Raw genomic sequence first — 115,343 nt, 5'->3', positions numbered from 1 at the left:
GACAACAGGCTGTGTCCCGCGACGGTCGATGTGCTCATGCTGCATCCTCTTTCGGGTCCGTGGTCATGCGTGCGAGTACCTGGTTCACGGCGACCTGGTCGCCTCTCGCCACCGTCACCTCGACGATGCCGTCCGCGGGAGCAGTGAGGGCGTGCTCCATCTTCATGGCCTCCACGACCACGAGAACGGTTCCGGCCGTGACGGTGTCACCGTTCGCCACCTCGACGGCGATCACGGTGCCCGGCATGGGGCTGCGCACCGTGTCCTCGAGCTCCGCCTCGCCCCCGGCGGCGAGGTCGATCTCCGCGGCGGGGCGCAGATGCCACATACCACCGGAAGCCGCGAGCCAGAGCCCGTCCGCGTCCCGCGCAGCCGTGTACGTCGTCCGGCGACCGTCGATCGCGACCACGAGAGTCGCACCGTCGAGAGTCGCCGTCAGCGACCGAGCATCTCCGCCGTCGACGTTCACCGCCGCGTCGCCCGGCGACCCGGTCACCGCGACGGTGCGCCGCCGCCCGGCGTCCTCGACGAGGACTGTCGTCGGTACGCTCCGACCACCGAGACGCCACCCGTTCGGAACAGTCCACGCGCCGGCGTCCTGCGCGGGCCAGGCTGCGCACCAATCGAACACGGCTGCGGCGGCGATGACCTCGTCCGTCGCGACGGGCGCCGCGTAGTCGGGTGCGACCCGGTCCAGCAGGCCCGTGTCCAGACGGCCGGCGGCGACGTCGGGATCGGCCAGCAGGTACGAGAGAAAGTCGATGTTGGTGCCCACGCCGAGCACCGCCGTCTCGCCGAGCGCCCGCCGCAGGATGCGCAGTGCCTCGGCGCGGTCCCGACCGTGCGCGATGACCTTGGCCAGCATCGGGTCGTAATCGCTGCCCACCACCGTGTCCGGTGCGAGCGACGAGTCCACGCGGACACCGGTGCCCGCCGGTTCATGCAGTCCGATCACTCGGCCGCCGGTGGGCAGGAAGCCATGGCCCGGATCCTCCGCGTAGACACGCGCCTCGATCGCGTGACCGGTCAACGTCACATCCTCCTGCTGCAGCGGCAGCGTGTCGCCCGCTGCCATCCGTATCTGCAGCTCCACGAGATCGATGCCGGTGACTTCCTCGGTCACCGGATGCTCCACCTGCAGACGGGTGTTCATCTCCATGAAGAAGAAGTCGTCGGGCGCGTCGGCGGAGACGATGAACTCGACGGTGCCGGCGCCGACGTAGTCGACACTCCGAGCGGTCGCACACGCGGCCTCGCCGATCCGCGCCCGCGTCACCTCGTCGAGCAACGGCGACGGCGCCTCCTCGATCACCTTCTGGTGACGGCGCTGCAGCGAGCACTCGCGCTCACCGAGATGGATCACGTGGCCGTGGGCGTCCGCCACCACCTGCACCTCGATGTGCCGGGGACGCAACACGAATCGTTCGAGGAAGAGGGTGTCGTCGCCGAACGACGACGCCGCCTCTCGCCTGGCCCGCACCAGGGCCGCCGTCAGGTCCTCGGCTCGTTCGACCAGATGCATGCCCTTGCCGCCGCCACCGGCCGACGGCTTGATCAGCACGGGGTAGCCGATGTCGGCCGCGGCCGCGATCAGTTCGTCGTCCGTGAGTCCGGGTTCCGCGATGCCGGGCACCACCGGCACGTCGAACGCGGAGACCGCCTTCTTCGCCGTGATCTTGTCGCCCATGGTCTCGATCGCACGTGTCGGCGGGCCGATGAACGTGATGCCGTTCTTCTCGCACGCCGCCGCGAATGCCGCATTCTCCGAGAGGAACCCGTATCCGGGGTGGATCGCGTCGGCGCCGCTGGCGAGAGCCGCGTCGATCACCTTGTCGATGTTCAGGTAGCTCTCGCGTGCGGGCGCCGGACCCAGTCGTACCGCGGTGTCCGCGGAGCGCACGTGCAGCGCGTCGGCGTCCGCGTCGCTGTACACCGCGACGGAGCGAATTCCCATGGTGCGCAGTGTCCGGAACACCCGGACGGCGATCTCACCGCGATTCGCGACGAGCACCGTGTCGATCGTGGTCATCACACTCACATCCTGAAGACGCCGTAGGACACCGGCTCGAGCGGCGCGTTGGCGCACACCGACAGAGCAAGTGAGAGAACAGTTCTGGTGTCGGCCGGATCGATGATGCCGTCGTCCCACAGCCGCGCCGTCGAGTGGTACGGGTTGCCCTGCTCCTCGTACTGACGGCGGATGGGTTCCTTGAACCGCTCCTGCTCGTCCTCGGTCCACGGCTCGCCGGACGCCGACCGCTGATCGCTGCGCACGGTCGCGAGCACCGACGCCGCCTGCTCCCCGCCCATGACGGAGATGCGCGCGTTCGGCCACATCCACAGGAAGCGCGGCGAGTACGCCCGGCCGCACATCGAGTAGTTGCCCGCGCCGTAGGACCCGCCGATGACGACCGTCAGCTTCGGTACCCGGGCACACGCCACCGCGGTGACCATCTTCGCGCCGTGCTTGGCGATGCCGCCCGCCTCGTACTCCCGCCCGACCATGAAGCCGGTGATGTTCTGCAGGAACAGCAACGGGACGCTGCGCTTGTCGCACAGCTCGATGAAGTGGGCGCCCTTCACGGCGGACTCACCGAACAGCACACCGTTGTTCGCGACGATGCCCACCGGGTGACCGTCGATGTGCGCGAAACCGGTGACCAGCGTCGTGCCGTACTCGGCCTTGAACTCCTGGAACTGCCCACCGTCCACCAGGCGGGTGATCACCTCGTGCACGTCGTACGGGGTGCGCGGATCTGTCGGCACCACGTCGTACAGCTCCGACTGATCGCTCGCAGGCAGCGGTGTGCGCACCTCCCACGGCGACGGCGTGCGGGGGCCGAGGGTGGCCACGATCGCGCGGACCCGGCGGAGCGCGTCACGATCGTCGGTCGCGAGGTGATCCGTCACGCCCGAGATCTTGGAGTGGACGTCGCCGCCACCGAGGTCCTCGGCCGTGACCACCTCGCCGGTGGCCGCCTTCACCAGCGGCGGTCCGCCCAGGAAGATGGTGCCCTGGTTGCGGACGATGATCGCCTCGTCGCTCATCGCGGGCACGTACGCGCCACCGGCGGTGCAGGACCCCATCACCGCCGCGATCTGGGCGATGCCCTTCGCACTCATCGTCGCCTGGTTGAAGAAGATCCGGCCGAAGTGTTCCCGGTCGGGGAACACGTCGTCCTGCATCGGCAGGAACGCGCCACCCGAGTCGACGAGGTACACGCAGGGCAGCCGGTTCTGCAGGGCGATCTCCTGCGCGCGCAGATGCTTCTTGACGGTCATCGGGTAGTACGTGCCGCCCTTGACCGTGGCGTCGTTGGCCACGACCATCACCTCGCGCCCGGACACCCGGCCGATTCCGGCGATCACACCGGCGCCCGGGCACGCATCGTCGTACATGCCGTTCGCGGCCAGCGGGGCGATCTCGAGGAACGGGCTGCCGTCGTCGAGCAGCGTGTCGACACGGTCGCGCGGAAGCAGCTTGCCGCGGGAGACGTGCCGCTCACGGGAGGCGTCACTGCCGCCGCGGGCAGCGGCCGCCATGGCTCGGTGCAGCTCGTCGACCAGCGCGAGGTGGTCGTCCCGCCTGCTCGTGCGCTCGGTTCGAGCACCGTCCAGCATCGTCATCGCTCAGCCCGTCCGTCAGTTAACACTCACTAACCAGGACAGTAAACGATGATTAACTGAAAGTCCACGGCGGATGCGTGGATCGCCAGGCGCGCGTGCGGAGCCACCCGATCGCTCGGGAATCTGCGGATCCGCGGATTCTCGCTCGACATCGGAGGACGAGACTCAGCGCTGCTCGACGACCAGCTTTCGGAAGCGGCTGCCCTGGAACACGATGGGCGCGACGTCGGAGTGCACCTCGAGACCGTGCACGCGCAGCAGGACGATGGCGTGATCACCCGCCGGCAGCTCCTGCTCGATCGTGGTGTCGAGCCACGAGGACGCGCCGTCGATGAAGATGGCCCCGTCGGGCGTCGTCTCCAGCGTCAGACCAGCGAACCGGTCACCCGTCTTCGCCGCGAGGCTGCGCGCGGCCACGTCGTGGGCCTCGCCGAGAACGCTGATGCCGATGTGCGTCGCGTCGCGGAACTTGGGCCACGTGGACGACGTGTTCTGGATGCACACCGCGACCAGCGGCGGGTCGAGGGAGACCGACACGAAACTGCTCGCGGCCAGACCGACCGGCACGTCGCCGATGCGAGCCGCGATGGCGACGACCCCACTCGGGAAGGTGCCGTACGCCTGACGGAGGGTCGCCTGGTCGAGCTCGGAGGCTGCGGTCTGACTCATGGAACCCCACGGTAGGGCCGCGCGCCATCCGCCGCCACCATCGCGGGCCCGGCACTGGGCAAGGTCACAGCCCCTGGATTCGGATCACGCCGAGCCCAACGGCGGGCCTCACTCGCAGCGGACGATCGGCACCGGGTCGTAGCGCACCGTGCGCGTGTTCCGCGAGATCTCCGCACCCGTCGCCGCGTCGCGGATGATCCGGGTGTCGCTGGTGGTGAAGCCGGGCGCTCCGCTCGACGCGACACATTGGTCTCCGCGCGGCAGCCGGACGGTGTCCGGCGTGGTGGGTCGGCTGCGGGAGCCGGTGATCGACTCCACCTCGACGGTCTTGGTGCCCCACAACCGCACGGTGACGGAGGATCCGTCGGCGAACGACTCGACGACCACACCCGTCGACGCCGGGTTCCGGAACTGCAGATCGATCGCGCCCTCGAAGACCGTCGCCTCGCGGGCCTCGGGGTAGCGGCTGATGTAGTAGCTGTGTTCGGTGTGATCGACGTCGTCCATGCCGCCGAAGTAGCCGGCGTTGTACAGGGTGGTGGCGAACTGGCTGATGCCTCCGCCGACGGCGCGATCGGGTCGGCCGTTGTCGATGATGCCCGACTCGACGAACCCCTGCGCCGTCCCGCGGGGGCCGGTGTAGCCGTTGAGTGAGAACGTCTCCCCCGGCTTCACCACAGCGCCGTTCACGATGTCCGCCGTGAGACCGATGTTGACACCCGACGCGTACTCGAACCCGCCGGTCGTGTACTCGCTGATCACTTCCCGGATTCCGAGAGCGTTCGCCGCGTCCGTGGTCAGTGCCGCCGGACGCGGTCCGTACTGCGCGACGGTGGTGCGCGCGTCACCGGACGCCGCCAGCAGGTCCGGCAGGGTGGCCAGTGTCTCCGGCCAGCGCACCTCGGTGCCGTCGACGGACGGAACCACCACGGGTCGGCCCCCGGAGAAGTCGAAGCTCGCGTCGACGGGCCGGGTCTCGGTGGCCGCCAGCCCGGGCGCGAGGATGCCGATCGCGGCATTCGTGTCGTACACCGGCCGCAGACCGCCGTCGTCGTCCGGTTCGAAGCTCAGGACCTCGCCGACGCGATCGGGTGCGAGCGTCGTCGTCGCACCGTCCTCGCCGGTCACGACCACCGGCGCCGACACCGCGGGCGTCGCCACGTCCTGGATCGCCGCGTCGATCGCGGCAGCGTCGACCTCGACGTCCTCGACGACGACGGGGAGCTCCACCGGACCGCCCTCGGCCCAGTCGGTGCGGAACGCGGAGGCCGCACCCGGTACGTCGAGCGTGCGTCCGGGAACGGGTCCGACGGCGCGGGGCACGCCGGCCTCGATGACCACGTCGCCCTCCACCGCGGGGCGGTCGACCTGCGGGGACAACGATCCGACGGCGGCGGTGAGTGCCGCGTCGTCGACAGTGGACACGACACCGATCTCGCGGGTGCCGAAGAACGACGCGAGCCTGGTGAACGGGGAGAGAGGCTGGTCGCCGGCACGATCGAGGGTTGCTGCCCAGTCGATTCCGAGACCGGCCGCGGCCGGGGTGAGGGTGGCGGCGACATCGTCCGCGCGCACGTCCACCGGGGCGTCGGTGCGCGGACCCAGGGCGTCGCGGAGCCGGTTGTCCGCCTCCGCCACACTGCGGCCGCCGACCTCGACGCCCGCGACGGTCACGCCGCGGGGGATGTCACCGGTGGAGGTGAACCAGTCGGCGGCGTACAGGAGCGCGGCCACGGCGACGACGCCGCCGGCCGCGGACAGCGCGATCGTGCGCCGGCGGGTGGAGCGCGTGCCCTCGGGGGCGGTCCGGTGCTCGTGCTGCGCCGGTACGTCCTCGGTCACCCGGCTCCCTTCCGTCGTGCTGAACAGGCGCGTTCGCCCTCTGCTCGAGCCTACCCACTGGGGTCGGAGCCCGACTCCTCACGAAGACGGCTCCGCACCGCTGCCGGGTCGGGGGTCAGGCAGCGATGCGGAGCCATGAGGAGTATCGCCGGACGACCGCACTCGTTACAACTCGAATCAGACCGAACGTCCCGGATCTGTCAGGAGTCCCAATCGACCCGTTCCGCCATGGCCAGAAGTCGTGACCGCCGCGAAGGACTGCTTTCGCCGATCCAGGCGATCTGCCCGTACACCGAGGCGCGGAAGTCCGGTACACCTGCACGATTCTGGGCAGCGGCACCGGTACGAACACTGTTGTGGAGCAGCGCGCGGAGTGCGTCGTAGCGGTCGCGGGGCGCCGCGGCACTCTCGTTCACCACCAGCCCGGCCAGCGTCTGCCGACGGTGAGCACGCGCGACGTGAGTCTTGTCACCGTTCACCACGAAGCCCTCGTCGCGCACGATGCGGTCGAGCGCCCAGAGGAGCGTGCCCACATCGGTGTCCGACGGGCCCGACAGCGCCAGGTCGTCGGCGTAGCGGGTGTAGACGAGCCCACGGGCGCGGGCGAGACCCGCGACGCGACGGTCGAGTCCGCGGGCCACCAGATTGGCGAGCGCGGGCGAGGTCGGTGCCCCCTGCGGGAGGTGCGGGACGCGCAGCAGTGCCGCCTGAGTCCGGGGCAGACCGGCGACCTCGTCGACCGGCATCGCGGTGGTGCAGATGCCGGCGAGGACCGACGCCACCCGGTACGGGTACCCGCAGGCCTCGAAGACGGCGCGCACGCGCGGCCTCGTCACCGTCGGGAAGAAGTCCGCGAGATCGACCCGGACGACGACGTCCCGGCCCTCGTGCGGGCGCGCGAAGGTCACGGCACTCCGACCGGCCCGGAAACCGTGAGCGGCAGGATGCGGCACCACGTGATCGAGGACGCGGTGGAGCACGCGTCGCTGCATCTCGCGCAGTCTCGGCTTGGGAATCTCCAGGATGCGCGTCCCGCCGCGACTCTTGGCCACCTGATGAGCCCGGTAGTGGCGCAGCGGCGGAGCCGCCCGACGCAACCAGCCGCCGACGTCGGCGAACCAGTCGAGTTCGGAGTCGGTGACGTCCAGGGACGCGGCGAGCTCGGCGGTCGTCGCGAACGCGGGAACCCCGAAGCGCACCGCCGGAGTGGGACGGACGGGCGGCGCGGGGAGGACGAACGGATCACCGGGATACCCGATGACCTCGAGGAGTTCGGCGGCGACCTCCGTCGAATCGGGTGCATGGTTACGCCGCTCGAGGAGCCTGGTGATGAGGGTCTCGACGTCCGCGACGTGCTCGAACCGGGCCAGCACCTCACCGAGCTCGGTGCTGTTCCACGCGATGTCGACCAGGCGCGGTGCGATCATGCGCGCCGTGCGGTGATGCCAGAACGACTCGGACATCAGCGAGCTGTGGTCCGGGGACGTGCGGCGGGGCGAGGCGACCTGAGACTCTCGTCGTCGTCGCGCTCCAGCACGCGGAGCGTGCCGAGGTGCGTCGGACGCAGTGCCCGATTCCGTGAATGTTCCCGAGGGTTGCCCTCGAGGAGGGTCGCGCAGGACCCACTCTCGCCTCGCCACCGCTGCACCCCGCCACTGTGCCAGACGCAGACCGCTCGGTCCGGGAAACGGCAGAGGACCCGGCCACCCCTCGCAGCCGGGTCCTCGTGTTCGGTACGGGAGGCTCAGGCCTCCACGATGGCCGTGATGCCCTGGCCACCGGCGGCACAGATGGAGATGAGTCCGCGGCCGGAACCCTTCTGCGCCAACATCTTCGCGAGCGTGGCCACGACGCGTCCGCCGGTCGCCGCGAACGGGTGACCCGCGGCCAGCGAGGAGCCGTTCACGTTCAGCTTGCTGCGATCGATCGATCCCAGCGCACCGTCGAGACCCAGACGCTCCTTGCAGTACTCGTCGCTCTCGAAGGCCTGCAGCGTCGCGAGCACCACGGAGGCGAAGGCCTCGTGGATCTCGTAGTAGTCGAAGTCCTGCAGTGTCAGGCCGTTGCGCTCGAGCAGACGCGGGATGGCGTACGTCGGCGCCATGAGCAGGCCGTCCTTGTACGAGCCGTTGCCGTGGATGTAGTCCACGGCCGCGAACTCCGAGTCGACGAGGTGCGCGAGCACCGGCAGGTTGTGCTGCGCGGCCCACTCGTCGGTGGACAGCAGCACGGAGGACGCGCCGTCGGTGAGCGGCGTCGAGTTGCCGGCCGTCATCGTGGCGTCGCCCAGCGAGGTGCCGAACACGGGCTTCAGCTTGGCCAGCTTCTCGGCCGTGGAGTCCGGACGCAGGTTGTCGTCGCGGGTCAGACCGAGGTACGGGGTGACCAGGTCGTCGAAGAAGCCACTGTCGTAGGCCTTGGCCATGTTCTGGTGGCTGGCCGCGGCGAGGGCGTCCTGGTCCTCGCGGCGCACGCCGAACTCCTTGGCCGTGACGGCGGCGTGCTCTCCCATCGACATGCCGGTGCGGGGCTCGCCGTTCTTCGGGATCTCGATCCCCAGCATCGACGGGCGGACGCCCGCGAGCAGCTTGAGGCGGTCGGCGGTGCTCTTCGCCCGGTTGAGCGTGAGCAGGAACTCGCGCAGCTCGTTGTTGACGCTGATGGGCGCGTCGGACGTGGTGTCGACACCGCTGCCGATTCCCACGTCGATCCGGCCCGACGCGATGGCATCGCCGACGGCGATGACCGTCTGCATGCTCGTGCCGCAGGCCTGCTGCAGGTCGAACGCCGGGGTGTACGGGCTCAGCGCGCTGCCCAGGACGACCTCGCGGGTGAGGTTGAAGTCGCGGCTGTGCTTGAGCACCGCACCACCGGCCACGAGGCCGAGCCGCTCACCCTGCAGGTTGAAGCGGGAGACGAGACCGTCGACGGCCGCCGTCAACATGTCCTGGTTCGAGGCGTTGGCGTACACCTTGTTCGAGCGCGCGAACGGTATTCTGTTTCCACCGAGGATCGCGACGGGGCGCTTCTCTTTGCTGGTCATCGAACGATTCTCCCTGTGCGCAGATGGCGCGGCCACAGTCGGGGCCGCTTCGTCGTGGACTCTATTCTTACTCACGAGTAAGTTACTTGTCGATACCGTTCGACATACCCGACACGAAGGTAGGAACATGGCAGCCACCAAGGGAGCCCCTGACCTCTACTCGCAGTTCCTCTCCTCTGCTCCCGGCGCGTTTCTCGCCAAGCAGGCGGGACTGCCGAAGCCGGAGACTCTGCGTCGCTACCAGCCGGGTGAGCCTCCGCTCGCCGGCCCGGTCCTGATCGGCGGCAGCGGTCGCCTCGTCGAGCCGCTGCGCGTGCTGCTCTCGGACTACCCCGCCGCGAGCCCGCACGACGACAAGCTGGGCGGCCTCGTGTTCGACGCCACCGGCATCGAGAACATCGAGCAGCTCGAGCAGCTGTACCAGTTCTTCCAGCCCGCGGTCCGCAACCTCGGACCGTCGAGCCGCGTCGTCGTCCTCGGCACCACGCCCGAGGAGACCGGCGACATCGAGGAGCACATCGCTCAGCGCGCCCTCGAGGGCTTCACCCGCAGCGTCGGCAAGGAACTGCGCCGCGGCGGCACCGCGCAGCTGGTCTACGTCTCCCCCGACGCCGCGCCGGACCTGTCCGGCGTCGAGTCCACCCTGCGCTTCCTGCTCTCGGCCAAGTCCGCGTTCGTGTCCGGTCAGGTCATCGCCGTCGGCAAGGACGGGTCCACGGCTCCCGCCTCGTGGGACCGGCCGCTCGAGGGCAAGGTCGCTCTGGTCACCGGCGCCGCCCGTGGCATCGGCGCCACCATCGCCGAGGTTCTCTCACGCGACGGCGCGCACGTCATCTGCGCCGACATCCCCGCGGCCGGCGAGGCCCTCTCGCAGACAGCCAACAAGGTCGGCGGCACGTCGCTGGCACTCGACGTCACGGCTCCCGACGCCGCCGAGGTGCTCGAGAAGCACGTGAAGGAGCGCCACAGCGGCGGCCTCGACATCGTCGTCCACAACGCCGGCATCACGCGCGACAAGCTCCTCGCCAACATGGACGACGGCCGGTGGAACTCCGTCATCGGCGTCAACCTCGCAGCGCCGCACCGCCTCACCACCGCTCTGGTGAAGTCCGGCACGCTGAACGACGGCGGCCGCGTGATCGACGTGTCCTCCATCGCGGGCATCGCCGGCAACCGCGGCCAGACGAACTACGGCACGTCCAAGGCCGGCGTCATCGGCCTGGTGCACGCCGAGGCACCCGAACTGGCGAAGAAGGACATCACCATCAACGCGGTGGCGCCCGGCTTCATCGAGACGGCCATGACCGCGGCCATTCCGTTCGCCACTCGCGAGGCCGGCCGCCGGATGAGCTCGCTGCTGCAGGGCGGCCAGACCGTCGACGTCGCGGAGACCATCGCGTACTTCGCGAGCCCGGCCTCCAACGCTGTCACCGGTCAGGTCGTCCGCGTGTGCGGCCAGTCCCTGATCGGAGCGTGAGCGACGTGGCCACGGTGATCCCGCTCGACGGCCCGCCGAGGATCCGCGACATCTACACCCGCGCGGCTCTCGACTCGCTACCGATCATCGGCGGCGGCAAGCGCACGCCGACGGCACCGGACGCGACGTACACCCTCGGCGGAATCCGGATCGATCGGGACAACCTCGCGACGTACGCCAAGGTGACCGGCCTCCGTCTCAGCGACACCCTGCCGCTGACGTACCCCTTCACCCTGGTGTTCCCCACCGTGATGTCCCTCATGGTGTCCAAGGACTTCCCGTTCGCGGCCATGGGATCAGTGCACGCGGAGAACGTGATCGAGAGCTTCCGCCCCGTCGGGACCTCGGAGCCGCTCGACATCGCGGTGCACTCGGAGAACGTCCGCGAGCACCGGAAGGGACTGCTCGTCGACGTCGTCAGCGACGTGTCGGTGGGCCGAGAGCTGGTGTGGCGTCAGACGTCCACCTTCCTCAGCCTCCAGAAGACGTCGCTGTCCGGTGGACCTCGCGAGGCACCGCCGGCCGACGAGGTCCCGCCGCCGCCCACCTCGACTCTGCGGGTGGACCAGAAGACCATCTCGCGCTACGCGGCGGTGAGTGGTGACCGCAACCCGATCCACGTCTCGTCGCTGGGCGCCAAGGCCTTCGGCTTCCCGCGCACCATTGCTCACGGGATGTGGAGTGCGGCGGCCGTACTCAGCGCCGTCGACGGCAAGATCCAGGACCGTGTCACGTACTCGGTGCGCTTCGGCAAGCCGATCGTGTTGCCCGCCAAGATCAACGTGTACGCCGAGCGGGTGGGCACGGGCGTCGGGCCGGGGCAGTGGGACGTGGCGCTGAAGCACCCGAAGAAGGGCTACCCGTTCCTGACGGGCACCCTGCGCTGATCGTCGTGGCGGGGGCTGCGTCTCGCGGTCCCCGCCCTCACGGCGTCAGGCCCGAAGCCCCCGCCACGCAAGGCTCTCGAGAAGGTCGACCGCCTGGTGCACGTCGATCTCGCCGCCGGCGACCCTGTCGGCCACGGCCTCGCCGGCACCGACCAGGGCGACGGCCATCAGTCCGAAGTTGTGTTCCGGCCGCGGGTCCTTGGTGCTCATCTCGAGCAGCGACGCGGTGAGGCTGATCAACCGATCGCGGCTGCTCTGCACCTGACCGGCGAAGGCCTGCTGGCCGATCGCCTGCCGGTAGAGCACCATCCACGACGAGCGGTGCTCGTCCACGAACGTGAGGAATCCGAGCAATGCCTTACGCAACTGCTCGCGGGGAGTGAGCGTCGGGTCCGCCGCGGGAGTCATCGCAGCGACGAACTCGAGGCCCTCCCGATGGATGCACGCGGCGAAGAGTTCGTCCTTGCTGCCGTAGTACAGATACAGCATGGGTTTCGAGATCTCGGCCCGTGCGGCGATGGAGTCCATCGACGTGCTGTGAAAGCCGTTCTCGGAGAACACCTCGATGGCGGCGTCGAGCATCTGCTGCTCGCGGACGGCGCGCGGCAACCGCTTGGTTCCGCCTGCCATGCGTCCTCCCCGGAGCTGTCCGCCGTACGACCTCCCGACTCTACGTCACCGTCCGCGGGACGAGTCAGGGGCAGCCGAGGGCTCCCTTGGCCGTGAGGACGGTCCGGGCCGCGTCGTCCACGCGCGCATCGCTCAACTCCCCGGACGCCACGGCCGCCTCGAGACGGTCGAGGACGCTCGGCACCGCGTCGGTGGTGATCCAGAGGGCGACGTCGGCCCCGGCGACGAGGGCGGCCAGCGCCGCGTCCTCGATGCCCAGTCGCGACGTGATCGCCGCCATGCCGGACAGGTCGTCGGTGAAGATCGGGCCGGTGAACGGCGCCGCCCCGTAGCCGGTGCCGTCACGCAGCAGTGCCATCGCGGCGGGACTGATACTGGCGGGCACGCCCTCCGTCGTCAGGCCCGGAACGTCGAGGTGTCCGACCATGGCACCCACTCCGGTGGACATGAGATCGCGGAACGGAACCAGGTCGCGGGCCTGCAGTTCGGACAGCGGCGGTGTCGTGACGGCGCCGGTGTGCGAGTCGCCCGATCCGGAGCCGTGCCCCGGGAAGTGCTTGATCACGGGCATCACCCCGGCGTCGCGGAGACCGCGCGCAGCAGCTCCGGCGTACGCGACGACGGTGGCGGGATCGTCCGAGTAGGACCGGTCACCGATCACCGAGTCGTCGGGCTGGCTGCTGACGTCCACGTCGGGAGCGAAGTCGACGGTGATGCCGAGATCCTTCAGTCCACGTCCGCGCTCGAGCCACATCTCGTACGTCTGCTCGGGGGTCATGGTGGCGGCGGTCTCGCGTGCCGAGGGCACCGAACCGAGGAGGTCGGCTGCCCGCGACACCCGGCCGCCCTCCTCGTCGATCGTCACCATGACGGGCACGGTGGCGGCCGACTGCATGCGATCGACACCGCCGCCGGTGAGCATCGTCTTGTCGGTCCAGCTACCCACGAACACACCACCCACCTGCTCGGCGCCCACCACCGCCACGGCGTCGTCGGTCCCGGTGACCCCGACTGTCAACAGCTGGGCGAGCCGCTGCCGCAGCGTCATGGCGTCGATGGCGGTGGCGCACGCATCGGGCGTGGCCGCAGGCATCTCGGACGTCGACACGACCGCCGAGGGAGCCGAGGGCGATGTCGTGGCCGCACCGGTGGTGGTGGGTGCGGGAGCCGCCGCGTCCCCCGTCCCGCACGCCGTCGTGGCGATCGCGCACGTCGCGACCAGGGTCAGAACTCGGCGCAGGTACATACCCGAAACGTTATCGCGTGAGCCTCCCCGCAACCCGACCGCGACGGTAAGATCGTCAGCCACCGCCACAAGCCTGGAGGCTCTCATGTCGTGTGACGTCATGTTGATCGCGTACGACGGTTCGGACAATGCGCGCAGGGCGGTGGACTACGCCGGCAGATTCCTCCAGGCGAAACGCGCCATCGTGCTCACCGCGTGGGAACCGATGGTGCGACAGGCGGCCCGCATGTCCGGCCTGTCCGGAGTGATGGCGCCGGAGTGGCTGCCGGACGAGCAGACCGAGGACATCGCACTCGCCGACGCGAAGGTCACCAACAGCGAGGGCCTCGAGCTGGCCGTCCGCGCCGGCATCAACGCCGACGGGCGCTGCGAGGAGTCGCACTCCGCCATCTGGACCACCATCGTCGAGACGGCGGACGAGGTGAACGCCGACATCATCGTCACCGGGACACGCGGCCGGACCGGTCTGCGGTCGCTGCTGCAGTCGTCCTGTGCCGATCTCGTGCTCAAGCACAGCCATCGCCCTGTACTGATCGTGCCGCCCGGCAGATGAGTGACGGGCAGGCCGGAGGCCGGTCGAGGTGAACGGGCAGGCCGGAGGCCGGTCGAGGTGAACGGGCAGGCCGGAGGCCGGTCGAAGTGATAGGTTCTGCTCGTGAAATCCGCAGCGATCAGTGCCGTCATCGGCGTCGTGCTGGGAGTGGCCGTGGTGTTCGGCGCCACTGCCGCCGCCTCGTCCAACACCCGCCCCGAGGTCGATCGTTCCGGTAACGCCGAGTCCTCCCTCCTCAACCAGGTCGAGTACGGCAGCCGCTGACGTCCGATGCTCCCGTCACCGCGTCCGTAGGGGCCCGGTGGCGTTTCTTCTCCGCGGTCGGTGCGCTGGTCCTGGCGTTCCTGCAGGCTCCCGGCCTGACCGTCGCCGACACCAAGTACGACCTGACGCAGAACCCGCTGGGGTTCCTCTCGCGTGCGTCCCACCTGTGGACGTCCGACGCCACCTTCGGCCAAGTACAGAACCAGGCGTACGGCTACTTCTTCCCGCACGGGTCGTTCTTCGCCCTCGGTGACGTGCTGGGGCTGCCCGGGTGGGTGACGCAGCGCCTGTGGTGGGCGGTGCTGATCTTTCTCGGGTTCTGGGGTGTCCTGCGGTTGTGCGAGGCCCTCGGGGTCGGGAGCCGCGGGTCGCGGGTGGTGGGTGCACTCGCGTTCGTCCTCGCTCCGCGGGTGATCACCACCCTGGGGTCGATCAGTTCCGAGTCACTGCCGATGATGCTGGCGCCATGGGTACTGATCCCCCTGGTCCGCGTCTTCTCCGGCCGCTCCGTGAGCATTCCGCGCGCCGCCGCGTGTTCGGCGCTGGCCGTCGCGGCGATGGGTGCCGTGAACGCCGTGGCGACGGCGGCAGCCACCCTCGTGGCGGTCGTGTGGTGGCTCGCGCACAGGCCGGACGCCCGGTGGCGCCGGTTCTCGCCGTGGTGGATCGGGTGTCTCGTCGCCGCGACGACGTGGTGGCTGGTTCCCCTCTTCATCCTGCGCGGCGTCAGTCCACCGTTCCTCGACTACATCGAGTCGGCCGGCACGACGACGCAGTGGGCCTCGATGGTGGAGGTCCTGCGCGGCACGAGCAGCTGGACACCGTTCGTCTCGCCGGAACGCATCGCCGGCGCTGTGGTGGTGACACAACCCGCCGCGGTGATCGCCTCTGCCGTCGTGGCCGCGGCGGGAATGGCCGGGCTCTGCATGCGGTCGATGCCGGCACGCGGTCGGCTGACCCTGGTGCTGCTGATCGGGCTCGTGGGCATGACCGCCGGGTACGTCGGCGGACTGGCCTCCCCCGTCTCCGAGCAGGTGCGACTGTTCCTCGACACGTCCGGTGCGCCGCTGCGCAACATCCACAAGCTGGAACCGGTGATCCGACTGCCGTTGGCGCTGGGCCTCGCACAGTTGCTGGTGCAGGTGCCGCTGCCGGGTTCGGTGCCGTCGCCTCGCTGGCGTCGCGCGGCGTCGCACCCGGAACGGGAGCCCCTCGTCGCTTTCGCCGCACTCGTCCTGGTGGCACTCACCGTCTCGACCTCGCTGGCCTGGACCGGGCGGCTCGCGCCGCGGGGCGCGTACGAGGCCGTTCCGGCCGAATGGTCCGACGCGGCGGGCTGGTTGGCCGACCACGCGGGCACCGGAGCCGAGGAGTCCCGCGCGCTCGTCGTTCCCGGTGCGCCCCTGGCCGCTCAGCTGTGGGGGCTGACGCGGGACGAACCGTTGCAGGCGTTGGCGGCCTCGCCGTGGGCCGTCCGTGACGCGGTCCCGTTGGTGCCGCCCGGCGCGATCCGCGCCCTCGACTCGGTGCAGCGGCTTCTCGCGGACGGCAGACCGTCCGACGGGCTCGCCGACACGCTGGCATCGATGAACGTCCGCTACCTCGTGATGCGCAACGATCTCGACCCCGAGACGTCGCGTTCGACCCGGACCTCGCTGGCGCACCAGAGCATAGAGACCTCGCCCGGGCTCGAGCGGGTCGCGACCTTCGGCGACGACATCGGGCCCGGACGGGTGGACGGCATCGTCGCCGACTCCGACCTGCGCCCCACCTATCCCGCGATCGAGATCTTCGAGGCGACACCCGGCACCCCCGCCGTCGCCGGCCCGTACACGGTGGTGGCCGACGACGTGCCCCGAGTGCAGGGCGGGCCCGAGGTCCTCGCTCGCCTGAACGAGCACCGCGAGCGCGGCGGCCTGGACCCGACTCCGGCGGGACCGGTACTTCTCGACGGCGACGCCCGGGCCGCCGGGCTCACGGTCGACGACGTCCTGGTGACGGACACCCCGATGAACCGCGAGGTGGACTTCGGCTCCGTCGACGATCACAGCAGCGCCCTGCGCACACCCGACGATCCCCGCCGCACACTCAATCTCGTGCCCGACTATCCGGTCGACGGTGCGCCGCTGGTCGAGGGCGCGTGGTCCGGTGCCCGGGTGTCCGTCTCCTCCTCGGCATCGGACGCCACCCAGTTCGGCGGCGCCTCGCCCGGCAACGGTCCGGCGGCGGCCGTCGACGGCGACGCCGCGACGAGTTGGGTGAGCAACGGCCTCGAGAGCTCGGTCGGTCAGTGGATCCAGCTCGACCTCGATAGCCCGGTGCAGTCCGGCCTGCTCGACTTCCGCACCAGCCCCGGCGCTCTGGGGTCACCGGTGAAATGGGTCGAGATCGAGACGGACAACGGGACCGCAGCCGCACGCATCACCGAACCGGGCGATCCGGTGACCGTCTCACTGCCCGCCGGCACGACGACGCGGATCCGGGTGACAGCCACCGAGACCGAGAACGGTTCGGTCGGAGCACAGTTCGGCGTCAGCGACCTTCGCCTCACCGATTACACGGATCCCGATGCACCGACACCGGTGGTCGTCCGGCACCTCACGGAGATGCCGGCTCCGGCCGACGGCGTCACGGTGACGGGATGGAATCTGGCACAGGAGCTTCCGGGCCGGACAGGCTGCGTCGACACGCCCGATCGAGTGCGCTGCGCGGGTGGCGTGGCCGTCGAACCCGAGGAACTCGACAGTTTCCAGCGCACGCTCTCGGTTCCCAGTGGCACGGCGGTGACCCCCGAACTCTGGCTGCGCTCGCGTCAGTCGTCCGCGCTGGAGGATCTCCTGCAGGACGCCACACGTCCGCGGGCTCGGGGTGCGGCCGAGGTCACCGACGTCCGGGGGTCGACCTTCGCCCTCACGGACGGCGACGACCGCACGTCCTGGACCGCGAGTCAGGACTCGATCGAGGGCCGGGCCGGAACGTATCCCACCGTCACTCTCGAACTGCCGCAACCCGTTTCGGTCGACGGGCTCGACATCGCCCAGAGCCTCGGCGCACTGCCGTCTCATCCGACCAGGATCGCCGTGAACCTCGGGACCGGCCCCCAGGTCCGCGACGTCGACGCGGACGGCGACACCAGAGTGTCCCTCGAACCAGCGGTGACCGACCAGATCATCGTCTCGCTGCTGGACTGGGACGACGTACTCGACCGCACGGCACTGGGATTCGACCAGGTACGGCCTCCCGGTCTGGCCGAGATCACGGTGCTCTCCGAATCCGGTACCGCGTCCGCGGGGGCGGCGTTCGATCCCGACCGCCCGATCGTGACGTCGTGCGCGACCGGCCCCACCCTGACCATCGCGGACCAGCTCGTCCGCACCGCCGTCTCGACGACAGCCGGGGCGTTGGCCACCGGCGCACCGATCCGTGCGTCTCTCTGCGAGGGCGATGTCCCCGTCGCGGCGAACGTCTCCAATCCTGTTCCGCTGCCGTCGGGTTCGCAGTCCGTGTCGGTGGACCCGGGCGACGCCTTCGTCGTCGACAGCGTCGTGCTGCGCACGGCACCACTCGCTGCGTTCCCGGGCGCCGGCCCCACGCCCGTGGCGGTCACCGCGGACGAGTGGACCGCCGACACCCGCCGCGTCGTCGTGACCGGGTCCTCGACTCAGCGCATTCTCGTGGTGCCCGAGAGCACCAACCCGGGATGGGTGGCAACGCGCCCGGACGGCGAGGTGCTCACCCCGGTGATCGTGAACGGGTGGCAGCAGGGGTGGATTCTCCCCGCCGGCCTCTCGGGCGAGGTGACCCTGACGTTCCCCGCCGACACCTGGTACCGCACGGCGATCGTCGCGGGCCTGGCGCTTCTCGCGGCTCTGGCCGTGATGACGATGCGGCGCCGCCCGTCGGACCCCGCGACGGCACCGACACCCACCTGGCAACCCGCCCTCGTCGGCCACGCGGGGCTGTTCGCCGCCGTGTGGGTCATCGGTGGGCTCGCCGCACTCGGCTGGCTTGCGGCTCTCACCGTCGCGGTCGCCGCCGTCGACCATCGCTGGGGTGCCCGTGTCCGCGGTCGTGTGCTCGTCGCGATCGCGGGGCTCGGACTCAGTGTCGCCGGGGCGATGCTGTCGACCGGCCCCTGGCGTGATCCCGACGGGTACGTCGGCCACTCGGCCGTCATTCAGCTCGCAGCGCTGGCATCCGTCGGCGCCGTGGCGCTCGCGGTGCTTCCCTCGTTCGGCCGGATCCGGTCGGCCCTGCGCGTTTCTCGCCGACGCAGTGCGACACGGACCGGCTCCTCCACCAGCGCGTAGCTCGCCGCGGCGACCGGCAGCGTCAACACGACCGTGGCACCGGCGACGAGGAGGAACTGCCCGCCGAACGGGGACACCCCCAGCACGGGGAACACCACGGCCAGCACCGCGAGGTGCCAGATGAAGATGCCGTAGGACCACCGGCCGATCATCAGCGCGAACGGACCCGACAGCCACCGGGTACGGACACCCGTTCCGACGGCCAGGGGCGCGATGAGACAGAACGCGACGACGGCGCCCAAGGCCACCTTGACCGCGAACTGCCATGCCGCCGGCGTCGTGAGGTCCTGTGCGCCCGCGATCGGTGTCGACGACGCCGCGAAGGCCGCCGCCGCGATGCCGGTGAGCAACCATCGTCGGCTCGCGATCCGGACGACCAGCGGGACAGCGGGCAGGTCGGAGACCGGTCGGGACTGAGCGGGCAGGTCGGCAGCAGCCTCGGCCACCACCATCCCGGCCGCGAACCACGCCAGGTAGCCGGGCAGCCAGTTCTCGATGTTCACGCCGTCCGCGGTGGAGATCGGGAGAAAGGTCCACCCGAGCGACAGGGCGGACACCCCGATCAGCACCGGCGTGCGCAGACGGGCTCGAGGTCCGCGGAGCGCGGCCATGGCAACCCCGATGAACGGGAGCAGCAGATAGAACGCCACCTCGACCGACAGCGACCACATCTGGGTCATGCCCTGCGTCAACGTCAACGGGACGAACACCTGCACGAGGGTCAGGTTGGCGATCCACACCCGGACGCCACCACCCGCACCCGGCAGCAGGGCCAGCACGACGACGACCACGAGCCAGTACGCGGGCAGGATGCGTGCCGCGCGGTGCACCAGATAGGTACGGACGGACGGCCTCGGCCGCGAGCCGCGCGCGGCGGCCGCGTGGGGTCGCCACAGTAGGAACCCCGAGAGCGCGAAGAACACGGCCACCGCGAGATCGAGACGGCCGAGCAGCGGGCCCACGAGGGGTGTGCCCGTCGATCCCGTCTGGAACGCGACGTGGGTCAGCAGCACGCCGACGGCCGCGAGACCGCGCATCCCCTCGAGCGCGGGCACGAATCCGCCGATGCGCGGATCGACGCGGGCCTTCTCTGCAGTGGTCATCGTCAGGAGAGTCTGCCGCATCGCACCCGAACTCGGAGCGGCTCAATACGTTAGTGTTCGACCCATCACGGCCGGTATGCACTGACAAGTGCACATGCACAAAGGGGACCTCCAGTATGGCGAACAGATCCACACCGACGCGTGTGATCCCGCCGATCCTCATCGGGCTCGGAGCTTTCTTCCTGATCATCGCGATCCTGATCCCGCTGTACACGGTCGGGCGCCTCGAGAAGACGCCGCTGGACCTCGAGATCACCAGCGTGTCCACCGGCACCGGGTCGGTGCTCGATTCGCGTTCGCTCACAGCGGGTTCCGCCGTCGTGGATCAGAACGTCCCCCTGATCTCCCAGCGCTTCGTCACCACGGAGGAGCCGTCGAACTCCGACGTCATCACCGTGCAGGCCGGCTCGTCGCTGCGACGCACCGATCGACAGGGTGACACCGGTCTGCTCACCGCGACCGTCGACCGCGTGAGCCTGGACCGCGTGTCCTCCATGCCGGTCGACCCGGTCGGATCCATCCAGAGCCAGGCCGACAAGCCGGCCGAGGAAGTGCCGCACACCGGACTGCAGTACAAGTTCCCGTTCGACTCGCAGAAGCAGACCTACCCCTTCTTCGACACCGTGGCCCGCGAGAGCTACGACATGACCTTCGTCGAGGAGACGCAGATCGAGGGCGTCACGGTCTACCACTACACGCAGACCATCCCCGCGGTGGACCTGTCCGCCGTCGTCCCCTCGCCGGCCAACAAGCTCGCTCTCCCCGCGAGCACGTGGGGCGTCGACGGCGGCGCCACGCCGATCACGATGACGCGGTACTACGAGAACACCCGGGACATCTACGTCGAGCCCGTCACCGGCGTCATCGTCAAGGGCCAGGAGGACGTGCACCAGTACTACGCACGCCGCGCCGGAACTCCCGAGGTGGACGTCGTCAAGGCCGTCATCGGCTTCGACGACAACACCGTCACCTACCAGCTCGGTCGCGCACAGGACGGCAAGGGCCAGATCGCCCTGATCGGCCGCACCGTGCCGATCGTCGCCGGCGTTCTGGGCGTCATCCTCCTGGCAGTCGGCATCGTGCTGCTCCTGCGCGGCGGCCGCACCACCCGCGGAACACGTCCGGTGGCCGACGGACCCACGACCGGACCTCGTACCTCCGGCGCCGGTTCACCCGCACCGGACCACGACTGGACGACGGACCGTACCGAGGAGATCCCCCGCACCAACCTCCGCAAGGACTGACGTCTCCGGCCTTCCCGTCATGAATCGGCCGGCCTCCGGCCTTCCCGTCAGGGAAGTAGCAGCGTCACTCCTGCAGACTCACCGAGGGCGTCCAGCGCGAGCTGGGCGTCCTCGAGTCGTCTGCGGCCTCCGATCATCGATTCCACGGCGGCGTGCGGGAGAATGCGCAACAGTTCGGGGTACTCGTGGGCGGCCAGCCCGTGGCTGCCGAGCACGTCGATCTCTCGCGCGATCACCACGTCCATCGACACGTGCCCGCCGCCCGGAAGCAACCCGATCTGCACGTGCCGACCGCGCCGTCGCAGACCCCGGATCGCCTCGTCCGCCAACCCGGCATGCCCGGAGCACTCCAGCGCGACGTGCATGTCGTCGACCGGCGTCTGCACCGTCCGAGCTGCTCCCAGTCGGCGCGCCAGGTCCAGCGCCGAGGTGGAGCGATCCACTGCCGTCACCTCCGCGCCGGCCCCGGACGCGATGATCACCGCGGACAGGCCGAGCCCACCGCACCCGTAGACGGCGACGCGCTCGCCTGCCACCACGCGGGCGCGGCGATGAACCGCCCGCCATGCGGTCGCGTACCGGCATCCCAGAGTGGCCGCCACGTCGAACGACACCTCGTCCGGCAACGCGATCAGGTTGGTCGAGGCATACCGGACGGCGACGAACTCGGCGTACGACCCGTCGTGTGTGAACCCGGGCTGTTCCTGACGGGGACACACGTGGTGGTCGCCGGCAGCGCACGTCGGACACGACCCACACGCACACACGAAGGGGGTGGTGACGCGACGACCGATCCAGTCGCGGTCGACGTCCGCACCCACGGCGACGACCGTTCCCGCGAACTCGTGGCCCGGAACGAACGGCAGTCGCACGTCCCCGTCGTGTCCCTGCCAGGCATGCCAGTCACTCCGGCACACCCCGGTGGCGGCCACCCGGATCACCGCACCGTCGGGAGCCGCGTCGGGACGGTCGATCTCCCGCACGGTTCCCGGTCGGCCGAACTCCTCGATCACCAGTGCACGCATGCACCGACACTACTGTCGAACGACCGGCCTCCGGCCTGCCCGCTACCCAGCTAGGCAGGCTCCGCCACCGTGTTGGTCACCGACCCGATGCGCTCGACCTCGAGGCGCACCACGTCGCCCGGCCGCACCCAGCGGTCGAGTTCCATCCCGCACCCCGACGGCAAGGTCCCGGAGGTCAGCAGCTCGCCGGGGCCGATGCTCTCGGACCTGCTGGCGTAGGCGAGTCCGTCCACCAACGACCACCGGCCGCCTCGTGTCGACGTCTCCGACCACACCTCGCCGTTGACGGTGACGGTGCCGCGCAGATCGGTCAGGTGCGGCAGGACCTCGTCCGCGGTGACCACCTCGGCACTCATGGAACTCCCGAACGTCTTGGTCTTCACGACGGGTCCGAAGGGGCCGTTGCGCTGCTCGTCCCACTGCACGTCGCGCGCGCTGAAGTCGTTGAACACCACGAAGCCGCCGATCGCCGCTTCCGCCTCTGCCGTCGAGGCGCTGACGACGGGCCGGACCACCAGGGCGCCGAACTCGAGTTCGAAGTCCAACAGCTCGGTGTACGCGGGCCACGACATGGGGTCGCCGTCGCCGACGACGGAGAGGTGATTGCCCGTGTAGTAGATCGGGTGCTCGACTGCCGCGGCGCCCGGCCGCAGAGGCGGGAACGGCTTCCGCGCGATCGCCTGGAACGCCTTCGCCAGTGGCACGACGGCGGGCAGGTTGCGCCGCACCATCTGCTCGGCCGCCTGGTGCCAGTGCTGGTCCCACCCCGCGAAGCATCGAAGCGATCGCGGCTCGAACGGCAGGGAGGCGAAGGACGTCGACGCAGTGGCGGTCCCGGCGGTGACGGCCCGGTCCACGAGATCGCGCGCCACGTCGCGAGCACGCTCACCGGCACCGAGGAACTCGACGATTCCGCTCGGAAGTTCCTCTCCACCAGCAGCTCTCAGATCGACCCACGTTCCCGTGGTCTCGTGCAGCACGTCGATCCCCGTCATGCCCCTACGCAGCCTCACGGACCCACCCCCCGGATTCGGTCATCCACCGATCCAAGCACACGGACACGCCCGAGCGCGCTGGTCGAGACCACAACAGATGCGACCGCAGCGCATGCCGCGGCCACGACGACGAGCTCGGTCGCGCTGTCGACGATCGTCAGCACGAGGACGGCCTCGACCAGCAGCACGGTCCACGCCGCCAGCGCCGAGCGCGTGTCGCCGCGGGCCACGGCCGCCAGGAGACCGCACTGCACCACGGCCAACAGCGCGCCCTGCGCGGCGAACAGCCACAGCAGGTACTGCACCGGCGCGTAGTCCGCGCCCATCACCAGCGGAACGATCGGCCCGACGATCGCGGCACCCACCACCACGACGGATCCGACGCCGAGCAGCACCAGCAGGGCGGTGCGGACCGCCGACGCCGACCGACGCGGATCCGCCATCCTCGGGTACAGCACCACGCCGACCGACTGCGGGAGCCAGAAGGCGGCCTTCGCGGCGACGGCGCCGAGCGCGTAGACACCCGCGGCCTCCGGGTCGAGGACGCGTCGGGCGAGCAGGAGGTCGACCGAGGACAACGCGACGATCACGAGTTGGGCCTGCGATGCGGCGAGCACGTCACGCCAGGTCCCGGCCGCGGCGGGCCGGTCGTGCTCGTCCGTCTGCAGGGCGCGGTCGACGACGATGCGCGCGGCCAGCGCCATGACCGCGGTCCCCACCGCACCGGCCACCAGGGCTGGTCCCACACCTCCGCCCAGCACCAGGGCGGTCACGGCGGGCACCACCTTCGCAAGGCCGCTCGCCGCGAGCACACCGCCGAGGGCACCGAAGCGCGAGTCTCCCTGCAACAGGCCCTGTTCCGTGGCCAGCAGCACGAGGAACGGCGCCGTCACGACGGCCGCCGCCGTGGTCACGACGTCGGTGTGGAGCAGAGCCGCCACGACGGGAGTCGCGACGACGGCGAGACCGGCGACGACCACGGCGTACAGGTGTCCGAGCCTGCGGGAGGCAGCCACCGAACGACCGCGCACCCGGTCACGCGCCACGACGGTCTGCAACGCCAGCGCCGGCACCGCGAGTACCAGCTGGGCGGCGAGCAGCGACGCGAAGACCCCGTAGCCCTGCGGCCCGAGCACACGCCCGGCCGGGAGGTGCAGCAGATACGAGGCGATGTTCGCCGCCATCGACCCCGCCGTCACGATGCTCACCCCGGCCACCACGGTGGAGGTGCGCGCAGGGATCATGCCCTCATGATCGCAGGGTCGAGCAGGACAGCCGGGGCGTGGTCCCTCGCCTGGTCCGTCGTGCTCACCGGTGTCGTCCTGGGCCCGCTCCTGCGTGTGTTGCTTCCGGGTGGCGGCCACCTACTGCTGCGTGACGCGGTGTCGACGCCCCGGTCGTATCTCACCGACTCGGCCCTGGGCCTGTCCGACTCGGCAGCTCGGGCGGTTCCCCAGGACGCCGTCGTCGCGGTCGCCACCACGGTCGTCGACGGCGGTGTACTGGTCGTCGGACTGCTCGCTCTCGCTCTGATCGCCGCCGGGTGGGGCGCCGCGCAGATGACGGCGCGGGTGCTCGGCGGCGCCTCGACCGGCCCACGTCTGGTGGCCGCCACGGTGGCCGTGTGGAACCCCTATGTGGCCGAACGTCTGCTGCAGGGACACTGGAGCCTGCTCGTCGGCTACGCGGCTCTCCCCTGGACGGTCGTCGCGACCATGACGCTCCGCGACCGCGGTGACCTGCGGTCCGCTGCGCCCCTCGTGCTGTGTCTCGGCATCGCCGGGCTGACCCCGACAGGCGTGCTGCTCTGCGCCGTTCTCGCCGTGGTGGTCCTGGCCGCACCGGGAGGGGCACGCCGCGTACGGCGGCTCGTCGTCGTGGCTGTCACCACGGTGATCGTGTCGCTGCCCTGGCTGGTGGCCACCGCCGTGTCCGGGGCCGGTACCGGCGCCGATCCGGCGGGTGTCGCGGCCTTCGCGGCGCGGGCCGAGCCCGGACTCGGGACGATCGGAGCGCTCGCCGGTCTGGGCGGCATCTGGAACGCCGACGCGGTTCCCGGCAGCCGAACCAGCCTGTTCGCCGTCGTCGGCACCGCCGTGCTGCTCGGCCTGGCCGCCGCCGGACTCCCTCGTCTGCGCCGGACCGCATCGCCCGTGGTCGCGGCGCTCCTGCTCACCGGCGCCGTGTCCGTGGTGCTCGTCGCCCTCGCCGCCACCCCGATCGGGCTCGACGTCGGCCGATGGGCCGCCGAGTCGGTACCCGGTGCCGGGCTGTTCCGGGACGGTCAGAAATGGGTCGCCCTGTGGATGCCGGCACTTGCCCTGAGTGCAGGCTCCGCGGTCGATCGACCCGGTCGCAGCGGGACACGTCCCCGGCTCGCAGCCGTGTCCGCCGTCGCCGCGCTGCTCGTCGTCCTGCCCGATCTGGCATGGGGGGTGCACGGCGCGCTGCGTCCGGTCGACTACCCCGCCGGGTGGTCCTCGGTGATCGACGGTGTCGGACCGTCCGACGCTCTCGTGGCCGTCCTGCCGACAGGTACCTTCCGCCGGTTCGACTGGTCGGGCGAGGCACCGGTCCTCGATCCCGCTCCGAGGCTGCTGGACGCCGACGTGCTCGGCACCGGAGATCTCCCGGTGGGCGGGACGGTCGTCCGGGGAGAGAACACCGTCGCGGGGCGAGTCGAAGGCCTGCTCCTGGCCGGTGCCCCGGCGAGCGACCTCGCCGCACTCGGAGTCGGGTGGATCCTGGTCGAGAGGTCGGCGGGCGAGAGCGGGAACTCCGCACGCACCCTCGCGGGCCTGGAACCCGTGTACGCGGACGCCGATCTCACGCTGTACTCACTCGCTGATCCGGCACCTCGTCCACGCTCGGATCGTCTGCCGGCGATCGTCGCTCATCTGCTGTGGGCGGCCGCCGTCCTCATCTCGGCGGGCGTCGCCGTCACGAGAGCGCGTCGCACCCGGACTCGCTGATTCCGGACCGACCGGCCTCCGGCCTACCCGCGACCACCTACCGACCGGCCTCCGGCCTACCCGCGACCACCTACCGACCGGCCTCCGGCCTACCCGCGACCAGCCCGGACACCGCTCGGCCGTGTACCCGCTCGCGCAGCACCGACTCCACCGCTCGCGCGCACCACGTCCACGAGAACTCTCGGGTCCGCAGCCGCGCCTTCTCCCCGAGCTGCCGACGGAGATCGCCGTCGTCCAACAGGGTCCGCACCGCGTCGGTCAGTTCGTCGACGTCGGAGTCGCGGCTGAGCCACTCGTCGCCCACCAGGACGCCGGTGACGCCGTCCACCACGGAATCGGTCAGCCCCCGAGAATGCCGGTAGCCGACGGTGGGGACACCGTGCTGAGCTGCCTCGACGACGGCGAGTCCCCACCCCTCCTTCCGGGACGGGAGCACGTGGATCCACGACTGCGACAGGATCTCGTGCTTGCGGGTCTCGGACACGTGACCGTGGAAGGTCACGGCGTCGGCCACGCCACGCGCGCGGGCGTGGTCGCGCAGGTTGTCGTCCCACCACCCACCGCCGATGACGTCGAGGCGCAGGGCGGGCGTCGCATCGCGCAGCGCAGCGACGACGTCGATCGCGTCCTCGATCTGCTTGTGCGGGACGAGCCGGGACAGGACGGCGAGCGTCGGGGCGTCCGCACGCGTGTCCGGATCGCCCACCGCGACGGAACCGGGAATGTCGTCGACACCGTTGCGGACGACGGCCACCCTCTCGCGGTCCACGCCGAGGGCGATCAGCTCGTCCGCCGAGGGAAGCGACACCGTCAGGTACTGCGAGCGTCGATGGACCCGCGGCGACAGCCTGGACTCGATCCACCATCCCAGCCGCGCCATGACCGCACCGGCCACCGGCCATTGTTCGCGGTGACAATGGTGGACCAGCACGGTGACGGGAGCCGCCGTCACGAGTCGTGCGAAGAACGGGATGCCGTTCTGCGTGTCGATCACCGCGTCGGGCTTCAGTCCCGCCAGGGGACCGCATCCGAGCCGCCCGGCGAGGAGCGCTCCGAGTGCTCGCGGATAGACGGTCAGGCGCCCGCCGCCGCGGCTGACGCGCATACCGTCGATCGTGTCCGACGCTGGTGCGCCGGGGTAACCGGCCGTGCGCAGCGTGACCTTGATGCCTCGCGACGCCAGCCCTGCACCCACGTGCTCGAGGTAGCGCTCGCTACCACCGCCCTGTGGATGGCCGCTGTCACGCCAACAGAGCAGCAGCACCTCACGTAACTCCGTCATCTGCTGTCACCCCCGTGGCAGTCTTTCATTCGTTCGAACGACACAGAATGGCTGTTTCGGCCCCGAAAAACCGGTAAGTTTCCTTTTAGGGTCGGGAAAACCCACTGCAGTGAGGCTCATGTCATGACGTCCGGGTTGATCGATGGCAACACTCTCGACGGCGTATCTTCCACCACTCTGTACACGCTCCACAATCGGGCCGCCTTCGCCGACGGCCCCGGCAAGGTCATCGACGACCCGATGGCGCTGCGCGTCCGCGACGCCATCGAGTACGACTGGTCCAAGTTCGGAACCCCCGTGGCCGCCGCGGCGTTGCGTGCCCGCACCTTCGATTCCGCGGTGAGTGCGTACCTCGCCTCGCGGCCCCACGCCTCCGTCGTCGCGCTGGGCGAGGGACTGCAGACGGCGTACTGGCGACTCGGGCGGCCGGACACCACGTGGTACTCCGTGGACCTCGAACCGGTCATGGAGCTTCGTGCCCGCGTCCTGCCGCGCGAGGACCGTATCGTTCCCGTCGCGGCCTCCGCGTTCGATCTGACCTGGGCCGACGGCATCGACCCCGAGCCGGGCGTCTTCGTCTCCGCAGAGGGACTGCTGATGTACTTCGACGAACCCACCGCGATGGATCTGATCACCCGGTGCGCCGAGCTCTTCCCCGGTGGCGGCATGATCTTCGACTCCATTCCCGAGTGGTTGTCTCGCAAGACCGTCGCAGGGGTCAAGCTGACCGAGCATTACACGATGCCGGCCATGCCCTTCAGTATGACGTCGAGCCGTGGGCGTTCGCTCGCCGACGAGATCCCGGGCGTCGCCTCGGCGACCGACGTCCTGTTCCCTGCACACAAGGGCGCGTGGAAGTTCAACTCCATGCCGCTGGTGGCCGACAGCCCGCTCTTCCGCAACCGACGCACCTCCGTCACGGTGCTGCGCTTCGCCGCCTGACCCGCGGGCCGTGAGCCCGGCGAGCCAGGTCGACCGGGCGCTACAGTCTCCACTCGTGCCCTCGTCTCCCGTCACCGCCGGACTCGCTCGACGGGCCACCCTTCGACGGTCACTCTCGCTCGTGTCGGACTTCCGGTTCGAGCAGTCCGATCCCGCGCGCTTCTACGGGGCGCTGGCTCGCGACACAGCGATGCTGATCGACGACCTGTGGACCGGGGCCACCGGAACGACTCTCGACGGACTGACGGTGCTCGACGTCGGCGGCGGACCCGGCTACTTCGCCGACGCCTTCGCGGACGCGGGTGCCCACTACGTCTCCGTGGAACCGGACGCCTCGGAGATGCACGCCGCGGGGCTCGACGCCCGCGGGTCCGTCCGAGGATCCGGTACCGCGCTGCCCGTCCGCTCGGACAGCGTCGACATCTGCCTCTCCTCCAACGTCGCGGAGCATGTCCGCCACCCGTGGATCATGGCCGAGGAGATGCTGCGCGTGACGCGGCCCGGCGGACTGGTGGTGTTGTCCTACACGATGTGGTGGGGCCCGTTCGGCGGGCACGAGACCGGACCGTGGCACGTGTTCGGCGGCGAGCGCGCCGCTCGCCGCTACGCGCGCGTGCACGGCGCCGAACCGAAGAACCGTTTCGGAGAGTCGCTGTTCCCGATCCGCGCCTCGCACGGATTGCGTTGGGCTGCGGAGACTTCGGGCGGCGAACTCCTCGCAGCCTTCCCGCGGTACCACCCCCGCTGGGCGTGGTGGTGTGTCCGCGTCCCCGGATTTCGCGAGCTGGCGGTGAGCAACCTCGTGGTCGTGCTCCGCGCGCACTCCGCCGCCGACCGCGGACTCGGGACCACGCTCGCCCGTTAGGGTGGCGTGAATGACGACGACCGAGAGAACATCGCTCGCACTCGACATCGGTGGCACCAAGTTCACCGCCGCGGTGGTGGGTGCCGACGGACGACCGCAGGACCCCGTCGTCGTTCCGACCCCCACCGAGAACGTCTGGGCGGCGTGCGAGGAGCTTCTCCTCTCGGTGGTGTCCGCGGCAGGGGTCGAGTTCCAGGACATCGGGGCCGTCGGTATCGCCTCGGCCGGGCCCGTGGACACCGTTGCCGGCACCGTGGCGCCGATCAACATCGCGGAGTGGTACGAGGGCTTCGGGCTCGTGGAGGCCGTCCGCGGCGTGGTTCCGAACGCCACCGTGACCCTGGCACTCGACGGTGCGTGCGCGGCCCTGGCCGAGCATCGTTTCGGGGCCGCCCGCCACGTGCAGAACGTGCTGGGCATGGTGGTGTCGACCGGCATCGGCGGCGGCCTGGTCCTGGGCGGCGAGATCGTTCGCGGCCACAGCGGCAACGCCGGGCACGTGGGACACATCGTCGTCCCCGGATCCATCGAACCCTGCACCTGCGGCGGGGTCGGCTGTGTCGAGACGGTCGCCAGCGGCCCGAACGCGGTCCGTTGGGCCCGCGAGAACGGCTGGGATGGTGCCACCGGCATCGACCTCGCCGAGTCGGCCCGCGCCGCCGACCCGGTGGCGGTCGCCGCCCTCCAACGGGCCGGCGTGGCGCTGGGACAGGCGATCGCGTCCGCCGCGGCGCTGCTCGACATCGAGACGGCCGTCCTCGGCGGTGGCTTCAGCGCGGCCGGCCCGGCGCTGTGGAACCCCATCCGCGAGACCGTCGCGTTGCACGCCCGGCTCGGCTTCCTCGAGTCGTTCACGGTGGTCCCCGCTGCCCTCGGGGCCGTCGGGACTCTCACAGGAGCGGCCGCACTGGTCACCCCGAGACAGCACTGACGCCCGCCCCCGTGATCGGGAGCGGGCGTCAGTGGTGGTGGATCAGGAGTTCAGGCGCTGCTTGAGAGCGTCGAACTCGTCCTGGATGCCGGTGGGGAGCTTCTCGCCGACGAAGTCGAACCATTCCTCGATGAGCGGGATCTCCTTCTTCCACTCGTCGACGTTCACCGCGAGCGCCTCGGCCACATCGGCCGTGGCGACGTCGAGTCCGTCGATGTCGAGCGCGTCGGCCGTGGGCACCACACCGATGGGCGTGTCGACACCGGCGGCCTTGTGCTCGATGCGCTCGACGATCCACTTCAGCACGCGGGAGTTCTCACCGAATCCGGGCCAAAGGAAGCGCTTGTCGTCGCCGCGGCGGAACCAGTTGACGTAGAACACCTTCGGGAGCTTGGACTCGTCGGCGTTCTTGCCGAGGTCGATCCAATGCTGGAAGTAGTCGCCGACGTTGTATCCGAGGAACGGCAGCATCGCCATCGGGTCGCGGCGGATGGTGCCGACGGTTCCCTCGGCCGCTGCTGTCTGCTCGGAACCGACGGTGGCGCCCATGAACACGCCGTGCTGCCAGTCGCGAGCCTCGGTGACCAGAGGAACGGTGGTCTTGCGACGGCCACCGAAGAGGATCGCCGAGATCGGCACACCCTGCGGGTCGTCCCACTCGGGCGCCATGGACGGGCACTGGGACATCGGCACGCAGTAGCGCGAGTTGGGGTGCGCCGCATTGCTGTCCGAGTCCGGCGTCCAGTCCTTGCCGGTCCAGTCGATCAGGTGCTGGGGGTCGCCCTCGAGGCCCTCCCACCAGACGTCGCCGTCGTCGGTCTGCGCGACGTTGGTGAAGACGGCGTTGCCCTGATCGATGGTGCGCATCGCGTTGGGGTTCGAGTCCCAGTTGGTACCGGGCGCGACACCGAAGAAGCCGAACTCCGGGTTGACCGCGTACAGCCGGCCGTCCTTGCCGAAGCGCATCCACGCGATGTCGTCACCGATGGTCTCGGCGCGCCAGCCCGGAATGGTCGGCTGGATCATCGCGAGGTTGGTCTTGCCACAGGCGGACGGGAACGCCGCGGCGATGTAGTACGCCTTGTCCTCCGGCGAGATGAGCTTGAGGATCAGCATGTGCTCGGCCAGCCAGCCCTCGTCGTGGGCCATGGCCGACGCGATACGCAGGGAGTAGCACTTCTTGCCCAGCAGCGCGTTGCCGCCGTAGCCGGAGCCGTAGCTCCAGATCTCGCGGTCCTCGGGGAAGTGCGAGATGTACTTGGTGTCGTTGCACGGCCACGGGACGTCCTGCTGACCCTCGTCGAGCGGGGCTCCGAGCGAGTGCAGAGCCTTGACGAAGAAGCCGTCGTCCCCGAGCTTCTCGAGCACCTTCGCACCCATGCGCGTCATGACGCGCATGGAGACGACGACGTACTCGGAGTCGGTGATCTCGACACCCAGCTTGGGGTCGTCGGCCTCGAGCGGGCCCATGCAGAACGGGATGACGTACATGGTGCGACCGCGCATGCATCCGCGGTAGAGATCGCGCATCGTGCCGCGCATCTCCTCCGGGTCCATCCAGTTGTTGGTGGGACCGGCGTCGATCTCCCGAGTGGAGCAGATGTAGGTCCGCGACTCGACGCGCGCCACGTCGGACGGGTCGGAGTTGCCCAGGAACGAGTTGGGCTTCTTCTCGGCGTTCAGCCGAGTGAACGTCCCCGCGTCGACCAACTGGTCGGTGAGGCGGTTCCACTCCTCGTCCGAACCGTCGGCGAAGACGATCCGGTCGGGCTGGGTCAGCTCGGCCACGTCACGTACCCAGGCCAGCAGGCCTGCATGCGTCGTGGGCGGCGTGCCGTCGGTTCCGTTGAGACCCGGAATGGTCGCGGTCATCTTGTCTCCTGGGGTGGTGCAGGAACGTGTGGCCGTCACCGCCTCGGTCCGTCGATCGGCGCCGAACCGAAGTGCGTGAGCGAACCATGGGTTCCCAGTGGGCGGGGTAGTCCCGTGACCTTCGATCGACAGATCGCAGGGCCCCGAGTGTCCTGGACCTAGAGGTTAACGCTGTGAAGAACGGCCAGGGCACTCGGGGCATGTCCGTTCCGTCACAAAACCGATTCAGTGAACTGGCCGTAAAGCGCACTATGTCAGGACATTTGGTGTCTATCGCGTCACAGCGACCCGCGCTCGGACGCACGCCAGACGGCGTCGGGACCGTCCGCGAGGTCGGTGGAGGACACCCACACGGTGTAGTCGCCGTCGGCCTCGAAGACCGTCGCACGGTCGACGTCGCCGTCACCGTCGAGATCGCTGAGAACCGTCATCTCCGTCGCACTCCGATGGAATGCCGACGCGTGGACGTCGGACAGACCTCCGTGCAACACCGCCGTGTCGGCGGTGCCGTCCCCGTCGAGATCGAGGGCGGGGTCGAACCCGTCGTCCGCGACACCCGGCCCGTCCGGGTCGAACGATCCCGACCACTCGGCCATCTCAGTCCCCCGTGTTCCTCGCTGTCGTTCCCACCTCGTGCTTGGACGCATCCAGCGAAGAGACGGTTCCCCGCCGCCCGAAAGTGAGGGCGACGCGGTCCAGCACGTCGAGATCCCGTTGATAGGCGGCCGCCCGCGAGGCAGCTCGGGACGTGATGTCTCGGATCTCGCCGTCGATCTCCGCGATCAGCGCGTTCCGCCGGGCGGAGGCGTCTCTGACCTGCGCCGACAGTCTCGCGGTCAGCCACGAGTCGGCGATCACGACACGGGACGCGGTGTCCCGTTCCCAGCCGGAGGCGGCATCGGCCACCACGTCCGCAGCCCATCGGCGCAGGCGCGCGCGGCGCGTCGAGAGGAGCCTCGTCCGCACCACCGCGGCGGCCATCATCGCGGCGCAGAGCACGGTCACGAACCCGGCCGACGCGCCGCCGAGGGAGGCCGCCCACACCGCCACCCGCCCCACCCCGGCACCCGCCGAGGCACCGACGACACCCGCCACCACCTCGTCGACTCCCCACCCGGCCGACGGGGGCGGTTGGTGGGTCGTCGACGCGCGTTCGACCGGGGGTGCGGAGTCCACGGCGCCGACCGCGGTCAGCGCGGTGGTCACCTCGTCCGCGAGCCGACCCGTCGCCGCATTGATCTCCGCGGCGACCACGGACGGAAGGCGTCGGAGGTCGGCGAAGCTCGCGTCCCCGACGGCGGCGGCGACCCGCGCGCCCGTCTCCCGCCGATGCACGCCGACCCGGTGGGCGAGATCGAGGCGCAGCTCGGCCGTCGACCGCCGGAGGAGCAGTCCGTCGTCCGTCGCGATCGACGCGGCCCGGCGCCGGCGTTCCCGCGCGTCGGCGAGGTCCGCGCTGCCCGTGTCGCGTCGGGCCGCCGCTGTCAGTGCCGTGCGGGCCTCGGCCAGCGCACGGTCCACCGCCGTCCGCCCCGCCTCTGCCGGGTCCACCCGGTCCGCTGCCCGAGCGAGCGCGTCCACGATTGCATCGTCGTCGGGACCGCACACCACCACCGCGTCGGCGCGCGGGACCGACGCCGCCCATCGGGCGAGGACGCGCCGCGCGTCGTCCGGTCCGGCGGCGATCCGGAGCACCACCGGAAGATCGGCCGGGATCGACCGCGCCGCCCGGACGAGGGCACCGCCCGGCGGCAGGGCGGGATCCACCAGGACGAGCACGGCCGAGGCCGCGCAGACGGGACGGACGGACCATCCCGCGGAGGTCACCACCGCACCGACCGCCTCCTGGTCGAGACCCGGTGCCGCGAGAACGGCGACGGTGCGCGCCGGTGCGGGTCCTCGCCCCAGCCGACTCAGGGAGTCGGGACTCCACGTCCGCACCACTCGGGCCGCGTCGGCGGGCAGGTCGAGACTCACGCGCGTGCACCGCTCCGGACGTGAGCCACCTCGGGGGCGCGCAGAAACGTCTCGATCGACGACCTTCCGAGCGCACTCCGAGCGGCCACCGTCTCGACCGCGGCGAGCAGGGCGATGTCGCGGCACCTCGCCGCGCGCGACACCGCCGTCGCCCAGGCACGGGTGAGCGTGTCGACGTCGTCCACGCCGATCACGGGCATCCCGGCCGGCAGCACCGCGGCGACGGCGTCCGCGTCGATCGGGAGGTCGGTGCGCCCGAGGACCACGAGGGTGTCACCGCCGGGCCGTGCCGCCACCACCTCGAGGTCCGCGGCGCTCACGGTCCGAGCGACGACGAGCGCGAGAACGTCGTGGTCCAGGACGGGAGGAGGAAGGTCGGGGGCGTCCACCCCGTGCACCTCGGCCGCCTCGGGAAGGACCAGCGCCGTGACGACGCGGGACTTGCCCGCACCGGGGCGTCCCGCGACGGCGAGACGCACCGGGGAACGCCATCGCTCGATCACCGCCCGCAGAGCGGCGTCGTCGACGCTGCGTTCCAGCTCGGTCACCGCGCGGTGCAGCGCGCTCGACTCGGTCCCCGGCATCCGTGATCCCCCGATTCTGCAGATGCGACGGGGCGATTCTCACACGCCGATCCCGGTGTCGGTAGGCCAGAGTCTCGACCTGAAGTCGAGACCCTGCTGTCACGAAATGCGTCCATGGGAGACAATGACAGGATGACCGACCCCCGTGCCGTGGACGCAGCGCCCGAGAACGGCCTGTCCGACGGTGCCGACGAGAGCCGGTCCGGCGGTTCCCGGCTGTATCCGCGGGTGACCAGTTTCCGGTCCCGACGCGGCGCGCTCACCGAACCGCAGCAGGCCTCGTGGGACCGGATGTGGCCCGGCATCGGCCGCGAGGTGGCCGACGAGCCGCTCGACGCCGCGTCGTGGTTCGGCAGGACCGCCCCGGTGGTTCTCGAGATCGGCTCCGGGACCGGCACCGCCGCGCTCGCGATGGCGGCCGCCGAACCGCACGTGAACCTCGTCGCCGTCGAGGTCTACCGACCGGGAATCGCGCAGACGGTCCAGGGGATCGAGCGAGAAGGTCTCTCCAACCTGCGCATTCTGCGGGGCGACGCTGCCGACGTGCTCGAGAACATGGTCGCTCCCGGCTCGCTCGCCGGCGTCCGAGTCTTCTTCCCCGACCCCTGGCCCAAGGCCCGGCACCACAAGCGCCGACTGCTGAAGGCCGCCACATTCGCCCTGGTGGCGGACCGTCTCGAGCCCGGCGGCATTCTCCACGTCGCCACCGACCACGCCGACTACGCGGAGTGGATCGAGGAGGTCGGTGACGCGGAGCCCGCTCTGACGCGGCTGCCGTTCGATGCCGAACGACGTACCGTCGAGGGGTCCTCCCTGTCCGTCGACCGTCCGGTGACGAAGTTCGAGGGCAAGGCCCAGCAGGTCGGCAGGCCGACGAGCGAGTTCGTCTGGGGCAGGCCATCCACCGGAGCGACCGACGTCGCTGCGGCGACGATCACGCGACGAGAGAGCGAGAACCCACTCCGATGAGCGTGGACGAACAGAACACGGACACGGCCGTGCTCGACGGCGCCGGTGATTCTCGCCATACCAAGAAGGTCCTGCTCGTCTGGGATGCGCCCAATCTGGACATGGGCCTCGGCGCAATCCTGGGCGGACGACCCACCGCCGCCTACCGCCCGCGCTTCGATGCGCTGGGCCGATGGCTGCTCGGCCGCACCGCCCAGCTCTCCGCGCACCAGACCGCGAGCCTCGAACCCGAGGCCACGGTCTTCACGAACATCGCCCAGGGCAGCGCCGACGTCGTTCGTCCCTGGGTCGAGGCCTTGCGTAACGTGGGCTTCGCGGTCTTCGCCAAGCCGAAGATCGACGAGGACAGCGACGTCGACTCCGACATGCTCGATCACATCGAGCTCCGCTCACGGGACCACGGTCTCGCGGGAGTGGTGGTCGCGTCCGCGGACGGCCAGGCCTTCCGGCTCCCACTCGAAGCCATCGCGGCAACGGGTGTGCCCGTTCAGATCCTCGGGTTCCGTGAACACGCCAGTTGGGCCGTCACGTCCGAGACTCTCGAGTTCCTGGATCTCGAGGACATCCCCGGTGTGTTCCGCGAACCACTGCCGCGGGTCAGCCTCGAGTCCCTTCCGGACGAGGGCGCCTGGCTGCAGCCGTTCCGTCCGCTGTCCGCCCTGCTCGTCGGGCGTCAAGGAGTGTCCTGAGTGTTTTCTCGCTGGGGAGATCTGGTTCACCGATCACGGTTCACCGTCATCGGTGTGATGGTCGCGTTCCTGCTGGGCCTCGCCGCGTACGGACTCAGCCTCAACGATCACCTGAGTCAGAGCGGCTGGGACGACCCGAACTCGGAGTCGGTGCACGCCGCCGTCACCGCGGACGGCACCTTCGGTCGCGACAGCACCGGCGACGTCGTCGCCCTCTACACCGCACCCGAGGGATCGACGGTCGACGACCCGGCGTTCCAGCAGACCGTCACCGCTGGTCAGGACGCCATGATGGCGGCGCACTCGGACAAGATCTCGAAGATCAACATCAACTACTTCCAGCAGCGGCTCCCCGCGCTGGCCTCGCCCGACAAGACGAAGGCGATCGCCACGTTCGCGATCGCCGGCGCGAACGACACGGAACTGACCAACAACTTCCGTGACGTGAAGGACGCGTTCGCCATCGACGGCGTCGACGTGCAGCTCGCCGGCCTCCAGCCCATCGCGAACGCGCTGAACGACACCATGGCCGGCGACATCAAGCGCATGGAGATCCTCGCCATCCCCGTGGTGGGCGTGCTCCTGTTCTTCGTGTTCGGTGGCGTCGTGGCTGCGGCATTGCCACTGATCATCGGTGGTCTCACCGTGGTCGCGGCCAACGGCATGGTCCGGCTGTTCACCAATTTCGTCGAGGTCAACAGCTTCGTCGCGCCCGTCGTCTCGCTCATCGGTCTCGGGTTGGCCATCGACTACGCGCTGTTCATCGTCAGCCGGTTCCGAGAGGAACTGGCCGACGGCCGCACGACACAGCAGGCCGTGCAACGCTCCGTCATGACCGCGGGCCGCACGGTCGTCTTCTCGGCGACGATGATCGTCGCGAGCCTCGGCGGTCTGCTGCTCTTCCCGCAGGGCTTCCTCAAGTCCGTCGCGTTCGGTGCGATCGCCACCGTCGCGCTGGCGGCCCTGACCGCCATCACCATTCTCCCGGCGATCCTGTCGATCCTCGGCCCGCGCATCGACGCTCTCGGACTGAAGAGCATGCGCAAGACCAAGACGACCGAGGAGATCGAGTCCGGGCCGTGGGGCAAGCTCACGCGCTGGGTCATGCGGAACCCGCTCAAGGTGTGCGTGCCCATCGTCCTGGGCCTGCTGATCCTCACGCTGCCGGTCGGTGCCATCAAATTCGGCGGCATCAACGAGACGTACCTGCCGCCGGACAACCCCACCCGTGTCGCACAGAACGTGTTCGACGAGAACTTCCCGTCCTACCGCACCGAGCCGCTCAAGATCGTGCTCGAGAACGCGGAGGGTCCGCAGTTGGGCACGGTCCTGCGCGAGGCGTCCAACGCTCCCGGGCTCGTCGAACGGTTCTCCATCGAGCGCAACGAGAACGGTGTCGCCGTGCTCAAAGCGGGCCTGGTCGACCGCAACGTGTCGTCGCCGGCCATCGACTACATCCGCTCCATCGACGTCCCCGACGGGGTGACCCTGTCGGTCGGCGGCACGCCCGCCATCGAGCAGGACTCGATCGCGGCGCTCGTGGACCGACTACCCCTCATGGCGACGCTCGTCGTGTTGGTCACGACGCTGCTGATGTTCCTCACGTTCGGGTCGCTGGTGCTCCCCCTCAAGGCCATCCTGATGACCACGCTGGGCCTCGGCGCGACACTCGGCATCCTCACGTTCATCTTCGTCGACGGCAACGGCGCGGGTCTGCTGAACTTCACTCCCGGGCCGATCATGGCCCCGGTCCTGGTGCTGATCATCGCGATCATCTTCGGGTTGTCGACGGACTACGAGGTGTTCCTGCTCTCCCGCATGGTGGAGGCACGAGCCCGTGGAGCCAGTACGACCGAGGCCATTCGCGTCGGTACCTCGCACACCGGTCGCATCATCACTGCGGCCGCACTGATCCTCATCGTCGTCACGGGCGCCTTCGCCTTCTCCGAGCTGGTGATGATGAAGTACATCGCCTACGGCATGATCGCCGCGCTCATCATCGACGCGACGTTGATCCGCATGTTCCTGGTCCCGGCGACGATGAAGCTGCTCGGCGACGACTGCTGGTGGGCGCCGCAGTGGATGAAGCGCATCCAGCAGAAGCTGGGGCTCGGCGAGCCGATCCTCGACGCCGAGATGATGCCCACCGACGTCCCCGAGCTCGTCGCGATCGGGTCCGCACCGCTCCCGGCGCGGACGCGGGAACCGCTCACCCAACCGATTCCGCGGGTCATGCAGAGCGGCCCGTCGGCCGCTCGCGCAATGCCCGAGCGCGTCGCACCCGATCGTCCCCGGCCCGTCGCCCCGCGTCCGGCTCCCGAGCGCGTGCAGAAGCCCGCTGTGCAGGAACCCCCGGTGCAGCAGCCCGCCGCGCCGGAGCCCGTCGCACCGCGCGCCGTCGAACCCACGACACCTCCCGTCGCACCCGCGCCCGCGGAGGAGATTCGGGTCGCACGCCCGGCGGAGACCCGACCCGCCCGGGCCTCCGACGATCAGCAGAGTCGTCCGACGGCCGGTCCCGAGCCGACGTCGGCCGAGCCGGCACCGCGGAACGGCGCACCCGCCCCGCGCCCCATCGAGAGCTGGCTCGCCGAACTCCGCGCGCCGTCGGTCGCTCAGCGTTCGAACGGCTCGAACGGCTCGAACGGGCACGAGACCACGTCGTTCCGGTACGGCTCGGTCTCGGGCGACGGCATCGATGTCGATCGGCCCCGCAACGGCGACAGCAACGGGAACGGCCACTCCAACGGCAACGGGAACGGGAACGGCACCGGGAACGGTCACAGCAACGGGAACGGAGGGCCCCACGGGAACGGCTCGCGCACCAGCGCCGAGGTCGATTCCTGGATCGCCGGTCTGCGCATGCCCGAGCGCGAGGATCGGCCGGCACCCGAGCCCGAGACCCACAATCCCTCCACGCCCGAGGTCCCCGAGCGCGACGAGACACCGCCGACGACCACATCGGGTCGCCGGCGGGCTCGGGACGGGGACGACGAGTCGGGCGGTCGTCACCACGGTCAGTCCGGTGCCATCAGTGTGAGCGAGTTGCTGGCCCGCCAGCGTCGGCAATGACGGCGCGGTCCGCGAACGACCTCGCGTAGCGGGTGCCGATACCGAGCAGCATCACTCCCACCACCAGGAACGCTGCGGCGCGGGGCAGTCCACCGAGTGCGCTGAGATCGAACAGGAACAGCTTGGCGATGGCCGAGGCCGCGACGGTCAGACCTGCGGCGAGGACCGCGCGGGCACCGGTGGCGTCGGACAGACCACGCATCAGCAGTACGACGGCGACGGTCATCCACACGATGGTCGCTGCGCCGTGGCCGACGAGGAACCCGGTGCGGCCGCCGATCTCGATGCCGGTGATCACGCACACCGCCGTCGCACCGAAGAGGCCGGCGACTCCCGCCAGGCCGGCGGCGAGGGTTCGGAGCGTCGCGTCCCCGATGGTGCGCAGTGCCGCGAGCACTCCCGCCACAGCCATCGCGATCATGGCGACCGACGCGGGCACCGAGGCCCAGCCGGAGTCGAGCGCGCGAACGGGGCTGCTCAGCGAGTCGACCGAGGTGATCTGCGAGTGTGCGCTGGTTCCGAGGAGGGCGAAGAACGCGCCGGCTGCGGCCGACACACCCGAGCGGGTCCGGGCGCCGACGAGAAGCGCCGTGGTGGCGACCAGCAGCAGGGCGAGAATGCGGACCTGATCGGCCGTGCCCGTCACCAGCGCCGACGCCACCGCCACCGAAGCCGTCGCTGTGAGCACCAGACGAACCGTGGTGACCAGCTCGCGTCGAGCGACCAGGATCGCCACCAGGGCGAGCGCGACCGCAGCGTCGACGCCGCCGGCGACGGGGCGAGAGAACAGCGTCGCGGTGACGAGGACCGCGGCGGCGGTGGCCGCGATCGAGGCGAGCGACGCCGGGTCCACGGCGCGGTGGGCGAGGGTGGTCCACCAGGCGACGACAGAAGTGCCGAGAGACAGTCCCGCGACGACGAGCAGCGGCAGCAGATCGGCGGTCGGGACCGTCTCCACGTGGGCGAGCAGCCCGGCGAGCAGCACCGCTCCGACGACCGGGACGGTGCGGACGACGCGCAACCAGACCCACTGTTCGCGGACGTCGACCGGCGAGGCGGCGATCTGCACGACCACCAGGAATGCGAGGAGTGCCGGCGTGAGGCCGCCCGCGACGACGGGTGCCAGTGTCGCGATGCCGGCCACGACCATCACCGCGAGTGACTGCGACGACCAGCGCAGTGCGACCGCGACTCCGAGCGCGGCGACACCGAGTCCCACCACGAGCCCGACGACGGGATGCACCCACCCGTACAGCGCGGTGACGGCGGCGAGGTCGAGATACAGCCCGGCGAATCCCGTCGCGGCGAGTGCGACGGCGCCGACGCGGCCACCGGGTCGGGCGACCACACGGTGCGCGGCGGCGACGAGCGCTCCGGACAGCAGCGCACCCGCGGCGACACGAGGACCGGGCCCGAACCAGCCCGACTGCGCCGCGAGCACCACCAGCATCACGACACCGATGACGGTCACCGCAGCGCCCGCGGCGGCGAGCACACGACTGACGACACCGTCGCGTTGCCACCATGGGGTGGTGTCACGGGGAGGCGTGGGCATCGGGCGCGGGATCGGCCGTACCGGGGGAGTCGACACCGGAGGACTCTGCACCTGTGGCCTCGAGACGGGGTGCTGCTGAGGGGGCGCCTGCAGCGGGGCCTGCATCGGCGGACCGTCGAGCTGCTGTCGGAGGAGACCCAGGTCGTGGCCGACGCGGGCGAGATGCTGCTGCAGGGAGGCGACCTCACCGGACAGCACGTGCACGAGTCGCGGATCTATCGAGGGAGTGGTCATACCTCGATCGTGCTGGCCGGGGCGGACCGGGGGAACACGGGAAACTACTCGAGTCCGACGCCGTTCTACTCAGCCGAGGGTGCAGTTCCTACCCGAACATGCGCTTGATGGACGTCCCGAACGGGTGCTTGGCCGTGACGGATCCGAAGCGGATGCGTCCGCGCACGACGACGTGCAGTCCCCCTTCGACAGGCCGGCTGCGCACCTTGTTGGTCGCACTGCCGCCCATGGTGTCGACGCCGTCGAGATCCACCGACGCACCCTCGGGCACCACGACGGTGATGGTGCTGCAGTAGTCGTCCACGTCGATCCGCACCTCGCGCGAGGTCAGAACCGCGGAACTGAAGTCGAGGGTCACCGTGGCCATCTTCGACGCGACCCGGATGGCCGACGGCGCGGTCCAGGTACCGGAACGGGTGACCGTCGACATCGTGGCTCGGATGTCCACGGGTGCACCGTCGGTGGCCGGGTGTCCGGGTGCCGACGTCAGCGCGTCGCTCGGGACCACGGCGAGCGGCCCGGCCTGCTGGGGTGGGCCGCCCTGCAGTGTCATGCCCGGCAGGTCGACCAGCACCGTGTTGAGCTCACCGCGCGTCTTGGCCGCCAGTACCGAGTCCATCCGCTCGGTGAACTCGCCGAGCGACAGCATCCCCTGTCCGACGGCGCGTTGGAGCAGGCCGCCCACGTGCTCTCGTTCGGCGTCGCTCACGCGCATGTTCCTGGGGTCGGTGCCGTCTCCGGTCATGGCGACCAGAGTAGTGAACACGACGCCGTCACTGCAGCCCCTGCTCGAGCGCCCACCGGGTGAGTTCGACACGATTCGCGAGGTGCAGCTTGCGCAGGGTCGCTTGCACGTGGTTCTCGACGGTGCGATGACTGATACTGAGCCGAGTGCCGATCTGCTTGGCGCTCAACCCTTTCGCGACCATGCGCAACACCTCCGTCTCGCGCTCGGTCAGCACGGGAGGCGGTTCCGCAGCCGTGGGGGCGGCTGCCATGCGCCGGTACTCCCCGAGCACCAGCCCGGCCAGTCCGGGCGTGAACACCGCATCGCCGCGACTCGTCGCCTGTACGGCGGACACCAGATCGTCGATGGAGGCGCTCTTCACGAGGTAGCCGGTCGCCCCAGCCTTGACCGCGCCGAGCACGTCGTCCCGTTCGGCGGACGCGGAGAGCACCAGTACCCGACTGTCGGGCGAGACCGCCAGCACCGACGCGGTGCCCTCGGCTCCGGTTCCGTCTCCGAGGTCCATGTCCATGACGACCACCTGCGGCGACGTCGCCCGCGCACGCGCGGTGGCCGAGCGGACTCCGTCGGCGGTGGCCACCACACGGAAGCCCCGCGCGTCGAGGTCCCGCGCCACTCCGTCACGCCACATCGGGTGGTCGTCGACCACCATCACCGTCACCGAGGCGTCGGCGCTGTCCGTGGCAGCGTCAGTTCCCATTCCGTTCCCTCTCCTTGCCTGCTGTCCACCCTCGCACGCCCACCGATGGCTGCCGTCCGGCCCACGATCGAGCCGGAGACGCCGAGCCGTCCCTCCGCACGCGCCTCGTCGAGACGGCCGGGTGCCATTCCTGCTCCGTCGTCGCGCACCGTCACCATCACCTCGTCGTCCAAGTCCTCCACCAGCACGAACACGTGGACGTCGGACCCGCCGTGTCGATGCGCGTTGTCGACGGCGGCGAGCGTCGCGGCCGCGAGCTCCGACGCGGCCGACGCCCGGAGAACGACGGCCTCGGACGGCGCCGAGACCACGGCGCGCGTGCCCACCGCAGCGCGCACCAGCGCGGCCAGGTCGGCAGTGCCGTCGGTACGCCCGGTGGCCGACCCGGACAGCAGGGCGCGGAGCGCAGCCTCCTGGCTGCCGGCGAGATCTGCCAATTCTGCTGCTGCGCCGCCGATCTCGTGGCCGCGACGACTGACCATGGCCAGCACCTGCAGCACACCGTCGTGCACCTCGCGGGCCAGGCGCTCGCGTTCCGCGGTCGCCGCGGCCAGGGCCACCGCCTCGTCCAGGCGGCTGCGCGCGAGGCGCGCCGTCCGCGCCGCGAGCCCCAGTGCCAGACCGACGGACAACAGCACGGGTCCGGTCGAGTCGCGCCACAACTCGCCGTCGACGGTGCCGCGCACCACGGCGATGGCGGCGGTCATCACCGCCGCCGAGGCGAGCCCCGCTCGGGGACCTCCCAGGACGGCGGCACCGATCACGGCGTTGGCCACCCAGATCGTCGTCGGGAGCACCTGGTGGTCCTGGCGCCATGCCGGACTCGCCACCACCAGCGTGCTGCAGATCAATGCCGGCGTCACCACCTGGTCGGCGACGACGACGGGGCGCCGCGCGGGCGTCGTCAAGGTCGCGACGGCCGCGATTCCGGACCAGATGACGGTGACGACGACGAACAGCCAGCTCAGGCGCGGTGCGTCGTACCGGTCCTGGACGACCAACTGGAACCCGACCACGTACAGGACGGTGACCAGTCGGAACGCTGCCGCGGCGCGCCACAGCGGTGCCTCCGCGACACCGGCGGCGTCAACTCGCGGGACCGTCGACCTCGCCACGGCTCAGCTTCTGGTTCTCGGGGTGCGGACTGTTCGGCGCGGCCGGGAACATCGGTTCCGACGGATCCGCGTCGGCGATCTCCTCGTACGCCTCCTCGGGATCGTCGGCGAGCAGTGAGCGGATCGCGGTGTTGGCCATCGCGACGAGCGGCACCGAGAGCAGGCCACCGATGATGCCCGCCATGACGATGCCGGTGGCGATGGCGAGCACCACGGCCAGGGGATGCACACGGACTGCGCGACCGAGCAAGAGTGGTTGCAGCACATGGCCTTCGACCTGCATCACGGCGATGACGATCGCGAGTGCGATGAGCGCCGTGATGAATCCCTTGGTCACCAGGGCGACGAGCACCGCGACGAAGCCGGTGAGCACCGCACCCACGATGGGAATGAACGCTCCGATGAACACCAGTGACGCCAGCGGAAGAGCCAGCGGGACACCGAGGATCGCAAGTCCCGTGCCGATACCGATGGCGTCCACGGCGGCGACCGCGACGGTGGCGCGCACGTACCCCACCAGCGAGCCGAACGCCTGGCTGCCTGCCAACCGGACGCGGCGGCGCGCCCGCGTCGGGACGATCCGGGACACGAAGTCCCAGATCTGCTGTCCGCCGTAGAGGAAGAAGATGAGGGTGAAGAGCACGAGCAGAGCCCCGGTGAGCATCTCGCCGATCACCGCGGCGGTGGTCAACGCGCCACTGGTGAGAGCCTCCTGATTCGACTGCACCGACCGGACCACCGAGTCGCCGGCACTGCGGATCTGGTCCTCGCTGAAGTGCAGGGGCCCCTGCGTCAGCCAGTCCTGGATCTGGGTGACGCTGCCGGTGAACTGATCCGTGAGGGCGGGTACGCCCTCGATGAACTGCTCGACGACGAACGTCAGGATGCCCACCAGCAGCCCGAGACTGCCGAGGATCGAGACGACGACCGCGACGACGCGCGGGATGCCGCGCCGCTGCATCCAGTCGACGAGCGGGGAGAGCAGCGCCGACGCCAGCAGGGCGAGTGCCACCGGGACGACGACGCTCTCGAGCCGGTGCACGATCATGCCGATCACCACGAGACCGGCGAACAACACCAACAGACGCCACGTCCACGCAGCGCCGACACGTACCACAGGGTGTACCGACTCCGCCGGATCGTCCGTCACCGAGGAAGCCTAACCGAGCACCCGGTAAGTTGACCTCGTGCTGACGCTTCTACGTGCGGTCTCGTTGACCCTGAGAAGTCGCTGGCCGCTGTACCTCGCGTCGATGCTCCTGGCCAATCTGCTCGGCGCGATCCTGGTGTTCGCCTTCGTCCGGTACGGGCTGCCCATTCCCGAGAACGAGTCGATCGTCGTCGATCGGGTGCGCAATGTCTTCATCTTCGGGGCGTACCTGCTCTTCGCGGCCGTCGTCAGCCTCGCGACCGCCGCCGTCATGCTGCGCAGTGTCATGCGGTGGCAGATCCGCGGTGGACCGCCCAGTCGATCCGAGCAGATGGCCGCCCTGCACGCACCGCTGCGCCAGGCCATCGTGCACCTGGTGCTCTGGATCGTGGGCGGCGTCATCTTCATGCTGCTCACCGCGTCGGAGATGCCGTCGCTCGCGGTGGCCGTCGCGGTGACGGTCGCCATGTCCGCGGCGATCACCTTCGGCTTCACCTACATGCTGGGCGAACGCATCCTCCGGCCCGTCGCCGCGCAGGCGCTCAGCGAGGGCAGTTTCGACCGCACGATGACGCCCGGTGTGGGTACACGCATGGCGATGACGTGGGGACTGGGCACACTGATCCCCGTCGTCGGAATCCTGCTGCTGTGCGCGACCCAGCTGACCACCGACCTGGTCTTCTCCCCCGACTCGCTGGCCATCGCCATCAGCCTGCTCTGCGTGCTGGCGATCATCCAGGCGTTCTGTCTGTCGATGCTCACCGCCAGCCAGATCTCCGATCCCATCCGTCAGCTGCGCCGCGCCATCGAGAAGGTGCAGGAGGGCCACACCGAGGTCCAGGTCGAGGTGTTCGACGGCAGTGAGATCGGCCGTCTGCAGGTCGGCTTCAACCGGATGATGGCCGACGCGTCGGAGCGTGCAGTCCTGCGCGAGCTGTTCGGGCAGCACGTCGGTGAGGACGTCGCGCGGCGCGCCCTCAAGTTCGGCACCGAGCTCGGCGGCGAGACCCGATTCGTCGCGGTGCTGTTCGTCGACATGGTCGGCTCGACGGCCGCCGCCTCCGAACGTCCGCCCGGCGAGGTCGTCGACCTGCTCAACGACTTCTTCCGCGTCGTCGTCGACGTGGTCGACCGGCACCACGGCTTCGTCAACAAGTTCGTGGGCGACGCGGCGCTGGCCATCTTCGGCGCGCCCCTGGATCGCCCGGACGCACCCACCGCGGCACTGTCCGCAGCGCGGGAACTGCGCAGCGAGCTCACCGAGATCGCCGGACTCGACATCGGCATCGGCGTGTCGGCCGGACTGGCGGTGGCGGGAAACATCGGCGCCAAGGAACGCTTCGAGTACACCGTCATCGGTGATCCCGTGAACGAGGCGTCGCGCCTGACGGAACTCGCGAAGTTCACTCCCAGTCGGGTTCTCGCGTCGACGTCGGCACTGTACTTCGCCGACGAGGACGAGCAGTCCGAGTGGGAACTGGGCGAGAAGGTGCAGCTGCGCGGACGGCGTCGCGCGACGCACCTGGCCTCCCCGGTCGACTATCCGCGCTGATCGTCGGCACCGTTCGTTACTCTCGGTGCCGTGGTAGTTCCGGAGCAGGGCCGATCCGCTGGGTCGCCCCGCGCCGGTGGCAGATGGCGATGGCTGCGCTGGGTGGCCGCGGTCGCCCTCGTGGCGTTGCTGGTCGGTGAGGGTGTCTACCTGTGGCCGCGCCTGCACGAGTCGTGGCGCGCCCTCACCGAGATCCACTGGGGATGGGCCGCGGCCTGCGTCGTGATGCAAGCGATCTCGCTGTCCGCGTTCGCGCGCGTCCAGAAGCAGTTGCTGCGCGCGGGCGGTGTCCGCGTATCGCAGCGACGCTCGCTCTCCGTCATCTACGGCAGCACCGCCATGGCGCTGACACTGCCGGCCGGCCAGGTCTTCTCCACAGCGTTCACGTACCGCGAGACACGCCGCTGGGGCGCGAGCCCGGTGGTCGCGTCGTGGCAGCTCGCCATTTCCGGCGTCATCGCCGCGCTCGGGCTGGCTGTCCTGGGCGTGACGGGAGCCTTCCTCGTCGGCGGCAGCGCCAACACCCTCGCACTGATCGTCCCCGTCGCCGGCGTGATCGCCCTCATCGCCGGCGTGCGCTACGTCCGCTCCCACCCCCAGTCGATCGTGGGCATCGGCCGGTGGGGGCTGTCGAAGTACAACTCGCTGCGCAACAACGATCCCGACACGGGCATGGCCCGGCTGGACGAGATCGTCGAGCAGGTGAAGTCGGTACGCCTCGGTGCCCGCGACGGCACGGTGTCGCTCGGCTTCTCCGCGGTGCACCGCCTGGCGGACGTCGCGTGCCTCGGGTTCGCCTGCTACGCCATCGGCGCGGATCCGAAGATCTACGGGCTCCTCATCGCCTTCTCGGCCAGCAAGACGGTGGGGTCCATCCCCGGTGCGCCCGGTGGTCTGGTCATCGTGGACGCCACTCTCATCGCGACCCTCACCACCGCCGCCAGCATCAGCGCGTCACAAGCGGTCGCGTCCGCACTGGTGTATCGCCTGGTCAGCTTCATCCTGGTGGCACTCGTCGGCTGGGTCGTCTTCCTGATCCTGTTCCGCAAACATCAGCACGAGGACCTGCACTTCGATCTCGCCGTCGAGCAGCGCGAGCGGACGGAACTTCGGGAGCGGACGGAACAGCCGTCGGCCACCCACCCGCTCGGCAAGGAATCTCCTCCGCGGGAATAGATGCGGACCGCGGTCCGGTTGTGTACTGTGAGGCTTGAACCTTCAACCACACAGGAGTTCGTCATGACTGCAGCAGTGTCCGTCCCCCAGCTCACCGCCGGCACGTGGGCCATCGATGCCACCCACTCGACCGTCGGGTTCACCGTCCGCCACCTGATGGTGAGCAAGGTCCGTGGCCGTTTCCAGACCTTCACCGGCACCATCACGGTCGACGAGAACGGCGCGCCCACCATCGACGCCGAGATCGATGTCGCCTCCATCACCACCGACAACGCGCAGCGCGACGGCCACCTCAAGACCGCCGACTTCTTCGAGGTCGAGAAGTTCCCCACTGCCACCTTCCGGTCCACCTCGGTCAAGGCCAAGGGCGACGACTTCGTGCTCACCGGTGACTTCACGCTGCACGGCGTGACCAAGTCCATCGATCTGAACGTCGAGTTCAACGGTGTCAACGCCGGCATGGGCAACGGACCGGTCGCCGGCTTCGAGGCCACCACCACGATCAACCGCAAGGACTTCGGCATCAGCATCGACATGCCCCTCGAGGGTGGCGGCGCCGTCGTCGGCGACAAGATCGGCCTGCTGCTCGAGATCGAGGCCGGCCACCAGGCCTGATCTCCTCCCGGAAAGACCCGCTCGACGCCCGCACAGCCGGCGCCGGTGCGGGTCTTTCCGCGTCTCGGCGCCTCGTAGTCTGGTGGCATGCCCGCGCGCACCCGCACTCCCGCCCTGTCGGCCCTCGCAGTGCCGGCGGTGATCGACGTCGTTCTCGTCCTCGTCTTCAGCGCCATCGGCCGAGGCAGCCACGAGGAGGGCGTGACCGTCGGGGGCACACTGTCGACGGCCTGGCCGTTCCTCGTCGGCCTCGCCGTGGGATGGGCGGTGACCTACGCGCTGTACCGCGAGAAGTTCGTCGCGGTGTCCCTGGTCCCCACCGGGGTGCTCGCGTGGATCGGCGCCGTCATCGTGGGCATGGTGCTGCGGCAGGTGTCCGGCGAGGGAACGGCCTTCAGCTTCATCGTGGTCGCGACGGTGACGCTGGCGGTGTTCCTGCTCGGGTGGCGTCTCGTCGCCCGCCTCGCGCAGCGTCGTCGCGCCTGACCCACACAGTTCCTCAGCCCAGCCACAGCCACGCTGCGAGGCCGAACCCGCACAGCGCCACGGCGATCCGGAGCGGATTCGGCGGAAGGTGTCTCACGATGCGCGGGCCGAGCGTTCCCCCGGCGATGGTGCCGATTCCCATCGCCAGTGCGGCGAGCCAGTTCACCTGGCCGGAGAACGCGAATATCACCGCGGCGACCAGGTTGGCCACACCCAGCAGGTAGCTCTTCAGGAGCGTTGCGCGCCAGACGGGTTCGGCCGTGCAGATCAGCGTCAAGGCCATGAAGATGACGCCCGCACCCGCGCCGAAGTAGCCGCCGTAGATCGCGACGAGGAAGATCGCGCTCGGATACAGCACCGGGAACGTCCGGTCACCGGCGAGGACGCGGATCCGCGGCTGCAGCAGCATGGCGACGGATGCGAGAACGACCAGGATCGGCACGACCGCCTCGAACGTCTCCCCCGGCGCGCGCAGCAGGACGACGGCTCCCGCGATGCCGCCCAGCGCGGCCCACAGGGTGAGCCAGAGCAGCGAACGACCGCTCTTGGCAAGCTCTTTGACCGACGACGCGGTGGCACCCACACCGGCCCCGACGAGCGCCACGGTGTTGGTCACGTTGGCCGCGACCGGTGGCAGCCCCACCGCCAGCAGCGCGGGGTACGACACGAGCGACGCCAGGCCGGTGATGTAGCCGATGACTCCGGCACCGAAGCCCGCCGCGATCAGCAGGACGAACTCGGTGACGGTCACGGGGTGAAACGTAGCAAGCCGGTGATCACTCCGACGGCGAGGCCATCTCGCGCATCAGCATGTTCGTCATGCGCGCCGCGGCATCGGTTCCGTCGGCGTCCTCGATGTAGACCGCGAAGGCCAGATCGCCCTTGGTGCCGAGGAACCAGCGATCGTCTCCGTTGTCCCCGGCGAGCCCGGTGACCGACGGATCGCTGACTCCTTCGCTGCGGGCGTTGTCACGCAGTGTGTTCCGCAGCGAGGTCAGCACGGCCGGGGCGACGGGCGAGCCCGCACCGGACACCGTCGCCGGTGCGCCGCCGACGATCATCGGAGCCGGTGCCGATCCGCGAGCGACGGCCGCCGCCATCTCGGCGAGGCCGAAGGGTGTCACCGTCATGCCGGAGACGGAGGACGTCCGGCTGACACCGCGGAACTGGTCCACCGCCGACTGGCCGTCGGGGAGCGAGGCGGTGACGGCGTCGAGACCGGGGATGTCGAAGGAGGTGCCCAAGCCGAACTGGCGTGCGGCGTCGGAGAATCCGATCTTCTGGCGATCGGCCGACGCCTGGATCACGTCCACGAGCGTCCCGGCGGGGTAGAGGCCGGTGAACGCCGGCGTGCCCTCGTCGTTGGCGTAACTGTTCTGCGCGGTGGCGACGACGGCGCCGGTGGACGGCTTCATGACCACGATCGAGGCCGGGGTCCCGACGCTGACGGCGGCGGTCTCAGCAGCGAGCTGCACGGCCGGGTCGAGAGTGGACGTGATGTCGGGTGATCCCGGACCCTGGAAACCTGCCAGTCGGGTGGTCTCGCCGTCGGTGTCCGCGACCTCGACAGCCCAGCCCGCGGTGGCGTCGCGGGAGTCCTGCCACACGGTCCGCAGCGAGTCCAGCACCGGCGACGTCAGCCGCCGGTCACCGGCGATGAGCTTGGGTTCCGCGTAGAGGACCACACCGGGGATCGCACGCAGGTCGTCCTCCAGCACGGCGTAGTCGTCGGCACGCAGGTTCACGGCGGTGATCACGGCACCGGGGTCCGCCGCGACGTCGGCCTGGAGCGACTCGGACGTGATCAGCGGCGCCACGACGTCGATGACGTCGGCGAGGCGGGACGTCGTGTCGGCCAGGTCGGAGGTCGCGGAGGGATCGAGCCGCACGGAGGCGACGTTCTGTTCCGCCATCATCACGGCGCCCGAGGCGTCGAGCACGCGCGGTGCGGGTGCATCGGTCCGGGCGTAGCGGACGGACCCACCGGCACGCAGTTCCGGGGCGAGGATCGACGGATCCCACGAGATGCGCCAGCCGACGCCGAGCTTGCGCGTCGACCCCTGGGTGGTGACGCGCCACTCGCGCGAGTCCTGGCCGCGGGGTTCGCCGAACGACCAGGTGGAGTCGACGGTGAAGAAGCCGGACTCGTCGTCCAGGCCGATGTACTGCGACATGCGGCTCGTCGAGACTCCGGGCCCCATCGAGTCGAACATGGCGCCGATCGTTTGGGCCGCGGCATTGGGGTAGGAGGTCAGCGCGGCGGCCGCGGCCACGTCACGTTGATCGAGGGCGGCGACGAACCGGTCCACCAGCACCGCCGCCTCACTGCGAGGCTTGTTCACCACGAACGAGGCGACAGTCGCGAGCGACACGAACACTGCGAGCAGCGCGACGACGTACCTGGAACGCAGAACCATGCCCCAATAATCACATGAGTCACACCAGTAACACAGCACGGTGAGCACTCGGACCGGTCACGATCCGGTCACCACTCAGCGCAGGAAGGACCCCGCCACCGTCAGCGCCGGCGCGGAGGAGTCGCCGCCCTCGACGAACACGGCGAACGCCAGGTCACCGCGGATGCCGACGAACCAGCCGTGCGCCGGGCCGCTCGCGACCTCGGCGGTGCCGGTCTTACCGAGCAGTCCGTCGATGTCCTGCAACTGCGTCGCCGTACCCGCGGTGACCGTCTCCCGCATCATGGCGCGCAGCTGGTCGGTCACCTCCGCCGGCGGGGCTGCGACGGTGCGATCCGCGGTACCGGGTCGTCCGGTGATCATGGTCGGCGACGGGGTGGATCCGTCCGCGATGGACGCCGCGACCAGTGCCATGCCGAACGGGGACGCGGTGACGGTGCCCTGCCCGATCGCGCTCTCGACGCGCTCGGCCGGCGTCGTCGCGGGCGGAACGCTGCCGGTCACGGTGGTGAGCCCGGGTGTCAGGTAGTCGACGCCGAGACCGAACTGCAGGGCCGCCTGCTGCAGCGCGTCGTCGGGCAGATCGACGGCCAGCTGACCCATGGTGGTGTTGCACGAACGCGCGAACGCCGTCTGGAGCGGAACCGATCCGAGGTCGAAGTTGTCGTCGTTGGGGATGGTCCGGCCCTCGATGTTCGCGGATCCGGGGCACGGCACCACGGTCGTGGGGGTGACGGTGCCCGCCTGCAGTGCCGCCGAGGTGGTGACGGTCTTGAAGGTGGAGCCCGGCGGGTACAGGCCCGTGAGGGCGATCGGGCCCTGCGCGTCCGCGGCCGAGTTCTGCGCGACGGCCACGACGTCTCCGGTGGAGGGCCGGATCGCCACGACGGCCGCGGCGTTCGCTGTCGACGCGAGAGCGTTCTCCGCCTTGAGCTGCAACAGTGTGTCGAGCGTGACCTGGATGTCCGGGCCGACGGTCGCCTCGACGCCGGTCACCCGCTGGGCGACGGAACCGTCGGCGGCCACCAACTGCACGGCCCACCCGGCGGTAGCGTCCTGCTGCTCCTGCCACAGCTGCGCCACGTCGTTCAGCGCGGGAGAGGACAGTGCGCGATTCTCGGTCAGCAGCCGCGTCTGCGGCGCCAGAGTGACGCCGGGCAAGGCGGAGAGCAGGGACTCGATGGGGGCGAGATCCTCCTGCCGCAGGCTCACGGCCGTCACCGACGGAGCGCTCGACTGCGCGTCGCGAAGGGATTCCGCCGTGACCGTCGGCGCGAACGGCGACACCAGTGCCGCGACGGCGCCGGGATCGGCGGTCTGGTCGAGATTCACCAGCGTCACCACCTGCTGCGACATGAGTGGCGCTCCCGAGGTGTCGACGACGCGAGGCGCGGTCGACGCGGTGACGGGCGTGTACCGAACCGTCGTCTCCGGAGTCAGGCCCGGTACGACGACACCCGGGTTCCAGGTGACCTTCAGCCCCTGTCCACCGTCGGCGACGGATCCGGTCGTCGTGTAGGTCCAGACGCGTTCCGCGTCCGCCGGGGCCGACGTGGTGGGAGCTGCCGTGGTGGTCGCCGTCGCGGATGCGGTACCGGTCGCGGGAGCCTCCGCCTCCTCGGGCGGTGCGAAGGACCAGGAGGCGGACAGTGTGAACGTCTGCTGCTCGTCGTCTGCCTGGCTCACCGTGAACCGCGGTGTCGCCGTGACCGTTCCGCCACCGCCGAGTCCGTCGTACATCTGGGTGAGCACCGCGGTCGCTGCCGCCGGATCCGAGGTCAACTCTGCCGCGGCGCCCACGTTCTGTGTGCTCAGCGCTTCGGCGAACCGATCGGCCGTCACACGGGACGCCGGGGGCTCGTCGGCACTGCACGCGGTGGCGGCGAGCGCGACCGCGATGGTCGCGGCGGCGAGACGGAGTCCGCTGCTGGTGGAAGGGCCGAATCGGCGGGACGGTCGAGACATCAGCGAAGGCACGCACTGATAGTGCCCCACCGATCCGTCGGTCACACGACGCGACGAACTCTTGACGCGCGGCGCGAGGTGTGTAATCTTGTAATCAATGGCGTTGTAATCAAGTAATCGCGCCACTGACGAAAGTAGAACATCATGAATCCCCATGACACCTTCCCCTTCGGGGAACGACCCTCCAGTCCCTTCGGTCGAGGTGACGCACCCCGGCGCGGTGGACCCCACGGACACGGCCGCGGTCGCGGCGCAAAGCGCGGCGAACGCGTCGGCCGGCCCGGCGGATGGCAGCAGAAAGACGTACCCGACGCAGGCGATGCGGAACAGTGGTTCCTCGGCCGCTTGCCCGACGACTGGTTCGACGGCACCGCCACGGTCGAGGTCGACCGTGAGGAGATCGTCGTGATCGGCGAGCTGAACGCCCCCGAGTCCGATGCCGGCGTCGAGGGCCGCATCGCTCGATTCCGTGAGTCCACCCGCGACGATCGCATGCGTATCGCCGACGAGGCCGAGGCACGCTACGGCCGCAAGGTCGCCTGGGGTGTCACCATCGACGGCGACACCACCCTCTTCACCCACCTCGCGGTGCCGGTCATGACTCGACTGCGTCAGCCCGAACGCAAGGTGCTCGACACCCTCGTCGACGCCGGCGTCGCACGCTCGCGCGCCGACGCGCTCGCCTGGGCCGTGCGGTTGACCGGCGATCACATCGACCCGTGGCTCGCAGAACTGCGCGAGGCCATGGCGAAGGTGGACGACCTGCGGGCCCAGGGACCCGACGTCCGGAACACTCACACTCAGGACGACGAGACCGACTGATTCACAGCCGTATTCGACATCTCTGTTGACCGTTCCGCGCTGCCGACCTAGAGTTGGTAGCTCATCGTCCCCGACGAACGGACAGGCAGTTGCTCCTCTCGTAAGTAGTGCGGATCCCACCGACGCGCACGTCGCGGTGGCACGACACTCCTCTCTAGGTGCTCCATGTCAGTATCACCCTCCGTCGTTCTCTCCGATCTCACCTTCTCCTGGCCCGACGGCCGGCCTGTCCTCGACGGCCTGGACGCATCGTTCATGCCGCGCCGGCCTGTCCTCGACGGCCTGGACGCATCGTTCATGCCGCGCCGGACCGGCCTCGTCGGCACCAACGGAGCGGGCAAATCCACTCTGCTGCACCTGATCACCGGGCGGTATCGACCGCAGCGCGGGTCCGTACGCGTCACCGGCACCGTCGGCCATCTTCCCCAGCAGGTGGTCACGAACGTCTCGGACACCGTCGCCGATCTCCTCGGCATCGGAGACGTCCGACGGGCCCTGGCACGCATCGAGCACGGCAGCACCGATCCCGACGACTTCACCGTCGTCGGGATGGACTGGGACGTCGAGGAGCGCACTCTCGCGTTGCTCGACTCGGCCGGCCTCGGCGAGAGTCTGGGCACGGCAGCAGATCTCGATCGACCGATGAGAACCCTGTCGGGGGGCGAGTCGACGATCGTCGCACTCGTCGGTCAGGTGGTCCGGCGGCCCTCCGTCCTGCTTCTCGACGAACCGACGAACAACCTGGACCGACGAGCTCGCTCCGCTCTGGGACGAGTACTCGACGAGTTCTCCGGCGCCGTCGTCGTCGCGAGTCACGACCAGGGCCTGCTCGACACCATGGACGACATCGCCGAACTCCACTCGGTACGGTCGTCGCCCGCGTCGCTCCGGATGTTCGGCGGCAACTGGACGCACTACCGGAGCGTCGTGGAGGGCGAGCAGGAGGCGGCGCGGGCCGCGGCGCGGTCGGCCGATCAGGATCTGCGCCGGCAGAAGCGGGATCTGGTCGAGGCGCAGACCACCGTGGCCCACCGGCGACGGATGGGAGAGAAGGCATCTCGCGAGAAGCGGGTACCGAAGATCGTCGCCCACAACCGGCGCAGCGCGGCGCAGGAGTCGGCTGCCAAGTACCGCATCGGACACGAGGACCGCGTGGCGGATGCCCGCGCCCGCGCCGACGAGGCGCACGAGATGATTCGTGACGACACCGAGATCGTGGTGGATCTGCCCGAGACGGCGGTGCACGCGTCGAAGTCGGTGGCGTCGACGGGCGAGATGCTGCTCGATCTGGACGGTCGGTACCCGGACAGGACGGTCGAACTCACGATCGTGGGCCCGGAACGCATCGCGCTCGTCGGGGACAACGGAGTCGGCAAGACGACTCTCCTGAGATCTCTGGCGTCGTCGGTGCCGACCGCGGTGCTGCCGCAATCCCTCGACGTGTTCGACGACGACGCGTCCGTGGTGGAGAACGTCCGCCGCGCGGCACCGGACACGTCGATCACCGACGTCCGAACTCGGCTCGCTCGCTTCCTCTTCCGCGGTCGGCGGGCCGACGCGGTGGTGCACACCCTGTCGGGCGGGGAACGGGTGCGGGCGGCACTGGCGATGCTGCTGCTGGCCGATCCGGCACCGCAGTTGCTGATTCTCGACGAACCCACGAACAATCTCGACGTCGCGTCCAGGACGCACCTCAGCACGGCGCTGTCGTCGTATCAGGGAGCCCTGATCGTGGTCAGCCACGACGAGGCGTTCCTCGATGCGCTGGGCATCACGCGGCGGGTCGATCTGACCGCCGACGGGCTCACCTCGACGTCCACCTGAGATCGCCCACCTGCGACCATGGCACCGTGGACTTCGCGACGAACCCGGTGGACGGCACCCGCATCGCCTGGTCGGTGACGGGTGACCCCACCGGCCCGCCGGTGATGCTGGTGCACGGCAGCCTGTTGTCGCACCAGATCTGGCGCACCTTCGGCTACGTCCGTGCGCTACGCGACCGGTACCGCCTGATCCTCGTGGACCAGCGTGGACATGGCCGGAGCGAGGCTCCTCGCGACGTCGAGGCCTACTCGATGGACCGTGTCAGCGAGGATCTGGTCGCCGTCCTGGACGCGGCGGACGTGTCCGCCGCGCACTACGTCGGCTACTCGTTCGGCGGTCGGTCCGGCCTCAATCTGGTCACCCGCATTCCCCAGCGTGTCGCATCACTCGTCGTGGGCGGAGCCGGATCGGGGCCGCAGAAGGGCGCGCTGGACAGCCTGTTCTTCGACGGCAGCGCCGACGTCCTCGCCGAACGGGGAATGGACGGGTTCGTCGACGAGTGGGCGAACCGCCGCGGCTTCCCGGTCGACTCCGGCACCCGAGCCGCGTTCCTGCGCAACGACTCCGAAGCGTTGGCCGCCTACTTCCGGGCATCGGACGACGATCCCGGTATCGCCGACGACGCCGTCCGCGCCATCACGGCGCCGACACTGTTCTACGTCGGCTCCCGCGACGTCCAGCGTATCGACGACACCCGTTGCACCGCATCGCTGATCGCCGGCTCCGAGTACGAAGAGCTCCGCGGATACGACCACGCGACGGCCGTCGCCGCCCCGGAGGCCGTCGAGCTCGTGTCCAGGTGGCTGGACACGGTCACGTCGTCGGAGCGGTGAGCGGATCGGGCGCTCGCCGTGTACGGCCGGTGTCGGACACGACGGCGAAACCTTCCCGTGCCCAGTACTCGAATCCTCCGATCAGCTCCCGCACGCGGGAGTAGCCGAGGCGACTGAGCGTCAGCGCCGCTCGGGTGCTGCCGTTGCATCCCGGTCCCCAGCAGTAGACGACGATGTCGGCGTCGCGATCCGGCTCCACCTCGGCGAGGCGCGTGCCCAGATCGGCCCCGACGATGTGTACCGCTCCGGGAATGCGTCCTGCACGCCAGGACGCGTCCGAACGAACGTCGATCAGCAGCGGCCCGGCACCGCGCGATCGCTCGGCGGCGAGATCGGCGGGATCGGTCTCGAACCTCAGTTTCGCGGCGAAGAAGTCGGCGGCGGACGGTGTCTGTTCCATGACCTCAGCCAATCCTGTTCGGGCGACTGGGAGAAGTGGTGATCACCGGCTGATCGCACGATCCGGCGTCGATCGGCCGGTATCGTTTTCTTTGTGCCGCGTAATCCACACCCCGAGGTCGACGAGATCGACCGGCGACTGCTGGACGAGCTGCAGAGCGACGGGCGCGCGAGCGTTGCACATCTGGCCCGAGTGGTGAACCTGTCGTCGAGTGCGACGGCCGACCGCGTCCGTCGCCTGACCGACATCGGCGTCATCACCGGCTACTCCGTCACTGTCGACACCGAGGCGCTCGGCTACACCGTCACCGCATTCGTCCGCCTGGCGTACCCGTCGGGCAATTACGGTCCGTTCGACGCACTGGTGGCGTCCACCCCGGAGATCATCGAGGCGCATCACGTCACGGGTGACGACTGCTTCATCATCAAGGTCCTCGCCCGCTCGATGCGGGATCTCGAACGCGTCACCGGCCGGCTCGCCACCCTCGGCTCCATCACCACCAACGTCGTGTACTCGAGCCCTCTCCCGAGTCGGCGCATCACTCCTGCGTGACGGCCCGCCGGTGGCATGGACCTTCGAACAACGCACGTCGCGCAGCCATGCGATGCCCACGGTGACCATGGTGAACGTCGTCCTCTCGAAGCCGTCCGGCCGCGACCGTCTCAGATGAGGCGGTTCCCACGTCGGACGCGCTGCGACAACGGGTGTGCGCACCCCTTCTAGTGACCGCACACCCCTCCCCACCGGCCGCAGACCGTGTGCGCTCACCGCTGGGGGTGTGCACACGGCTTGCGGCCGCACCTACGGGCCCGTCGGTAGCCTGGCGAACATGGCGTCACGGTTCTGGTCCCTGCTCGGTCGTTCGGTCGCGAAGGGGCATGCGCGGTCGCGAGGTGCCGTGGATGCCGCCCGGGCGCTGGAGGACCGCCACCGCGACCTCGACGCGGACGGTCTGCGTGCCGCGGCCGACGGTCTGCGCGGAGCCGGCTCCTTCGACGTGCCCGCGTTCCTCGCGCTCGCCCGCGAGGCGTCCGATCGCGCGTTGTCCCTGCGCCCCTTCGACACTCAGCTCTACGGAGCCGTACGGCTGCTGGAGGGCGACGTGATCGAGATGGCGACGGGTGAGGGGAAGACGCTCTCCGGCGCCGTCGCGGCCGCCGCCTACGTGCTGCAGGGCAGGGACGTGCACGTGGTGTCGGTCAACGACTTCCTCGCTCGACGCGACGCCGAGTGGATGGGCCCGTTCTACGACGCTCTCGGAGTCACGGTCGGGTGGATCACGGCGGAGTCGACGGCGGACGAGCGGCGCGCTGCCTACGGGTGCGATGTCACTTACGCCTCGGTCAACGAGGTGGGCTTCGACGTGCTGCGCGATCATCTGGTGGACGATGTCGAATTGCTCGTCTCCCCGACCGCGGACGTCGCCGTCGTCGACGAGGCCGACTCGGTGCTCGTCGACGAAGCTCTGGTGCCCTTGGTTCTCGCCGGTTCGATCGATCAGGACGTGTCGGCCGACGACGTGCTCGACGCCGTGCGATCCCTCGACGCGGACACCGACTGGGAGGTCGACGCCGAGCGTCGCAACGTGTTCCTGACCGATGCCGGGGCCGAGAAGCTCGAGGACGCACTGGGCGGGATCGATCTGTACAGCGAGGAGCACGTCGGCACCACGTTGGTGCGCGTCAATCTCACCCTGCACGCAGAGGTGTTGGTACGCAGGGATGTCGACTACATCGTGCGGGACGGTCGGGTACAGCTGGTCAACGCCTCCCGCGGCCGTGTCGCGGAGCTGCAGCGTTGGCCGGACGGTCTCCAGGCCGCGGTCGAAGCGAAGGAAGGCCTGGCGCGCACGGAGACCGGGCAGGTCCTGGACACCATCACCGTGCAGGCCCTGATGGGTCGGTACCGCCGCGTGTGCGGAATGACCGGAACGGCTCTCGCAGCAGGAGAACAGCTTCGGACGTTCTACGGCCTCGGGGTGTCGGTGGTCGAGCCGAACGAGCCGCTCGTCCGCGTCGACGAGGTCGACCGCGTGTACGCCACCGCTCCCGAGAAGAACGCGGCCGTCGTCGCCGCGGTGCTGGAAGCCCACGCCACGGGGCAGCCCGTGCTCGTGGGGACGCACGACGTCGAGGAGTCCGAATCGCTGGCCGCCCGGCTCGAGGACGCCGGAGTGCCGGTGGTCGCCCTCAACGCGAAGAACGACGCGGAGGAGGCCGAGATCATCGCGCGCGCCGGACTGCCCGATGCGGTGACCGTCTCGACGCAGATCGCCGGCCGCGGCACCGACATCAGGCTCGGCGACGGCGTGACCGACCTCGGCGGCCTTCTCGTGATCGGCACCGCGCGGTACGTCACCGAGCGCCTCGACAATCAACTACGGGGACGCGCCGGGCGACAGGGTGATCCGGGCCGCTCCGTGTTCTTCGCCAGTTGGGACGACTCGCTGGTGACGCGCTACCTGGAGAAGAGCGATCGCCCCGGCCACCCCGACGACACGGGTTTCCTCGAGACGGAGGTCGCGGCCAAGCGCATCGACCACGCGCAGCGCGTCGCGGAGGGCGCGATGCTCGACACCCACGCGTCCACCTGGCGGTACAACCAACTGACCGCCCAACACCGCGACATCCTCGACACGCGTCGGGCCGCGTTGCTCGGCACCGACGAAGCGTGGGACCTGCTGGCCACCCGTAATCCCGAGCGTGCCGCGGAACTGGAGGCCGTCGACTCCGACGCCCGCGTACGCGCCGCCCGGCGCATCGTTCTCCACCATCTCGACCGCGCGTGGTCCGACTACCTGGCGCACCTCGGCGATGTCCGCGAGAGCATTCATCTCCGGGCACTCGGGCGACAGAACCCGCTCGACGAGTACCACCGCATCGCGATCGAGGCGTTCGCCGAGGTGCAGTCCCGTGCCCTCGAGGAGTCCGACCGCACCTTCCTGACCTCGACGATCACCGACGACGGTGTGGACCTCGAGTCGGCGGGGCTGGTGCGTCCGTCTTCGACCTGGACCTATGTGCGCGAGTCGCACCGTCCACTCGCGTTCTGAGTGGCCTTCGGCCCCGTGCGCCCTTTGCGTATCCGGAGATGCGCAAAAGGCGCACGGGGGACGAAATCCCACTATTGCGAGTGATCACTCTCTAAGTTACGGTGAGCCCATCGCACAGTGATGGAGGTCACATGAACGAGTCGCACTTCGATGTGGTGATCAGCGGCGGGACCGTCTTCGACGGAGATGGTGGGCCGGGAGTTCGCCGCGATGTCGGCATCGTCGACGGCGTGGTCCGCGCCGTGTCCTCGGACGCGCTCGACGTCGGACCGGACACCGAGGTCATCGACGCCACCGGCCAGTGGGTCATGCCGGGATTCGTCGACGTGCACACTCATTACGACGCGGAGGTCCTGGTGGGGCCGGGCCTGAGCGAGTCGGTGCGCCACGGCGTGACGACGGTGCTGCTCGGCAACTGTTCGCTCTCCACCCTGTACTCCACTCCCGTCGACATCGCCGACCTGTTCAGCCGCGTCGAGGCCCTCCCCCGCGATCACGTGCTCAAGGCCGTCGACACGCACAAGACCTGGTCGGGCCCGGAGGAGTACATCGCCGCGCTCGAGCGCCTCCCGCTCGGACCGAACATCGCTGCGCTGGTGGGGCACTCGGACCTGCGCGCCCACGTCATGGGACTCGACCGGTCGACCGACCGCTCCCAGCGACCGACGCGCGAGGAGACGGCGCAGATGGCGGACGCTCTCGAGAAGGCACTCGACGCGGGCATGCTCGGCATGTCCACGATGACCAATCCCTGGGACAAGCTGGACGGGGATCGATACCGCTCGCGCTCGCTGCCGTCGTCCTACGCGTCGTGGTCGGAGTTCCGGCGTCTGCACAAGATCCTGCGTCGCCGCGGCCGTCTGCTGCAGAGCATTCCGAACCTGAACACCAAGTACGACATGGTGTTCTTCCTCGGCGCCGCGACGGGCATCGGCCGACGCGCACTGAAGGTCTCGCTGCTGGCCGCCGCCGACGCCAAGGCCTCACCGTGGATCCACCACATCTTCGGTCCGCTGGCCGCTGCGGTGAACGGACCGGGCAAGGGGCAGTTCCGCTGGCAGCACCTGCCCACGACGTTCGACGTCTACTCCGACGGAATCGACCTGGTCGTCTTCGAGGAATTCGGTTCCGGCAGAGCAGCTCTGCACCTTCGTGAGGAGCTCGGCCGTAACGAACTGCTGAAGGACGAGGCGTATCGACGCTGGTTCCGCGCCGACTTCGAGAAGAAGTTCTCCTCCCGTGTGTGGCACCGAGACTTCGGCGACGTCATCATCACCGAATGCCCCGACTCGTCCGTCATCGGCAAGAACATCGCAGAGTTGGCACGGGAGCAGGGGATCCACGTCGTCGACGCCTTCCTCGACCTGGTGGTCGAGCACGGCCGGAAACTACGCTGGCACACCACCATCGCCAATCATCGCCAGAAGCAGATGGACAAGCTGATCACGAAGCCCGGTGTGACGGTGGGGTTCTCCGATGCCGGGGCGCACCTGCGCAACATGGCGTTCTACAACTTCGGCATCCGCCTGCTGCGGCGCGTGAACGACGCCCGCGAGTCGTTCCTGACGGTCGGCCAGGCGGCTCACAAGCTCAGCGGCGAGCTCGCCGACTTCTACGGCGTCGACGCCGGCCACCTGCGTCTCGGCGATCGCGCCGACATCGTCGTGGTGAATCCCGCCGGCCTGACGGACGAGGTCGACGCGTACAACGAGGAGACGATGCCGGAATTCGGGGGTCTCAGCCGCATGGTCAACCGTAACGACACCGCGGTCACCGCGACGCTCGTCGGCGGACGAGTCGCGTATCGCGAGGGCCGATTCGCCTCCTGGTTCGGGGTGTCCGAGCGGGCGGGCCGATTCCTGCGAGCGGGCGTGAGGACACCTGCGGCCACTACCGTGTCCGTGTGAGACGAACGCAGGAAGAGCGCCGCACCGACACCATCGCGCGACTCCTCGACGCGACCATCGCGTCGCTGTGCGAGAAGGGTTACGCCGCCACGACGGTCAACGAGGTGGTGACCCGCGCGGGAGTGTCGTCGGGTGCGCTCTTCCGGCACTTCGCCACCCGTCTCGATCTCGTCGTGGCTGCGGCGGACGAGGTCCGGAGGCGCCAGTTCGAGGAGTTCCGCGCCGGGCTGTCCGGCTTCGGCTCGGCGTCCGTCGAGCACTGCCTGACGTTGCTGCGCGCCGCGTGCCGGGCGCCGATCAACGGTGCCTGGTACGAGCTGCTCATCGCCGCCCGGAGTGACGATGCACTGCGGGAGCGTCTCGTTCCGTTCACCGTGCGCTACCACCAGGAGATCACCGACCTCGGACGCTCGCTGCCGATCGCGGGCACGATTCCCGCGGCGGAACTCGATACGGTGCTCTTCACGGTGGTACACCTCCTCGACGGGGAAGCCCTCTCCGCCGTGGTGCATCCGCAGCCCGAGCAGGACGAGGTGCGGCTGCACCTCGTCGCGCGACTGCTCCGAGGAGAGTCGCTGTACAGAAGGAGCGAGGCAGGATGACCGAGCCGCACAGCAGGTGGACCGCTCACTCGACGGGTGCCGCACTGGCCGTGTTCGAGTACGGCGATCCGGAGTCGGACACGACGGTGTTGCTCGTGCACGGGTATCCGGACGACCACACCATGTTTCACCCGATGATCGACGCCATCGGTGATCGCGCCCGCGTCATCGCCTACGACACGCGCGGTGGTGGCCGCACCGTCGTCGAGCACCCGGAACGGTCCGAGTCGTTCGCCATCGAACGCCTGGCCGACGACACCTATGCGGTGGTCGAGTCGATCCCCGATCTCCGCGGAGCGGTCCACGCCTTCGCCCACGACTGGGGTTCGGTGCAGATGTGGGAGCCGATGAGCGATCCCCGCGCCGCCGAGGTGTTCGGATCGTTCACCTCCGTCTCCGGTCCCAGCATCGACCACCTCCGCGAGACGTCGCGTCGGCGCGGACTGCGGCCCACCCAGTGGCCGTCGGTGCTCGGTCAGCTCGCCCGGTCGTGGTACATCTGGGGCTTCCACGTGCCGGTCCTGGGAACGTACGTTCCGACTCTGTTCGTCCAGGCCGGTCCCGCGGACCCCGCTCCCGCCGCGGATCCGCTGAACATGCAGCGCGGTGTCGAGCTCTACCGCGCCAACATCATTCGGCGCATGCTGTCCGGGCCACCACCGCGGTGCGACGTACCCACACTCGTCGTGGTTCCGCTGAAGGATCGCTTCCTCTCCCCCGATCTGGTCCAGGACGTCGACCGCTGGGTCCCCGACCTGACCGTCCTGGAGGTCGACGCGAAGCACTGGTGGCCCTGGAGTCACCCGGGAGACGCGGCGGACGTGCTGCTCGACCACGCCGCCCGGGACCGATAGCCCCGGCGTCAGGTCTCGGTCGTGTCGACCGGACTGCGGCGCCGACGGATCACCCCGGTGACGACGGCCGTGATCGCGCCGACAGCGAGGACGATGGCCGAGGCGAACGGGAGCCTGGTGTCGACGAGACCCAGCACGACGACGACGGGAATGGCCAGCGCCGGCCACGGGAACACCGTTCTCCAGTCGCCGGAACTCCAGCCGAGAACGGCGCAGATCCCGACGACGAACAGCGCCACCCCACCGGACAGGGCCCAGCGCCCGGCATCGGTCAGTTCGCCGACGGGATGCAGGACGTACTGCTGGATCCCGACGCCGAGGAGAGCGACACCCAGGGTGAGAGGGAGGTGCCCGTAGACGTACCCGTCGGCACGCCCACTGCCCACCACCCGCTCGTCGTCCTGGATCTCCGTCTTGGCCTCCGCGCCGCCGATGTCGAAGTACATCCACCATACGGCTGCAGCGATCGTGAATCCGAGTGCCGCGACGGCGACGGACGAGAACATCCAGTGGGTGTCGTGCATCCCGAGCACCACAGCCGAGATCGACTCACCGAGAACGAGAATGACGAAGAGCCCGAACCTCTCCGGCAGATGCTCGAGGTGCAGCGGAACATCCGGTCCCCAGTGGGTCGCGGCGAACGGCGCCGCGGCCTCCACCATGATTCCCACCGCCCACAGCAGGTAGGTGATCGGTGACGGGGTGAGCAGCGAGACCGTCCAGATCACGATACTGACGCCGGTGGCCGCGAGGTACAGATCGATCGTGACGCGGACGTCGGGGATGTGCCGCCGTGCGCGAAGATACAGACCGGCGAGAATCACCCGCGTCGCGATGTACCCGGCTCCGAAGGCGACGGTGCCGTCGCCGCCCACCGCCGTCGCGGCACTGGCGGCCATCACCGCCACGGCGAAGGTGGCGGCGAGTTTCAGCAATCGGTACAGGACGTCGTTCGTGTCGAACCTGTTGGCGTACAGCGTGGTGGTCACCCAGGACCACCACGTGACGGCGAAGATTCCCGCGAACTCGGCGATGCCCTGCCAGCGAAGGTCGTCCTTCAGTGCGAGTGCGAGTTGGTGCACGACCAGCACGTAGGCGAGGTCGAAGAACAGCTCCAACCGGGTCGCGCCGCGATCGGCCTCGGTCCGCAGCTTCGGCGGTTGCACCAGCGGAGTGCGCTGGTCGGCTCCCGCATCGGTGTCGCCGTCCGAATGCGCCGTCACGTCATCACCACCCTGCAGGTTGCGAATCGGACATACCTCGCGGATCGGACGGTCAGCCGATGATGCGCGACACTACGCCCCGCGCCACTTCCTCGGGACGGAACTGCTCGCTCGCGTACGCGGAGATGGCGACCACTCCGCCGGCCAACGCGGGGACGACCCACTGCAGTGCCTGGAGTTTCTTCTGCGCGGCCGCCACGTGCGGTGGCGTGGACGCGGTGGGTGTGGTCCCGTCGGAGGCTGGTACCGCACCTTCCTTCGAGACCGTCTGTCCCAGAACGCGGCTGTACGCGGTGACCGCCAGTGCTGCCGCCGTGAGCGCGGTCTTGGCGACGGCCATCGAAGCGACGCCGTCCTGCGCCTTCAGACGTCCGTAGTCGTTCTTCAGCAGTGCTGTCGCACCGGCGAGATGGACACCGATGGCCGCGGCGTTGACCGGCGTCCACCGATCCCATCCCTCGTTGGTGACAGCCCCGGTGGAGGCGGCGGTGTCGGCGTTCGACGACGCCTCGTTCAGTGCGACGGCATTGGCGAGGGTTCCGCCGAACCAGGCCGCGAGTCCGACATCGTGGAGCAGGTGGGCAAGGGTGGCACGGGCCATGAGAATCTCCTGTGTCGAGAGCGAGTGCCTCGAACTACCCTCGTGCCGTGCGCTGAAACGTGTCGACCGGTCCAGGACGTCGACCGCCGGGTGCCGGACCTGACCGTCCCGGAGGTCGACGCGAAGCACTGGTGGCCCTGGAGTCACCCGCGAGACGCGGCGGACGTGCTGCTCGACCACGCCCACAGGGACCGACAGCCCGCAGGCGAGTGTGAGTACACACGATCGACGAACACTCTGCCGATCCGCAGAATCACCGGCGATCCTGTGGCCGCACGCTCACATGCGAGGTCCCGCGACGGTGGACGGGTGTGGGAACGGTCTTCCCGGCACGTTCCCACACCCGAGTCTTGCCCCCCTGCGGCTCAGGCCCCGATCCGCTCCCCCGAGGTCGGGTGGAACAGGTACGCGGTGCCCTCCTGCTTGGTCAGCGTGACCTTCTCGCCGATCCGCGCGGGTGCCCTCCTGGGAGAGCGTGCCACGATCGTGGCCGGTGTGCCGTCCGAGGCGCGGATCCGGGTGTCGTCGAAGCTGGCGTAGAGGTAGCTCTCGTTGCCCAGTTCCTCCACGAGGTCGACGGTGACCAGCAGTCCGTCGTCGTCCGCGGAGCCGATCGCGAGCTGTTCTGGACGCAGGCCGAGGGTCACCTCGTCGAGTCCCGCGGCGGCGATGGCGGTGAGCTGGTCGCGCTCGAGGGGGACGGTGCGCTCACCGACCTTCAGGCCGCCGGACACGACGGGCACCGTGAACAGGTTCATCGCCGGCGAGCCGATGAATCCGGCCACGAAGGCGTTGACCGGGTGGTCGTAGAGCTCGGTCGGCGCGGCGAACTGCTGCAGCTTGCCGTCCTTGAGGATCGCAACGCGGTCGCCCATCGTCATGGCCTCGACCTGGTCGTGGGTGACATACACGGTGGTCGTCCCCAGCCGACGCTGCAGCGCGGCGATCTGCGTGCGTGTCTGTACCCGCAGTTTGGCGTCGAGGTTCGACAGCGGCTCGTCCATGCAGAACACCTGGGGCTCACGGACGATCGCGCGGCCCATGGCCACGCGCTGCCGCTGACCGCCGGAGAGCTTGCCGGGCTTGCGATCCAGGTACTCGGTGAGGTCGAGGAGTCGGGCCGCCTCGGCGACGCGAGCCTGACGCTTCTCGAGGCTGACCCCGCGCATCTTGAGCGCGAAGCCCATGTTCTCGCCGACGGTCTTGTTGGGGTAGAGCGCGTAGTTCTGGAACACCATCGCGATGTCGCGGTCCTTGGACGGCACACCGACCATGTTCTTCCCGCCGATCTCGATGGCACCGCCGTCGATCTCCTCGAGACCGGCGAGCATCCGCAGCGCGGTGGATTTCCCGGAGCCCGACGGGCCGACCAGGACGACGAACTCGCCGTCCTGGATGTCGAGGTCGAGCGAGTCCACCGCCAGCTTGTCGGCGCCGTCGTAGATGCAGGACGCTTGCTTGTACGAGATTGCAGCCATGGTTCTTTCTCCTACTTGATGGCGCCGAAGGACAGGCCGCGCACGAGCTTGTTCTGCGCGAACCATCCGGCGAGGACGACGGGGAGGGCTGCGAACGTCGCAGCGGCGGAGAGCTGGGCCCAGTACAGGCCCTGCCCGGTGATGAAGCCGACGAGGTAGACCGGAATCGTCTGTGCCTGAACGGCGGTGAGGTTGACGGCGAAGAAGAACTCGTTCCACGAGAAGATCACACAGATCAGCGACGTGGCCGCGATGCCGGGCGAGACCAGAGGCAGGATGACCTCCCGCACCGATGTCCACAGCGAGGCACCGTCCATGCTCGCGGCCTCGAGCAACTCGCTCGGGACCTCGAGGAAGAACGACCGCATCATCCACACCGCGATCGGCAGATTCATCGCCGTGTACAGGATGATGAGCGCCCAGATGTTGTCGAGCAGACCGATGTCGCCGACGATGACGTACAGCGGCACGATGGCCGCCACGACCGGCAGCATCTTCGTCGAGATGAAGAAGAAGAGCACGTCCTGCGTCTTCTTCACGGGACGCAGCGACAGGGCGAATGCAGCCGGGACACCCAGCAGCAGAACGAGAATCGTGGACACGACGGTCGCGAAGGCCGAGTTGAGCAGCGTGGTGCCGATGCCGCTCTCGAGAACGCCGCGGTACTGGTCGAGGGTCGGGGTGAAGAAGATCTTCGGCGTCGCGGTGTACGCATCGGCTTCCTGCTTGAACCCGGTGATGACCATCCACAGGACCGGGAAGAAGAAGGCGATGCCGGCGACCCAGGCGACGAAGGACCAGATCGATCCGGGCCCCCATCGCTTCTTGCGTGTGATCGGCGCGGTGACGCTCGGAGTTCCGCTGCCGGCGCTCCGCTCGGTGGTGGTACTCATCAGGCAGCCTCCTCTTTCCCGCTGAAGCTCGTGAAGATCAGTCGCAGCGCCAGTGTGCTGACGACGATGGTGGCCACCACGGTGACGACGCCCATGGCCGCGGCCTGGCCGATGTCGAAGCCGAGGAACGCTCGTTGATAGATGTAGAACGGCAGGTTCGACGACGCCACACCCGGGCCACCGGACGTCATCATGTAGACGGCGTCGAAGGTGTTGATGAGGTAGATGGCGCCGAGGACCGCCCCGAGCTCGATGAAGCGTCGCAGATGCGGCAACGTCAACTCGCGGAACAGTGCGACGGGCCCGGCGCCGTCCACCCGCGCCGCCTCCGCGATGTCCTTCGGCATCGACTGCAGTCCCGCCAGGATGAGCAGCATCATGAAGGGGGTCCACTGCCAGACGAGGTTGGTCATGACCGCGGCGAGCGGGAACCGCGAGACCCAGTCGATCTGGTCGACCCCGAACGGGCTGAGCACGAAGTTGATGAGGCCGAACACCGGGTCGAACATGGTGGTCTTCCAGATCAGTGCACCGGCGACCGGGGTGATGAGGAACGGAGTGATCAGCAGGGTGCGGATCAGACCGCGGCCGATGAACTTACGGTCCAGCAGCAGTGCGAGCACCAGGCCCAGCGCCACCGAGATGATCACCGTGCCCACGATCATGATCACCGTGTTGAACGCGACCGAGCGGAACTGGCTGTCCCGGAACACGTCCACGTAGTTGTTCAGACCGTTGAACTCCCGCGATCCGGGGCGCACCAGGTTCCACGACTGCGTCGAGTAGTACAGCGTGAACAGGAACGGGATCTGCGTGACGACGATCGCGAAGACCATGGCCGGCAGCAGGGGACCGCGGCGCCGCCACCCCTCCGCCTTCGAGATCACCCGTTCGCGAGGAACGAACGGCGTCTCGGATCTCGCCGAGCCGACTTCGGTCGTGGTCATCACTGATCCTCCTGATACGTCTTGCCGACCACCTCGGCGTACTGCTGCGCTTGAGCGAGCGCGTCCTGGACGCTGATCTGTCCTGCCACGGCGGCGCTGATCTGCTGACTGACCCGAGTGCCGAGATCCTGGAACTCGGGGATGGTGAGGAACTGGACGCCGGTGTACGGCACCGGATCGACCGTCGGGTTCAGCGGATCGGCATTGTTTATCGAGTCGAGCGTGACCTGACCGAAGGCGGCCGACGCCTCCTTGTACTCCGGGATCTCGTAGGTGGACAACCGGCTTCCCGGTGGCACCCGCTCCCAGCCGAGCTCGGTGCCGACCTTCTTCAGGTACTCCTTGTTCGTCATCCACGACACGAACTTCCAGGCGTCGTCCGGGCTTTCCGACGTCGTCGGGATGCCGAGCGACCAGGAGTACAGCCACCCGTTGTCGCCCTTGGCCGCCGACGGGGCCTTGGCGTACCCGATCTTGCCGACGACGTTGCTCGACGTGGGGTCCTCAAGCACCGACACCGCCGAGGTGGCGTCGTACCACATGGCCGTGTTGCCCTGTGCGAGTTGCGTTCCGCACTCGCTGAAGCCGCTCGTCGCCGCGCCGGCCTGTCCGTGCGACCGGACCAGGTCGACGTAGAACTGCACGGCTTCCTCGACCTGCGGACTGTCGAGTTGCGCGTTCCAGTTCTCGTCGTACCACCGGCCGCCGAAGGCGTTGATGACGGTGTCGAGGGGCGCGAGCACCTCGCCCCAGCCGGGCTTGCCACGCAGGCAGATGCCGGACATGCCCGGACGGTCGAGTGTCGCGGCGGCCTCGGCCACCTGATCCCAGGTGGGCTCGGCCGGCATCGTGATGCCTGCTTCCTCCATCAGGTCCTTGCGGTACATGAGGAAGGACGACTCACCGTAGAACGGCACCGAGTACATGCTTCCCTCGTAGGACAGCGACTCCTTGAGCGACGGGATGAAATCGTCCTCGTCGTATCCCGGTGTGGCCTGCGCGTACTCGGACAGATTGGTGAGCCACCCGTTCTCGGCCCATTGCGGCGTCTCGTAGTTGCTGATCATCACCACGTCGAACTCACCACCGCCCGTGGCCACCGACGCCGTGATCTTCGCGCGCGCCTCGTTCTCGGACAGCGAGACGAACTTCAGGTTCACACCCGGGTTCTCGGCCTCGAACTCCGGTGCGAGCGAGATCGCGTCGGACATCTGCGAGTTGGAGACGATGGCCACGGTGATGGTCGTGCCGCCACCGTCACCTCCGAACGATCCCGCGCCCGCGCAGCCGCTCGCCGTCAGCACGGTGGCTGCGGCGAGGGCGGCGAGTGGGACGAATCGTGATGTCACGTCGGTACTACCTCGATTCCTTCATGGGGTTGCTGCCGTGCTCGTCGAGAAGGTCCAGAGCACAGGCGATATCGGTCACCAGGACGGTGGCGAGACGGCCGCGCAGAGCGGCCCGGATCGCGGCGTGCTTGCGCGCACCGCCGGAGATGAGGAGCGTGGTGGCGCAGTTCCGGATGTCGTCCAGCGGCACCGAGACCGTGCGGTCGGTCAGGGAGCTGTCGACGTCGGCGCCGTCGGAGTCGAAGAACCGACCGCCGATCTCACCGACCGCACCGAGTCGATCGAGTTCGGACAGGAGGTCGGCGTCGAGGAAGCTTCCCTCGAACAGCGTCGTCGACGTCGACACCGGGCCCAGTCCGAAGAACATGAGGTCCGCGGTGCGTCCGGCGTCGAGCGCCTTGGACATCAGCGAGTCCTGTTGCAGCGCGACGACTGTCGCCGGGTCGGCGTAGAGAGGGGCGTTGAGCCGCATCGGCGTCGCCTGCAGTTGCTCGGCGCAGCGGGTGAGGACGAAGTCGACACCGGTCTGGTAGTCCGCGGTGCTCATGGATCCGTCCAGCTGCACCACGCGGGCGCAGCGGCTGCCGCGTCCCTGGAGCGACTGCGCCACCGCAACCGTCTCCGGCCCCCACGTGAAACCGAGTGTGTGAGCAAGCTGCACGCGCCGGGTGAGGATGCCCGACGCGGCGCGCCCCACCGCGTCGTACCGACCGCCGGCGTCGTCGATGGTCGACGTGACCACCAGCGCCTCGTCCAGGCCGTACCGCTCCTCGAGTCGACGTTCGAGATCGGTGTGCACCGATCCGCTGATCTCCTCGGGCACGTGGATCTCGATGCGCACGAGCCCGTTCGCCCGAGCCCGAGCGACGAGTCGACCTGCCGTGGGACGGGAGACACCGAGCTTGGTGGCGATCTCCGCCTGGGTCGCGCCCTCGACGTGGTACATCGTCGCCGCACGCAGCGCGAGCCTCAGCTCGTCGCTCGAACTCGGCGTCGTCACGATGTCGCTCCCGGTCGTCGAGGTGAGCATCTGCTCACCTGGTGTTCATCTGCTCACTTAAGCTAACATCCAGGTGTGATCCACACAACAGTCGATTCCATGCGTGCCGCAGTTCTCACCGAACCGGGACACATCGAGACGCAGACGCGACCTGTGCCGACGCCGAACGCAGGTGACGTCCTCGTCCGGGTGGCATCCGTCGGGGTCTGCGGATCGGATGCGCACTACTACCGCGAGGGTCGCATCGGCGACTTCGTCGTCGAGTCGCCGCTCGTTCTGGGCCACGAGGCGTCGGGTGTGATCGTCGCCGTCGGTGACGGCGTCTCCCCTCGGCGAGTCGGGTCGCGAGTGTCCATCGAGCCGCAACGACCCGATCCCGACAGTCGCGAGACCCGATCGGGCCACTACAACCTGTGCCCCCACATGGAGTTCTATGCGACCCCTCCCGTGGACGGTGCCCTCTGTGAGTACGTGACCATCGGATCCACGTTCGCGCACGACGTGCCCGACGCCGTGTCCGACGACGCCGCGGCCCTCTTCGAGCCCCTGTCGGTGGCCATCGCGACCGCACGCAAGGGCGGGATCACCGGCGGCTCGCGAGTGTTGATCGCGGGCGCCGGGCCGGTCGGAGTGCTCACGGCGCAGGTCGCCCGCGCCTTCGGCGCCACGGAGATCGTCGTGTCGGACATCTCGGCCGACCGCCGCGCCAACGCCACGCGGTACGGGGCGACCCGCGTGATCGACCCGGCGGACGAGTCGGTGCACGACCTCGACGTCGACGTGTTCGTCGACGCGTCGGGCGCACCCCGCGCAGTGCAGGACGGGATGCGCGCCGTGCGCCCTGCGGGCAGAGTGGTGCTCGTGGGCATGGGCGGAAACGAGTACCCGATTCCCGTGTCCGTGATCCAGAACCGGGAACTGTGGGTCACCGGCGTCTTCCGCTATGCCGACACCTGGCCCACCGCACTGGAACTCGTCCGCACCGGACGAGTCGAGCTCGACAGCATGGTGACGGGTCGGTTCGACCTGGATCATGTCGAGGACGCACTGAATCACGACCGCACCGACGGCAGCATCAAGGCTGTCGTCACCGTGACACCCAGTCAGGAGACACTCTCGTGAAGCTGTCCGCCGCCACCCTCGCCCAGCTTCCCGACGACGTGGACGTGCCACGGTACGACCGCTCGGCGATCACCACCGGGATCGTCCACTTCGGCGTCGGCGGCTTCCACCGTGCGCACCAGGCGATGTACGTCGACCGGCTGCTCCGCACCGACTTCGAGTCCGCGTCGAGCTGGGGCATCTGCGGCGTGGGCGTGCTGCCGGGTGATCGCCGTATGAAGGACGTCATGGACGCCCAGGACTGTCTCTACACCCTGGCACTGCGGCACTCCGACGGCTCGTGGGACACTTCGGTCATCGGATCCATCACCGAGTACCTCTTCGCGCCGGACGATCCCGAGGCGGTGATCGAGAAGCTCGCCCACGCCGACACCCGCATCGTCTCTCTCACCGTCACCGAGGGCGGCTACAACTTCTCGGCCACCACGGGCGAGTTCGACGCCGAGAACCCGGCTGTGCGAGCGGATCTGGTCCCCGATGCGGTACCGGGCACGACCTTCGGACTAGTGTGCGAGGCGTTGTCCCGCCGGAAGGATCGCGGGCTCGCGCCGTTCACCATCATGTCGTGCGACAACATCGAGGGCAACGGACACATCGCCCGATCGACCTTCACCGCGTTCGCCCGCCTGAAGGATCCCGCACTGGCACAGTGGATCACGGACACCGCGCAGTTCCCCAACTCCATGGTCGACCGCATCACGCCCGTCACCACACCCGACGTCGTCGACGAGCTCGCCTCACGGTACGACCTCGAGGACCAGTGGCCCGTGGCCGCGGAGCCGTTCACCCAGTGGGCCCTGGAGGATCACTTCACCCTCGGCCGGCCGCCGTTCGAGGACGTGGGCGTGCAGGTCGTCGACGACGTCACACCGTACGAGCTGATGAAGCTGCGTCTGCTCAACGCGAGCCATCAGGCCCTCTGCTACGTCGGATACCTCAGTGGCTACCGGCTCGTGCACGACGTCACGCAGGACGCACTGTTCGCCGAGTTCCTGTTGCGCTACATGGACGACGAAGCCACTCCCACGCTGCAGCCGGTTCCCGGAATCGACCTGGCCGAGTACAAGAAGACGCTGATCGAGCGCTTCTCCAATCCGGAGATCCGGGACACCGTGGCCCGGCTCTGCGCCGAGTCGTCGGACCGGATCCCGAAGTGGCTGGTCCCGGTGGTGCGCACGAACCTCGGGTCCGGAGGGCCGGTCGCACTGTCCGCCACGGTGATCGCGAGCTGGGCGCGCTACGCCGAGGGTGTCGACGAGCAGGGTGAGCCCATCGAGATCGTCGACCGTCTGAAGGACACGCTCACCCCGCTGGCTCGGCAGCAGCGCGAGGACCCCCTCGCGTTCGTGCGGAACCGGGAGTTGTTCGGGGATCTGGTGGACGATCCGCGCTTCGTCGACGCCTACACGTCGGCTCTCGACTCCCTGCACACTCGCGGAGCCCGCGCCACCGTGGAGTCGTCGGTGCGCTGACGCCCGTGAGCCTTGTGCGCATCCCTGGACACGCACAAGGCTCACGGGGGCCGAAGGCCCACTACAGCCGCTGCAGCACCTCGGCGAAGGCCAGCTCGGCGGCACCGATCACCGAGATCCGCCGACCCAGGCCCGAGACGTGCAGTTCCACCCCGTGCTGGCGTCCGACCAGGCACTCCCCCACGCCCTCGGTGATGCGTGCCATCGCCGAGGGCACCCGGAGAACGTCGGCGAAGAGGCCGCCGAACACGACGACGCGGGGGTCCACCATCGTGACGATGGTGCAGACGCCCGTCTCCAGTGCCTCGATGTAGCTCTCCGGCAGGGCACCCCCGGCGGCGGCGACGTCGGCCAGTGCGCGCCCGATCGCGGACGGCGTCGCGGGTTCCGACATCGCGAGTGCCCGGCGCAGTGCGTCCTGCCCGACGGACAGCTCCCAGCACCCGTTGCTTCCGCAGCTGCAGAGGCCCCCGCCGGCGGCGGTCCGCATGTGTCCCACCTCGCCGGCGTAGCCACCGGAACCGCCGAGAAGTGATCCGGCGCTGAGTATTCCGGCACCCACACCGAACTCCGCGAAGAGGTAGACCACGTCGTCCACGCCGCGGGCGCATCCGCGGGTGTGTTCCGCGACCACTCCCAGATCGGACTCGTTGGCGACGATGCACCGCACCCCGACCGCCTCACCGATCAGACGACCGAGCGGAACGTCGGTCCAGCCGAGGTTGGGTGCGACGCGCACGAGACCGTCGGCCGACCGCACGAGACCGGGTACGGCGACACACACTGCACGCGGGGCCGATCCCACCCGATGGGTGAGATCGGTCGCGGCATCGGCGATGCGGCGCACCAGGTCCGCCGGGTCCGGGCCCGCTCCCGCCTCGTAGTCGAGATCCGCCAGAACCGCTGCGCCCCAGCCGATCGCGGAGACGGACAGCCAGTCGACGGCCGCGTCGACCGCGAGTACCCAGGCGGCGGACGGGATGGGGTCGACCACCAGCGACGGCCGGCCGGCCCCGCCACCGGACGACGGATGTTCGGAGACCAGGCCGTCGGCGACGAGGTCGTCGACGAGAGTCTTGACGGTGCTCCGGTTCAGCGAGAGGTCCTCCGCGAGTTCCGCCCTCGTCCGAGCCCCACCGAGGTGGACACTACGGACGAGGGCGGAACGAGCCGGTCGACCTGTCACCGACCAGTCGGAGCTCGTCGACGCGACAGTGCGTCGACACTGGCCGCGAGCAACAGCACGAGACCGGTGACGATGGAGACCACCGCCGCGGACTGCCCCTGCAGGCGCAGTCCGTTGTCGATCACCGCGATGACGGCAGCACCGATCACCGCGTCCCGCACGCGACCACGTCCACCGAAGAGCGACGTTCCACCGATGACGGCGGCGCCGACGGCGAACAGCAGCGTGTTGCCGCCACCCGCCTGCGGATCCACGGATCCGACCTTGGACGCTGCCACGATGGCGCCGAGTGCCGCGATGGTCGAGCTGACCACGAAGACACTCATGCGGATGCGCCGGACGTCGATACCCGCTCGCCGCGACGCCTCCGCGTTGCCACCCACCGCGTAGACGTGCCGACCGTAGGACGTCCGGTCGAGGACGAACGTGGCGAGCACCAACACGAAGAGCACGATCGGAACGACGTACGGCACACCGGCGATGGAGAGCACCGCCGGGTTGGGGCTGCGGTTCACCGTCATCGCCCACGTGGCGAGGGCGGCGAACACCGTCAGTGCCGCGATCTTGACCAGCAACAGCGACGTCGGGGGAGCCGTCAGTCCCTGCTTCAGCCGAGTGCGCTGGCGCGAGAGGTTGATCGCCGCGAATCCGCCGACGACCACCGCGAACAGCACCCAACTCGCCCACACCGGGAGCGACCGGTTGGCCACCGCGAAGAGCACGGTGTTGTCGGAGATTCCGAGGGTGCCGCCCTCACCGATCAGCTGCAGCACCACACCGCCCCAGGCGAGGAACAGTGCCAGCGTGACCACGAACGACGGGATGCCGACGCGGGAGACGAGGAACCCGGTGAGGCAGCCGATCGAGGCACCGACGCAGATCGCCAGCACGATCTCGATCCACGGATTCGCGGGCACCCCGAGCAGCGCGACGGCGAGTGCGATCGCGGCCGGCACGATGGCCGCCCACAGTCGCGTGATCGCCGCGAGCACTCCGGCCACCACCAGAACGGCGCAGAACGTCAGGAACACACCGGTTCCCATGCCGCCGAGCAGGTTTCCCCCCTCCGTGTAGTGCAGGGCGAGAATCGCCGCCGCCACACCGGAGCCGGTGCCGGCGGAGAGGTCGATCTCACCGAGGAGGAGCACGAACACCAGCCCCATGCCGATCAACGCGGTGGCCGCTCCCTGGGTGAGCAGATTGGCCACGTTGTTGAGGGTGAGGAACTGCCCCGACAGCGACGAGAACACGACGAGCAGGACGACCAGCCCGGCGAGTGCGGGCAGTGCCCCCAGCTCGCCGCCGCGCAGTCGTGCCACGTAGTCGCGTCCGGCGTCGCCGAACGATCGCCGATCGGTGTCCATCGAGAAGTCGGACCGGGCGCGGTCCTGTTCGGGTGCGGCGGTCATATCGTCACCGCCTTCGCCTCGGCCGACGGAAGACCGAGGTCACCGCTGCGGCCGGTCGTGATGAGCTCGACGATGCGTCCGACGGACACGTCCGCCGTGCGCACCTGCGCCGCCATCCGCCCCAGGAACAGGGCGGCGACGGAGTCGGACACCTCGACGACGTCGTTCATGTTGTGGCTGATGAGCAGCACTCCCACACCCGAGTCCGCGAGGCGGCGAACGAGGTCGAGGACCTGTCGCGTCTGCGCGACTCCCAGTGCGGCCGTGGGCTCGTCGAGCAGCACCACCTTCGACTCCCAGAGCACCGACTTGGCGATGGCGACGGTCTGCCGCTGTCCACCGGACAGCGACGCGACCGGGGTGCGCACCGACTTGACGGTGCGCACCGACAGCGACGCGAGGGTGTCGCGCGCCGCCTGTTCCATCGATGCCTCGTCGAGCAGACCCTTGGCCGTACGCTCACGGCCGAGGAACATGTTCTGCACGATGTCGAGGTTGTCGCACAGGGCGAGGTCCTGGTACACGACCTCGATACCCAGCGCCGCAGCCTCTTTCGGATTCGACACCGACACCGGCTCGCCGCCGAAGCGGACCTCGCCGGAGTCGGTGCCGTGAATTCCTGCGATGCACTTGATCAGCGTGGACTTGCCCGCGCCGTTGTCACCGACCAGTGCAGTGACCTCTCCTGCCCTGATCGTCAGATCGACGTCGTGCAGGACGTGCACCGGACCGAAACTCTTGTTGATGCCCTGCAACTGCAGGACGGGCTCTCCCGCGGCGGTCATGGTGGTCAGGAGATTCCCGCGTCCGCGCAGGCCTGAGCCACGTCGCCACTGCACAACGCGTCCGCCGAGACGGCGCCGCCGTCGACGGCGACCTTGACGTTGTCGCGCGTGATGGTGACCGGGTCCAGCAGGACCGACTTCACCTGACGGTTGCCCTCGGGGTCCTCCGACGTCGCCGTCGCCTTGGCGTCGGCAGCGGCGGTGTCACCCTTGGCGAGGTCGATGGCGAGCTCGGCGGCAGCGGCCGCCTCCTTCGCGACGTCCTTGTAGACGGTCATGCACTGGTCGCCGCGGAGCACGGCCTTCAGTCCGTCCTCGGTGGCGTCCTGACCGGTGACCGGCACGGTGCCGTTCAGGCCGTTCTTCTGCAGGACCGTGATGACGGCGCCCGCGAGTCCGTCGTTGGCGGCGAGAACGCCGTCGACCTTGCCGCCGTTGGCGGTGAGCAGCTGCTCGAAGGTGGTGCCGCCGACCTGGTTGTCCCACTCGGGGATGGCCTGGTCGCCCGCGAGGCGCAGGTCGCCGGAGTCGTACTTCGGCTGCAGCACCTCGAGCGCGCCGGCCTTGAACAGCGTGGCGTTGTTGTCGGTCGGCGAGCCGTTGATCTGGATGATCTGCGCGCCGGGCTTCGCGCCCACGCAGTCCACCAGGCCCTGACCCTGCAGGTTGCCGACGGTGGTGCTGTCGAAGGAGACGTAGTAGTCGGCCGAGCCGCCGAGGGTGAGTCGGTCGTAGTCGATGGTGGCGACGCCCGCTTCGGTGGCCTTCTTCTGCACGGCGGCACCGGACTCGGACGAGAGATTGCTCATCAGGATGACCTTCGCACCCTGGCTGATCATCGAGTCGGCGATGGACGAGAACTTGGTGGTGTCGCCCTCCGCGTTCTGGATGATCGGATCGAGACCCGCGTCGCTCAGCGCCTTCTGCAGGAGCGGTCGGTCCTGCGACTCGTAGCGTGCGGACGACTTGGTGTCGGGCAGGATGACGCCGACCTTGGTGCCGCCGTTGCCGGATCCGCCGGAGTCTCCGCTGCCGCTGTCGCTGCTGGAGTTGCTGCCACACGCGGTGAGTGCCATGACCAGACCGATACCCGCCGCGGTGAGGGCGAGCCTTGTGTTCTGCATCGATCGTCCCTTCGGTTGTATGTTGCGGAGCACAACATATTCCTTCAGGTGTGATCTGGGCAATAGGCTGTCCGACAAGGTGACGCCGGTCACCCTTCAGCGATCGACGAGCACCTCCGCCACGGTCCACGCGTGCGCCTGCTCGCTCAGGGTGAAGCCGAGGCCAGGACGTTCGGACAGGTGCATCCGCCCGTCCCGCGTCTCCAGGTGCTCCTCGAACAGCGGATCCAACCAGTCGAAGTGCTCCACCCAGGTCTGCAGAGGATAGGCAGCCGCGAGATGCAGGTGGATCTCCATCGCGAAGTGCGGCGCCATCTGCAGGCCGTGATGCTCGGCGAGTCCTGCGAGCTTCAGGAACTGCGTGATCCCACCGATGCGCGGCGCGTCGGGCTGGATGATGTCGACGGACCCGGCCTCGATCAGGCGCACGTGCTCGCCGACACTGGCCAGCATCTCACCGGTCGCGATGGACGTGTCGAAGGTCCGCGCGAGCATGGCGTGGCCCTCGGCGTCGTAGGCGTCGAGTGGTTCCTCGATCCACACCAGATCGAACTGTTCGAGAATGCGGCACATCCGGGTCGCCGTCGGTCGGTCCCACTGCTGGTTCGCGTCGACCATCAGGGGCACGTCGTCACCCAGGTGCTCGCGCACTGCGGTCACCCGAGCGATGTCCTGGCGCCAGTCCGGCTGTCCCACCTTCAGTTTGATACCGCCGATGCCGGCCGCGAGAGACGCGGTCGCGTTCTCCAGCACCTCCTCGATCGGGGTGTGCAGGAAGCCGCCGGACGTGTTGTACGTCTGCACGGCATCACGGGTGGAGCCGATGAGTTTCGCGAGCGGGAGCCCGGCGCGCTTCGCCTTCAGGTCCCACAGTGCGATGTCGACGGCCGCGATCGCCTGGGTGGCGACGCCGCTGCGACCGACGGAGGCACCGGCCCAGACGAGAGAGCTCCAGATCTTACCGATGTCACTGGGATCCTGACCGATCAGCACAGGCGCGATCTCTCGCGCGTGGGCGAACTGCGCAGGGCCGCCGGCACGTTTGGAGTAGCTGAACCCGATGCCCTCGTGCCCCTGCTCGGTGCGTATCTCGACGAAGAGGAACACCACCTCCGTCATCGGCTTCTGCCGTCCGGTCAGCACTTTCGCGTCGCTGATCGGTGTGGCCAGAGGGAGAACGACGGAGCGCAGGGTGACGTCCGCGATGCGATCGATCGTGGCGGCCCCGGGCGCGAGCGCACGAACGGCCGCGTCGGGCGCGGTGAGCCCGCTGGTCGGCCGGGTGGTGCTGCGCTCGGGGGTCTCTCGCGTGTCGGTCACAGTCGGCTCCTCCATCGGGTACGTGGTCCAGCTCACACGCTAGAAGCCGCACTGATGCGCGTCCAACACTGATGTCGCATCGGTCGATGCCGACCGAGCATCACTGCATGTCCCGACGAGTGGCGCTCCGGCCGCACCACATCGGCATCGAACGATGCGGAAATCGCATGTGTCGGTTCACGATCCGGACCGGTCGATCTCTGACCACGTATCGCCGCAGGTGGGTGACTCGAGCGGCGTCGGCGTCGTCACCTCGATGGTGACGCGGACGGTCTCGACGACGGCTCGACGCCGTTGACGACCTCGACAACCGCTCCTACGTTGTGTCCACCGTCACAGGATCCGATCACCACAGCCCACCTGTCCGGTGTCACTCGAATCCCTCGTCCACTCGGACGTCATACCCGGAGGTCGACATGAGCCCTGCACCGCGACACCGATCCGGGACGCTCGCCGGCGTGCTCGTCCTCGCGCTCACCGCCTCGGCGTGCTCCGTGGCCAACACGGACCGCAGCTCGGTCACCGATCCGGACACCATGCGCATCGTCCTGAGTCAGGAACCCCCGACGCTCGAGGCGTGCGACGTCTCGCAGACCTCGATCGGCGTCGTCACGCGGTCGAACATCACCGAACCTCTCATGGAGCGGAACCCCACCACCGGTGATCTCGAACCCAAGCTTGCCGACTCCTGGGAACAGAACTCCGACCGCCAGTGGACGTTCCGTCTGCACCCCGGAGTCACCTTCAGCGACGGTCGACCGTTCGAGGCCGCGGACGCCGCGCACTCCATCGAACGCACCGTGAACTCCGACATCGGATGCAACGTCGAGGGATACGTGTTCGGCGACGCCGATCTGACCGTGGCCGTCGTCGATCCGCTGACCCTGACGGTGGCAGCGCCGAACCCGGATCCCATCCTCCCGCTGCGGATCTCGTTCGTGGAGATGGTCCCACGCACCGCCAGCATCACGGAACGCGAGCGGGAACCGGTCGGCACCGGACCGTTCGCTCTCGACACCTGGGACTACGGCCAGCGGCTGACCCTGGTGCGCAACGATCGGTACTGGGGGCCTCGGCCGGAGTTCGCCCGTGCCGTCTACCAGTGGCGCAGCGAAGGCAGCATCCGCGCGTCGATGGTCTCGGGAGACGAGGCCGACATCGCGACCGGTATCGGACCGGAGGACGGTGCCGGGGACCTGGGTGTGGCCTACCCGAACAACGAGACCACCGCGGTTCGGATCCAGGTCGGGGAGCCACCCCTGGACGACATCCGGGTGCGGCAGGCGATCAACTATTCCATCAACCGGAACGGCATCGTGCACGCCCTCTTTCGCGATCTGGGACGCCCGGCGGCCCAGTTGGTCTCGCCGGGAGTCGTCGGGTACGACGACGATCTCGAGGCGTGGCCGTACGACACGGAGAAGGCGCGAGCACTGCTCGACGAGGCACGAGCGGACGGCGTGCCGGTCGATGCGAAGATCCGACTGATCGGCCGTACCGGTCAGTTCCCGAAGGTCAACGAGACCCTCGAGGTCGTCCAGAACGCACTGTCCGAACTGGGCATGAACATCTCGATCGAGATGATGGACTCGGCCGGTACGTCGCAGTACCAGGAGCGCCCCTTCCCCGCCGACGCCGGCCCGTACCTCCTGGTCATCCAGCACGGCAATCAGGCGGGTGACTCGGCCTTCACCGTCGACCAGTACTTCACGAGTGACGGATTCCAGAGTGCCTACGGAACACCGGAATTCGACGCGGAGATCGCCGCGGCCGGCCAGCTCACGGGTAACGCCCGGCAGGATGCGTACGCCCGCCTCTTCGAGGAGGAGCCGACGAAGATCATGCAGATGGCCTACATCGCGCACATGGAGGGCGTGCTGGCGAAGTCGGACAGAGTCGACTACACACCCGACTCGGCCACCGTCGACGAGATGCACCTCGCTGCCATGACCCACGCCGACGACGAGTCGAACGCCACGGGGCGCTGACCTACCCGGCACCCTCCGTCAGGTCCCGCACCTCGGCGTAGCGTTCGCGCACCGCCGGGGTCGGGTCCGCCTCGTACCGGGGAATGTCCGCCGCGGCCCAGGTGGGCGGTTCGGCCCCGCCGGACAGCACCCAGGCCGCCTGGCGCGCGGCCCCGTCGGCCACGTACTCACCGGGCGGCGGGACGTCGACGGGCATGCCGAAGACTCCCGGCGCGAGGACGCGCACCGCCTCGGACTTCGCGCCCCCGCCGACGAGCAGCACTCGCGACACAATCGCACCCTGCGCCACCAGGTGGTCGATCCCGTCGGCGAGACTGCACAGCAGACCCTCGATCGCGGCGCGCGCGAGGTGCGCCGGGGTCGAATTACCCAGGCGCAGGCCATGAATCGCGCCGGTCGCGCCGGGCCTGTTCGGTGTGCGCTCCCCCTCGAGGTACGGCACCATGACCAGGCCCTGGCTCTCCGTGGACAGCGCGAGCCGCGACAGCTCGTCGTGGTCGACGCCGAGCAGGCGCGCGGTCGCATCGAGCACGCGCGCGGCGTTCAGTGTGCAGACGAGAGGCAGTTGACGACCGGTGGCGTCGGCGAAGCCGGCCACCAGTCCCGACGGGTCGCGAGGAGCCACGGCGGACACGGCCGAGACGACGCCGGACGTGCCGATGGAGACCACCAGGTCACCCTCGCCGGCACCCAGAGCCAGTGCCGCAGCGGCATTGTCACCGGTTCCGGGCCCGATGGCCGCGCCTCCGGAAGTCGTGCCGATCCGTGTCGAGGGCGCCGCCACGGTGGGCACGTGCGGGGTGCGCCCGCGAAGCGCGAGACCGAGCAGATCGACGCGGTACTCGTTCGTGGCCGCCGAGAAGTATCCCGTGCCGCTGGCGTCACCCCGATCCGTGGCCAGGGCGTCGAGTCCGCGAGCACCGCCGAGGCGCCAGGACAGCCAGTCGTGCGGAAGACAGACTGCCGCAGTGCGATCGGCGTTCTCCGGCTCGTGATCCGCGAGCCACCGCAGCTTTGCCGCGGTGATGGACGCGACCGGCACCACGCCCACGGCGTCGGCCCACTCCTGGCCTCCACCCAGCTCGGTCACCAGGTCGCGCGCCGACTCGGCGGAGCGAGTGTCGTTCCATAGCAACGCCGGTCGGACGGTCTCGCCCGCCTCGTCGAGACACACCATGCCGTGCTGCTGCGCTCCGACGGAGACCGCGTCGACGCCGTCCATTCCACCGGCGTCCGCGAGAGCGGTCTCGAGAGCCTCGTGCCACCGGGCCGGGTCGATCTCGGTGCCGTCGGGATGGCCGGCCCGACCGTGGCGGACCAGCTCACCGGAATCCGCGTCCCGAACAACGATTTTGCACGACTGGGTGGACGAATCGACACCCATCACCAACGCCACGACCTCGCCCCTTCACCGTCACGTGCGTTCCGGCAGCTCACCGGTCCGAGCAGTTCACGCTACCGTGAAGCCATGGCCGCCCACGACGAACCGCGAGAAACCGAGGACGCCCGGTTTCGCCTCGAGGTCATGGGTGCGGCGCTGGAGCTCTTCGAGAGCAAGGGGTACGAGGCCACCACGGTCGACCAGATCGCAGAGAGCGCGGGGCTGTCGCGCCGCACGTTCTTCCGGCAGTTCCGGTCCAAGGAGGACGTGGTCTTCCTCGACCACGACGCCACCCTCACCCATGTGCAGGACTTCCTGGAAACGACCGACCTCGATCCGTACGACGCCGTGTGCGAGGCCGCCGCACGCGTGTTCGCCCGGTTCTCCGGCACGCCGGACACCACCCGTCGCCGCTACCGCGTCCTGCAGACGGTGCCCGCCCTGCGCGAGCGCGAACTGGTGATGGTGCTGCGGTACGAGCGCGTCTTCGTCGACACCCTGCGCCGCGGCGCCCCGACGCAGGAGCCGCTCGCCCTGGTGCAGTTCGCCGCCGCGGTCACGGCGACGCACAATTACCTGCTGCGCACGTGGCTTCGCGACGGGGCCCGAGTGGAGGTCGAGGACGTCCGGCGCGCCCTCGGGGCGGTGAAGCGGCGGTTCGTCACCGACACCGCGAGAGACCGGCCCACCGCACTCGTGTTGCCGCCGGGGACGTCGGTCGCCGACGTCACGACCCTGCTCGCACAGCACTTCGGGGACGGTCTCACCACCACCCCGTGACCTCGCCGAGCGTGCTGTCGACCACCGGCACGAGCGACCGGACGTACGTCGCCGACAGGTGGTGGGAATCGTGGTAGACCAGCACGTTTCCTTCGACGACGCGACACACGTCGGGACCGCAGACCGCATCGGAGAAGTCGACGGGAACCACCGAGGGGAACGGCAGCGACGCGGCGCGGGCCGGATCGATCTCGGACAGGACCTCGCTGCGCGGCAGTCCGCACGACTCGCTGTCGCCGCCGTCGGCAAGGCAGTCCGCGGCGCGATACGGGACGCCCTCCCGGCTGAGCCACGGAGTGTCCCGCACGGCCACGACGGGAAGAGCTAGCGCGGAGAAGCGTGCCCAGACGTCGAGGTACGCGTCGGGTGTGACGTCGCCGAACTCCGTGGGGCTCGGCCTCGTCGAGGTGGTGAACACCCAGTCGGGGCGGTCCGACGCGAGGATGTCGAGCACGTCCGAGGACCAGTCCCGGCAGTCCGGGTAGGGCAGATCCACCAGGAGCGGCTCGCCGATGTCGAGCGGGCACCCCATCTTGAGGTAGGTCACCACGGCGAACCCGCGATCCCGGCCGATCCGGTCGAGGGCGGGGAGCCAGTGCTCGGCGTGCGATCCGCCGGCCAGGGCAAGGGTGCGCGTCGCGTCGGGGTCGCCGTACACGCACGAGATCACCTCGCGCTGCGTCATGTCCGCGATGCAGCCGTCCAGCGTCGACTGCGGCAGGTCCAGATCTGCATCGAGCACGGTGGGTCGCATCGGAGCGTCCGGCACGGGCACACCGTCGACAAGTGCGAGCGCCCCCGGGTAGCGATCGTCGGAGCTCACGTCGGCGGTCGGTTGGGCCGTCGCCCGATCGAGGTAGCCCTGCCAGGTCGCGCTCGCCGCGGCCAGGCCGATCGCTCCGACGGTCACCAGGGCGGTGAGGACGCCGCGGCCCGCGCCCAGCCGGTGGACCGGCTCCTCCACCCACGAGCGCGTGGCGACGGCCAGGGCGATCGAGACGATCACCACGGCGGATCCCGTCACCACGGTCACCGAGTGCCCGGTACCGAGCACCGCGATGAGGATCGGCCAGTGCCACAGGTACAGCGGGTAGGCGATGGAGCCGAGGAACTGCAGTGGGCGGGACTCGAGTGCGCGGGTCACGGCCGGTGCTCGTGACTCGGAAGCACCCGCACCGGCAAGCACCAGCAGCATCGCGGCCCCGACCGGCACCAGCGCGGCAGGACCGGGGAACTGCGCCGCACCGTCGACGAGGAACCCACAGCCCACCAGTGCGGCGAGTCCGACGACGGCGGTCGCGGCACGTAGCGCGGCCGGCAGCACCACTCGACCGATCACCAGCCCGGCGATCGCGCCGACCGCGAGTTCCCACGTCCGCGCCCCGGTGTCGTAGTAGGCCCACCCCTGGTGGGTGCGGCCGATGTCGGCCGCATAGGCGAACGACACCGCGGCGGCGACCGCGAGCACCGACACCAGCACCGGTGTGGTCAGGTCCCGACGACCACACCGACGGCACGCCGCGGCGACGAGGAACACCACGGCCGTGACACCGACGTAGAACTGCACCTGCACTGACATCGACCACAGGTGCTGGAGCGGACTGACCGACAGATCGGCCGCCGCGTAGTCGGACGCGGTCCGCGCGAGCTCCCAGTTCTGGACGTACGCCAGCGACGCGAGGAGCTGCCGCGTCGTCACGTCCCACATCGTGAAGGGTCGGTCCCACACGGTCCAGAGCGCCACCGCGCCGAACACCACCACCGCCGCGGGGTACAGGCGTCGGGCGGTGCGGACGACGAGGGGCCGCAGGATCGGACCGTCGGCTCGCTCGACGCGGCGCAGCACCATCGACGTGAAGAAGAAGCCGGACAGGACGAGGAAGACGTCGACACCGCCCGAGACCCTGCCGAACCAGATGTGGAAGACGACCACGAGGGCGATCGCCAGCCCGCGGAGACCGTCCAGATCGACGCGGTGGCCCGGCCTGCACGCGCCGACTGCCCGGGCACCCGGCGCACGGGTCGTCGCCTGGTGGTGCACGACCACCAGAATAAGGGACGGACGGTACGGGTCCGGAGCACCCACACGTGACCAGTGACACCAAGTGCCACGCAGCCATGGTCACCGGCCGGTCGGTCCGGTACGCTGGCCTCATTCCGTGACACCGAGTGCCACGACCCTCTCACCACGACGAACGGACGTCCCATGGCCGGCAACCCCAGCTTCGACCTCTTCCAGCTCGCCGACGAGCACAACGAGCTCCGCGAGGCCATCCGCGCACTCTCCGAGAAGGAGATCGCGCCGTACGCCACCGAGGTCGACGAGCAGGAGCGCTTCCCCGAGGAGGCACTGAAGGCCCTCAACGCCTCCGGCTTCAACGCGGTGCACATTCCCGAGGAGTACGGCGGCCAGGGCGCCGACTCCGTCGCGGCCTGCATGGTGATCGAGGAGGTCGCCCGTGTGTGCGGTTCCTCCTCCCTGATCCCCGCCGTGAACAAGCTCGGCACGATGGGCCTCATCCTCAGCGGCAACGAGGAGCTCAAGCAGAAGGTGCTGCCCTCCATCGCCGAGGGCGAGATGGCCTCCTACGGACTGTCCGAGCGTGAGGCGGGCTCCGACGCCGCCGGTATGAAGACCCGCGCCAAGGCGGACGGCGACGACTGGATCCTGAACGGCTCGAAGGCGTGGATCACCAACGCCGGCAAGTCGACCTGGTACACCGTCATGGCCGTCACCGATCCCGAGAAGAAGGCCAACGGCATCTCGGCGTTCATGGTGCACAAGGACGACGAGGGCTTCTCGGTCGGCGAGAAGGAGCGCAAGCTCGGCATCAAGGGCAGCCCCACCCGCGAGCTGTACTTCGAGAACTGCCGCATCCCCGGGGACCGCATCATCGGTGAGCCCGGCACCGGCTTCAAGACGGCACTCGCGACGCTCGACCACACCCGTCCCACCATCGGCGCGCAGGCCGTCGGCATCGCGCAGGGCGCTCTCGACGCGGCCATCGCGTACACCAAGGACCGCAAGCAGTTCGGCAAGGCCATCAGCACGTTCCAGGGCGTCGAGTTCATGCTCGCCGACATGGCGATGGAGATCGAGGCGGCCCGCCTCATGGTGTACTCGGCAGCCGCTCGCGCCGAGCGCGGCGAGAAGAACCTCGGCTTCATCTCCGCCGCCTCCAAGTGCTTCGCCTCGGACGTCGCCATGAAGGTGACCACCGACGCGGTGCAGCTCTTCGGTGGCGCCGGCTACACGCGCGACTTCCCGGTCGAGCGCATGATGCGTGACGCCAAGATCACGCAGATCTACGAGGGCACCAACCAGATCCAGCGCGTCGTCATGTCGCGAGCACTGCTGCGCTGACGCCGGTGGCGGGACCGCCGTGCGTCACTCGCTCGGCGGTCCCGCCCGCAACCGGTCGATCTCGCGCCGGTCCCGCTTCGTCGGCCTCCCGGCTCCGCGATCGCGAACGGGCACTGCGGCGAACAGTTCCCGTGGCGGTGGGGGCGGGCTCCGGTCGATGTAGCACGCCACCGCGGCCGGGGCTCCCACTCGCTTGTTCACGAGCTGAGTGACCTCGACGATCTTCTCGAATCCCCCTGCGCGGATGCGTACCTCGTCACCGGGCACCACGTGCTGCGCCGGCTTGGCGGCGCTGCCGTTGATCTTCACGTGTCCGCCGCGGCACGCCGACGCGGCGGCGGAGCGCGTCTTGAACAGCCGCACCGACCACGTCCAGGCGTCGATGCGCGTCACAGCTCGTGCACCACGACGTCCGAGACGGCACCGCCGCTCAGGGTCAGCGTCATGTAGGTGCAGTGCGGTTGCCGCCGACGGTCGGTCGGCGAACCCGGGTTGAGCAGGCGCATCCCGTTGTCGGACAGCGTGTCCCACGGAATGTGGCTGTGCCCGAACACGAGCAGGTCGGTGTCCGGGAACTGCGCGTCCATCCGCTTCTCCCGTCCCCCCTTCGCCCCGGTCTCGTGCGTCACCACCATGCGTACGCCCTCGACCGTCCGCCGTGCGACCTCCGGCAACCGCGCACGGAGATCGTCACCGTCGTTGTTGCCCCAGCAGGCGAGCAGATCGGTCGACCGCTCCTCGAGCGCGTCCAGCAACGACGGCGCCATCCAGTCACCCGCGTGTACCACCAGGTCGGCCGCGTCCACCGCGTCCCACACCGCGGCGGGCAGATCCCGCGCGCGGGTGGGGACGTGGGTGTCGGCGAGCAGCAGCAACTTCACGTCAGTCTTTCGGCCCGCCCGCGACGTACACGACCTGGCCGGACACGAATCCTGCACCCTCACTGCAGAAGAAGGATGCCGTGTGGGCGATGTCCTCGGGCTGACCGATGCGGTTGACCGGGATCTGCGACGCGGCACCCTTCTTGAAGTCCTCGAACGGCACGCCGACGCGCTCGGCCGTCGCCGCCGTCATCTCCGTCTCGATGAAGCCGGGTGCGATCGCGTTGACGGTGACGTTGTAGCGGCCCAGCTCGATGGCGAGGGTCTTGGTGAAGCCCTGCATGCCGGCCTTGGCGGCCGCGTAGTTGGCCTGACCGCGGTTGCCCAGCGCCGAGGTGGACGACAGGTTGACGATGCGTCCCCACTTGGCCTCGACCTGATGCTTCTGCACCTCGCGGGACATGAGGAACGATCCGCGCAGATGCACGCCGAGCACGGCGTCCCAGTCGTCGACCGACATCTTGAAGAGAAGATTGTCGCGCAGGATGCCGGCGTTGTTCACCAGCACCGTGGGCGCCCCGAAGTCGGTGGCGATGCGCTCGACCGCAGAGACGACCGACTGCTCGTCCGCGACGTTCGCGCCGACGGCGATGGCCTGACCACCGGCTGCGGTGATCGCGTCGACCGTGCCGGCACACGCCGCCTCGTCGAGATCGACGACGGCGACACCGAAGCCGTCCGCGGCGAGACGTCGGGCGACGGCGGCACCGATTCCTCGCGCACTTCCCGTGACGATTGCTGTCCTGACCTGCTCGCTCACGACTACCCTCTTTCTCATCTCGGCCCCGAAACCCCGCGGCTCCCACTCTTTCTATCAAGTCACAGGAGTCGGCGGACCACCCCTGCTCGAGAAAGAGGCTCACCATGACGACCCGACTGAATCCGTACCTGTCGTTCCGGGACACGGCGCGGGAGGCGATGGAGTTCTATCGCACCGTGTTCGGCGGAGAACTCACGCTGTCGACGTTCGGTGACTCGGGCATGCCTGTCGAGGAGTCCGAGTCGGGCAACGTCATGCACGGTCAGCTCGACACCCTGAGCGGCTTCACGCTGATGGGCGCCGACACTCCGTCGTCGATGGAGGTGAGCACCAACGGCACGGTGTCCCTGAGCGGCGACGACGAGCCAGAACTGCGCGGCTACTGGGACGCGCTCGCCGAGGGCGGCACCCTCGGCGTCCCGCTCGAGACGGCCCCGTGGGGCGACACCTTCGGGATGCTCACCGACCGGTTCGGGATCGGCTGGATGGTGAACATCGCCGGCAGCTAGCTGCCGACGGTCACATGGCCGGCAGCTAGCTGCCGAACGCGAGCGGCAGCTCGCGACGGAAGGTGACCTCGTCGAACTCCCGCCCGTACTCGTCGACCGCGGAGATGCGCATCCGACTCGGTGTGATGCCGGGGATCCCGGGCGTCACGTCCGCGCGGACGAACGAGTAGTTGCGGAATCGCACCCGTGACCAGGTGAGCGGCTCGGGCACCTTCGAACCGTCCGCGGCGACGACGTAGCTGTTCGGCACCGACGTGTCGGCCACCTCGTTGCCGCGGTAGCTCTCGGGTTCGCCGTCCTGGAACCCGTAACGCGGGCGCCCACCGCCGCCCACCGTGTAGTAGACGGTGCCGTCCGAGACCGAGGTGACCTCCGACCGGTCACCGGCGACGCGGGTCGGCGAGCCGCCGCGGATCGGATCGGACCGCTCGAACACGTGGTTGTGCGCCTGCAGCACCACATCGACGTGGTACCGGTCGAAGAGCCCCGCCCACGCACTGCGGACGCCGCCGTCGCTCGCGTGGTCCTTCGTCGTCGAGTACGCGCAGTGGTGGAAGAAGCAGACGATGAAGTCGACGGCCGGATCGGCCCGGTAGCGCGCCAGGGTCGACTCCACCCATCCCGTCTGACGTCCGCCGCTGTAGCCCGTGTTCGCGCGGATCTCGTTCGAGACGTCGTTGGCGTCGAGCGAGAGCACGGCGACGTTGCCGTGGACGAACGAGTAGACCGACGGGCACCCGGCGGGGCCGTTGTCCGGCTGGTCCAATCGTGCTGCGTGGCCGCCGTATCCGTTCGGCCCGTACAGCGCCTCCATGTCGTGATTCCCGGTCGCGAAGAGCCAGGGCGTCGACGCCGCGCTCTGCTCGATCGCCGCGAGGTAGCCGTCCCAGACGTACGGGTTGAACTTGTCGAAGGCCTTGTCGACGGTGCCGCCACTGGGTACGAAGCGAGGAGTGCGGCCCTGTCCCGACGGGTCCGCGTACGCGATGTCGCCCGCGAGGATGTGGAAGTCGGGCCGCGAGTCGGCGATCTGGCGCACGATGTTGGCCGCGTGCTTGACCGACGGCTCGTTGTCGGGCTTGTAGTACAGATCGTCGTAGTCACCGGGCTTCAGGCCGGGAGGCTGGGTCGGCGTCTCGTCGACGCCTTGATCTCCCATCATCGTGAACCGGAACGGCGCGAGCCGGCCCGGCGGCAGAGCCGGTGCGGCACTGCGGACATCGCTGACGTAGCCGTCGGCGGTGCGCCACCGGTAGTAGTGCGGAAGACGCGGAGTGAGCCCGTCCACCGGAACGTGCACGTAGAACTGCTCGGCCGCCAGGATGCCGCCGTCGGACCGCGGTACCTGGCTCACCAGGTTGCGCACCTCGGCCGACGTCGTGGCGCCCAGTGCCGGGGTCGGACCGTGGTCGAGAAACACCCCGGTGAGTCCGGGATTGCGGGAGAGCTGCGCCGAGAACCGGAGCTGCGTCGCGGCGTCGGAGCCGAAGGAGAGATGCCGTCCTCCGACGGTCAGCGGCGCGTCCTGCGCGTAGGCGACGCGATTCCAACCGGGGTTTCCCACCCCGGCCGCCGCGGCGACGGCGGCAGCACCCACGAGGAAGTTGCGACGGGACACCCGATGGCGACGGAGATTGCTCAGGTGCCAGTCGTGCTGCTCGGCGATGGAAGCGTTCGCCGCGATGTGGGCGGGGACTCCTGTGTCGACGATCTCCCCGGCCGGATTCAGTGCGTTCTCCACCATGGAGACGACGCTGCTCCCGTCACCTCGACGTCAGGCGCACGGCAGGCGAGCAGGAGCCGAACCGAATGTGAACAACGATGCGACACATGACATTTCGGTCCGACCGGACAAAACCACCAGTCAGTACTGGCGGACCGACAACTCCACGGCCACCTGAAGGTACTCGGCGACGGTGCGCGCGATGGAGACCGGCTTGTCGGGGAGCACGATGTCCGGCACGTCGATGTGCACGCTCGCCGAGCGGTACCTGCCGGGCGGCGGTCCGTAGTGCAGCCCCATCACCACGAGCCTCGGTTCGACGCCGCGAGTCCGTGCGCGCGCGACGATGTGCCCGATCCCGCTCCCGACGTGCTGGAGCACCGTCGGATCACCGTCGTTGCACGTGCCCTCCGGGAAGATCGCGAGATCGTCACCACGAGAAAGCCTTTCGGCACACACGTCCATCATGAGATTGCCGGCCCGAGACACGGCGCGCAGACCGTGGTCGCGGCTGCGGAACACCGGGATGCCGCCCATCATCTCGATGCGACGTCGTTGCGACGTCCGCTCGGCGATGCGGCGGGTCCGCGGGCGGTTCGGTTCGGTCTCGACGAACAGCTCGTCCTTGGCCAGGACGCGGGTGCGGCCGATGACGGGTCGCAGCGCGCTGGACCACGCGGCGGCGGCGACCGTGTACGGGTCGGTCTCGCTGACGTGGTTCACGGCCAGGATGAACCGCGTGTCGTCGTAGATGAGGGCGCGGAGGCGTTCGCGAGCACCGTCGCCGTACCGGACGCGGGGTCGGAACCGTCCGGCGAGAGCCCCGTAGGCGAGCCGTGTGACGCGTCGATTCTGCTGATGCTCCCGGTAGTACTCGTACACGGCGTCGGCGTTCTCGAGGGCGACCACGGGGCGATCCATGCTCGAATCGTAGGCGTTCGCCCTGTTCCACCTATTTGTTCTGACAAATCGAGCGCGCCGTGTATGGTCTGGGTCACAGACGGAAACCCCGTCGGAGGCGGACCCGCAGGTCGGCCACGTGAAGTGAGAGGAACGGGCACCGTGACCACCACCACAGCCCCGCACCGCGTCGTCGTCGTCGGCTCCGGATTCGGCGGCCTGTTCGCGACCAAGGCCCTGCGCCGCAGCGACGTCGACGTGACGATCGTGGCGCGCACCGCGCACCACCTCTTCCAGCCGTTGCTCTACCAGGTGGCCACCGGGATCCTCTCCGAGGGCGAGATCGCGCCCTCCACCCGTCTCATCCTCAAGAACCAGGCGAATGCCGCCGTCGTGCTCGGCGACGTCACGGAGGTGGACCTCGAGGCGCGCACCGTCGTCTCGGTCAGCCGTGGCCGCGTCACCGTCACTCCGTACGACAGCCTCGTCGTCGCCGCGGGCGCCGGCCAGTCCTACTTCGGCAACGATCACTTCGCCGAGTTCGCCCCCGGCATGAAGACGCTCGACGACGCCCTCGAGCTGCGCGGGCGCATCATGAACGCGTTCGACGCCGCCGAACTCACCACCGACCCCGTCGAGCGCGCACGGCTGCTCACGTTCGTCGTCGTCGGCGCCGGCCCCACGGGTGTCGAGATGGCGGGCCAGATCGCCGAGCTCTCGCGCCGCACCCTCGCCGGAACGTTCCGCACGATCGACAGCCGCGACGCCCGCGTGATTCTGCTCGACGCGGCCCCGAAGGTGTTGCCGCCCTTTGCCGATTCGCTGGGCGAGAATGCTCGACGACGTCTCGAGAAGGTCGGCGTCGAGGTCGAGCTGGGCGCCGCGGTCACCGACGTCGACGCCGACGGATTATCGGTCCGCGACAGCGACGGCACCGAGCGCCGCATCGAGTCCTCCTGCAAGGTCTGGTCGGCCGGTGTCTCCGCGAGCCCGCTCGCGGCACAGCTCGCGGCGAAGTCCGGGGCCGAGGTGGACCGCGCGGGCCGCGTGCTCGTCGAGGCCGATCTGACACTGCCGGGCCACCCCGAGGTCTTCGTGGTCGGCGACATGATGGCGCGCGACAAGCTCCCCGGCGTCGCCCAGGTGGCGATCCAGGGCGGCCGCTACGCCGCGCGGTGCATCACTGCCGACGTCCGCGCCGCTGCCACCGACACACCGCGCCCCGAGCGCACCCCGTTCCGCTACCGGGACAAGGGCAGCATGGCGACCGTGACGCGATTCTCGGCCGTGGCGCAGGTGGGACCCGTCAAGATCACCGGCTTCCTGGCATGGCTGATGTGGCTCGCGGTGCACCTCGTCTACATCGTCGGATTCAAGAGCCGACTCACCACCGTCTTCAACTGGACGTGGACGTTCCTCGGCCGAGCGCGCACCCAGCTGACCGTCACGCAGCAGCAGATGCACGCGCGCACGGCACTCGGCAGGCTCGTCGTGCTCGAGGACGCCCGCCGGGAGCGGGACGCGGGAGCCCCGGCACGCGAGGACGCTCGCGCCAGCTGAGTACTGTTCCGGTACATGGGCAGTCGACTCTCCGCTCTCCTCGTCGCCTCCCACCCCGGCCCCGCCGCCGCGGTCACGACGTTCGTCGCACTGCTGTCGGTCAGCATCGGCCCACCCTCGGCGGGGCTCCTCGTCGTCGTGGTCGTGGCGGTGCTGAGCGGGCAACTGATCGTCGGTTGGACCAACGATCTGATCGACGCCCCGCGGGACACCGCGGTCGGCCGCACGGACAAACCGCTCGCCGTCGGCCGCCTCGACCCCGCCACCGTGCGGGTGAGCGTCGCGGTCGCGGCGGTGGTCTGCGTGGTGTTCTCGATGCTGTGCGGCGTCGTCCCGGGTGCGGTGCACCTCGTGCTGGGAGTCGGGTCGGCCCTCGCCTACAACCTCGGTCTGAAATCCACCGTCGTGTCGTGGCTGCCGTACACCGTCGCGTTCGGATCGGCGCCCGTGGTCGTCTCGCTCACCGTGGCCGACGCGATGCCGCCGTGGTGGATGATCACGGTAGGGGCGCTGCTCGGCTTCGGCGCCCACCTGGTCAACGTGCTGCCCGACATCGCCGACGACACGGCGACGGGAGTCCGCGGGCTGGCACACCGACTCCCTGCTCGCGTGGTCGCTCCACTCGCCGCGGGGGTGCTCGTCACCGGATCGATCGTGGGGGTCGTGGGGAGCGGGGCTCTCGGGCGCACCGGGGTGTCGACCGCAGCGGGAGGAGCCGCTCTGGCCGTCGTGGTCGTCGCCGCGTGGATCGCGTCGACGAGCAGCGGACGGACACCGTTCCGCGCGGCCATCGTCATCGCCGGCGTGACCGTGCTGGTGCTACTGCTTCCGCGCTGACGTCTCCGCGGTCGAGGTCAGGTCGCCGGCGGCCTCGAGGTCGTCGGTGTCGCGGAACACCAGGCACCCGTTGTCCAGGGCCACCGCCCACCGGTGCGCCACGGCCCAGTCCCGACCCACGGACGACGAGTCCACGAAGTCGGCGAAGTCCTCGACGATCGATCCCGTCTCGAGAGGCCACGTCGTCGGATCCGAGTCGCGGTCGATCGAGTGCCGGGTACGTACCCGCGCACCGACCTCGAACGTCGGCGGCGGCCCGGTCGGCTCCTGCGGCGTCGCTGCTCCGGGGTTGTTCAGGGTCGATGTCATGGCAGCCTCCTGCTGGTTCCTCGGCGCGGTTTCCCCGTTTCACACAGTTCACACATGGAACACCGAGATTCTCGTGATCTGATGGTGGGATGGCCATCACTTTCACCACACGCGTCCCGGAAGGTCCGATACGAGGCGGTGTCGTCATCGTCCAGGAGGCGTTCGGCGTGACCGACCACATCGCGGAGGTCTGCGGCCGCTTCGCCTCGGCAGGATGGATCGCCGTGGCCCCGCATCTCTTCCACCGGGCCGGTGATCCGGTGGTGTCGTACGACGACATGAGCACCGCGATGGACCTCATCGGCGCACTGAAGGCCGAGGAGATCGACCAGGACGTCGATGCCGCGTTCGACGAGTTGGCCGGGTACGGCTACGGACCGAGCGGGTGCGCGATCGTCGGGTTCTGCATGGGCGGCACCGTCGCCTTCGAGACGGCGGTGCGGCGCCCACTCGGTGCCGCGGCCACGTTCTACGGCGGCGGCATCCGCGAGGGTCGCTTCGGCTACCCGCCGCTGCTCGACGGTGCCACGGCACTGCGAACGCCGTGGCACGGGTTCTTCGGCGACCTCGACACCGGGATCCCGGTCGACGACGTCGATGCGCTGAACGCCGCCGTCACCGACGCGCAGGTGGACACTCGCATCGCCCGCTATCCCGACGCCGAGCACGGGTTCCACTGCAACGATCGACCCGCCGTCTACAACGAACGGGCGGCGTACGACGCGTGGTCGCGCACCCTCGACTGGTTCGATCTGCACGTGGATCCGGCCGGGGAACAAGGACGGGCCCCTCGCGGTTGAGCCGGGCAAGTAGTTGATTCGTCAACTTTATCCCAGGAGGCCGACATGCCCGCAGTGACCGTCGACAACGTTCTCGCGCTCCCCCGCATCTCCACGCCGCAGCCAGGCTCGGCGGACCGGCCGGTCCGCGCCGTCACCACCGCCCCCACCGGCTACGAGGGCGAGGGGTTCCCGGTCCGACGTGCCTTCGCGGGCGTCGACATGAAGTACCTCGACCCCTTCATCCACATGGACCAGATGGGCGAGGTGAACTACGCGCCGGGCGAGCCCAAGGGCACACCGTGGCACCCGCACCGCGGCTTCGAGACGGTCACCTACATGATCGACGGGATCATGGACCACCAGGACTCGCACGGCGGTGGCGGTTCCATCACCGGCGGCGACACCCAGTGGATGACCGCGGGCAGCGGCATCCTGCACATCGAGGCCCCGCCGGAGCACCTCGTCGTCTCGGGCGGGCTGTTCCACGGCGTGCAGCTGTGGGTCAACCTCCCGCGCAACAACAAGATGGCGGCGCCGCGGTACCAGGACATCACCGGCCGCGAGGTCGCTCTCCTCTCGAGCCCGGACGGCGGCGCGCTGGTGCGCGTCATCGCCGGCGAGATGGACGGCCACGAGGGACCGGGATCGACCTACACGCCGATCACGCTGTCTCATGTCACCGTCGCCCCGGGTGCCTCGGTGACCCTGCCCTGGAACGCGCGCTACAACGCCATCGCCTACGTGCTGGGCGGATCCGGCACCGTCGGCACCGAGCGGCGGCCCGTACGCACAGGTCAGACCACGGTCTACGGCTCGGGCGACACCCTGACCTTCGCCGCCGCCGAGGGCACCGAGTCGATGGAGATGTTCGTTCTCGGAGGCGAGCCGATCCGCGAGCCCGTCGCGATGGCCGGGCCGTTCGTCATGAACACCAAGGCCGAGGTGCTCCAGGCGTTCGAGGACTTCCAGTCCGGGCGGTTCGGTCAGCCCTGATCGAGCGTCCCTCGCCCGATCACCATGGTGGCGTCCCGGTCCTCGTCGTGTACCACCGTCGGCTCCAGACCGGCGGCAGCGAAGATCTGTCGCACCGTGTCGGCCTGGGCCGCGGACGCCTCCACGATCAGTGATCCGCCGGGTGCCAGCCAGTCGCGTGCCTGTGCGGCCACGCGGCGCTGGACGTCCAGTCCGTCCGGTCCACCGTCGAGGGTGACGCGGGGTTCGTGATCCCGCGCCTCGGGCGGCATGGTCTCGATGGCCGACGAGGGAACGTACGGCGTGTTGGCGGTGACGACGGCGATCCCGTGGCGCAGGTGCGTCGGTATCGCGGCGAAGGTGTCGCTCTCGAAGACCGTGCAGCCCGGCAGGTTTCGACGAGCGCACGCCACCGCCACCGGGTCGATGTCGGAGGCGTACACCGTGGACCCCGGCGCCGAGCGCACCACCGCGGCGGCCACGGCACCCGAGCCGCAGCACAGATCGAGCAGCACGCCGCCGCCGAGTCGGCCGAGCGCCGCGTCCACCATGGCCTCGGTCCGTCGGCGCGGCACGAAGACGCCGGGCTCGACGAGCACGCGGCCCCCGTGGAACTGCGCCCACCCCACGATGTACTCGAGCGGCTCCCCGGCGACACGGCGCGCGATCCAGTCGGCCAGCGTGCTCTCGTCCGGAGCCTCGCCGATCAGCAGAGCTGCCTCGTCCTCGGCGAACACGCATCCGGCCGCCCTCAGCACGGCGACCGTCCGCGAGGTCACTCCGCGACGAGCCGCTCGATGGCGTGCAGGGGGATCGAGAGCCAGGTCGGGCGGTTGCGCGCCTCGTAGACGGCCTCGTACACGGCCTTGTCCATCTCGTACGCTCGCAGCAGCGCCCACGAGATGCGCGGGTCGTGTCCCGCCACCTCGGTGTAGCCGTCGCAGAATGCGGACACGTTGCGCTCCACCCACTCCCGCGCCACGGGCTCGAGTCGCGCCCGTTCCTGCGAATCCTCGATCTCGACGACGTGGCTCATGGCGGCGTAGTCGAAAGAGCGGATCATCCCTGCCACGTCGCGCAGCGTGCTGTCCGGAGTGCGCCGCTCCTCGAACGTCTTCGACGGTTCGCCCTCGAAGTCGATGAGGACCCACCGCTCCGACGTGCGGAGCACCTGCCCCAGATGCAGGTCACCGTGGATGCGCTGGGTGTCGATGCCGCCCGTGCCCGCTGCCTGGTCGATCAGGGCCCGGATGCGCGGGAGGTACTGCTTCAGGTCGGCGATCACCGGCAGTGCCGTCTCCACGCGAGCGGAGATGTCGGCCGCCGTACCGGCCGCCGGCGCCAGGGACGTGCCCAGCACCGACGCGAGATCGGCGTGCACGGAGGCGACGGCGCGGCCCAGCTCGCGGGCCTCGCTCGTGAAGTCGGACGTCGTCACGTCACCGCTGGCCAGGACGTCCCGCACGCTGGCCTGCGCGGTGGTCCACCCCTCGGTGGATCCCGCCACGAAGTCCTGCGCCATGGCGAGGGTCGTCTCGGTGTGGTCGATGTCCGCTTCCATCCATCCGCGCAGCGGCGCGACGTTCTCGCACCCCGCCTGGCCCAACGCCCGGTGCAGCTCCACGTCGGGATTGATGCCGATCGTGACGCGCCGGAAGATCTTCAGCAGATGGTGGTCGCCCAGGATGACCGACGTGTTCGACTGTTCGGCGCCCAGCACCTTTCCGCGCAGGCCGGTCTGCAGGTCGCTGCCCGGCATCGCCAGGAAGCGCACCTCGCCGGTCCCGCCGGTGGCCAGGAGGTCGGAGTAGACCGAGATGGCATCGGGATCACGCAGGGCGTCGAACACCACCGCGCCGCCGTCCCGAGTGACGACCCACGGGTCGAGGTCCTCGTCCACCGAGGCTCGGACACCGAGGGGCACCTGGAAGATCTGGGGCTCGGTGCCCTCGAGGTCCACCCGCACGAGTACGTGCTCGACCACGAGCTCGGACGTGGTGGCCAGCGTCTCCCGCGTGAGCAGATGCACTCCGGTGACGGTGTGACCCTTGGCGGAGAACCACCGCTGTTCCGGCAGCCAGGCGGCGAGTGCGCCGAGGAGGGCGCCCTCGTCGAGGGGTGGCGGCGCGAGGGGCTCGTCGATGCTGTGCTGTTCCGTGGACATGAGCCTCGGTTACCCCGAATTCTCTCGTCGACAACGTGACCCTGCGCGGACCAGCGTAATGCCCCGTCGACCCCGCGCATCTCGTCCGGCCTGTCAGGATGGAGGCATGACCTCGGACGCATCACTCGCACGGCCCTCGGGCCTGGACCTGAAGTTCGTCGACGCCGCCACCAGAGCGCAGGACGATCTCTTCGAGCACGTCAACGGCCGCTGGCTGGCCGAATACGACATCCCGGCCGACCGCGCCGTCGACGGCGCGTTCCGGACACTGTACGACCGGGCCGAGGAGCACGTCCGCGACATCATCCAGGTCGCGGCGGACTCCAGTCCGGCGCCCGGCTCGGACGCCGCGAAGATCGGTGACCTCTACAGCAGCTTCCTGGACGCCGACGCCATCGAGGCGGCCGGCACCGCGCCGATCGCCGACGAGCTCGCGGCGGTGGCCGACGCCACCGACAGCGAGGCGCTCGCCCGCGTACTCGGCACTCTGCAGCGCACCGGTGTCGGCGGCGCGGTCGCGCACTACGTCGACACCGACTCGAAGAAATCGGACCGCTACCTCGTCCACTTCTCGCAGTCCGGCCTCGGCCTCCCCGACGAGTCGTACTACCGGGAGGACGAGCACGCACAGGTTCGCGAGCAGTACGCCGAGCACATCGGCGCCATGTTCGCCCTCGCGGGCGTGAGCCGTTCAGCAGCGAGCGTCCTCGATCTCGAGACCGCCCTGGCGGCGGGCCACTGGGACGTGGTGAAGCGCCGCGACGCCGATCTCTCCTACAACCTGACGACGCTCGCGTCGCTGCGAGCGGACGCGCCCGGCTTCGAGTGGGGCGCCTGGATCGAGGGCCTCGGCGCCGACGCGGACCGTCACTTCGCCGAGATCGTCGTCCGCCAGCCCGAGTTCCTCACCACGTTCGCGGAGCTGTGGTCGACGCGCAGCCTCGACGACTGGAAGGCCTGGGCCACCTGGCGCATCCTCCACTCCCGCGCGCCGTACCTGACGTCCGCGATCGTCGACGAGAACTTCGCCTTCTACGGCCGCACGCTGACGGGAACCGAGACCAACCGCGAGCGCTGGAAGCGCGGCGTCTCCCTCGTACAGGATCTGATGGGCGAGGCGGTGGGAAAGCTGTACGTACAGAAGCACTTCCCGGCCGATTCGCGGACGCGCATGCAGGAACTGGTGGCCAACCTCGTCGAGGCGTACCGGCGCAACATCTCCGACCTCGAGTGGATGAGCCCGGAGACGCGGACGGCCGCGCTGGCGAAGCTCGACAAGTTCACCCCGAAGATCGGCTACCCGGACACCTGGCGGGACTACTCCTCGCTGCTGATCGATCCGGCGGACGTGGTGGGCAACTACCGCCGCGGCTACGAGGCCGAGTACCAGCGCGATCTGGACAAGCTCGGTGGTCCGGTGGACCGCGGCGAGTGGTTCATGACCCCGCAGACCGTCAACGCCTACTACAACCCGGGCATGAACGAGATCGTGTTCCCCGCCGCGATCCTGCAGCCCCCGTTCTTCGACCCGGACGCCGACGACGCCGCGAACTACGGCGGAATCGGTGCGGTCATCGGACACGAGATCGGCCACGGATTCGACGACCAGGGAGCCAAGTACGACGGTGACGGCAACCTCGTCGACTGGTGGACCGACAGTGATCGCAGCGAGTTCGGCAAGCGCACCACGGCGCTGATCGAGCAGTACGACTCGTTCGAGCCGAAAGCCCTTCCCGGACACCACGTCAACGGGAAGTTCACGATCGGCGAGAACATCGGCGACCTCGGTGGTCTGTCGATCGCCGTCGAGGCGTACAAGATCTCACTGAACGGCTCCGCGGCCCCGGAGATCGACGGCCTGACAGGGCTCCAACGTGTCTTCTTCGGTTGGGCGCAGGTGTGGCGCACCAAGGCGCGGGACGCGGAGGCGCTGCGCCGCCTGTCCATCGATCCCCACTCGCCGCCCGAGTTCCGATGCAACGGCGTGGTCCGCAACCTCGACAGCTTCCACGAGGCCTTCGAGGTGACAGAGCAGGACGCGCTCTACCTCGATCCGCAGCAGCGCGTCCGCATCTGGTGATCTAGCGCAGGCGCAGGCCGGACTCGGGATCGAAGAAGTACACCTCACCCGCGTCCGGCCGGACGCGCAGGCGCTCGCCCGCACCGACCACGACACGACGATCCACCCGCACCACCACGCGGCCACCGCGGGCCGTCCAGCCGGCGTCCGCCGGTCCGACCGAGTAGGCGAACGACTCCGCCCCCAGTTCCTCGACCAGCTCGGTGGTCAGCTCGACCGCCTCGGTGTCGGACTCGCCCACCAGTTCCCACGACTCGGGGCGGACCCCGACGACGATCCTCCCCTTGTGTGCGGCGGGCACCGGGATGCGCGCGCCACCCAGGACGGCGTGGCCGTCCACCACGTCCGTCTCGAGCAGATTCATCGCGGGCGAGCCGATGAACGACGCGACGAAGTCGTTGACCGGATTCGCGTACAGCTCACGGGGACTCGCGACCTGCTGCAGGAGTCCGCTCTTCAGGACCGCGACCCGGTCCCCCATCGTCATGGCCTCGACCTGATCGTGCGTCACGTACACCGTCGTCGTGCCGAGCCGGCGCTGCAACGACGCGATCTGCGACCTCGTGCTCACCCGGAGCTTCGCGTCCAGGTTGGAGAGCGGCTCGTCCATGCAGAACACCTCGGGGCGACGCACGATCGCGCGCCCCATCGCCACGCGCTGACGTTGGCCGCCGGACAGCTTGCCCGGACGCCGGCCGAGGAGGGGCTCGAGCTCGAGCATCCGAGCCGCCTCCTCGACGCGGACGGCCGTGTCCGCCTTCGACATTCCCGCGTTGCGCAGCGCGAATCCCATGTTCTCCGCCACCGTCATGTTCGGATACAGCGCGTAGTTCTGGAACACCATCGCGACGTCACGTTCCTTGGGTGCGAACCCGCTGACGTCCTTGCCGCCGATCTCGATGCGCCCGCTCTCGATCGCCTCGAGCCCGGCGAGCATGCGCAGGCTCGTCGACTTGCCGCATCCCGACGGTCCGACGAGCACGAGGAACTCGCCGTCCGCGATGTCCAGACTGAGCGCGTCCACCGAGGGAGTCGGTGCTCCCGCGTAGCGGTGGGTCGTCTCCACGAAATGTACCGAGGCCATGACAGAGGTGGTCCGCTTCTACTTGGGCAGCTTGGGAGTGATCTGGCGATCGATGATCTGCTGCAACTGATCCTGCACACCCGAGAACGTCGACGCGACATCGGCGTTCTGCAGGGCGATCTGCTCGAGACCCGCACCGATGATCTGATCGCCGCCGGGCACGAACACGCGGGCGTAGTCCTGCGACCGGGTCCGCGCGAGCTGGTCCACCGCGGTCCGCGAGCGGGGGTTCTGCTCGAGGAACGCGACCTCGGAGGCGTCGGTGGCGGACGACTTGCGCACCGGCATGTAGCCGACGTTCTGCGAGAAGTACGCCGTGTTCTCGGTGTTGGTCACGAACTCGATGAACTTGAGCGCGTTGATCTTCCGCTCGTCCGGGATATTCGCCGGGATGGCCAGTCCGGCGCCACCCGTCGGGCACCCGGGAGTGCCCGCCTCGGCGGGGAGGAACGCCGTGCCGAAGTCGAACTTCGCGTTCTTCGTGATGCCCGACAGGTCGCCGGTCGACGCGATGGTCGAGCCGAGCAGGCCCGCGGAGAAGTCGTTGGCGATGTCGTTGGACACGGCCGCGTACTTCTTCGTGTGGATCATGTCCTTGAGGAAGTTGCCGGCCTCGATGGTGCGCTCGTCGGTGAACTTCAGATCGAACTCGTCGGAGTAGCTGCCGCCGAACGTCCAGATCGGGCCCTCGAAGGTCCACCCCAGGTAGTCCTCCGCGTTGCCCCAGCCGTGCGCGAGCTTGCCGGATCCGATGGCGCGCTGGATCTCCGGGCCCCACTGGTCGAACTCCTGCCACGTGGCCGGCCCGCGATCCGGGAGTCCGGCAGCAGTCCACACCTCGCGGTTGTAGTAGAACAGCGGGGTCGAGCGGGCGTAGGGCAGCGCCCACGTCTTGTCGTTCCAGTTGTAATCGGCGACGAGCGAGTCGACGTAGTCGCTCGTGTTCACGCCCGCCTGCGAGAACAGGTCGTCCAGCGGCGAGATCGCGCCGAGCAACGCGAAGTTGAACCACCACACGTCCGAGAGCAGCACGACGTCCGGCAGCGACCCGCCCGACAGCGCCGCGTTGAACTTCTGCGCGATCTCCTCGTAGTTCTTGCCGCCGTCGACCATCTGCACCGTCAGGTCGGGATTGGCCGTCTGGAAGCGCGAGATGAGCTCGTTCTCGATGTCCTTCGAGCTACCCGGGTGGGACGACCAGAACGTGATCGTACTGGCATCGCCACCACCGGACGCCGACGAGCTGCTCGTCGAACTCGTTCCGGCACAGGCGGTGAGAGCGGCGCCCGCGGCGACGGCACCGGACAGTCCGAGGAATCCGCGGCGAGAGAATGGCTGCATCATGTGCTCCTTGTTCATAGGTTGGTCAGCCCTTGACGGCGCCGGAAGTGAGGCCCTTGATCATGTGACGCTGGAGAGCCAGGAAGACGATCAGAATGGGGAGCATCGTCAGGACGGTGCCGGCCATGACGGGCCCCCAGTTGGTGACGCCGTCGTTGTTCTGCAACTGGGTCAGGCCCACCGGCAGCGGCGCGACGGACGAGTCGTCCGACATCAGGAACGGCCAGAGGTACTCGTTCCACTCGTTCACCACGGTGATGGTGGCGAACGCGACCATGGTCGGGCCCGACAACGGCAGGACCACCCGGAACAGCAGGCGGACCGGGCCGGCGGCGTCCATGCGGGCGGCCTCGATGATCTCCTGCGGTATCGACAGGAAGTGGTTGCGCATGAGGAACGTTCCGAATGCCACGCCCGCCAGCGGCACGATGATGCCCTGGAAGGTGTTGCGCCACCCCAACTGCGCCACCAGCGCGTAGTTGGAGATCACCGTGATCTGATTCGGCACCATCAGTGCCGCGATGATCACGAGGAAGACGATCGTCTTACCCGGAAAGCGCAGGAAGACGAGGCCGTAGGCGCTCAGCACGCCCAGCGCGAACTTCACGACGGCCAGGATGCTGGTGATGATCAGGGAGTTCTTCAGGAACGTCCAGAACGGAACGGTGGTCGTCGCCTCGTCGTAGTTCTCCGGGCGGAACACCGCGGGCCACCAGACCGACGGCTGCACGTAGATGTCACCGCGCTCCTTGAACGAGGTGACGACGATCCAGAAGAGCGGCAACCCGATGATGACGATGACCACGACCATCGCTGCGTAGCCGAAGAGTGCGGAGAGTCGACGACGGCGGGCGGCGTCCCGCGCCGGGCGGGCATCGTCGGCAGTGGCGGCGGCCGGCGCCCTGTCGATCACGCTCATCGCGCGTCACCTCGATCCATGACTCGCACCTGCAGGACGGTGATGATCAGCAGCACCAGGAACATGATCGTGGCGACGGTCGCGCCGTAGCCCGCCCGGAAGTTCCTGAATGACTCCTCGTACACCTGATAGACCATCGTGGTGGTGCCGGTACCCAGCGGACCGCCCCGCGTCATCACGTTGATGATGTCGAAGACCTGCAACGAGTTGAGCATGACCGTGATGGACAGGAAGAACGTGGTGGGACGCAGCTGAGGAAGCGTCACCTTGCGGAACGTCGTCCACCGACTCGCGCCGTCGATCTGCGCGGCTTCGGTCAGATCCTGCCGAAGACCCTGCAGCGCTGCGAGATAGATGACGAAGGCGTAGCCCAGGTTCTTCCACAGGTACGTCACGGTGATCATGAACAGCGCCCACCCGGGGCTCTGGTAGAAGTCCGGCACTCCCTCGAAGCCGAACCGCCGCATGACGTCCTGGATCAGGCCGAAGTTCGGATCGAACACGAACTGGAACGCCACACCTATGGCCGCGCCGGAGATGACGAACGGAGCGAAGACGGCCGAGCGGACGATGTTGCGGCCGCGCAACTTGCGATCGAGGAGCATCGCCAGGACGAGTCCGAGGAGCATGCTGCCCGCCACCGCCGCGATGGTGAAGATGACGGTGTTCGACACGATCTGCCACGTGTCGCTGCGCCCCCACCATTCGCGATAGTTCGAGAGACCGATGAAGGTCGACGTCGGCGACGAGATGTTCCAGTCGAAGAACGAGAGCCTGATGTTGTCCAGCAGCGGCCGGTAGGTGAACACGCCCAGCAGGACCAGGTTCGGCCCGACCAACACCAGGAACAGCGCGTAGTCGCGCCACGGTCGACGGAGGAAAGATCGTTGTGCGGGTGGCAGTTCCGGCAAGGTGCGCTGGACCACCGGCCGCGATCGCGGCGGGCTTGCTCTCACCGGTGGGACATTAGCGTAGGTAAAGCGAACGAATGGTGAACATGGACCGATCAGTATCGGTCCGAGATGTGATCGTTCAGAGTTGCCAGTCGCCGAGGCCGTCGCGGCCGTTCAGAATGCCGCCGTCGGTGTTCTGCACCACCACGGGATCACCCTTCTGGGCCGTCTCGAAGAACCATTTCGCGTCCTCGGTGCTGACGTTGAGGCAGCCGTGGCTGACGTTCTCGACACCCTGACTGTCCACCGACCACGGCGCGGCGTGGACGAAGATGCCGCTGTTCGACATGCGGGTGGCGTACTCCACGTAGGTCCGGTAGCCCTCGGGCGCATCGACCGGCACACCGTAGGTGGACGAGTCCATGTACATGTCGCGGAAACGCTCGCCGACGATGTAGGTGCCGTTGGGCGTCTCGTGGCCGACCTTGCCCATCGAGGTGGGCATCGTGCGCACCACCTCGCCGTTGCGCGTCACCGTGATGGTCTTGGTGTCGTCGTCCGCCGTCGTGACGATCGCGTCGCCGACGGTGAAGGTGGACGACGCGTCTCCCGCGGTCACCGTCACGGTCGTGTTCGCCGGCCAGAAGACGTCGGGTCGCCAGCGGACCTGGCTGTCGGAGAACCAGAAGAAGCGGCCGGCGACGTCACCGGCGGACGTGGTCACGTCGATCGCCCGCTCGGCGGCCGCGCGGTCGTCGATCGGGGCGGCGAACCGGACGATGATCGGCTGCGCGACACCGACGACCTCGCCCGCGGACGGGTTCAGTGCGGGAGCGGAGAAGTTCGCGGGACCACGCGGCGCCTCGACGGGTGCGGGCGGGGCGACCGGCGGTGTCGGGACACCGGGCGCGGGGGCGGTGATGCCGGGGATCGGCGGGAGCGAGATGTCCGGGCCACCGGGCCACAGCGGCGCCGCGGAGGCGGGCACGGTCACCCCGACGGTGACGGCGGCCGCGGCGAGGACGCCTGCAGCCGAACGAGCGAGGAAACGAACCGAACGTCGAGCACCCATGCTTGTGAACCATCCCTAGCGAAGTCGCTGTACCTGATCGCACCGCAATTAACACATACGGGTGGTCCCCATCGCCAATCGGGTAATGTGGTGAGACACCCGGGAGGGCGCTGACTGCGCCGTGTCGGGATGACGTAGGACTCCTGTCAAACCACGGCGGCGGTCGAGGGTCGAGCACGTTCCTCGCGAACGCGCCGACATGACGGAAGGGCACACGCCGTGGTGATCGACGACCGAACCAACACAGCCGGAAGCAGGCCGGCCCGTCCCGTGCTGTTCTCCGGCGACCGGGACGGGGGCGGACTCAGCGATCTGCTCGGTCCCGAGAGCCTCCGCACGTCGTTCCAGCGCATCATCGATCTGCAGACCGATGCCATCGTCGGGTACGAGGCGGTCGTTCTGGGTCCCGCCGACTCGTCGTTCGCCGACCCCGTGTCACTCGCGTCGGCCGCGAAGTCGATGGGCATGACACCCGACCTCGACGCCGCACGGTGGAACGGAGCGCTCAGCGAGGCCGCGCGCGCCGAGCTTCCTCGTGAACTGCCCCTGTTCATCGCGGTCGACCCCGACTCCCTCACGGAACTGCCCGACCTGCGGGACCACGACATGGGCGGCGCGGTGCTGCAGTTCGACGAGACCGCGCTCATCCGACGACCGGCGCACCTGATGCAGGTGGTCGCCGAGGTCCGACGACTCGGCTGGGCCATCGCCGTCGACCACGTGGGAGTACGGCCCGAGTCCCTCGCTCTGCTCCCGCTGCTCGAGCCGGACGTGATCAAGCTGGACCGGACCCTCCTGGCCACACGCCCCAATCGCTTCACGGCCCGCGTGGTCAACGCCGTCGCGGCCCAGGTGGAGCGCACCGGCGCCGTGGTCATGGCCGAGGGCATCGACACCCCACGAGCAGCGCTCACGGCGCAGGCCATGGGAGCGCGCGTCGGCGAGGGCTCCCTCTACGGATCGACCACCGACCTCTCCGTCGACAGTCCCGTGGGATCACCCCTCGAGTTCGAGATCGCGCGCGATCGCGGCTTCACCCCGATGTCGACGCCGTACAACCTGGCTGCCGGCGGTCGCGACGTACGCCGAGCGAGCAAGCGTCTGCTCATCGAGATCAGCAAGAACCTCGAGGCGATGGCGACCGACAGCCAGCAGACCGCGCTGATGCTCGGAGCGTTCCAGCACGTCAAGCACTTCACGCCCATCACCGGACGACGGTGGGAGCTGATGGCCATGAACGCGACGCTCGTCGGCGCGCTCGCGGAGAACATCGGGACCGAGCCTGCCCCGAAGATCCGCGGCGCCAACCTCGCCGCGTCGGACGCGTTACGCGAGGAATGGGACGTCGTCGTGCTCACGCCGCACTTCTCCGCGGTGCTCGCGGCCCGCGACCTCGGCGACACCGGACCCGACATGGAACGTCGGTACGACTACGTGTTGTCCCACGACACGACGCTCACCATCGAGTGCGCGCGGTCCCTCATCGCCCGGCTGCCTCCCGAACGAAGCGGTTCCTGGTAGAAGTCGCCTGCTCAGACCTCGTCGGGGACGATGACGGAGTGGACGAAGCGCATCTTCTCCAGCACCTTTGCCGGCAGGACGAAGGGGTAGAGGTCCTGGTGTCCCATGGACCTGTTCAGCTGGTTGAGTGCCCACGTCAGCGGTAGCCACCAGTCGATGATCCGGCTGAAACCGACGTCTCCGGCCAGTGGCGCCTCGAAGGTGGATCCGGCGGGCGCGAAGGCGTAGGCCGCAGCGGTGTCCAGGGTGTCCCGGATGTGCAGGTAGTGGGCGAACGTCTCCGCCCAGTCCTCGGCCGGATGCATCGTCGCGTAGGACGACACGTAGTTCTTCTTCCAGCCGTCCGGTGCACCCTCGCTGTAGTGCCGATCCAGTGCCGCCTGGTAATCGTCGTCCGGGTTGCCGAAGAGTTCCTCGAACCGCGCGCGATGCTCACCGCTGCCGATCAGCACCATCTGATAGAAGTGGCCGATCTCGTGCCGGAAGTGGCCGACGAGCGTGCGATAGGGCTCGTCCATCGACACCCGCAGCTGCTCGCGGTGCACGTCGTCGCTCTCGGCGAGGTCCAGCGTGATCAGACCGTTGGCATGACCGGTGATGACGTTGCGGTTGGCGCTCGAGAGCAGGTCGAACGCGAGACCACCCTCGGGGTTCTCGTCCCGCCCGATGATCGGCAGGTGCAACTCGTCGAGTTCGAGCACCACCCGGCGCTTCGCCGTCTCCGCGGACGCGAACTCGGCGATGGCCTCCTGGTCGGAGTCGGCGGGCCGCGTGCGGGTGAGGGCGCAGGACAGGCACAACGTGTCCCCGTCCGTCGCGTCGACCAACCAGTTGCACTGCGCCAGCTTGATGTTGGCGCAGCGTCGCCAGGTGGTGCCGTCCACGACCACGGACAGATCGTCGTCGAGCACCTGCATGCTGCGACTCGGCAGGTGGAATCCCAGCCTGCTGTCACAGCTCAGGCAGATGGAGTTCTCGAACGACAGCTGTTGACCGCACTTGCGGCAGAAGAAGACTCGCATGACTCGTGGAACACCCTTCTCGACAACGCTACGACGCTCAGCCTACGCAGATGCGGGGTCGCTCCGGACCACACCGAGACCATGCCCCCGAGCCGGTGTGACCTGCGACGCCGGGGGGTTTGAACGAGGGGCCGACGGTGAATCCACGGTGCATGACTGACACGACGCAGAAGACGGCCTCGTACACCGTTCCCGGCATGGACGTCGCCGACGGTGCCCATGTGGCGGAGGTCCTCCAGGACCGCCTCAACGCCCTGAACGACCTGCATCTGACGCTCAAGCACGTGCACTGGAACGTCGTCGGACCCAACTTCATCTCCGTCCACGAGATGCTGGATCCCCAGGTCGAGGCCGTGCGCGGCTTCGCCGACGACGTCGCGGAGCGCATCGCGACGCTGGGCTCGTCCGCACTCGGCACCCCCGGCACCATCGTCTCGCAGCGCAAGTGGGACGACTACAGCATCGGCCGCGCGCCGGCCATCGAGCACCTCGGCGCGCTCGACCTCGTCTACACCGGCGTGATCTCGGACTACCGCGCGGCGATCGAGGAGGTCGGCAAGGTCGACCCCGTCACCGAGGACCTGCTCATCGGACACAGCGGCCAGCTGGAGCTGTTCCACTGGTTCGTGCGTGCGCACCTCGAGAACGCGGGTGGCCAGCTCTCGACGGCCGGCGCCGGTTCCGAGAAGGAAGCGGCACGCGACGCGAGCTGACACTCCGTCTCCACCGTACGAGCTCGCAGCGCCGCACCCCGCGAGGGGTGCGGCGCTGCTGTAGTTTCGTGCGGTGACGGAGTCGATCACCGCGCATCGGACGCGGTTCAGAGGCCTGGTCGACAAGATCGCCGACGCGCGTCGGGGAGACAGCAGCGAGACCGTCGCTGCCGCGTTCCTCCTCGTCGCCACCGTGGTGGCGCTGATCTGGGCGAACTCGCCGTGGGGTGAGACCTACCAGTCGTTCTGGCACACCCCGCTGTCGATCACGCTGGGTGATCAGGGCATCGAGCTCGACCTGCAGCACTGGGTCAACGACGGTCTGATGGCTCTGTTCTTCTTCGTCGTCGGGCTCGAGGTGAAGCGGGAGTTCGCCATGGGCGAGCTCCGCGACCGGTCCCGCGCCGCCGTTCCCATCGTGGCGGCGATCGCCGGGCTCGCACTGCCCGCGGCGTTGTTCCTTCTCCTCAATCCCACCGGGCCCGAGGCCGCGGCGTGGGGTGTCGTGATCTCGACCGACACCGCGTTCGTGGTCGGGCTCCTCGCGGTAGTCGGACCCGCCCGAGCCGTGCGTCTGCGCATCTTCCTGCTGACCCTCGCCGTGGCCGACGACGTCGGCGCCCTCGCCATCATCGCGGTGTTCTACACCGACGAACTGCGGATCGGGCCCCTGCTCGTGTCCGTGGCGGGCCTCGCTCTGATCGCGTCGCTGCGCGGCCTGCGGGTGTGGCGCGGCGCGGGCTACGGACTCGTCTCGGTGGTCACCTGGGTCGCCATGTACGAGTCCGGCGTCCACCCCACTCTCGCGGGCGTCATGATCGCCCTGATCCTGCCCGTCTACCCGCCGCGGCGGCGTGAGGTGGAACATGCCGCCGCGCTGACCCGCGCGTTCCGGCAGTCCCCCAATCCGGAGTACGCCCGCGCCGCGCGGCTCGGACTCGAGCGCGCCGTCTCGGTGAACGAGCGGCTGATGCGGCTCTACCAGCCGTACACGGCCTTCATCATCGTGCCGATCTTCGCCCTCGCGAACGCGGGTGTGGTCCTGAGCTCGGAGACGCTGCGTGCCGCCGCCACGTCATCGCTGACCTGGGGCATCGTCGTCGGCCTGGTGCTCGGCAAGTTCGTCGGCATCACGACGGCGAGCGCGGTGTTCGCGAAGCTCCGGCCGGGATCCATGACACCGGGGCTCACCTTCCCGCAGATCGCCGGCGGCGCCGCGCTCTCCGGCGTGGGATTCACCATCTCGCTGTTCATCGTCGATCTCGCGCTGGACGACCCGGCTCTCGCAGATCAAGCCCGCGTCGGCGTGCTCAGTGCCTCCGTGATCGCCGCGCTGCTCGGCTGGCTGGTGTTCTCGCTCGGCAACCGATTCGCGCCGCCGCCCGCGGAACCGTCACTGGACCTCCTCCGCCGCGTGAGCCCGAAGCGGGACCACATCCGCGGACCGGTGGACGCGCCGCTCACCATCGTGGAGTACGGCGATTTCGAGTGCCCGTTCTGCAGCAAGGCGACCGGAAGCACGCGCGAGGTGCGGGAACACTTCGGAGACCAGGTGCGCTACATCTTCCGCCACTACCCGCTCGACGACTACCACCCGCATGCCCGGTACGCGTCCGAGGCGTCGGAAGCCGCTGCGGCACAGGGCAAGTTCTGGGAGATGCACGACACCCTGTTCCTGCACAGCGACGCCCTCGAGCGCGACGACATCGACCGCTACGCCGCGGACCTCGGGCTCGACATGGATCGCTTCGAGGACGACCTCCGGACCGGCGACTTCGTCACCCGCGTCGAGGACGACGAACTCGACGCGCTCACCAGTGAGCTACCGGGAACGCCGACGTTCTATCTCGGCGTCGAGGGCCGGGTTCCGCAGCGCCACAGCGGCCCCCACGACGCCGCGACCATCATCCGCGAGCTCGAGGCGATGCGCGCAGCCGCCCGCCGGCCTGTCGCCGACTGACGTCGCCTACTCCTGCGCCCGGTTGCCGTCCTCGTCCCAATGGGCGGCCACCTTCTTCGACGGCTGGACGCGGGGCGGCTCGCCGGGCATCTTGGGGTAGTCCGGGGGGAAGTTGAGTTCGCCGCCGGGCAGCGTCTCCCACAGATCGAGCAGCGGAGCCAAGGAGTACGCCTCGTCGTCCATCGACGCCCAGGGATCGCCGTCCTGCAGGTAGTCGGGGACGGTGACCAGGGAGTACTCGCGGGGGTCGCTGGTCTCGGCGAGGCGCTCCCAGGTCAGCGGCGTCGACACCGGGGCGCCGGGACGCGCCCGCAGACTCCACGCACTCGCGATGGTGCGGTCCCTGTTGTTCTGGTTGTAGTCGATGAAGAGGCGCGCACCGCGCTCCTCCTTCCACCAGGCCGTGGTCACGCCGTCGTCGCGGCGCTCGAGTTCACGGCCCAGGCCGATCGCGGCGTGACGCACGTCCTCGAACGTCCACTCCGGCCGGATCCGCACGTACACGTGGATGCCGCGGTTGCCACTGGTCTTCGGGTAGCCACGAAGACCCAGTTCCTCCAACAGTTCTCGCGTCACCAGAGCGACGCGGCGGGCGTCGGTGAACGAGGTTCCCGGCTGGGGGTCGATGTCGATGCGCAACTCGTCGGGACGGTCGACCTCGGGCCGACGGACCGGCCACGGGTGGAAGGTCAGGGTGCCCATCTGGGCGGCCCACACCAGCGACGCCGGCTCGGTGGGACACAGTTCCTCCGCGCGCCTCCGGCTCGGGAACGTGATCTCGACGGTCTCGACGAAATCGGGTGCACCTCTGGGCAATCGCTTCTGATAGAAGCCGTCGCCACCCTTGTCCTGCGGGCCGGTGGCCAGGCGCATCCCGTCGCGATACCCGTCGGGCCAGCGCTCCATCGCGGTGGGACGGTCCCCCAGGGCGCGCATCAACGGCTCGCCCACCGTCAAGAAGTACTCGCACACCTGCAGTTTGGTGATGTCCGGTGTGCGGTCCGTGGCCTCGTAGATGATGCGGTCCGGACTCGAGACCTTCACCTCACGCTCGCCGACCTGCAGCATCACGGGCGTCGACTTCGCGGCCACGGTCAGGACCTCTCGAGGATGTCGGAGACGTCGTAGTCCGCGGGCACGTCGAGCTGGTCGTACGTGCAGCTCAGCGGATCCCGGTCGGGGCGCCAGCGGACGAAGCGCGCGGCGTGGCGCAGCCTGGACTTCTCCATCTGGTCGTAGGCCACCTCGAGAACCCGCTCGGGCCGCACCGGGATCCACGTACGGTCCATGCCTGAGCGCCAGCGGGTCTGCTCTCCGTCGGAGACGATGTCGTCACCGAGCCGCAACGGTTCCAGTTCCTCGAGGTAGGACAACCGCTTCGCGTCCGTGAAGGCGGACGCGCCGCCGATCATCTGGAGCTGGTCACCGTTGTAGAGACCCAGCAGCATCGACCCGATACCGTTGCCGCTCTTGTGAATGCGGTACCCGATGAGAACGCAGTCGGCCGTGCGGGCGTGCTTGACCTTGATCATCTCGCGCTTGTTCGGCACGTACACGCCGTCGAGCCGCTTGGCCACGACCCCGTCCAGTCCGGCTCCCTCGAACCGGTCGAACCAGTCGGTGGCCAGAGCGGCGTCCGCGGTCACGCGCGTCACGTGGCACCGCGGCTCGGTCCGACCCGTGTCGAGGATCGTCTCCAGGCGGGCGCGCCTCTCGGCGAAGGGAAGTCCGGTCAGGTCCTCGTCACCGAGCGCCAGGAGATCGAAACCGATGAACTGCGCGGGGGTCTTCTCGGCCAGCATCCGCACGCGACTGTCGGCGGGGTGGATCCGCTCGGACAGCGAGTCCCAGTCGAGCCGCCACGATCCGTCGGTCTCGAGAGCGACCACCAGCTCGCCGTCGACGACACATCGTTCGGGCAGTTCCTCGCGCACGGCGTCGACCATCTCCGGGAAGTACCGGGCCAGGTCCTTACCACCGCGTGACCCGAGCACCACCTCGTCCCCGTCACGGAAGACGATCGTGCGGAAGCCGTCCCACTTCGGCTCGTAGGACCACGCCGGATCCCCCGAGTCGGGCTGGTCGGGGACCGTCTTGGAGGCCTTGGCGAGCATGGGCTGCAACGGGGGTGAAACGGGGAGGTCCACCGCTCAATACTTACACGTCGGACAAACGGCGCAACGGGCTTACAGTGTCGTCCATGACGATTTCTCGGCGACCGGGAACGCGGCGCGCTCCGGCCGTTCTCCTCGTGCTGACGGCGGTCGCCCTGCTGGCAGGATGCTCGTCGACGATCACCGGTACCCCCGTCGCTCAGCAGGGCTCCGTACCCGCGTCCGAGGTGCCCGAGTTGCCGAACGATTCGATCCTCCCGCCGGTCCCCACCACTCCGTCCGGCACCGGCGGCGACGTCTCCATCGACGCGCAGGCGGGTGACTGCGTGCGTCTCGGCGGCACGGTCGACGAGGCCACCATCGAGGAGGCCGCGTGCGGGTCTCCCGAATCGAACTACCGCGTGGTGTCTGCCGAGGTCTCCACCGACTTCTGTCCCGGTGACGTCGACCAGACGTACTACGAGACGCTCGCCGGCATCGAGCAGGGCGCGCTGTGCCTCGACATCGACTTCGTGGTCGGGGGATGCATGGATCTGGGCACGCCCGACCCGGAGCGCTCGGACTGCGACGCCCCGATGATCGGCGGTGTCCGGGTCGTCGACGTCCTGCAGGGCACGACCGACGCGTCGGAATGCCCGTCGTCACGCAGTTACGTCTACGACGAGCGCGCCTTCGTCGTCTGTCTCGACGACCAGTGACCTCGCCCTCGCCGACCGTCCCCCTGTCGTCGGCGCGCGGCCGGTGGATCGTGCTGGCCACGGTGCTGGGATCGACCCTGTCGCTGCTCGACGGAACCGTGGTCACCATCGCCCTCCCCGACATCGGGACCGAACTGGGCGCCGACGTCAGCGGGCTGCAGTGGACGGTCACCGGCTACACCCTGACGCTCGCCGCGTTCGTGCTGCTGGGCGGCTCGCTCGGCGACCGTGTCGGACGGCGGCGCATCTTCGTCCTGGGCACGATCTGGTTCGCGGTCGCGTCGGTCGCGTGCGGTCTGGCGCCGAACGTCGAGTTCCTCGTGCTCGCTCGTGTCGTGCAGGGCATCGGCGCTGCGTTGGTGACGCCGGGTTCGCTGGCGATCCTGTCGGCCTCGATCGACCCGAAGGATCGGGGTGCGGCCATCGGCCTGTGGTCGGGCTTCGGTGGCATCGGGTCCGCGGTGGGCCCGCTGCTGGGCGGCTGGCTCGTGGAGATCGCCGGGTGGCGGTCCATCTTCCTGCTCAACGTGCCGCTCGCCGTCGCGGTCGTCGTCGTCGCGTTGCGCCACGTGCCCGAGACGCGAGACCCCGAGACCTCCGGCCGACTCGACGTCCCCGGAGCTGCCGTCGTCGCCCTCGCTCTCGCGGCACTGACCTACGGGGCGATCGACGGACGGTGGCCGATCATCGCGATCGGCCTGGTCGGGCTGGCCGTGTTCGTGGTCGTCGAGCGCCGGACGGCCCACCCTCTGGTGCCGCCGTCGCTCTTCTCGTCCAGGGTCTTCGTCGCGGCGAACATCGTGACCTTCGCGGCCTACGCCGCGCTCGGCGGCGTGTTCTTCCTGCTGCTGCTGCAACTGCAGGTCGCGCTCGGCTACTCGGCCCTCGCCGCCGGCACGGCGACACTGCCGATCACCGCGGCGCTCCTCCTGCTGTCGGCGCGCGCCGGCGCGCTGGCCGGCCGCATCGGACCTCGTCTGCCCATGACGGTGGGACCACTGGTGGCCGCGGTCGGGCTGGTACTCATGGTCCGCATCGAGCCGGGATCGACCTACCTCGGTGCCGTGCTGCCGGCCGTCGTCGTGTTCGGCGTGGGGCTCTCCCTGCTCGTGGCGCCACTCACCGCGGCCGTCATCGGTGCGGCACCGGCATCGCACGCGGGTACCGCGTCCGCGGTGAACAACGCGGTCGCGCGCACGGCTCAACTGCTCTCGGTCGCCGCGATTCCCGGCATCGTCGGCATCTCCGGGCAGCTGGATCCCGCGCAGTTCTCCTCGGGATTCCGCGCCGCGATGCTCATCTGTGCGGCCATGCTGACTCTCGCCGGGGCAGTCGCCGCCGTCTCGATCCGCACACCTCGCCCGACGGGTCGCACACCGATGCACTGCGACGTGTCCGGACCGCCCGTGACGGACGGCCGCTGACGGTCACTCCGCCAGGCAGGCCACGCGGGGATCGACGCGCATCTTTGCGAGTGCGCTGCGGATCCGCGACTTCATCGTCGACACAGGCACGCCCATACGATCGGCGGCCTCCGCATACGTGAGACCTTCGAAGAACGCCATGAACAGGCATTCCCGCTGCCGGCCACTCAGTTCCTGCATCGCGTCGAGCACCGGACGGCGGTCGAGGAAGCGGTCCGACGTGTCGTGAATCCCCACGGCGGCGTCGAGCATCGCGTACTTCGACTCGCGATCGGTCCGCGACTGCTCGGACCGCACGCGGTCGATGGCTCGCCGGTGCGCCATGGTCACCAACCACGCCGCCGGCGACCCCTGTTCGGGCGAGAACGTGGGGGCCTTCTGCCACACCTCGAGATAGACGTCCTGGACGCACTCCTCGGAGAATCCACGATCGCGGAGCACCCGGAGCACGGCTCCGTAGACGCGGGAGGACGTCGCGTCGTAGAACCGGGCGAACGCCTGACGGTCACCACGGCCGACGGCCTGGAGCAGAGCCGACAGTTCCGCCGTCGAGCGAGCCGCGGGCCGAGGCGCGGGAGACACCGCCGAATCATCCGTAAGCGGCTG

98 protein-coding genes and 1 pseudogene (1 of these 99 only partly in view) are annotated in these 115,343 nt (G+C 69.2%); 41 read left to right on the top strand and 58 right to left on the bottom strand.

The window, feature by feature from the left end:
• From QE397_RS21445 to QE397_RS21415, 7 genes are all read right to left on the bottom strand, one after another.
• Positions 1-38 carry the 5' end (the start) of an acyl-CoA dehydrogenase family protein gene (locus QE397_RS21445; RefSeq protein ID WP_027506197.1) on the bottom strand. It extends 1,132 nt beyond the left edge of the window, so only the first 38 of its 1,170 coding nucleotides appear in the window; the start codon lies at positions 36-38; its stop codon lies beyond the left edge, outside the window.
• Positions 35-2,029 (bottom strand): acetyl/propionyl/methylcrotonyl-CoA carboxylase subunit alpha, encoded by a 1,995-nt coding sequence (locus QE397_RS21440; protein ID WP_307097226.1) that lies wholly within the window; start codon positions 2,027-2,029, stop codon positions 35-37. Before QE397_RS21440 ends, QE397_RS21445 begins: the two co-directional genes overlap by 4 nt.
• Before the next feature lie 5 nt (positions 2,030-2,034).
• Complete coding sequence (locus QE397_RS21435; RefSeq protein ID WP_307097675.1) at positions 2,035-3,621, bottom strand: carboxyl transferase domain-containing protein; 1,587 nt, start codon at positions 3,619-3,621, stop codon at positions 2,035-2,037.
• 171 nt (positions 3,622-3,792) lie between these two features.
• Positions 3,793-4,296, bottom strand: coding sequence for a flavin reductase family protein (locus QE397_RS21430; RefSeq protein WP_027506194.1), 504 nt, complete (start codon positions 4,294-4,296; stop codon positions 3,793-3,795).
• Positions 4,297-4,404: 108 nt separating this feature from the next.
• Positions 4,405-6,138, bottom strand: coding sequence for a VanW family protein (locus QE397_RS21425; protein WP_307097224.1), 1,734 nt, complete (start codon positions 6,136-6,138; stop codon positions 4,405-4,407).
• Positions 6,139-6,338: 200 nt separating this feature from the next.
• Positions 6,339-7,601, bottom strand: coding sequence for a reverse transcriptase family protein (locus tag QE397_RS21420; protein ID WP_307097221.1), 1,263 nt, complete (start codon positions 7,599-7,601; stop codon positions 6,339-6,341).
• A gap of 281 nt (positions 7,602-7,882) precedes the next feature.
• Positions 7,883-9,181 (bottom strand): acetyl-CoA C-acetyltransferase, encoded by a 1,299-nt coding sequence (locus QE397_RS21415; RefSeq protein WP_056441321.1) that lies wholly within the window; start codon positions 9,179-9,181, stop codon positions 7,883-7,885.
• A gap of 127 nt (positions 9,182-9,308) precedes the next feature.
• On the opposite strand from QE397_RS21415, the gene QE397_RS21410 reads away from it, so the two are divergent.
• Both QE397_RS21410 and QE397_RS21405 read left to right on the top strand, forming a co-directional pair.
• Positions 9,309-10,658 (top strand): 3-oxoacyl-ACP reductase, encoded by a 1,350-nt coding sequence (locus tag QE397_RS21410; RefSeq protein WP_056441320.1) that lies wholly within the window; start codon positions 9,309-9,311, stop codon positions 10,656-10,658.
• Between the two features lie 5 nt (positions 10,659-10,663).
• Entirely contained in the window at positions 10,664-11,545 is an 882-nt protein-coding gene (locus tag QE397_RS21405) for a MaoC/PaaZ C-terminal domain-containing protein (protein WP_307097673.1), read from the top strand.
• Between the two features lie 45 nt (positions 11,546-11,590).
• On the opposite strand, the gene QE397_RS21400 is transcribed toward QE397_RS21405, so the two are convergent.
• Together QE397_RS21400 and QE397_RS21395 are read right to left on the bottom strand one after the other, a co-directional pair.
• Entirely contained in the window at positions 11,591-12,175 is a 585-nt protein-coding gene (locus QE397_RS21400) for a TetR/AcrR family transcriptional regulator (RefSeq protein WP_027506190.1), read from the bottom strand.
• A 64-nt stretch (positions 12,176-12,239) separates the two neighbouring features.
• Positions 12,240-13,421, bottom strand: coding sequence for a glycoside hydrolase family 3 N-terminal domain-containing protein (locus QE397_RS21395; protein ID WP_307097218.1), 1,182 nt, complete (start codon positions 13,419-13,421; stop codon positions 12,240-12,242).
• A gap of 85 nt (positions 13,422-13,506) precedes the next feature.
• Between QE397_RS21395 and QE397_RS21390 the strand changes: the two genes are divergently transcribed.
• From QE397_RS21390 to QE397_RS21380, 3 genes are all read left to right on the top strand, one after another.
• On the top strand, positions 13,507-13,974 hold the full coding sequence (locus QE397_RS21390; RefSeq protein ID WP_027506188.1) for a universal stress protein: 468 nt from the start codon (positions 13,507-13,509) through the stop codon (positions 13,972-13,974).
• Between the two features lie 102 nt (positions 13,975-14,076).
• Positions 14,077-14,238 carry a DUF2613 domain-containing protein gene (locus tag QE397_RS21385; RefSeq protein ID WP_285186808.1) on the top strand — a complete coding sequence of 54 codons (162 nt, stop codon included), beginning with the start codon at positions 14,077-14,079 and terminating at the stop codon, positions 14,236-14,238.
• Entirely contained in the window at positions 14,235-18,548 is a 4,314-nt protein-coding gene (locus tag QE397_RS21380) for an alpha-(1->3)-arabinofuranosyltransferase (RefSeq protein ID WP_307097671.1), read from the top strand. The genes QE397_RS21385 and QE397_RS21380 overlap by 4 nt, the downstream gene beginning before the upstream one ends.
• Positions 18,549-18,565: 17 nt before the next feature.
• On the opposite strand, the pseudogene QE397_RS21375 reads toward QE397_RS21380, so the two are convergent.
• A pseudogene (locus QE397_RS21375) lies at positions 18,566-19,651 on the bottom strand (acyltransferase family protein); the annotation flags it as partial.
• 116 nt (positions 19,652-19,767) lie between these two features.
• Here QE397_RS21375 and QE397_RS21370 point away from each other — a divergent pair.
• On the top strand, positions 19,768-20,895 hold the full coding sequence (locus QE397_RS21370; protein ID WP_307097216.1) for a DUF3068 domain-containing protein: 1,128 nt from the start codon (positions 19,768-19,770) through the stop codon (positions 20,893-20,895).
• Positions 20,896-20,942: 47 nt separating this feature from the next.
• Here the strand turns inward: QE397_RS21370 and QE397_RS21365 are convergent, their stop codons facing one another.
• Genes QE397_RS21365 through QE397_RS21355 form a run of 3 tightly spaced genes read right to left on the bottom strand, consistent with a single transcriptional unit; the run spans position 20,943 to position 24,159 of the window.
• A complete protein-coding gene (locus QE397_RS21365) occupies positions 20,943-21,920 on the bottom strand; it encodes an alcohol dehydrogenase catalytic domain-containing protein (RefSeq protein ID WP_307097214.1) in 978 nt (325 codons plus the stop codon).
• Between the two features lie 50 nt (positions 21,921-21,970).
• Positions 21,971-22,933 (bottom strand): fumarylacetoacetate hydrolase family protein, encoded by a 963-nt coding sequence (locus QE397_RS21360; protein WP_307097211.1) that lies wholly within the window; start codon positions 22,931-22,933, stop codon positions 21,971-21,973.
• Complete coding sequence (locus QE397_RS21355) at positions 22,930-24,159, bottom strand: polysaccharide biosynthesis protein (protein WP_307097209.1); 1,230 nt, start codon at positions 24,157-24,159, stop codon at positions 22,930-22,932. The genes QE397_RS21360 and QE397_RS21355 overlap by 4 nt, the downstream gene beginning before the upstream one ends.
• A 6-nt stretch (positions 24,160-24,165) precedes the next feature.
• Between QE397_RS21355 and QE397_RS21350 the strand changes: the two genes are divergently transcribed.
• The gene (locus QE397_RS21350; RefSeq protein ID WP_307097207.1) at positions 24,166-25,887 is read left to right on the top strand and encodes a hypothetical protein; all 1,722 of its coding nucleotides are present in this window, start codon (positions 24,166-24,168) and stop codon (positions 25,885-25,887) included.
• Positions 25,888-25,957: 70 nt separating this feature from the next.
• Here the strand turns inward: QE397_RS21350 and QE397_RS21345 are convergent, their stop codons facing one another.
• Positions 25,958-27,169, bottom strand: coding sequence for a glycosyltransferase family 4 protein (locus QE397_RS21345; protein WP_307097205.1), 1,212 nt, complete (start codon positions 27,167-27,169; stop codon positions 25,958-25,960).
• A 123-nt stretch (positions 27,170-27,292) separates the two neighbouring features.
• Here QE397_RS21345 and QE397_RS21340 point away from each other — a divergent pair, with 123 nt between their 5' ends.
• From QE397_RS21340 to QE397_RS21330, 3 genes are read left to right on the top strand one after another with little or no spacing between them, the layout of a single operon-like run.
• Entirely contained in the window at positions 27,293-28,111 is an 819-nt protein-coding gene (locus QE397_RS21340; protein WP_307097203.1) for a class I SAM-dependent methyltransferase, read from the top strand.
• A 55-nt stretch (positions 28,112-28,166) separates the two neighbouring features.
• Entirely contained in the window at positions 28,167-28,976 is an 810-nt protein-coding gene (locus QE397_RS21335; RefSeq protein WP_051613440.1) for a class I SAM-dependent methyltransferase, read from the top strand.
• Positions 28,977-28,986: 10 nt separating this feature from the next.
• Positions 28,987-29,907: an ROK family protein gene (locus QE397_RS21330; RefSeq protein ID WP_222632181.1), complete on the top strand. Its 921-nt coding sequence runs from the start codon at positions 28,987-28,989 to the stop codon at positions 29,905-29,907.
• A gap of 42 nt (positions 29,908-29,949) precedes the next feature.
• Here QE397_RS21330 and QE397_RS21325 read toward each other — a convergent pair whose 3' ends face one another.
• From QE397_RS21325 to QE397_RS21310, 4 genes are all read right to left on the bottom strand, one after another.
• The gene (locus tag QE397_RS21325; protein ID WP_027506179.1) at positions 29,950-31,779 is read right to left on the bottom strand and encodes a phosphoenolpyruvate carboxykinase (GTP); all 1,830 of its coding nucleotides are present in this window, start codon (positions 31,777-31,779) and stop codon (positions 29,950-29,952) included.
• A 278-nt stretch (positions 31,780-32,057) separates the two neighbouring features.
• A complete protein-coding gene (locus QE397_RS21320; RefSeq protein ID WP_051613439.1) occupies positions 32,058-32,375 on the bottom strand; it encodes a DUF6802 family protein in 318 nt (105 codons plus the stop codon).
• A gap of 1 nt (position 32,376) precedes the next feature.
• Entirely contained in the window at positions 32,377-33,756 is a 1,380-nt protein-coding gene (locus QE397_RS21315; protein ID WP_307097200.1) for a hypothetical protein, read from the bottom strand.
• Complete coding sequence (locus QE397_RS21310) at positions 33,753-34,340, bottom strand: hypothetical protein (protein ID WP_027506177.1); 588 nt, start codon at positions 34,338-34,340, stop codon at positions 33,753-33,755. Before QE397_RS21310 ends, QE397_RS21315 begins: the two co-directional genes overlap by 4 nt.
• 132 nt (positions 34,341-34,472) lie before the next feature.
• Between QE397_RS21310 and trmB the strand changes: the two genes are divergently transcribed.
• From trmB to QE397_RS21295, 3 genes are read left to right on the top strand one after another with little or no spacing between them, the layout of a single operon-like run.
• Entirely contained in the window at positions 34,473-35,309 is an 837-nt protein-coding gene (gene trmB, locus QE397_RS21305) for a tRNA (guanosine(46)-N7)-methyltransferase TrmB (RefSeq protein ID WP_231476385.1), read from the top strand.
• Positions 35,306-35,998, top strand: a complete 693-nt coding sequence (locus QE397_RS21300) for an NYN domain-containing protein (protein ID WP_027506176.1) — start codon at positions 35,306-35,308, stop codon at positions 35,996-35,998. The genes trmB and QE397_RS21300 overlap by 4 nt, the downstream gene beginning before the upstream one ends.
• Positions 35,999-39,070, top strand: a complete 3,072-nt coding sequence (locus tag QE397_RS21295; protein ID WP_307097197.1) for an MMPL family transporter — start codon at positions 35,999-36,001, stop codon at positions 39,068-39,070.
• On the opposite strand, the gene QE397_RS21290 is transcribed toward QE397_RS21295, so the two are convergent.
• The 5 genes from QE397_RS21290 to QE397_RS21270 all read right to left on the bottom strand — a co-directional run bounded on the left by QE397_RS21290 (position 39,030) and on the right by QE397_RS21270 (position 44,572).
• Complete coding sequence (locus tag QE397_RS21290) at positions 39,030-40,859, bottom strand: DUF2339 domain-containing protein (protein ID WP_307097195.1); 1,830 nt, start codon at positions 40,857-40,859, stop codon at positions 39,030-39,032. The genes QE397_RS21295 and QE397_RS21290 overlap by 41 nt on opposite strands.
• Before the next feature lie 88 nt (positions 40,860-40,947).
• Positions 40,948-41,604 carry a DUF1707 domain-containing protein gene (locus QE397_RS21285; RefSeq protein ID WP_307097192.1) on the bottom strand — a complete coding sequence of 219 codons (657 nt, stop codon included), beginning with the start codon at positions 41,602-41,604 and terminating at the stop codon, positions 40,948-40,950.
• Between the two features lie 28 nt (positions 41,605-41,632).
• On the bottom strand, positions 41,633-42,307 hold the full coding sequence (locus tag QE397_RS21280) for a response regulator transcription factor (RefSeq protein WP_307097190.1): 675 nt from the start codon (positions 42,305-42,307) through the stop codon (positions 41,633-41,635).
• Positions 42,265-43,422 carry a MacS family sensor histidine kinase gene (gene macS, locus QE397_RS21275; protein WP_307097188.1) on the bottom strand — a complete coding sequence of 386 codons (1,158 nt, stop codon included), beginning with the start codon at positions 43,420-43,422 and terminating at the stop codon, positions 42,265-42,267. Before macS ends, QE397_RS21280 begins: the two co-directional genes overlap by 43 nt.
• Complete coding sequence (locus QE397_RS21270; protein WP_307097186.1) at positions 43,394-44,572, bottom strand: AI-2E family transporter; 1,179 nt, start codon at positions 44,570-44,572, stop codon at positions 43,394-43,396. Before QE397_RS21270 ends, macS begins: the two co-directional genes overlap by 29 nt.
• Positions 44,573-44,675: 103 nt before the next feature.
• Between QE397_RS21270 and QE397_RS21265 the strand changes: the two genes are divergently transcribed.
• From QE397_RS21265 to QE397_RS21250, 4 genes are all read left to right on the top strand, one after another.
• Positions 44,676-46,124 carry an adenylate/guanylate cyclase domain-containing protein gene (locus QE397_RS21265; protein ID WP_037186160.1) on the top strand — a complete coding sequence of 483 codons (1,449 nt, stop codon included), beginning with the start codon at positions 44,676-44,678 and terminating at the stop codon, positions 46,122-46,124.
• 30 nt (positions 46,125-46,154) lie between these two features.
• A complete protein-coding gene (locus QE397_RS21260; RefSeq protein ID WP_307097184.1) occupies positions 46,155-47,300 on the top strand; it encodes a YbhN family protein in 1,146 nt (381 codons plus the stop codon).
• Between the two features lie 63 nt (positions 47,301-47,363).
• On the top strand, positions 47,364-47,915 hold the full coding sequence (locus QE397_RS21255) for a YceI family protein (protein WP_027506170.1): 552 nt from the start codon (positions 47,364-47,366) through the stop codon (positions 47,913-47,915).
• 87 nt (positions 47,916-48,002) lie between these two features.
• Positions 48,003-48,401, top strand: a complete 399-nt coding sequence (locus QE397_RS21250; RefSeq protein ID WP_051613436.1) for a DUF3054 domain-containing protein — start codon at positions 48,003-48,005, stop codon at positions 48,399-48,401.
• Positions 48,402-48,414: 13 nt separating this feature from the next.
• On the opposite strand, the gene QE397_RS21245 is transcribed toward QE397_RS21250, so the two are convergent.
• The 3 genes from QE397_RS21245 to QE397_RS21235 all read right to left on the bottom strand — a co-directional run bounded on the left by QE397_RS21245 (position 48,415) and on the right by QE397_RS21235 (position 52,795).
• Positions 48,415-49,152, bottom strand: a complete 738-nt coding sequence (locus QE397_RS21245) for a sulfite exporter TauE/SafE family protein (RefSeq protein WP_027506168.1) — start codon at positions 49,150-49,152, stop codon at positions 48,415-48,417.
• 25 nt (positions 49,153-49,177) lie between these two features.
• Entirely contained in the window at positions 49,178-50,818 is a 1,641-nt protein-coding gene (locus tag QE397_RS21240; protein ID WP_027506167.1) for a penicillin-binding protein, read from the bottom strand.
• Positions 50,819-50,893: 75 nt separating this feature from the next.
• Positions 50,894-52,795, bottom strand: coding sequence for a penicillin-binding transpeptidase domain-containing protein (locus QE397_RS21235; RefSeq protein WP_307097180.1), 1,902 nt, complete (start codon positions 52,793-52,795; stop codon positions 50,894-50,896).
• 132 nt (positions 52,796-52,927) lie between these two features.
• Here QE397_RS21235 and QE397_RS21230 point away from each other — a divergent pair, with 132 nt between their 5' ends.
• From QE397_RS21230 to QE397_RS21220, 3 genes are all read left to right on the top strand, one after another.
• Positions 52,928-53,605, top strand: coding sequence for a hypothetical protein (locus QE397_RS21230; protein WP_261775949.1), 678 nt, complete (start codon positions 52,928-52,930; stop codon positions 53,603-53,605).
• A 165-nt stretch (positions 53,606-53,770) separates the two neighbouring features.
• On the top strand, positions 53,771-55,429 hold the full coding sequence (locus tag QE397_RS21225) for an ABC-F family ATP-binding cassette domain-containing protein (protein ID WP_307097178.1): 1,659 nt from the start codon (positions 53,771-53,773) through the stop codon (positions 55,427-55,429).
• A gap of 26 nt (positions 55,430-55,455) precedes the next feature.
• Complete coding sequence (locus QE397_RS21220) at positions 55,456-56,262, top strand: alpha/beta fold hydrolase (protein ID WP_307097176.1); 807 nt, start codon at positions 55,456-55,458, stop codon at positions 56,260-56,262.
• On the opposite strand, the gene QE397_RS21215 is transcribed toward QE397_RS21220, so the two are convergent.
• The gene (locus QE397_RS21215; protein WP_307097175.1) at positions 56,243-56,662 is read right to left on the bottom strand and encodes a rhodanese-like domain-containing protein; all 420 of its coding nucleotides are present in this window, start codon (positions 56,660-56,662) and stop codon (positions 56,243-56,245) included. The two genes, QE397_RS21220 and QE397_RS21215, sit on opposite strands and share 20 nt — an antisense overlap.
• Before the next feature lie 93 nt (positions 56,663-56,755).
• Here QE397_RS21215 and QE397_RS21210 point away from each other — a divergent pair, with 93 nt between their 5' ends.
• The 5 genes from QE397_RS21210 (at position 56,756) to QE397_RS21190 (ending at position 63,077) form a co-directional block, all read left to right on the top strand.
• Complete coding sequence (locus tag QE397_RS21210; RefSeq protein ID WP_307097172.1) at positions 56,756-57,214, top strand: Lrp/AsnC family transcriptional regulator; 459 nt, start codon at positions 56,756-56,758, stop codon at positions 57,212-57,214.
• A 277-nt stretch (positions 57,215-57,491) separates the two neighbouring features.
• On the top strand, positions 57,492-59,714 hold the full coding sequence (gene secA2, locus QE397_RS21205; protein ID WP_307097170.1) for an accessory Sec system translocase SecA2: 2,223 nt from the start codon (positions 57,492-57,494) through the stop codon (positions 59,712-59,714).
• Between the two features lie 131 nt (positions 59,715-59,845).
• Positions 59,846-61,621, top strand: a complete 1,776-nt coding sequence (locus tag QE397_RS21200) for an amidohydrolase family protein (protein WP_027506161.1) — start codon at positions 59,846-59,848, stop codon at positions 61,619-61,621.
• Complete coding sequence (locus QE397_RS21195; protein ID WP_027506160.1) at positions 61,618-62,223, top strand: TetR/AcrR family transcriptional regulator; 606 nt, start codon at positions 61,618-61,620, stop codon at positions 62,221-62,223. The genes QE397_RS21200 and QE397_RS21195 overlap by 4 nt, the downstream gene beginning before the upstream one ends.
• Complete coding sequence (locus QE397_RS21190) at positions 62,220-63,077, top strand: alpha/beta fold hydrolase (protein WP_307097167.1); 858 nt, start codon at positions 62,220-62,222, stop codon at positions 63,075-63,077. Before QE397_RS21195 ends, QE397_RS21190 begins: the two co-directional genes overlap by 4 nt.
• An 8-nt stretch (positions 63,078-63,085) precedes the next feature.
• Here QE397_RS21190 and QE397_RS21185 read toward each other — a convergent pair whose 3' ends face one another.
• The 7 genes from QE397_RS21185 to QE397_RS21155 form a co-directional block, all read right to left on the bottom strand.
• A complete protein-coding gene (locus tag QE397_RS21185; protein ID WP_307097165.1) occupies positions 63,086-64,300 on the bottom strand; it encodes a low temperature requirement protein A in 1,215 nt (404 codons plus the stop codon).
• A gap of 52 nt (positions 64,301-64,352) precedes the next feature.
• On the bottom strand, positions 64,353-64,901 hold the full coding sequence (locus tag QE397_RS21180) for a hypothetical protein (RefSeq protein WP_222632212.1): 549 nt from the start codon (positions 64,899-64,901) through the stop codon (positions 64,353-64,355).
• A gap of 365 nt (positions 64,902-65,266) precedes the next feature.
• Complete coding sequence (locus QE397_RS21175; RefSeq protein WP_027506158.1) at positions 65,267-66,379, bottom strand: ABC transporter ATP-binding protein; 1,113 nt, start codon at positions 66,377-66,379, stop codon at positions 65,267-65,269.
• Positions 66,380-66,390: 11 nt separating this feature from the next.
• Positions 66,391-67,272, bottom strand: a complete 882-nt coding sequence (locus tag QE397_RS21170; protein WP_027506157.1) for a carbohydrate ABC transporter permease — start codon at positions 67,270-67,272, stop codon at positions 66,391-66,393.
• Entirely contained in the window at positions 67,272-68,219 is a 948-nt protein-coding gene (locus QE397_RS21165; protein ID WP_307097161.1) for a carbohydrate ABC transporter permease, read from the bottom strand. Before QE397_RS21165 ends, QE397_RS21170 begins: the two co-directional genes overlap by 1 nt.
• On the bottom strand, positions 68,219-69,568 hold the full coding sequence (locus tag QE397_RS21160; protein ID WP_027506155.1) for a sugar ABC transporter substrate-binding protein: 1,350 nt from the start codon (positions 69,566-69,568) through the stop codon (positions 68,219-68,221). The genes QE397_RS21165 and QE397_RS21160 overlap by 1 nt, the downstream gene beginning before the upstream one ends.
• A 7-nt stretch (positions 69,569-69,575) precedes the next feature.
• Positions 69,576-70,598 (bottom strand): sugar-binding transcriptional regulator, encoded by a 1,023-nt coding sequence (locus QE397_RS21155; protein WP_307097159.1) that lies wholly within the window; start codon positions 70,596-70,598, stop codon positions 69,576-69,578.
• A 69-nt stretch (positions 70,599-70,667) separates the two neighbouring features.
• Between QE397_RS21155 and QE397_RS21150 the strand changes: the two genes are divergently transcribed.
• A complete protein-coding gene (locus QE397_RS21150; RefSeq protein ID WP_307097157.1) occupies positions 70,668-71,690 on the top strand; it encodes an NAD(P)-dependent alcohol dehydrogenase in 1,023 nt (340 codons plus the stop codon).
• Positions 71,687-73,162 carry a mannitol dehydrogenase family protein gene (locus QE397_RS21145; RefSeq protein WP_307097156.1) on the top strand — a complete coding sequence of 492 codons (1,476 nt, stop codon included), beginning with the start codon at positions 71,687-71,689 and terminating at the stop codon, positions 73,160-73,162. Before QE397_RS21150 ends, QE397_RS21145 begins: the two co-directional genes overlap by 4 nt.
• 61 nt (positions 73,163-73,223) lie before the next feature.
• Here the strand turns inward: QE397_RS21145 and QE397_RS21140 are convergent, their stop codons facing one another.
• From QE397_RS21140 to QE397_RS21120, 5 genes are all read right to left on the bottom strand, one after another.
• Positions 73,224-74,348, bottom strand: coding sequence for an ROK family transcriptional regulator (locus QE397_RS21140; protein WP_307097154.1), 1,125 nt, complete (start codon positions 74,346-74,348; stop codon positions 73,224-73,226).
• Positions 74,345-75,757, bottom strand: a complete 1,413-nt coding sequence (locus QE397_RS21135) for a sugar ABC transporter permease (protein ID WP_307097152.1) — start codon at positions 75,755-75,757, stop codon at positions 74,345-74,347. Before QE397_RS21135 ends, QE397_RS21140 begins: the two co-directional genes overlap by 4 nt.
• Positions 75,754-76,542, bottom strand: a complete 789-nt coding sequence (locus QE397_RS21130) for an ATP-binding cassette domain-containing protein (RefSeq protein ID WP_037186144.1) — start codon at positions 76,540-76,542, stop codon at positions 75,754-75,756. The genes QE397_RS21135 and QE397_RS21130 overlap by 4 nt, the downstream gene beginning before the upstream one ends.
• A 5-nt stretch (positions 76,543-76,547) precedes the next feature.
• Entirely contained in the window at positions 76,548-77,666 is a 1,119-nt protein-coding gene (locus QE397_RS21125; protein ID WP_222632227.1) for a sugar ABC transporter substrate-binding protein, read from the bottom strand.
• Positions 77,667-77,762: 96 nt separating this feature from the next.
• Complete coding sequence (locus QE397_RS21120) at positions 77,763-78,986, bottom strand: mandelate racemase/muconate lactonizing enzyme family protein (protein WP_307097148.1); 1,224 nt, start codon at positions 78,984-78,986, stop codon at positions 77,763-77,765.
• Positions 78,987-79,402: 416 nt separating this feature from the next.
• Here QE397_RS21120 and QE397_RS21115 point away from each other — a divergent pair, with 416 nt between their 5' ends.
• Positions 79,403-80,974, top strand: coding sequence for an ABC transporter substrate-binding protein (locus QE397_RS21115; protein WP_307097146.1), 1,572 nt, complete (start codon positions 79,403-79,405; stop codon positions 80,972-80,974).
• 1 nt (position 80,975) lies between these two features.
• On the opposite strand, the gene QE397_RS21110 is transcribed toward QE397_RS21115, so the two are convergent.
• Positions 80,976-82,370 carry a xylulokinase gene (locus QE397_RS21110; RefSeq protein WP_307097144.1) on the bottom strand — a complete coding sequence of 465 codons (1,395 nt, stop codon included), beginning with the start codon at positions 82,368-82,370 and terminating at the stop codon, positions 80,976-80,978.
• 72 nt (positions 82,371-82,442) lie between these two features.
• Here QE397_RS21110 and QE397_RS21105 point away from each other — a divergent pair, with 72 nt between their 5' ends.
• Positions 82,443-83,135 carry a TetR family transcriptional regulator gene (locus QE397_RS21105; RefSeq protein WP_307097142.1) on the top strand — a complete coding sequence of 231 codons (693 nt, stop codon included), beginning with the start codon at positions 82,443-82,445 and terminating at the stop codon, positions 83,133-83,135.
• On the opposite strand, the gene QE397_RS21100 is transcribed toward QE397_RS21105, so the two are convergent.
• Positions 83,119-85,176 (bottom strand): acyltransferase family protein, encoded by a 2,058-nt coding sequence (locus tag QE397_RS21100; RefSeq protein ID WP_307097139.1) that lies wholly within the window; start codon positions 85,174-85,176, stop codon positions 83,119-83,121. The genes QE397_RS21105 and QE397_RS21100 overlap by 17 nt on opposite strands.
• Before the next feature lie 165 nt (positions 85,177-85,341).
• Between QE397_RS21100 and QE397_RS21095 the strand changes: the two genes are divergently transcribed.
• A complete protein-coding gene (locus QE397_RS21095; protein WP_056441154.1) occupies positions 85,342-86,499 on the top strand; it encodes an acyl-CoA dehydrogenase in 1,158 nt (385 codons plus the stop codon).
• Positions 86,500-86,523: 24 nt separating this feature from the next.
• On the opposite strand, the gene QE397_RS21090 is transcribed toward QE397_RS21095, so the two are convergent.
• Genes QE397_RS21090 through QE397_RS21080 form a run of 3 tightly spaced genes read right to left on the bottom strand, consistent with a single transcriptional unit; the run spans position 86,524 to position 88,140 of the window.
• Positions 86,524-86,892 (bottom strand): RNA-binding S4 domain-containing protein, encoded by a 369-nt coding sequence (locus QE397_RS21090; protein ID WP_307097138.1) that lies wholly within the window; start codon positions 86,890-86,892, stop codon positions 86,524-86,526.
• Positions 86,889-87,380: a metallophosphoesterase gene (locus QE397_RS21085; protein ID WP_056441151.1), complete on the bottom strand. Its 492-nt coding sequence runs from the start codon at positions 87,378-87,380 to the stop codon at positions 86,889-86,891. Before QE397_RS21085 ends, QE397_RS21090 begins: the two co-directional genes overlap by 4 nt.
• Before the next feature lies 1 nt (position 87,381).
• The gene (locus QE397_RS21080; protein ID WP_027506139.1) at positions 87,382-88,140 is read right to left on the bottom strand and encodes an SDR family oxidoreductase; all 759 of its coding nucleotides are present in this window, start codon (positions 88,138-88,140) and stop codon (positions 87,382-87,384) included.
• Positions 88,141-88,244: 104 nt separating this feature from the next.
• Between QE397_RS21080 and QE397_RS21075 the strand changes: the two genes are divergently transcribed.
• Positions 88,245-88,649 (top strand): VOC family protein, encoded by a 405-nt coding sequence (locus QE397_RS21075; protein ID WP_307097135.1) that lies wholly within the window; start codon positions 88,245-88,247, stop codon positions 88,647-88,649.
• Positions 88,650-88,674: 25 nt separating this feature from the next.
• On the opposite strand, the gene QE397_RS21070 is transcribed toward QE397_RS21075, so the two are convergent.
• Positions 88,675-90,393, bottom strand: a complete 1,719-nt coding sequence (locus QE397_RS21070) for a metallophosphoesterase (RefSeq protein ID WP_307097133.1) — start codon at positions 90,391-90,393, stop codon at positions 88,675-88,677.
• A 120-nt stretch (positions 90,394-90,513) separates the two neighbouring features.
• The gene (locus QE397_RS21065; protein ID WP_027506136.1) at positions 90,514-91,293 is read right to left on the bottom strand and encodes a 1-acyl-sn-glycerol-3-phosphate acyltransferase; all 780 of its coding nucleotides are present in this window, start codon (positions 91,291-91,293) and stop codon (positions 90,514-90,516) included.
• A 141-nt stretch (positions 91,294-91,434) separates the two neighbouring features.
• On the opposite strand from QE397_RS21065, the gene QE397_RS21060 reads away from it, so the two are divergent.
• Together QE397_RS21060 and QE397_RS21055 are read left to right on the top strand one after the other, a co-directional pair.
• Entirely contained in the window at positions 91,435-92,832 is a 1,398-nt protein-coding gene (locus tag QE397_RS21060) for an NAD(P)/FAD-dependent oxidoreductase (protein ID WP_027506135.1), read from the top strand.
• A gap of 15 nt (positions 92,833-92,847) precedes the next feature.
• Positions 92,848-93,669: a UbiA family prenyltransferase gene (locus QE397_RS21055; protein WP_307097132.1), complete on the top strand. Its 822-nt coding sequence runs from the start codon at positions 92,848-92,850 to the stop codon at positions 93,667-93,669.
• Here the strand turns inward: QE397_RS21055 and QE397_RS21050 are convergent.
• Complete coding sequence (locus QE397_RS21050) at positions 93,652-93,978, bottom strand: hypothetical protein (RefSeq protein ID WP_307097131.1); 327 nt, start codon at positions 93,976-93,978, stop codon at positions 93,652-93,654. The two genes, QE397_RS21055 and QE397_RS21050, sit on opposite strands and share 18 nt — an antisense overlap.
• An 89-nt stretch (positions 93,979-94,067) precedes the next feature.
• Here QE397_RS21050 and QE397_RS21045 point away from each other — a divergent pair, with 89 nt between their 5' ends.
• Both QE397_RS21045 and QE397_RS21040 read left to right on the top strand, forming a co-directional pair.
• On the top strand, positions 94,068-94,778 hold the full coding sequence (locus QE397_RS21045) for a dienelactone hydrolase family protein (protein ID WP_307097130.1): 711 nt from the start codon (positions 94,068-94,070) through the stop codon (positions 94,776-94,778).
• A gap of 45 nt (positions 94,779-94,823) precedes the next feature.
• On the top strand, positions 94,824-95,753 hold the full coding sequence (locus QE397_RS21040) for a pirin family protein (protein ID WP_307097128.1): 930 nt from the start codon (positions 94,824-94,826) through the stop codon (positions 95,751-95,753).
• On the opposite strand, the gene QE397_RS21035 is transcribed toward QE397_RS21040, so the two are convergent.
• Positions 95,744-96,511 (bottom strand): putative protein N(5)-glutamine methyltransferase, encoded by a 768-nt coding sequence (locus QE397_RS21035; protein ID WP_222632243.1) that lies wholly within the window; start codon positions 96,509-96,511, stop codon positions 95,744-95,746. The two genes, QE397_RS21040 and QE397_RS21035, sit on opposite strands and share 10 nt — an antisense overlap.
• A complete protein-coding gene (locus QE397_RS21030; RefSeq protein WP_307097125.1) occupies positions 96,508-97,896 on the bottom strand; it encodes a phosphotransferase in 1,389 nt (462 codons plus the stop codon). Before QE397_RS21030 ends, QE397_RS21035 begins: the two co-directional genes overlap by 4 nt.
• 106 nt (positions 97,897-98,002) lie before the next feature.
• Here QE397_RS21030 and QE397_RS21025 point away from each other — a divergent pair, with 106 nt between their 5' ends.
• Positions 98,003-99,976, top strand: coding sequence for a M13 family metallopeptidase (locus QE397_RS21025; RefSeq protein ID WP_307097123.1), 1,974 nt, complete (start codon positions 98,003-98,005; stop codon positions 99,974-99,976).
• Between the two features lies 1 nt (position 99,977).
• On the opposite strand, the gene QE397_RS21020 is transcribed toward QE397_RS21025, so the two are convergent.
• From QE397_RS21020 to QE397_RS21000, 5 genes are all read right to left on the bottom strand, one after another.
• Positions 99,978-101,060 (bottom strand): ABC transporter ATP-binding protein, encoded by a 1,083-nt coding sequence (locus tag QE397_RS21020; RefSeq protein WP_056441124.1) that lies wholly within the window; start codon positions 101,058-101,060, stop codon positions 99,978-99,980.
• A gap of 18 nt (positions 101,061-101,078) precedes the next feature.
• Complete coding sequence (locus QE397_RS21015; RefSeq protein WP_222632671.1) at positions 101,079-102,401, bottom strand: ABC transporter substrate-binding protein; 1,323 nt, start codon at positions 102,399-102,401, stop codon at positions 101,079-101,081.
• Between the two features lie 25 nt (positions 102,402-102,426).
• Positions 102,427-103,320 carry a carbohydrate ABC transporter permease gene (locus tag QE397_RS21010; RefSeq protein ID WP_222637930.1) on the bottom strand — a complete coding sequence of 298 codons (894 nt, stop codon included), beginning with the start codon at positions 103,318-103,320 and terminating at the stop codon, positions 102,427-102,429.
• Positions 103,317-104,276, bottom strand: coding sequence for a carbohydrate ABC transporter permease (locus QE397_RS21005; protein ID WP_051613419.1), 960 nt, complete (start codon positions 104,274-104,276; stop codon positions 103,317-103,319). Before QE397_RS21005 ends, QE397_RS21010 begins: the two co-directional genes overlap by 4 nt.
• A gap of 76 nt (positions 104,277-104,352) precedes the next feature.
• Positions 104,353-105,285 (bottom strand): L,D-transpeptidase, encoded by a 933-nt coding sequence (locus QE397_RS21000; RefSeq protein WP_307097121.1) that lies wholly within the window; start codon positions 105,283-105,285, stop codon positions 104,353-104,355.
• A 219-nt stretch (positions 105,286-105,504) separates the two neighbouring features.
• Between QE397_RS21000 and QE397_RS20995 the strand changes: the two genes are divergently transcribed.
• Positions 105,505-106,806, top strand: coding sequence for an EAL domain-containing protein (locus QE397_RS20995; protein ID WP_235578864.1), 1,302 nt, complete (start codon positions 105,505-105,507; stop codon positions 106,804-106,806).
• Between the two features lie 11 nt (positions 106,807-106,817).
• On the opposite strand, the gene QE397_RS20990 is transcribed toward QE397_RS20995, so the two are convergent.
• Positions 106,818-107,828, bottom strand: coding sequence for a putative zinc-binding metallopeptidase (locus tag QE397_RS20990; RefSeq protein ID WP_027506122.1), 1,011 nt, complete (start codon positions 107,826-107,828; stop codon positions 106,818-106,820).
• A gap of 152 nt (positions 107,829-107,980) precedes the next feature.
• Here QE397_RS20990 and QE397_RS20985 point away from each other — a divergent pair, with 152 nt between their 5' ends.
• Both QE397_RS20985 and nhaA read left to right on the top strand, forming a co-directional pair.
• The gene (locus QE397_RS20985) at positions 107,981-108,541 is read left to right on the top strand and encodes a Dps family protein (RefSeq protein ID WP_056441116.1); all 561 of its coding nucleotides are present in this window, start codon (positions 107,981-107,983) and stop codon (positions 108,539-108,541) included.
• A gap of 115 nt (positions 108,542-108,656) precedes the next feature.
• On the top strand, positions 108,657-110,501 hold the full coding sequence (gene nhaA, locus QE397_RS20980) for a Na+/H+ antiporter NhaA (protein ID WP_261782070.1): 1,845 nt from the start codon (positions 108,657-108,659) through the stop codon (positions 110,499-110,501).
• Positions 110,502-110,507: 6 nt separating this feature from the next.
• Here the strand turns inward: nhaA and QE397_RS20975 are convergent, their stop codons facing one another.
• A complete protein-coding gene (locus QE397_RS20975) occupies positions 110,508-111,593 on the bottom strand; it encodes a DNA polymerase domain-containing protein (RefSeq protein WP_307097117.1) in 1,086 nt (361 codons plus the stop codon).
• A gap of 2 nt (positions 111,594-111,595) precedes the next feature.
• Positions 111,596-112,648, bottom strand: coding sequence for an ATP-dependent DNA ligase (locus QE397_RS20970; protein WP_222632253.1), 1,053 nt, complete (start codon positions 112,646-112,648; stop codon positions 111,596-111,598).
• Between the two features lie 53 nt (positions 112,649-112,701).
• On the opposite strand from QE397_RS20970, the gene QE397_RS20965 reads away from it, so the two are divergent.
• A complete protein-coding gene (locus tag QE397_RS20965) occupies positions 112,702-113,313 on the top strand; it encodes a hypothetical protein (RefSeq protein WP_222629718.1) in 612 nt (203 codons plus the stop codon).
• Positions 113,247-114,737: an MFS transporter gene (locus QE397_RS20960; RefSeq protein WP_307097113.1), complete on the top strand. Its 1,491-nt coding sequence runs from the start codon at positions 113,247-113,249 to the stop codon at positions 114,735-114,737. Before QE397_RS20965 ends, QE397_RS20960 begins: the two co-directional genes overlap by 67 nt.
• Before the next feature lie 3 nt (positions 114,738-114,740).
• Here the strand turns inward: QE397_RS20960 and QE397_RS20955 are convergent, their stop codons facing one another.
• Entirely contained in the window at positions 114,741-115,319 is a 579-nt protein-coding gene (locus QE397_RS20955) for a sigma-70 family RNA polymerase sigma factor (protein ID WP_027506115.1), read from the bottom strand.
• Positions 115,320-115,343: the final 24 nt, after the last annotated feature.

It is taken from the genome of Rhodococcus sp. SORGH_AS_0301 (genome assembly GCF_030818285.1).
GTDB lineage: Bacteria > Actinomycetota > Actinomycetes > Mycobacteriales > Mycobacteriaceae > Rhodococcoides.
This window is presented reverse-complemented; position numbering and strand designations above follow the sequence as displayed.

Excerpts from the sequence above, each read along its gene's own strand:
- QE397_RS21440 (WP_307097226.1), bottom strand. The coding sequence starts at position 2,029 with ATGACCACGATCGACACGGTGCTCGTCGCGAATCGCGGTGAGATCGCC.
- QE397_RS21435 (WP_307097675.1), bottom strand. The coding sequence starts at position 3,621 with ATGCTGGACGGTGCTCGAACCGAGCGCACGAGCAGGCGGGACGACCAC.
- QE397_RS21430 (WP_027506194.1), bottom strand. The coding sequence starts at position 4,296 with ATGAGTCAGACCGCAGCCTCCGAGCTCGACCAGGCGACCCTCCGTCAG.
- QE397_RS21420 (WP_307097221.1), bottom strand. The coding sequence starts at position 7,601 with ATGTCCGAGTCGTTCTGGCATCACCGCACGGCGCGCATGATCGCACCG.
- QE397_RS21415 (WP_056441321.1), bottom strand. The coding sequence starts at position 9,181 with ATGACCAGCAAAGAGAAGCGCCCCGTCGCGATCCTCGGTGGAAACAGA.
- QE397_RS21410 (WP_056441320.1), top strand. The coding sequence starts at position 9,309 with ATGGCAGCCACCAAGGGAGCCCCTGACCTCTACTCGCAGTTCCTCTCC.
- QE397_RS21400 (WP_027506190.1), bottom strand. The coding sequence starts at position 12,175 with ATGGCAGGCGGAACCAAGCGGTTGCCGCGCGCCGTCCGCGAGCAGCAG.
- QE397_RS21395 (WP_307097218.1), bottom strand. The coding sequence starts at position 13,421 with ATGTACCTGCGCCGAGTTCTGACCCTGGTCGCGACGTGCGCGATCGCC.
- QE397_RS21390 (WP_027506188.1), top strand. The coding sequence starts at position 13,507 with ATGTCGTGTGACGTCATGTTGATCGCGTACGACGGTTCGGACAATGCG.
- QE397_RS21370 (WP_307097216.1), top strand. The coding sequence starts at position 19,768 with ATGGCGAACAGATCCACACCGACGCGTGTGATCCCGCCGATCCTCATC.
- QE397_RS21365 (WP_307097214.1), bottom strand. The coding sequence starts at position 21,920 with ATGCGTGCACTGGTGATCGAGGAGTTCGGCCGACCGGGAACCGTGCGG.
- QE397_RS21355 (WP_307097209.1), bottom strand. The coding sequence starts at position 24,159 with ATGATCCCTGCGCGCACCTCCACCGTGGTGGCCGGGGTGAGCATCGTG.
- QE397_RS21350 (WP_307097207.1), top strand. The coding sequence starts at position 24,166 with ATGATCGCAGGGTCGAGCAGGACAGCCGGGGCGTGGTCCCTCGCCTGG.
- QE397_RS21345 (WP_307097205.1), bottom strand. The coding sequence starts at position 27,169 with ATGACGGAGTTACGTGAGGTGCTGCTGCTCTGTTGGCGTGACAGCGGC.
- QE397_RS21340 (WP_307097203.1), top strand. The coding sequence starts at position 27,293 with ATGACGTCCGGGTTGATCGATGGCAACACTCTCGACGGCGTATCTTCC.
- QE397_RS21330 (WP_222632181.1), top strand. The coding sequence starts at position 28,987 with ATGACGACGACCGAGAGAACATCGCTCGCACTCGACATCGGTGGCACC.
- QE397_RS21325 (WP_027506179.1), bottom strand. The coding sequence starts at position 31,779 with ATGACCGCGACCATTCCGGGTCTCAACGGAACCGACGGCACGCCGCCC.
- QE397_RS21320 (WP_051613439.1), bottom strand. The coding sequence starts at position 32,375 with ATGGCCGAGTGGTCGGGATCGTTCGACCCGGACGGGCCGGGTGTCGCG.
- QE397_RS21310 (WP_027506177.1), bottom strand. The coding sequence starts at position 34,340 with ATGCCGGGGACCGAGTCGAGCGCGCTGCACCGCGCGGTGACCGAGCTG.
- trmB (WP_231476385.1), top strand. The coding sequence starts at position 34,473 with ATGACCGACCCCCGTGCCGTGGACGCAGCGCCCGAGAACGGCCTGTCC.
- QE397_RS21300 (WP_027506176.1), top strand. The coding sequence starts at position 35,306 with ATGAGCGTGGACGAACAGAACACGGACACGGCCGTGCTCGACGGCGCC.
- QE397_RS21290 (WP_307097195.1), bottom strand. The coding sequence starts at position 40,859 with ATGACCACTCCCTCGATAGATCCGCGACTCGTGCACGTGCTGTCCGGT.
- QE397_RS21285 (WP_307097192.1), bottom strand. The coding sequence starts at position 41,604 with ATGACCGGAGACGGCACCGACCCCAGGAACATGCGCGTGAGCGACGCC.
- QE397_RS21280 (WP_307097190.1), bottom strand. The coding sequence starts at position 42,307 with ATGGGAACTGACGCTGCCACGGACAGCGCCGACGCCTCGGTGACGGTG.
- QE397_RS21265 (WP_037186160.1), top strand. The coding sequence starts at position 44,676 with ATGCTCCTGGCCAATCTGCTCGGCGCGATCCTGGTGTTCGCCTTCGTC.
- QE397_RS21255 (WP_027506170.1), top strand. The coding sequence starts at position 47,364 with ATGACTGCAGCAGTGTCCGTCCCCCAGCTCACCGCCGGCACGTGGGCC.
- QE397_RS21250 (WP_051613436.1), top strand. The coding sequence starts at position 48,003 with ATGCCCGCGCGCACCCGCACTCCCGCCCTGTCGGCCCTCGCAGTGCCG.
- QE397_RS21240 (WP_027506167.1), bottom strand. The coding sequence starts at position 50,818 with ATGGTTCTGCGTTCCAGGTACGTCGTCGCGCTGCTCGCAGTGTTCGTG.
- QE397_RS21230 (WP_261775949.1), top strand. The coding sequence starts at position 52,928 with ATGAATCCCCATGACACCTTCCCCTTCGGGGAACGACCCTCCAGTCCC.
- QE397_RS21225 (WP_307097178.1), top strand. The coding sequence starts at position 53,771 with ATGTCAGTATCACCCTCCGTCGTTCTCTCCGATCTCACCTTCTCCTGG.
- QE397_RS21215 (WP_307097175.1), bottom strand. The coding sequence starts at position 56,662 with ATGGAACAGACACCGTCCGCCGCCGACTTCTTCGCCGCGAAACTGAGG.
- secA2 (WP_307097170.1), top strand. The coding sequence starts at position 57,492 with ATGGCGTCACGGTTCTGGTCCCTGCTCGGTCGTTCGGTCGCGAAGGGG.
- QE397_RS21200 (WP_027506161.1), top strand. The coding sequence starts at position 59,846 with ATGAACGAGTCGCACTTCGATGTGGTGATCAGCGGCGGGACCGTCTTC.
- QE397_RS21190 (WP_307097167.1), top strand. The coding sequence starts at position 62,220 with ATGACCGAGCCGCACAGCAGGTGGACCGCTCACTCGACGGGTGCCGCA.
- QE397_RS21180 (WP_222632212.1), bottom strand. The coding sequence starts at position 64,901 with ATGGCCCGTGCCACCCTTGCCCACCTGCTCCACGATGTCGGACTCGCG.
- QE397_RS21175 (WP_027506158.1), bottom strand. The coding sequence starts at position 66,379 with ATGGCTGCAATCTCGTACAAGCAAGCGTCCTGCATCTACGACGGCGCC.
- QE397_RS21170 (WP_027506157.1), bottom strand. The coding sequence starts at position 67,272 with ATGAGTACCACCACCGAGCGGAGCGCCGGCAGCGGAACTCCGAGCGTC.
- QE397_RS21165 (WP_307097161.1), bottom strand. The coding sequence starts at position 68,219 with ATGACCACGACCGAAGTCGGCTCGGCGAGATCCGAGACGCCGTTCGTT.
- QE397_RS21155 (WP_307097159.1), bottom strand. The coding sequence starts at position 70,598 with ATGCTCACCTCGACGACCGGGAGCGACATCGTGACGACGCCGAGTTCG.
- QE397_RS21150 (WP_307097157.1), top strand. The coding sequence starts at position 70,668 with ATGCGTGCCGCAGTTCTCACCGAACCGGGACACATCGAGACGCAGACG.
- QE397_RS21135 (WP_307097152.1), bottom strand. The coding sequence starts at position 75,757 with ATGACCGCCGCACCCGAACAGGACCGCGCCCGGTCCGACTTCTCGATG.
- QE397_RS21130 (WP_037186144.1), bottom strand. The coding sequence starts at position 76,542 with ATGACCGCCGCGGGAGAGCCCGTCCTGCAGTTGCAGGGCATCAACAAG.
- QE397_RS21125 (WP_222632227.1), bottom strand. The coding sequence starts at position 77,666 with ATGCAGAACACAAGGCTCGCCCTCACCGCGGCGGGTATCGGTCTGGTC.
- QE397_RS21115 (WP_307097146.1), top strand. The coding sequence starts at position 79,403 with ATGAGCCCTGCACCGCGACACCGATCCGGGACGCTCGCCGGCGTGCTC.
- QE397_RS21105 (WP_307097142.1), top strand. The coding sequence starts at position 82,443 with ATGGCCGCCCACGACGAACCGCGAGAAACCGAGGACGCCCGGTTTCGC.
- QE397_RS21095 (WP_056441154.1), top strand. The coding sequence starts at position 85,342 with ATGGCCGGCAACCCCAGCTTCGACCTCTTCCAGCTCGCCGACGAGCAC.
- QE397_RS21075 (WP_307097135.1), top strand. The coding sequence starts at position 88,245 with ATGACGACCCGACTGAATCCGTACCTGTCGTTCCGGGACACGGCGCGG.
- QE397_RS21070 (WP_307097133.1), bottom strand. The coding sequence starts at position 90,393 with ATGGTGGAGAACGCACTGAATCCGGCCGGGGAGATCGTCGACACAGGA.
- QE397_RS21065 (WP_027506136.1), bottom strand. The coding sequence starts at position 91,293 with ATGGATCGCCCCGTGGTCGCCCTCGAGAACGCCGACGCCGTGTACGAG.
- QE397_RS21055 (WP_307097132.1), top strand. The coding sequence starts at position 92,848 with ATGGGCAGTCGACTCTCCGCTCTCCTCGTCGCCTCCCACCCCGGCCCC.
- QE397_RS21050 (WP_307097131.1), bottom strand. The coding sequence starts at position 93,978 with ATGACATCGACCCTGAACAACCCCGGAGCAGCGACGCCGCAGGAGCCG.
- QE397_RS21045 (WP_307097130.1), top strand. The coding sequence starts at position 94,068 with ATGGCCATCACTTTCACCACACGCGTCCCGGAAGGTCCGATACGAGGC.
- QE397_RS21040 (WP_307097128.1), top strand. The coding sequence starts at position 94,824 with ATGCCCGCAGTGACCGTCGACAACGTTCTCGCGCTCCCCCGCATCTCC.
- QE397_RS21030 (WP_307097125.1), bottom strand. The coding sequence starts at position 97,896 with ATGTCCACGGAACAGCACAGCATCGACGAGCCCCTCGCGCCGCCACCC.
- QE397_RS21025 (WP_307097123.1), top strand. The coding sequence starts at position 98,003 with ATGACCTCGGACGCATCACTCGCACGGCCCTCGGGCCTGGACCTGAAG.
- QE397_RS21020 (WP_056441124.1), bottom strand. The coding sequence starts at position 101,060 with ATGGCCTCGGTACATTTCGTGGAGACGACCCACCGCTACGCGGGAGCA.
- QE397_RS21015 (WP_222632671.1), bottom strand. The coding sequence starts at position 102,401 with ATGCAGCCATTCTCTCGCCGCGGATTCCTCGGACTGTCCGGTGCCGTC.
- QE397_RS21010 (WP_222637930.1), bottom strand. The coding sequence starts at position 103,320 with ATGAGCGTGATCGACAGGGCGCCGGCCGCCGCCACTGCCGACGATGCC.
- QE397_RS21000 (WP_307097121.1), bottom strand. The coding sequence starts at position 105,285 with ATGGGTGCTCGACGTTCGGTTCGTTTCCTCGCTCGTTCGGCTGCAGGC.
- QE397_RS20990 (WP_027506122.1), bottom strand. The coding sequence starts at position 107,828 with ATGCGAGTCTTCTTCTGCCGCAAGTGCGGTCAACAGCTGTCGTTCGAG.
- QE397_RS20985 (WP_056441116.1), top strand. The coding sequence starts at position 107,981 with ATGACTGACACGACGCAGAAGACGGCCTCGTACACCGTTCCCGGCATG.
- QE397_RS20965 (WP_222629718.1), top strand. The coding sequence starts at position 112,702 with ATGACGATTTCTCGGCGACCGGGAACGCGGCGCGCTCCGGCCGTTCTC.
- QE397_RS20960 (WP_307097113.1), top strand. The coding sequence starts at position 113,247 with ATGCCCGTCGTCACGCAGTTACGTCTACGACGAGCGCGCCTTCGTCGT.